The 115,343-nt window shown below is 40.8% G+C and carries 117 protein-coding genes, 1 pseudogene, 1 riboswitch and 1 other annotated feature (2 of these 120 running past the window's edge); of the genes and pseudogenes, 20 read left to right on the forward strand and 98 right to left on the reverse strand.

Annotated features, from left to right (window positions below; all coding sequences use genetic code 11):
- The 12 genes from MHI18_RS05960 to rpsU all read right to left on the reverse strand — a co-directional run.
- Window positions 1–132 carry the 5' portion of a cytidine deaminase gene (locus MHI18_RS05960; RefSeq protein WP_340846473.1) on the reverse strand. Its footprint begins 267 nt before the window's first position, so only the first 132 of its 399 coding nucleotides appear in the window; the start codon lies at window positions 130–132; its stop codon lies off the left edge, out of view.
- Window positions 133–172: 40 nt separating this feature from the next.
- Entirely contained in the window at window positions 173–571 is a 399-nt protein-coding gene (locus MHI18_RS05965; RefSeq protein WP_340846474.1) for a diacylglycerol kinase family protein, read from the reverse strand.
- Window positions 555–1,025, reverse strand: coding sequence for an rRNA maturation RNase YbeY (gene ybeY, locus MHI18_RS05970; protein WP_340846475.1), 471 nt, complete (start codon window positions 1,023–1,025; stop codon window positions 555–557). The genes MHI18_RS05965 and ybeY overlap by 17 nt, the downstream gene beginning before the upstream one ends.
- Window positions 1,022–3,166, reverse strand: a complete 2,145-nt coding sequence (locus tag MHI18_RS05975) for an HD family phosphohydrolase (protein WP_340846476.1) — start codon at window positions 3,164–3,166, stop codon at window positions 1,022–1,024. Before MHI18_RS05975 ends, ybeY begins: the two co-directional genes overlap by 4 nt.
- 138 nt (window positions 3,167–3,304) lie before the next feature.
- Window positions 3,305–4,267 (reverse strand): PhoH family protein, encoded by a 963-nt coding sequence (locus tag MHI18_RS05980; protein WP_340846477.1) that lies wholly within the window; start codon window positions 4,265–4,267, stop codon window positions 3,305–3,307.
- Window positions 4,268–4,270: 3 nt separating this feature from the next.
- A complete protein-coding gene (yqfD, locus tag MHI18_RS05985) occupies window positions 4,271–5,458 on the reverse strand; it encodes a sporulation protein YqfD (protein ID WP_340846478.1) in 1,188 nt (395 codons plus the stop codon).
- Between the two features lie 18 nt (window positions 5,459–5,476).
- Complete coding sequence (gene yqfC / locus MHI18_RS05990) at window positions 5,477–5,761, reverse strand: sporulation protein YqfC (protein ID WP_040376663.1); 285 nt, start codon at window positions 5,759–5,761, stop codon at window positions 5,477–5,479.
- A 68-nt stretch (window positions 5,762–5,829) separates the two neighbouring features.
- Window positions 5,830–6,315: a hypothetical protein gene (locus MHI18_RS05995; protein WP_340846479.1), complete on the reverse strand. Its 486-nt coding sequence runs from the start codon at window positions 6,313–6,315 to the stop codon at window positions 5,830–5,832.
- Window positions 6,316–6,342: 27 nt separating this feature from the next.
- The gene (floA, locus tag MHI18_RS06000) at window positions 6,343–7,308 is read right to left on the reverse strand and encodes a flotillin-like protein FloA (protein ID WP_445669984.1); all 966 of its coding nucleotides are present in this window, start codon (window positions 7,306–7,308) and stop codon (window positions 6,343–6,345) included.
- 41 nt (window positions 7,309–7,349) lie between these two features.
- A complete protein-coding gene (locus MHI18_RS06005; RefSeq protein WP_340846481.1) occupies window positions 7,350–8,669 on the reverse strand; it encodes an NfeD family protein in 1,320 nt (439 codons plus the stop codon).
- A 481-nt stretch (window positions 8,670–9,150) separates the two neighbouring features.
- Complete coding sequence (locus MHI18_RS06010; protein WP_340846482.1) at window positions 9,151–9,597, reverse strand: GatB/YqeY domain-containing protein; 447 nt, start codon at window positions 9,595–9,597, stop codon at window positions 9,151–9,153.
- Window positions 9,598–9,611: 14 nt separating this feature from the next.
- Window positions 9,612–9,785, reverse strand: coding sequence for a 30S ribosomal protein S21 (gene rpsU / locus MHI18_RS06015; protein WP_340846483.1), 174 nt, complete (start codon window positions 9,783–9,785; stop codon window positions 9,612–9,614).
- A 237-nt stretch (window positions 9,786–10,022) separates the two neighbouring features.
- Here rpsU and MHI18_RS06020 point away from each other — a divergent pair, with 237 nt between their 5' ends.
- Window positions 10,023–10,955: a Na/Pi symporter gene (locus MHI18_RS06020; RefSeq protein WP_340846484.1), complete on the forward strand. Its 933-nt coding sequence runs from the start codon at window positions 10,023–10,025 to the stop codon at window positions 10,953–10,955.
- Window positions 10,956–11,079: 124 nt separating this feature from the next.
- Here MHI18_RS06020 and deoC read toward each other — a convergent pair whose 3' ends face one another.
- From deoC to gpr, 15 genes are all read right to left on the reverse strand, one after another.
- Complete coding sequence (gene deoC, locus MHI18_RS06025; RefSeq protein ID WP_340846485.1) at window positions 11,080–11,751, reverse strand: deoxyribose-phosphate aldolase; 672 nt, start codon at window positions 11,749–11,751, stop codon at window positions 11,080–11,082.
- Window positions 11,752–12,129: 378 nt separating this feature from the next.
- Window positions 12,130–12,834, reverse strand: a complete 705-nt coding sequence (locus tag MHI18_RS06030) for a DUF4386 domain-containing protein (RefSeq protein ID WP_340846486.1) — start codon at window positions 12,832–12,834, stop codon at window positions 12,130–12,132.
- A gap of 259 nt (window positions 12,835–13,093) precedes the next feature.
- Window positions 13,094–13,303, reverse strand: coding sequence for a hypothetical protein (locus MHI18_RS06035; protein ID WP_340846487.1), 210 nt, complete (start codon window positions 13,301–13,303; stop codon window positions 13,094–13,096).
- Window positions 13,296–14,645 carry a tRNA (N(6)-L-threonylcarbamoyladenosine(37)-C(2))-methylthiotransferase MtaB gene (gene mtaB / locus MHI18_RS06040; RefSeq protein ID WP_340846488.1) on the reverse strand — a complete coding sequence of 450 codons (1,350 nt, stop codon included), beginning with the start codon at window positions 14,643–14,645 and terminating at the stop codon, window positions 13,296–13,298. Before mtaB ends, MHI18_RS06035 begins: the two co-directional genes overlap by 8 nt.
- Before the next feature lie 4 nt (window positions 14,646–14,649).
- Window positions 14,650–15,402: a 16S rRNA (uracil(1498)-N(3))-methyltransferase gene (locus MHI18_RS06045; RefSeq protein WP_340846489.1), complete on the reverse strand. Its 753-nt coding sequence runs from the start codon at window positions 15,400–15,402 to the stop codon at window positions 14,650–14,652.
- A 97-nt stretch (window positions 15,403–15,499) separates the two neighbouring features.
- On the reverse strand, window positions 15,500–16,441 hold the full coding sequence (prmA, locus tag MHI18_RS06050; protein ID WP_340846490.1) for a 50S ribosomal protein L11 methyltransferase: 942 nt from the start codon (window positions 16,439–16,441) through the stop codon (window positions 15,500–15,502).
- Between the two features lie 22 nt (window positions 16,442–16,463).
- On the reverse strand, window positions 16,464–17,591 hold the full coding sequence (gene dnaJ / locus MHI18_RS06055) for a molecular chaperone DnaJ (RefSeq protein WP_340846491.1): 1,128 nt from the start codon (window positions 17,589–17,591) through the stop codon (window positions 16,464–16,466).
- Window positions 17,592–17,801: 210 nt separating this feature from the next.
- Window positions 17,802–19,634: a molecular chaperone DnaK gene (gene dnaK, locus MHI18_RS06060; protein ID WP_340846492.1), complete on the reverse strand. Its 1,833-nt coding sequence runs from the start codon at window positions 19,632–19,634 to the stop codon at window positions 17,802–17,804.
- 37 nt (window positions 19,635–19,671) lie between these two features.
- Entirely contained in the window at window positions 19,672–20,262 is a 591-nt protein-coding gene (gene grpE, locus MHI18_RS06065) for a nucleotide exchange factor GrpE (protein WP_340846493.1), read from the reverse strand.
- An 85-nt stretch (window positions 20,263–20,347) separates the two neighbouring features.
- Window positions 20,348–21,376, reverse strand: coding sequence for a heat-inducible transcriptional repressor HrcA (hrcA, locus tag MHI18_RS06070; RefSeq protein ID WP_340846494.1), 1,029 nt, complete (start codon window positions 21,374–21,376; stop codon window positions 20,348–20,350).
- A 114-nt stretch (window positions 21,377–21,490) separates the two neighbouring features.
- A complete protein-coding gene (hemW, locus tag MHI18_RS06075) occupies window positions 21,491–22,630 on the reverse strand; it encodes a radical SAM family heme chaperone HemW (RefSeq protein WP_445669953.1) in 1,140 nt (379 codons plus the stop codon).
- A 73-nt stretch (window positions 22,631–22,703) separates the two neighbouring features.
- Complete coding sequence (gene lepA, locus MHI18_RS06080) at window positions 22,704–24,539, reverse strand: translation elongation factor 4 (protein ID WP_340846495.1); 1,836 nt, start codon at window positions 24,537–24,539, stop codon at window positions 22,704–22,706.
- Window positions 24,540–25,166: 627 nt separating this feature from the next.
- Window positions 25,167–25,487, reverse strand: a complete 321-nt coding sequence (locus MHI18_RS06085; protein ID WP_340846496.1) for a DUF3679 domain-containing protein — start codon at window positions 25,485–25,487, stop codon at window positions 25,167–25,169.
- Between the two features lie 17 nt (window positions 25,488–25,504).
- A complete protein-coding gene (gene spoIIP / locus MHI18_RS06090) occupies window positions 25,505–26,701 on the reverse strand; it encodes a stage II sporulation protein P (protein WP_340846497.1) in 1,197 nt (398 codons plus the stop codon).
- A 76-nt stretch (window positions 26,702–26,777) separates the two neighbouring features.
- A complete protein-coding gene (gpr, locus tag MHI18_RS06095) occupies window positions 26,778–27,896 on the reverse strand; it encodes a GPR endopeptidase (RefSeq protein WP_340846498.1) in 1,119 nt (372 codons plus the stop codon).
- A gap of 255 nt (window positions 27,897–28,151) precedes the next feature.
- Here gpr and rpsT point away from each other — a divergent pair, with 255 nt between their 5' ends.
- On the forward strand, window positions 28,152–28,418 hold the full coding sequence (rpsT, locus tag MHI18_RS06100; RefSeq protein WP_040373863.1) for a 30S ribosomal protein S20: 267 nt from the start codon (window positions 28,152–28,154) through the stop codon (window positions 28,416–28,418).
- A 93-nt stretch (window positions 28,419–28,511) separates the two neighbouring features.
- Here the strand turns inward: rpsT and holA are convergent, their stop codons facing one another.
- Window positions 28,512–29,525, reverse strand: a complete 1,014-nt coding sequence (gene holA / locus MHI18_RS06105; RefSeq protein WP_340846499.1) for a DNA polymerase III subunit delta — start codon at window positions 29,523–29,525, stop codon at window positions 28,512–28,514.
- A 424-nt stretch (window positions 29,526–29,949) separates the two neighbouring features.
- On the opposite strand from holA, the gene MHI18_RS06110 reads away from it, so the two are divergent.
- Complete coding sequence (locus MHI18_RS06110; protein WP_040373865.1) at window positions 29,950–30,084, forward strand: YqzM family protein; 135 nt, start codon at window positions 29,950–29,952, stop codon at window positions 30,082–30,084.
- Between the two features lie 120 nt (window positions 30,085–30,204).
- Here the strand turns inward: MHI18_RS06110 and MHI18_RS06115 are convergent, their stop codons facing one another.
- The 3 genes from MHI18_RS06115 to MHI18_RS06125 form a co-directional block, all read right to left on the reverse strand.
- Entirely contained in the window at window positions 30,205–32,505 is a 2,301-nt protein-coding gene (locus tag MHI18_RS06115) for a DNA internalization-related competence protein ComEC/Rec2 (RefSeq protein WP_340846500.1), read from the reverse strand.
- Between the two features lie 14 nt (window positions 32,506–32,519).
- A complete protein-coding gene (locus MHI18_RS06120) occupies window positions 32,520–33,080 on the reverse strand; it encodes a ComE operon protein 2 (RefSeq protein ID WP_340846501.1) in 561 nt (186 codons plus the stop codon).
- Window positions 33,081–33,153: 73 nt separating this feature from the next.
- Window positions 33,154–33,774, reverse strand: a complete 621-nt coding sequence (locus MHI18_RS06125) for a helix-hairpin-helix domain-containing protein (RefSeq protein WP_340846503.1) — start codon at window positions 33,772–33,774, stop codon at window positions 33,154–33,156.
- An 87-nt stretch (window positions 33,775–33,861) separates the two neighbouring features.
- Between MHI18_RS06125 and comER the strand changes: the two genes are divergently transcribed.
- A complete protein-coding gene (gene comER, locus MHI18_RS06130; protein WP_340846504.1) occupies window positions 33,862–34,689 on the forward strand; it encodes a late competence protein ComER in 828 nt (275 codons plus the stop codon).
- A gap of 824 nt (window positions 34,690–35,513) precedes the next feature.
- Here the strand turns inward: comER and MHI18_RS06135 are convergent.
- From MHI18_RS06135 to MHI18_RS06170, 8 genes are read right to left on the reverse strand one after another with little or no spacing between them, the layout of a single operon-like run.
- Complete coding sequence (locus MHI18_RS06135) at window positions 35,514–36,260, reverse strand: class I SAM-dependent DNA methyltransferase (protein ID WP_340846505.1); 747 nt, start codon at window positions 36,258–36,260, stop codon at window positions 35,514–35,516.
- Window positions 36,257–36,610 (reverse strand): ribosome silencing factor, encoded by a 354-nt coding sequence (rsfS, locus tag MHI18_RS06140; protein WP_040373871.1) that lies wholly within the window; start codon window positions 36,608–36,610, stop codon window positions 36,257–36,259. The genes MHI18_RS06135 and rsfS overlap by 4 nt, the downstream gene beginning before the upstream one ends.
- Entirely contained in the window at window positions 36,607–37,182 is a 576-nt protein-coding gene (yqeK, locus tag MHI18_RS06145; protein WP_340846506.1) for a bis(5'-nucleosyl)-tetraphosphatase (symmetrical) YqeK, read from the reverse strand. The genes rsfS and yqeK overlap by 4 nt, the downstream gene beginning before the upstream one ends.
- A complete protein-coding gene (locus MHI18_RS06150) occupies window positions 37,172–37,741 on the reverse strand; it encodes a nicotinate-nucleotide adenylyltransferase (RefSeq protein ID WP_340846507.1) in 570 nt (189 codons plus the stop codon). The genes yqeK and MHI18_RS06150 overlap by 11 nt, the downstream gene beginning before the upstream one ends.
- Before the next feature lie 10 nt (window positions 37,742–37,751).
- The gene (gene yhbY / locus MHI18_RS06155) at window positions 37,752–38,042 is read right to left on the reverse strand and encodes a ribosome assembly RNA-binding protein YhbY (RefSeq protein WP_340846508.1); all 291 of its coding nucleotides are present in this window, start codon (window positions 38,040–38,042) and stop codon (window positions 37,752–37,754) included.
- Entirely contained in the window at window positions 38,036–38,878 is an 843-nt protein-coding gene (gene aroE / locus MHI18_RS06160; protein WP_340846509.1) for a shikimate dehydrogenase, read from the reverse strand. Before aroE ends, yhbY begins: the two co-directional genes overlap by 7 nt.
- Window positions 38,879–38,894: 16 nt before the next feature.
- On the reverse strand, window positions 38,895–40,004 hold the full coding sequence (yqeH, locus tag MHI18_RS06165) for a ribosome biogenesis GTPase YqeH (RefSeq protein ID WP_445669954.1): 1,110 nt from the start codon (window positions 40,002–40,004) through the stop codon (window positions 38,895–38,897).
- Entirely contained in the window at window positions 40,001–40,522 is a 522-nt protein-coding gene (locus MHI18_RS06170; RefSeq protein WP_340847594.1) for a YqeG family HAD IIIA-type phosphatase, read from the reverse strand. The genes yqeH and MHI18_RS06170 overlap by 4 nt, the downstream gene beginning before the upstream one ends.
- Before the next feature lie 456 nt (window positions 40,523–40,978).
- Between MHI18_RS06170 and MHI18_RS06175 the strand changes: the two genes are divergently transcribed.
- Window positions 40,979–41,119, forward strand: a complete 141-nt coding sequence (locus tag MHI18_RS06175; protein ID WP_340846511.1) for a sporulation histidine kinase inhibitor Sda — start codon at window positions 40,979–40,981, stop codon at window positions 41,117–41,119.
- A 44-nt stretch (window positions 41,120–41,163) separates the two neighbouring features.
- Here the strand turns inward: MHI18_RS06175 and MHI18_RS06180 are convergent, their stop codons facing one another.
- A complete protein-coding gene (locus MHI18_RS06180) occupies window positions 41,164–41,943 on the reverse strand; it encodes a phosphatidylserine decarboxylase (protein WP_340846512.1) in 780 nt (259 codons plus the stop codon).
- Window positions 41,944–42,065: 122 nt separating this feature from the next.
- On the opposite strand from MHI18_RS06180, the gene pssA reads away from it, so the two are divergent.
- Window positions 42,066–42,602, forward strand: coding sequence for a CDP-diacylglycerol--serine O-phosphatidyltransferase (pssA, locus tag MHI18_RS06185; RefSeq protein ID WP_340846513.1), 537 nt, complete (start codon window positions 42,066–42,068; stop codon window positions 42,600–42,602).
- A gap of 49 nt (window positions 42,603–42,651) precedes the next feature.
- Here pssA and MHI18_RS06190 read toward each other — a convergent pair whose 3' ends face one another.
- The gene (locus MHI18_RS06190; RefSeq protein ID WP_340846514.1) at window positions 42,652–44,448 is read right to left on the reverse strand and encodes a M3 family oligoendopeptidase; all 1,797 of its coding nucleotides are present in this window, start codon (window positions 44,446–44,448) and stop codon (window positions 42,652–42,654) included.
- A gap of 465 nt (window positions 44,449–44,913) precedes the next feature.
- Between MHI18_RS06190 and MHI18_RS06195 the strand changes: the two genes are divergently transcribed.
- Together MHI18_RS06195 and MHI18_RS06200 are read left to right on the forward strand one after the other, a co-directional pair.
- Complete coding sequence (locus MHI18_RS06195; RefSeq protein WP_340847661.1) at window positions 44,914–45,297, forward strand: hypothetical protein; 384 nt, start codon at window positions 44,914–44,916, stop codon at window positions 45,295–45,297.
- 131 nt (window positions 45,298–45,428) lie between these two features.
- Window positions 45,429–45,719, forward strand: coding sequence for a TIGR04104 family putative zinc finger protein (locus MHI18_RS06200; protein WP_340846515.1), 291 nt, complete (start codon window positions 45,429–45,431; stop codon window positions 45,717–45,719).
- 70 nt (window positions 45,720–45,789) lie between these two features.
- Here MHI18_RS06200 and sigK read toward each other — a convergent pair whose 3' ends face one another.
- The 8 genes from sigK to MHI18_RS06240 all read right to left on the reverse strand — a co-directional run bounded on the left by sigK (window position 45,790) and on the right by MHI18_RS06240 (window position 52,567).
- Window positions 45,790–46,506, reverse strand: coding sequence for an RNA polymerase sporulation sigma factor SigK (gene sigK, locus MHI18_RS06205; RefSeq protein ID WP_340846516.1), 717 nt, complete (start codon window positions 46,504–46,506; stop codon window positions 45,790–45,792).
- A 478-nt stretch (window positions 46,507–46,984) separates the two neighbouring features.
- Window positions 46,985–47,122 (reverse strand): YrzI family small protein, encoded by a 138-nt coding sequence (locus MHI18_RS06210; protein ID WP_340846517.1) that lies wholly within the window; start codon window positions 47,120–47,122, stop codon window positions 46,985–46,987.
- A gap of 125 nt (window positions 47,123–47,247) precedes the next feature.
- Window positions 47,248–47,385: a YrzI family small protein gene (locus MHI18_RS06215; RefSeq protein WP_340846518.1), complete on the reverse strand. Its 138-nt coding sequence runs from the start codon at window positions 47,383–47,385 to the stop codon at window positions 47,248–47,250.
- Window positions 47,386–48,717: 1,332 nt separating this feature from the next.
- A complete protein-coding gene (locus MHI18_RS06220) occupies window positions 48,718–48,978 on the reverse strand; it encodes a YrhC family protein (RefSeq protein ID WP_340846519.1) in 261 nt (86 codons plus the stop codon).
- A 103-nt stretch (window positions 48,979–49,081) separates the two neighbouring features.
- The gene (locus MHI18_RS06225; RefSeq protein WP_340846520.1) at window positions 49,082–50,215 is read right to left on the reverse strand and encodes a bifunctional cystathionine gamma-lyase/homocysteine desulfhydrase; all 1,134 of its coding nucleotides are present in this window, start codon (window positions 50,213–50,215) and stop codon (window positions 49,082–49,084) included.
- A 1-nt stretch (window position 50,216) separates the two neighbouring features.
- Window positions 50,217–51,140 (reverse strand): PLP-dependent cysteine synthase family protein, encoded by a 924-nt coding sequence (locus MHI18_RS06230; RefSeq protein WP_340846521.1) that lies wholly within the window; start codon window positions 51,138–51,140, stop codon window positions 50,217–50,219.
- A 78-nt stretch (window positions 51,141–51,218) separates the two neighbouring features.
- Window positions 51,219–51,914 (reverse strand): 5'-methylthioadenosine/S-adenosylhomocysteine nucleosidase, encoded by a 696-nt coding sequence (mtnN, locus tag MHI18_RS06235; RefSeq protein ID WP_340846522.1) that lies wholly within the window; start codon window positions 51,912–51,914, stop codon window positions 51,219–51,221.
- Window positions 51,915–51,928: 14 nt separating this feature from the next.
- Window positions 51,929–52,567 (reverse strand): class I SAM-dependent methyltransferase, encoded by a 639-nt coding sequence (locus tag MHI18_RS06240; protein WP_340846523.1) that lies wholly within the window; start codon window positions 52,565–52,567, stop codon window positions 51,929–51,931.
- Between the two features lie 186 nt (window positions 52,568–52,753).
- Here MHI18_RS06240 and MHI18_RS06245 point away from each other — a divergent pair, with 186 nt between their 5' ends.
- Window positions 52,754–52,957, forward strand: a complete 204-nt coding sequence (locus MHI18_RS06245) for a DUF2536 family protein (protein WP_340846524.1) — start codon at window positions 52,754–52,756, stop codon at window positions 52,955–52,957.
- A 120-nt stretch (window positions 52,958–53,077) separates the two neighbouring features.
- Window positions 53,078–54,408 (forward strand): IS3 family transposase gene (locus tag MHI18_RS06250; protein WP_340846525.1). Its coding sequence is split into 2 segments (ribosomal slippage): window positions 53,078–53,462 and window positions 53,462–54,408, totalling 1,332 coding nucleotides; the frame shifts between segments, so codons are not numbered across the junction.
- Between the two features lie 61 nt (window positions 54,409–54,469).
- On the opposite strand, the gene MHI18_RS06255 is transcribed toward MHI18_RS06250, so the two are convergent.
- The 7 genes from MHI18_RS06255 to MHI18_RS06285 all read right to left on the reverse strand — a co-directional run bounded on the left by MHI18_RS06255 (window position 54,470) and on the right by MHI18_RS06285 (window position 62,621).
- On the reverse strand, window positions 54,470–55,156 hold the full coding sequence (locus MHI18_RS06255) for a YrrS family protein (RefSeq protein ID WP_340846526.1): 687 nt from the start codon (window positions 55,154–55,156) through the stop codon (window positions 54,470–54,472).
- Window positions 55,157–55,229: 73 nt separating this feature from the next.
- Window positions 55,230–57,002, reverse strand: a complete 1,773-nt coding sequence (locus MHI18_RS06260) for a peptidoglycan D,D-transpeptidase FtsI family protein (protein ID WP_340846527.1) — start codon at window positions 57,000–57,002, stop codon at window positions 55,230–55,232.
- 445 nt (window positions 57,003–57,447) lie between these two features.
- Window positions 57,448–57,921 carry a transcription elongation factor GreA gene (gene greA / locus MHI18_RS06265; protein ID WP_340846528.1) on the reverse strand — a complete coding sequence of 158 codons (474 nt, stop codon included), beginning with the start codon at window positions 57,919–57,921 and terminating at the stop codon, window positions 57,448–57,450.
- A gap of 256 nt (window positions 57,922–58,177) precedes the next feature.
- Entirely contained in the window at window positions 58,178–58,813 is a 636-nt protein-coding gene (udk, locus tag MHI18_RS06270) for a uridine kinase (protein WP_340846529.1), read from the reverse strand.
- Window positions 58,814–58,985: 172 nt separating this feature from the next.
- Window positions 58,986–59,696 carry an O-methyltransferase gene (locus tag MHI18_RS06275; RefSeq protein WP_340846530.1) on the reverse strand — a complete coding sequence of 237 codons (711 nt, stop codon included), beginning with the start codon at window positions 59,694–59,696 and terminating at the stop codon, window positions 58,986–58,988.
- Between the two features lie 120 nt (window positions 59,697–59,816).
- A complete protein-coding gene (gene mltG / locus MHI18_RS06280) occupies window positions 59,817–60,959 on the reverse strand; it encodes an endolytic transglycosylase MltG (protein ID WP_340846531.1) in 1,143 nt (380 codons plus the stop codon).
- 168 nt (window positions 60,960–61,127) lie between these two features.
- On the reverse strand, window positions 61,128–62,621 hold the full coding sequence (locus tag MHI18_RS06285) for a DHA2 family efflux MFS transporter permease subunit (protein ID WP_340846532.1): 1,494 nt from the start codon (window positions 62,619–62,621) through the stop codon (window positions 61,128–61,130).
- 179 nt (window positions 62,622–62,800) lie between these two features.
- Here MHI18_RS06285 and MHI18_RS06290 point away from each other — a divergent pair, with 179 nt between their 5' ends.
- Complete coding sequence (locus MHI18_RS06290; RefSeq protein WP_340846533.1) at window positions 62,801–63,712, forward strand: TetR/AcrR family transcriptional regulator; 912 nt, start codon at window positions 62,801–62,803, stop codon at window positions 63,710–63,712.
- An 84-nt stretch (window positions 63,713–63,796) separates the two neighbouring features.
- On the forward strand, window positions 63,797–63,991 hold the full coding sequence (locus MHI18_RS06295) for a hypothetical protein (protein WP_340846534.1): 195 nt from the start codon (window positions 63,797–63,799) through the stop codon (window positions 63,989–63,991).
- A gap of 39 nt (window positions 63,992–64,030) precedes the next feature.
- Here MHI18_RS06295 and MHI18_RS06300 read toward each other — a convergent pair whose 3' ends face one another.
- The 14 genes from MHI18_RS06300 to MHI18_RS06365 all read right to left on the reverse strand — a co-directional run bounded on the left by MHI18_RS06300 (window position 64,031) and on the right by MHI18_RS06365 (window position 79,172).
- Entirely contained in the window at window positions 64,031–64,327 is a 297-nt protein-coding gene (locus MHI18_RS06300) for a DUF1292 domain-containing protein (protein WP_340846535.1), read from the reverse strand.
- A 12-nt stretch (window positions 64,328–64,339) separates the two neighbouring features.
- Window positions 64,340–64,762 (reverse strand): Holliday junction resolvase RuvX, encoded by a 423-nt coding sequence (gene ruvX, locus MHI18_RS06305; protein WP_340846536.1) that lies wholly within the window; start codon window positions 64,760–64,762, stop codon window positions 64,340–64,342.
- On the reverse strand, window positions 64,762–65,031 hold the full coding sequence (locus tag MHI18_RS06310; protein ID WP_340846538.1) for an IreB family regulatory phosphoprotein: 270 nt from the start codon (window positions 65,029–65,031) through the stop codon (window positions 64,762–64,764). The genes ruvX and MHI18_RS06310 overlap by 1 nt, the downstream gene beginning before the upstream one ends.
- 70 nt (window positions 65,032–65,101) lie before the next feature.
- Window positions 65,102–67,738 (reverse strand): alanine--tRNA ligase, encoded by a 2,637-nt coding sequence (alaS, locus tag MHI18_RS06315; protein WP_340846539.1) that lies wholly within the window; start codon window positions 67,736–67,738, stop codon window positions 65,102–65,104.
- A gap of 47 nt (window positions 67,739–67,785) precedes the next feature.
- Window positions 67,786–67,999 (reverse strand) — a binding site (T-box leader).
- 51 nt (window positions 68,000–68,050) lie between these two features.
- Window positions 68,051–69,130 (reverse strand): AI-2E family transporter, encoded by a 1,080-nt coding sequence (locus MHI18_RS06320; protein WP_340846540.1) that lies wholly within the window; start codon window positions 69,128–69,130, stop codon window positions 68,051–68,053.
- A gap of 634 nt (window positions 69,131–69,764) precedes the next feature.
- A complete protein-coding gene (locus MHI18_RS06325) occupies window positions 69,765–69,953 on the reverse strand; it encodes a hypothetical protein (protein ID WP_040376073.1) in 189 nt (62 codons plus the stop codon).
- 21 nt (window positions 69,954–69,974) lie between these two features.
- Entirely contained in the window at window positions 69,975–70,439 is a 465-nt protein-coding gene (locus tag MHI18_RS06330; protein WP_340846541.1) for a PRC-barrel domain-containing protein, read from the reverse strand.
- A 50-nt stretch (window positions 70,440–70,489) separates the two neighbouring features.
- Window positions 70,490–71,494 (reverse strand): nuclease-related domain-containing protein, encoded by a 1,005-nt coding sequence (locus MHI18_RS06335; protein ID WP_340847596.1) that lies wholly within the window; start codon window positions 71,492–71,494, stop codon window positions 70,490–70,492.
- A 167-nt stretch (window positions 71,495–71,661) separates the two neighbouring features.
- Window positions 71,662–74,091, reverse strand: a complete 2,430-nt coding sequence (recD2, locus tag MHI18_RS06340; RefSeq protein WP_340846542.1) for an SF1B family DNA helicase RecD2 — start codon at window positions 74,089–74,091, stop codon at window positions 71,662–71,664.
- Window positions 74,092–74,123: 32 nt separating this feature from the next.
- A complete protein-coding gene (locus MHI18_RS06345) occupies window positions 74,124–74,789 on the reverse strand; it encodes a tetratricopeptide repeat protein (RefSeq protein ID WP_340846544.1) in 666 nt (221 codons plus the stop codon).
- Between the two features lie 603 nt (window positions 74,790–75,392).
- Window positions 75,393–76,508, reverse strand: a complete 1,116-nt coding sequence (gene mnmA, locus MHI18_RS06350; protein ID WP_340846545.1) for a tRNA 2-thiouridine(34) synthase MnmA — start codon at window positions 76,506–76,508, stop codon at window positions 75,393–75,395.
- Window positions 76,509–76,530: 22 nt separating this feature from the next.
- Window positions 76,531–77,673, reverse strand: coding sequence for a cysteine desulfurase family protein (locus MHI18_RS06355; protein ID WP_340846546.1), 1,143 nt, complete (start codon window positions 77,671–77,673; stop codon window positions 76,531–76,533).
- Window positions 77,674–77,690: 17 nt separating this feature from the next.
- A complete protein-coding gene (gene cymR / locus MHI18_RS06360; RefSeq protein ID WP_340846547.1) occupies window positions 77,691–78,116 on the reverse strand; it encodes a cysteine metabolism transcriptional regulator CymR in 426 nt (141 codons plus the stop codon).
- A 246-nt stretch (window positions 78,117–78,362) separates the two neighbouring features.
- Window positions 78,363–79,172 (reverse strand): hypothetical protein, encoded by an 810-nt coding sequence (locus tag MHI18_RS06365; RefSeq protein WP_340846548.1) that lies wholly within the window; start codon window positions 79,170–79,172, stop codon window positions 78,363–78,365.
- Window positions 79,173–79,357: 185 nt separating this feature from the next.
- On the opposite strand from MHI18_RS06365, the gene MHI18_RS06370 reads away from it, so the two are divergent.
- The gene (locus MHI18_RS06370; RefSeq protein ID WP_340846549.1) at window positions 79,358–80,629 is read left to right on the forward strand and encodes a replication-associated recombination protein A; all 1,272 of its coding nucleotides are present in this window, start codon (window positions 79,358–79,360) and stop codon (window positions 80,627–80,629) included.
- A gap of 3 nt (window positions 80,630–80,632) precedes the next feature.
- Here MHI18_RS06370 and MHI18_RS06375 read toward each other — a convergent pair whose 3' ends face one another.
- The 5 genes from MHI18_RS06375 to MHI18_RS06395 all read right to left on the reverse strand — a co-directional run bounded on the left by MHI18_RS06375 (window position 80,633) and on the right by MHI18_RS06395 (window position 84,292).
- Window positions 80,633–81,259 carry a DUF2642 domain-containing protein gene (locus MHI18_RS06375; protein WP_340846550.1) on the reverse strand — a complete coding sequence of 209 codons (627 nt, stop codon included), beginning with the start codon at window positions 81,257–81,259 and terminating at the stop codon, window positions 80,633–80,635.
- Window positions 81,260–81,340: 81 nt separating this feature from the next.
- Window positions 81,341–82,195 (reverse strand): hypothetical protein, encoded by an 855-nt coding sequence (locus MHI18_RS06380; RefSeq protein WP_340846551.1) that lies wholly within the window; start codon window positions 82,193–82,195, stop codon window positions 81,341–81,343.
- 254 nt (window positions 82,196–82,449) lie between these two features.
- Window positions 82,450–83,151, reverse strand: a complete 702-nt coding sequence (locus MHI18_RS06385; RefSeq protein ID WP_340846552.1) for an ABC transporter ATP-binding protein — start codon at window positions 83,149–83,151, stop codon at window positions 82,450–82,452.
- Complete coding sequence (locus MHI18_RS06390; RefSeq protein WP_340846553.1) at window positions 83,151–83,528, reverse strand: GntR family transcriptional regulator; 378 nt, start codon at window positions 83,526–83,528, stop codon at window positions 83,151–83,153. Before MHI18_RS06390 ends, MHI18_RS06385 begins: the two co-directional genes overlap by 1 nt.
- A 2-nt stretch (window positions 83,529–83,530) precedes the next feature.
- Window positions 83,531–84,292 (reverse strand): hypothetical protein, encoded by a 762-nt coding sequence (locus MHI18_RS06395; protein ID WP_340846554.1) that lies wholly within the window; start codon window positions 84,290–84,292, stop codon window positions 83,531–83,533.
- A gap of 188 nt (window positions 84,293–84,480) precedes the next feature.
- Here MHI18_RS06395 and MHI18_RS06400 point away from each other — a divergent pair, with 188 nt between their 5' ends.
- The 4 genes and pseudogenes from MHI18_RS06400 (at window position 84,481) to MHI18_RS06415 (ending at window position 89,659) form a co-directional block, all read left to right on the forward strand.
- Window positions 84,481–85,404, forward strand: coding sequence for an LCP family glycopolymer transferase (locus MHI18_RS06400; RefSeq protein ID WP_340846555.1), 924 nt, complete (start codon window positions 84,481–84,483; stop codon window positions 85,402–85,404).
- Between the two features lie 582 nt (window positions 85,405–85,986).
- Window positions 85,987–87,180, forward strand: a complete 1,194-nt coding sequence (locus tag MHI18_RS06405; protein ID WP_340846556.1) for an MFS transporter — start codon at window positions 85,987–85,989, stop codon at window positions 87,178–87,180.
- Between the two features lie 628 nt (window positions 87,181–87,808).
- Window positions 87,809–88,644, forward strand: a pseudogene (locus tag MHI18_RS06410) (nuclease-related domain-containing protein).
- Window positions 88,645–88,756: 112 nt separating this feature from the next.
- The gene (locus MHI18_RS06415; protein ID WP_445669955.1) at window positions 88,757–89,659 is read left to right on the forward strand and encodes a cation diffusion facilitator family transporter; all 903 of its coding nucleotides are present in this window, start codon (window positions 88,757–88,759) and stop codon (window positions 89,657–89,659) included.
- A 40-nt stretch (window positions 89,660–89,699) separates the two neighbouring features.
- Here MHI18_RS06415 and MHI18_RS06420 read toward each other — a convergent pair whose 3' ends face one another.
- From MHI18_RS06420 to murB, 7 genes are all read right to left on the reverse strand, one after another.
- Complete coding sequence (locus MHI18_RS06420) at window positions 89,700–89,906, reverse strand: helix-turn-helix domain-containing protein (protein WP_340846559.1); 207 nt, start codon at window positions 89,904–89,906, stop codon at window positions 89,700–89,702.
- A 10-nt stretch (window positions 89,907–89,916) separates the two neighbouring features.
- Window positions 89,917–90,408, reverse strand: coding sequence for a DUF2975 domain-containing protein (locus MHI18_RS06425; protein WP_340846560.1), 492 nt, complete (start codon window positions 90,406–90,408; stop codon window positions 89,917–89,919).
- 112 nt (window positions 90,409–90,520) lie between these two features.
- Window positions 90,521–91,042, reverse strand: a complete 522-nt coding sequence (locus tag MHI18_RS06430; protein WP_340846561.1) for a helicase — start codon at window positions 91,040–91,042, stop codon at window positions 90,521–90,523.
- A 39-nt stretch (window positions 91,043–91,081) separates the two neighbouring features.
- The gene (locus tag MHI18_RS06435) at window positions 91,082–91,507 is read right to left on the reverse strand and encodes a GNAT family N-acetyltransferase (protein ID WP_340846562.1); all 426 of its coding nucleotides are present in this window, start codon (window positions 91,505–91,507) and stop codon (window positions 91,082–91,084) included.
- A 44-nt stretch (window positions 91,508–91,551) separates the two neighbouring features.
- A complete protein-coding gene (locus MHI18_RS06440) occupies window positions 91,552–92,166 on the reverse strand; it encodes an HAD-IA family hydrolase (RefSeq protein WP_340846563.1) in 615 nt (204 codons plus the stop codon).
- The gene (locus MHI18_RS06445) at window positions 92,159–92,326 is read right to left on the reverse strand and encodes a hypothetical protein (protein WP_340846564.1); all 168 of its coding nucleotides are present in this window, start codon (window positions 92,324–92,326) and stop codon (window positions 92,159–92,161) included. The genes MHI18_RS06440 and MHI18_RS06445 overlap by 8 nt, the downstream gene beginning before the upstream one ends.
- Before the next feature lie 107 nt (window positions 92,327–92,433).
- On the reverse strand, window positions 92,434–93,345 hold the full coding sequence (gene murB, locus MHI18_RS06450) for a UDP-N-acetylmuramate dehydrogenase (RefSeq protein ID WP_340846565.1): 912 nt from the start codon (window positions 93,343–93,345) through the stop codon (window positions 92,434–92,436).
- 413 nt (window positions 93,346–93,758) lie between these two features.
- Between murB and MHI18_RS06455 the strand changes: the two genes are divergently transcribed.
- Entirely contained in the window at window positions 93,759–96,116 is a 2,358-nt protein-coding gene (locus MHI18_RS06455) for an SH3 domain-containing protein (protein WP_340846566.1), read from the forward strand.
- A 335-nt stretch (window positions 96,117–96,451) separates the two neighbouring features.
- On the opposite strand, the gene MHI18_RS06460 is transcribed toward MHI18_RS06455, so the two are convergent.
- Genes MHI18_RS06460 through MHI18_RS06475 form a run of 4 tightly spaced genes read right to left on the reverse strand, consistent with a single transcriptional unit; the run spans window position 96,452 to window position 101,013 of the window.
- Window positions 96,452–97,576 (reverse strand): zinc-dependent alcohol dehydrogenase family protein, encoded by a 1,125-nt coding sequence (locus tag MHI18_RS06460; protein WP_340846567.1) that lies wholly within the window; start codon window positions 97,574–97,576, stop codon window positions 96,452–96,454.
- Entirely contained in the window at window positions 97,573–99,030 is a 1,458-nt protein-coding gene (locus MHI18_RS06465) for an aldehyde dehydrogenase family protein (RefSeq protein ID WP_340846568.1), read from the reverse strand. The genes MHI18_RS06460 and MHI18_RS06465 overlap by 4 nt, the downstream gene beginning before the upstream one ends.
- A gap of 15 nt (window positions 99,031–99,045) precedes the next feature.
- On the reverse strand, window positions 99,046–99,879 hold the full coding sequence (gene ahlS / locus MHI18_RS06470; protein WP_340846569.1) for an AhlS family quorum-quenching N-acyl homoserine lactonase: 834 nt from the start codon (window positions 99,877–99,879) through the stop codon (window positions 99,046–99,048).
- A 15-nt stretch (window positions 99,880–99,894) separates the two neighbouring features.
- Window positions 99,895–101,013, reverse strand: coding sequence for a zinc-binding dehydrogenase (locus tag MHI18_RS06475; RefSeq protein WP_340847597.1), 1,119 nt, complete (start codon window positions 101,011–101,013; stop codon window positions 99,895–99,897).
- Between the two features lie 487 nt (window positions 101,014–101,500).
- Between MHI18_RS06475 and MHI18_RS06480 the strand changes: the two genes are divergently transcribed.
- Window positions 101,501–101,998, forward strand: coding sequence for a VanZ family protein (locus tag MHI18_RS06480; protein WP_340846570.1), 498 nt, complete (start codon window positions 101,501–101,503; stop codon window positions 101,996–101,998).
- A 179-nt stretch (window positions 101,999–102,177) separates the two neighbouring features.
- On the opposite strand, the gene MHI18_RS06485 is transcribed toward MHI18_RS06480, so the two are convergent.
- On the reverse strand, window positions 102,178–103,128 hold the full coding sequence (locus MHI18_RS06485) for a DMT family transporter (RefSeq protein WP_340846571.1): 951 nt from the start codon (window positions 103,126–103,128) through the stop codon (window positions 102,178–102,180).
- Window positions 103,129–103,217: 89 nt separating this feature from the next.
- Window positions 103,218–103,553, reverse strand: a complete 336-nt coding sequence (locus MHI18_RS06490; RefSeq protein WP_340846572.1) for a MerR family transcriptional regulator — start codon at window positions 103,551–103,553, stop codon at window positions 103,218–103,220.
- Between the two features lie 74 nt (window positions 103,554–103,627).
- Here MHI18_RS06490 and MHI18_RS06495 point away from each other — a divergent pair, with 74 nt between their 5' ends.
- On the forward strand, window positions 103,628–104,317 hold the full coding sequence (locus tag MHI18_RS06495; protein WP_340846573.1) for a type 1 glutamine amidotransferase domain-containing protein: 690 nt from the start codon (window positions 103,628–103,630) through the stop codon (window positions 104,315–104,317).
- Between the two features lie 52 nt (window positions 104,318–104,369).
- On the opposite strand, the gene MHI18_RS06500 is transcribed toward MHI18_RS06495, so the two are convergent.
- The 10 genes from MHI18_RS06500 to MHI18_RS06545 all read right to left on the reverse strand — a co-directional run.
- Window positions 104,370–104,723, reverse strand: a complete 354-nt coding sequence (locus tag MHI18_RS06500; RefSeq protein WP_340846574.1) for a DUF3899 domain-containing protein — start codon at window positions 104,721–104,723, stop codon at window positions 104,370–104,372.
- 3 nt (window positions 104,724–104,726) lie between these two features.
- Window positions 104,727–106,349 (reverse strand): peptide ABC transporter substrate-binding protein, encoded by a 1,623-nt coding sequence (locus tag MHI18_RS06505; protein WP_340846575.1) that lies wholly within the window; start codon window positions 106,347–106,349, stop codon window positions 104,727–104,729.
- Window positions 106,350–106,398: 49 nt separating this feature from the next.
- Window positions 106,399–107,355: an ABC transporter ATP-binding protein gene (locus MHI18_RS06510; protein WP_340846576.1), complete on the reverse strand. Its 957-nt coding sequence runs from the start codon at window positions 107,353–107,355 to the stop codon at window positions 106,399–106,401.
- On the reverse strand, window positions 107,348–108,364 hold the full coding sequence (locus MHI18_RS06515) for an ABC transporter ATP-binding protein (RefSeq protein ID WP_340846577.1): 1,017 nt from the start codon (window positions 108,362–108,364) through the stop codon (window positions 107,348–107,350). The genes MHI18_RS06510 and MHI18_RS06515 overlap by 8 nt, the downstream gene beginning before the upstream one ends.
- Before the next feature lie 13 nt (window positions 108,365–108,377).
- The gene (locus MHI18_RS06520; protein ID WP_340847598.1) at window positions 108,378–109,295 is read right to left on the reverse strand and encodes an ABC transporter permease; all 918 of its coding nucleotides are present in this window, start codon (window positions 109,293–109,295) and stop codon (window positions 108,378–108,380) included.
- A 23-nt stretch (window positions 109,296–109,318) separates the two neighbouring features.
- Window positions 109,319–110,245, reverse strand: a complete 927-nt coding sequence (locus tag MHI18_RS06525; RefSeq protein ID WP_340846578.1) for an ABC transporter permease — start codon at window positions 110,243–110,245, stop codon at window positions 109,319–109,321.
- A 28-nt stretch (window positions 110,246–110,273) separates the two neighbouring features.
- Window positions 110,274–111,332 carry a M42 family metallopeptidase gene (locus MHI18_RS06530; protein WP_340846579.1) on the reverse strand — a complete coding sequence of 353 codons (1,059 nt, stop codon included), beginning with the start codon at window positions 111,330–111,332 and terminating at the stop codon, window positions 110,274–110,276.
- Window positions 111,333–111,424: 92 nt separating this feature from the next.
- Window positions 111,425–111,527: riboswitch (SAM riboswitch) on the reverse strand.
- Window positions 111,528–112,235: 708 nt separating this feature from the next.
- Window positions 112,236–113,402 (reverse strand): IS256 family transposase, encoded by a 1,167-nt coding sequence (locus MHI18_RS06535; protein ID WP_340845447.1) that lies wholly within the window; start codon window positions 113,400–113,402, stop codon window positions 112,236–112,238.
- A 344-nt stretch (window positions 113,403–113,746) separates the two neighbouring features.
- Window positions 113,747–115,240, reverse strand: coding sequence for a UxaA family hydrolase (locus MHI18_RS06540; protein WP_340846580.1), 1,494 nt, complete (start codon window positions 115,238–115,240; stop codon window positions 113,747–113,749).
- Window positions 115,237–115,343: the 3' end of a tagaturonate reductase gene (locus MHI18_RS06545; RefSeq protein ID WP_340846581.1), read on the reverse strand. It continues 1,330 nt past the right edge of the window; only the last 107 of its 1,437 coding nucleotides appear in the window; the start codon falls outside the window, past its right edge — the gene reads right to left on this strand; it ends in the stop codon at window positions 115,237–115,239. The genes MHI18_RS06540 and MHI18_RS06545 overlap by 4 nt, the downstream gene beginning before the upstream one ends.

Here is a 115,343-nt window from a genome sequence, read left to right on the forward strand (position 1 = left end):
TTCGATATTACAGCCATGGTACACCTTTCCATCAGTGGTCAACAAAGCCGCGCCAACCTTAAACTTAGAATAAGGTACGTACGCTCTTTCTCGTGCAATCTTTGCTTCTTCAATTAAACGGGATGTTTCCATTTCACATCTCCCTCTCATTGTACTCACAAACGTTTATTTTTTAAAGACTTATTGATTGATCCAAGTAATCAATAATTTTTGGTACAAAGATTAATAACCCTATAATGACAGAAAATATCGCATAAATCAAAACCGCACCTGCTGCGAAATCCTTCGCCTGCTTAGCCAGCGGATGAACTTGGTCTGTCGCCAAGTCCACGACTCGTTCTACTGCCGTGTTAAGTAATTCAAGCGTGAGAATTCCCGCAATGGCAAGCAATACAAACAACCACTCAACGGTCGAAAGCTTGAAGAAAAAACCAAAAAATACGACAATCACAGCGACGGTGAAATGAATCTGTAAATTTCTTTCCGTTTTCATGGACTCAAATATCCCTTGAAAGGCAAACACAAAACTTTTATAAAGCGGGTGTCGTCTATCTCTACCTGGATAGCCCATAAGCCGCTAAGATATCCTTTTGTTTAGTGAACATGACTGTTTCATCTTCTTTAGTCATATGGTCATATCCTAATAAATGCAAGAAACCATGCAGCGCGAGAAAGCCAAGTTCACGATCAAAGGAATGTCCATATTCAGCCGCTTGTTCCTTCGTTCGTTCGATTGAGATGATAATATCCCCTAAAACCCTTGGCATATCAGCACCAACAATCGCTAACTCGTCCTCTCCCATTTCTTCCATTGCAAAGGAAATAACATCTGTGGCTGCATCCTTTTCACGGAATTCCTTGTTGATTTCTTGAATACGAGCATTGTCAACAAAGGAAACAGACAGCTCGCTTCCTTCTTCGATTGACTCTGCTTCAGCTGCAAATTGAAGTATGTTGTCTACGAGCATGATTGCTGCTTCCGATACTTCGTTGGTTTCATCTAAAAAATCAATAACTACCTTCATGCTTTCACCTTCTGTTCTAATTTAGACAGTTCCGGGTACTCTATTCGTGAATGGAAGATCCCATGTAATGATTCACATAAAGAGTCCTGAACTATACTTAATTCCCTCATAGTTATATCACATTCTGCGAACTGTTTGTCATGTATTCGATCATTTATAATCTGTTTGACTAATTCTTCGATCTTTTCTTGTGTAGGATGATTCATGGAACGAACGGCCGCCTCAACACTGTCAGCAATGCCAATAACAGCTATTTCCTTTGTTTGGGCTTTCGGGCCTGGATAACGATATTCTGCTTCATTAATTTCTACTCCATCTTTACACACTTTATGATAAAAGTACTTTAGGAGGGTTGTTCCATGGTGCTGCTCAGCAATATCAACAATTTCAGTCGGGAATTTTGCCTTTCTAAGCATATTCGCACCATCAACAGCATGAGCAATAATAATATCTTTACTTGTTCCTGGCGGCAGTTTATCGTGTGGATTATCCTGATTCAGCTGATTTTCGATAAAAAACTGCGGCCGGCGTGTTTTGCCAATATCATGATAATAACAGCCAACTCGTGCAAGCAGCCCATTTGCCCCAATGGCTTCACAGGCACTTTCTGCCAAGTTAGCAACCATTACGCTATGATGATAGGTGCCAGGCGCATCGGTTAGTATTTTTCGCAGCAGCGGGTGATTTGGATTCGATAACTCAATCAGCTTTAAAGAGGACAAAATCCCAAAACCTGCTTCAAAAAACGGCAGCAAACCGATGGTCAAGATTGAAGACCCAATTCCGGAAATACCAGCTCCCAGCACATAGAAAAGATATTCAATCTCTGAATAATGACCATTTGTAATCAATAAAATCGCAAATAATATGACAATATTCATCCCCGAAAGCAAAAGACCTGCTTGTAGTAATTTAGCTTGAAAATTTCGCTTAGACAGAATGATGATCGCACTGATTCCACTGAGTAAAAAATAAAGACCTACAGAGAAGTTTAAATTCCCTGGTATATGGACATTAAAGAGGATTGTCCCAAAACCGGCCAGAATAACCGCCATCGCAATAGCGTACCGCTCATTTAGCAATATTCTTACCAACATAACCGCCATAGCGATTGGAAAGAAAAATGAGATTTCACCATATTTTAATTCCTCAACCATACTAATAATTTTCATTGTTCCAAGCGTTATCATAAAGGTAATGATAAAGATCAGCATCTGATTACTTTGACTGGTTTTCACAGCATCTGGACTGCGGAAATAGTAATAAAACCCACCCATCAGAACAAAGATAAATAATGCTAAACCAAGGAAAGGAAGCACACTGTCCTCCGCATTCAAGAAACCAGCTAATTCAAGCTGTCTATATATTTCACGATCAACTAATTGCCCTTCTTCAACAATAATCTGCCCTTGAAGAATCTTCACGGGTTCGACACTTTCAATGACCTTTCTCCGCTGCTCTTCTGTTTTTTCTTGATCAAAAAAGTAGTTTTGAATAATCGCATATCGTGCCAGCTCAATGGACGTTCGCTTCATTTCTTTCGTGAGGCTGGTTAGCTTCAGATCCTCTTCAGCCCTTCTCTTAGCATTTTCAACTTCATTAGATGGAATAGACGACGTCATGACCTTATTAATGACTGTGATGGTCAGGTCCTTCGAAATTCTTAATTCCTGCTCACTTGCCTTAACCAGCGAGGTGAAGACTGAGTCAGAAAGATCATTCGCTACCTCTTCCGTCAGTTTTTCCTTCAACGACTCTGCCTGTTCAGGAATACTTTCCTTAGCCTTTTCTACATCTTCATCTTCTATTTCTTTTTTGACCTCAAGGCCCGAATCAAATATCGAAGAAATCAAATCAACTTTATTCTGGGCATATTCTTTTTTCAAGGTATATGCATCTGGAACTTGCTTCGCTACCTCATCCTTTTCTAACTCGGTTTGATATGTATCTTCAACCGTTTTTGTAGCTCTAATGGTTTGTTCAGCAGGCTCCAGCAGTTTTACATTTATTTTCTCAGGAGTAACATTCGAGACCATCATTATGTAGCTGAATACGCCAACCAAAAGAAATAACAACAGTTTAAACAGCCTATTTCCTAACAGTTCCTTTACTTTCGCCAGATATCGCTGTACGTTTCCCAAAGCTTTCCCTCCTGTCAACCACAGACAAAGATGTAATTTAAAGTAATTATGTAAAATCATAACAGTTTTTTCATTAACTTTCATCTTTCCTAGTGAAGAGGTACAAAAAAACCGCCAAAAATGACGGTCAGAACATGCTTATTCATTCGCTTCTTCATACGCAGAAATAATTCTGGCAACTAGTGGATGACGTACAATGTCACTCTGCTCTAGATAAATAAACGAAATGCCTTTAACCCCTTTTAGGATTTCCTCTACTCGCAGCAGCCCGGATTTGGCACCCTTTGGTAAATCAATCTGCGAACGATCACCCGTGATGACCATTTTCGAATCAAACCCAAGTCTTGTTAAAAACATCTTCATTTGTGCCTGAGTCGTATTTTGCGCTTCATCTAGAATAACAAAAGCATCGTCTAGTGTTCGGCCCCTCATATAAGCAAGCGGAGCAATCTCAATCGTGCCTCGTTCGATCATTCGTTGTGTTTGCTCCAGCCCAAGGAGGTCATGAAGGGCATCGTACAGCGGTCTTAAATAAGGATCAACCTTTTCCTTCAAGTCACCTGGAAGAAAGCCTAGACTCTCTCCTGCTTCTACAGCCGGCCTTGTTAAGATAATTCGTTTAACCTCGCCGTTTTTCAAGGCGTTAATCGCCATCACAACCGCCAAATAGGTTTTTCCTGTACCTGCAGGACCGATCCCAAATACGAGATCATGTTTGCGGATTGAATGGATATAATGTCGTTGACCAAGTGTTTTAACCCGAATAATCTTTCCCTTAGCAGTCCGAGATATTTCTTCTTCATAAAGGTCGCTAAAATATTCAATTGTCCCTTTACCAAATAATTCTATGGCATAAACCACATCTCTTGAACTAATGTTAATTCCTCGGCGAATCACGGATAACAATGCTGTTAAAATACTTTGTGCAGCCTCTACTTGAGACAGCTCACCTGCGACTGCAATTGCTTCGCCTCTTGTAATGATGGATATGTTCAGCTCATTTTCAAGAACTTTTACATTCGCATCTCCATTGCCCAAAAGAGCTAATGCTTCATTGGGTGATTCAAGTTCTAAATTGATAACTTTCACATCTTCTGACATTCGTTAGTCTCCTTGAATGATTGGTAGCCCAGTCGCAATATTTTCTATAACCTGAAAGTGAATCGATAAGATAATTTTACCATTGTCGAATCGCTCATGCAAAATTTTCTCTCCAACGATATTCGCATCTTCGTCCAGTATTTTCTCCAAATCACTTTTAGCCATCATCTTTGCTTGAACAACCGCCTGTTCTTTTGTGTACTCACGAACGATGACTTCCTTACTTCTTTTTGTTTTTGTTTTGAAACCGATTGGCAGCTCCCATTGTAAAAAATGAAAAGGACGGCTGACTGTTTCTTCTTCAAATTGCTTATAAGTTGGATGACTAAATCCCCAAACCGGAAGGGAATAACCTCCCCCTGTTAGGTAATAGTTACTATATTCGTCCCCGTTATACACAGAAAATCGTGTTTTCAGCGGCATTTTAACCGTAGCCTTATACCATGTTTCGCCCATAATTTTCCCTGTAGCAGAAACCACTTCAGGCTTCTCTTCTCTACCAATAATGCCGGAGACGAGTAACTGGCCTTTCGTGACATAATCATGAACATTAACCTTAGCTTGTCCTTTCTCGACCAGCATATCGGTAATAATCGCTTTTTTCTTAGCCACCAAATGTTGAGGACCTGTCCGAATAACTTCCTCTGGTTGTTTTTTCTCAACAACTTTTAGGTGATAGATTGTCCCTTTTAAATCCACCCCTACATACGTCAGTCTTCCAATGGATTCAGTCAGTTTCCGCTGAATCGTCTCTGGACTGTCCAGAAAGAATTGAATCTTCCCGACTTTGACACCTATCGAATCCAATTCTTTTCGAATTTCATGTTCTGTAGCCGGATCCGCTTCATAAATTTTGATTCCCCACACCATATTGGACAAAATGAATATACACAATAAGAAAGCGAGTAACCCGACAATAAAGCCGCTGTTTTTCTGCACTCGTTTAAGGAAAAAAGGGCCGCCGCTTCCAGATATAAAAGATACCTTGCACTCGCTGTTACGAACCGCCTGCCTAAGCTTAAAAACCTCAGAATAGTCGATTGTAAAGATAATGGATTCCGCATCCTTACGCTTTACATCCCAAATGTGAACGTTAGCCTTGATCAATTTATTTAATAAACGTTCTGTTCCCTTACCATTTGCCTTGACCTTTACCACGCCTGTCAGTAAGTTTGTCCATGGATTCTTCAAGGGTATACCTCCCCAAGATTACTCGTTTATAAATAACACCTTATCGATCTTACCTTCAATTAAAATTTCCTCAGGTAAAATCGTCTTGATGACGAGAGCACTTCCACTGATTAAAAGCTGACCATGTTTAAGCATCAGTCTCACCTCAGTTTCCGAAAAAGCAAGCAGCCCTCGGTGATTTTCGATGTAAATATGTAACTGACCGATCATCGTAATTCGCGGCAGGTCCATTATGACATCTTGAGGAAGGTCCATTGTGCGTACGACTAGTTGCTTAAAGCGTTGCCTCCAAGTTCGCGTCATAAAAAAGAACCCCCTTTCATCTCAATGTATGAGATAAAAGAGGGTTCTAGCACAGTTATTTTTCAGATTTAACGCCTAACACCAGAACGGTTCATATTCTTTCTAGCACGCGGCGGCCCAAGTACTTCGGACATGATGATTCCATCAACTAATCGCTGCTGATCGAATTGTAAATTCGTGTTATAGATCGGACTGCTGTTATCTTCAATAGAAACCACAGGTTTAGCCGCTTTTATTCGTTCAAGCTGCTGCTTCTTCTGATACAGCTTCGCCCGCTCTAAGTCAGCTTTTTGCTCTTGGTTCCGAGAAAACTCTTCCTCCATCAGCGTCGAAGCTTCATCCACCTGAGGCTTAGAAGCTTCCGTTATTTCTTGCATCGCCTGACGATATACCTCTCGTACAGTTGGCCGCTGCTGTGGTCTAGCCGGCCGGTTGGGACCTTGTTCCTGTTCCTGTTCCGGTTTCTTTTTCTTCCCCGAAAGCGAGGAAATAATCCCAATCACAATAATAAGCAGCCAAGGGTTTCTGACGAAAAAGTCAATGAGGACCTCCATTCAAACACCTTCCTTCCTCATTACTGTTTACTTATCTTTGTCTTTTTTATTTCCTTTTCCAATGGAATCACGCATATCTGTGTCAGCAGAGATGTTTTGAATGTTCATATAATCCATGACACCCATGTTTCCAGATTTAAGCGCTTCAGCCATTGCAAGTGGTACTTCGGCTTCAGCTTCAACAACTTTTGCACGCATCTCTTGAACACGAGCAACCATTTCTTGTTCTTCGGCAACAGCCATTGCACGACGTTCTTCTGCTTTCGCCTGCGCAATTTTCTTATCTGCTTCAGCTTGGTCAGTTTGAAGCATCGCACCAATATTTTTACCAATATCAACATCCATAATATCAATCGAGAGGATTTCAAATGCAGTACCCGCATCAAGGCCTTTACCTAGTACAGTTTGAGAAATCATATCTGGATTTTCTAAAACGTCTGTATGTCGTTTAGCAGAACCAATTGTCGAAACAATCCCTTCACCAACACGAGCAATAATTGTATCTTCACCCGCACCACCGACAAGACGTTCGATATTTGCACGAACCGTAATTCTTGCCTTCGCCTTTACTTCAATCCCGTTAATCGCGACACCAGCGATATATGGCGTTTCAATTACTTTTGGATTAACGCTCATTTGTACAGCTTCCAGAACATCACGTCCAGCCAAGTCAATGGCAGCGCCTCGTTCAAACGGAAGATCAATATTTGCACGTTCAGCTGCAATCAACGCATTGACAACTCGGTCAACATTCCCGCCGGCTAAATAATGACTTTCAAGCTGGTTTGTTGATACGTTCAATCCCGCTTTATGTGATTTAATCAACGGATTGACAACTCGACTTGGTATGACTCGACGAAGCCTCATTCCGATTAATGTGAAAATAGATACTTTAACCCCCGCGGCTAATGCCGAAATCCAAAGTGCAACAGGAACAAAGGTAAATAATACCGCTAATACAATGACAATCGCAACGATTGCCAACAGTAACATAATTGTCGTAGAATCCAAATGTACTCATCCTTCCTAACTTGTTATATTGTTTTGGCTTCACGAACCACAATACGCGATCCCTCAACCTTAACTACTTCAATAAAGGTATCTCTTTTAATAAAACTTCCCTCAGAAACAACATCCAGACGTTCATTGCCGACAATCGCCGTTCCCGCAGGTCTCAAATCTGTCATCGTCTTGCCAGTTAAGCCAAGCAGATCAACTCTAGTTACATTTGATACATAACCTTGTTCTTTATTGGTTGAATCAGTTAGGACAATCTTCTTGAAAAAATTCATATTTTTCCCAAACACCTTTACCATTAGAATAGCTGCCAAAACCGCAATGGTTATCGCAATTAATAATGAAATCCCGATTAAAACAGGGTCATCCGAAGCCATAAATAGACTTCCAATAATCGCCCCAAACCCAAGTAAACCAACAATCCCACCCGGTACAAACAGCTCAAGAAGACATAAAATGACACCCAAGACAAACAACACAATGGTTTCATAACCAGCAGCGCCAGCAATTAAATGACCATAAAAATATAAAAGCAAAGCAGTAATCCCAACAAACCCCGGGATGCCAAATCCAGGTGAGAATAATTCAACAACAATCCCTATCGCGGCAATAGTTAACAAGATTGGGATAACCAGCGGATTAGTCAAAAATCTTGCTATTTTTTCAGCCATGCTCTCATCAATATAACGCACATCAGCGTCTTCGAGACCAAGCTTAGTTAACAGCTCCTCCTGATTTTTTACCGTCCCTTCACTATAGCCCGCCTTTAACGCTTGAGATGCCGTAAACGTCAACAGCTTCCCTTTTTCAGCACCATACTCCGGAAGATCAATATCTTCGTCAGCCATCGCCTGAGCGTAAAGTGGATTTCTGTTGTTTTGTTCTGCCGCCGTCCTCATTGCCGCAGTCCAATAAGATTGAGCCTTCTTACCAGCTGTATTCCCAGCTGTGTCAATCACAGCAGCAGCACCCATCGTCGAATTAGGAACCATATATATTTTGTCCGCATTCAGTGAAAGATAAGCACCTGCAGACAACGCCTCATTATTAACAAAGGCAATACTTTCGACTTTCGAACTGGTCATTCGCTTTGCAATCTTCGCAGCCGAATCGACCCGTCCCCCTGGTGTATTTATTTCGAAAATAACCAGTTTTGCCTGATCCTCTTCAGCTTTATCAAGAGCACGGTCAATAAATGAAGATAATCCATCCTCAACCGTTTCCTCAATCGGAACAACGTACACCAGCTCATTTTTCGCCGACACAAAATTCGGCAGCAAAAATATAACCAGCAGGGCCGAGAGCGTAGTCAAACCAACCCATAGGCGTGCACTCAAGGAGATTCCCCCCTTTCACTAAAATAAATTAAGCCCTACCTATTATTACGAACCAGTAACAAAAAAGTTTCATTTTTTAAAAATAAAATGAAGGCGCCATGTTCAGACTGCGAAGGAAATAGGGAGCGGACCAAAAGGGTCTCTTTCCCTTTTGAGGACGCTCATCTTTTCCACAGCGGGCTAGGCGGCGTAACTAGAAAATAAAGTGAAGTCGCCTTGTTCAGACTGCGAAGGAAATAGGGAGCGGACCAAAAGGGAGCTCTTCCCTTTTGAGGACGCTCATCTTTTCCACAGCGGGCTAGGCGACGGAACTAGACTAAAAAAGTGAAGCCTTTATCCTCCGCAAAGACTCAATTTGAGGCTTTATTATGTACTAGTATGCTTTAAAGTCTATACTTTGAATAATTTTTCTTTGCAAAAGTATACTAGTTCAGGGTAAAGCAAAAAACCACAGGCATATGCCTATGGTTTGGTTTTGAGATCAGGATAGATGTTGTTGTACTAATTTATTAATTAGAGAACCATCTGCTTTGCCTTTTAGCTTCGGCATTAAAGCTCCCATAACTCTCCCCATATCTGCTTTAGACGAAGCATTAATCTCTTCGATCGTTTCAGAAACGATGTTAGAAACTTCTTCCTCTGAGAGTTGCTTGGGCATATATGCCTCAACGTAACCTATTTCGATTCGGACTTTATCCACGAGATCTATACGACCGGCGTTTTCAAACTCTTGGAGGGAGTCTTTGCGTTGTTTTAATTCGCGAGAAAGTATTGTCAATTCTTCTTCTTCAGTTAGCTCACGGTCTGCTTTTTTAAGTGCTTCATTTTGAAGTGAAGACTTAAGCATCCGTATAACAGATAGTTGATCCTTGGCTTTATCTCTCATCGCTTGTTTCATATCATTATTTAAACGCTCGAGAAGACTCATATTTCCACCCTCTCTTAGAATTTACGTTTTCTAGCAGCTTCAGACTTCTTCTTACGTTTAACACTTGGTTTTTCATAGAACTCACGCTTCCTAGCTTCCTGAAGCGATCCTGCTTTAGATACAGTCTTTTTGAAACGACGAAGAGCATCTTCAAGTGATTCGTTTTTACGAACGACGGTTTTAGACATCTCTTTCCCTCCCTCCGAAAACAACACACTAACTCATAGTTGGCAACATGTTATAACATGTACTAAACCATTATAATATATGCATAACAACTGGTCAACTCAATAATAAGACAATTTTTTGAGATATAGTTGGATAATGCTATATATATACCCTTTTTCTATAAAAATAATCATTCCTCCGGCAAAAAAAAGCATTTTTACCATGCCCGTCCATAGAATATAGGAGGGGTGAAGGCCGTGCAGGTTTTATTATTATTTTTTTTATATATTATTATGTTTTTAACTGGGATGTTTGTCCTCCGCATTGGATTATTTAATGCTGCAGGTGAGCGGTTAAAATCTTTTCTTGCGCTCGTGACAAATAAACCTTGGAAAGGCTTCCTAGCAGGTATTTTTTTTACAGGAATTCTTCAGAGCAGTTCAGCCGTCATGGTGATGGCTGTCGGATTAGTTGCAGCAAGAGCACTGACTTTTCCGCAAACAATCGGCATTATACTCGGTACCAATATTGGTTCGACCTTTACCACTGAATTCATGGCTTTTCCAATGGATCGCTGGATTGTTCCCGGCATCATTATCGGAGCCGCGCTTTGGTTAATTCCCCATCACTTACCTAAAAGCATTGGAACGGCGTTCATTGGAATCAGCGCCATTTTCGCAGCAATGGGCGGCTTTAAAACCCTTGCCGGCCCCATTTCAGCCTTCCCCGCAGCTTCGGAAATAATTGCGCTCATTGAGAATCACTTGGGCTTTGCGCTGCTAATCGGGATAACGCTCACCGCGATTATTCATTCAAGTTCAGCCACCGTTGGCTTAGCCATGAGCTTTGTTGCCGCGGGAGACTTGAGCGTTGCCTCCGCTATTGTGATTATGCTCGGTTCTAATATCGGCACCTGCATTACTGGCTACATGGCGAGTATCGGTTCAGGAAGAGAAGCCACTCTAACTGCTTATTCACATATATGGCTGAACTTATTTGGCGTCCTGTCTTTTCTCCCGTTTATCGGTCTCCTTGAAAATACCACTGCCTACTTCACTTCGGAAAAAGCACTACAGCTTGCACACGCAAGCCTGCTCTTTAATCTCATAACATCACTTGCTGTCCTTCCGTTTGCAAAACAATATGCTCGTTTAATTTTGCGAATACATGGAGGCAGAAGTTCCCTCTAAAATAACAAACGATCCTAGTTAACACATACCCTTTACTGTATTCTGTTTAGTAATATTGGTGAATGTTTTCAATTAAAAAAAGCGCAGCTCTCTAAAATAGAGGGCTGCGCTTTTTACGGTATTCTTAGTAATCAGAATCAGCTGTAAGTCCTTTGATGATAGAAACACCAGCACTAGCGCCGATACGTGTTGCACCTGCTTCAATAACTTTGTTAGCATCTTCTGTATTACGGACACCACCTGAAGCTTTAACTCCAAGATCAGGTCCTACAGTTTTGCGCATTAACGCGATATCTTCAGGAGTTGCGCCGCCTGTAGAGAATCCAGTAGACGTTTTCACGAAGTCAGCTCCTGCTTTAACAGCAAGTTCACAAGCGCGAATTTTTTCTTCCTCAGTTAATAACGAAGTTTCAATGATAACTTTCGTTAAGGCTTTACCTGTAGCAGCAGCTACAACCGCACGAATATCACGTTCAACTAGCTCGTAATCCTTGTCCTTAAGCGCGCCGATATTAATAACCATATCAACTTCATGTGCACCATTTTCAATTGCATTTTTCACTTCAAATGCTTTTGTTTCTGGTGTGTTAGCTCCTAGAGGGAATCCGATAACTGTACAAACCTTTACATCAGACCCTTGAAGTTGTTCGCTTGAATATTTTACCCAAGTTGGATTTACACAAACCGATGCAAAATGATGTTCCTTTGCTTCGGTACAAATTACCGTAACTTGATCCTTAGTTGCATCTGCTTTTAATAAAGTATGGTCAATGAGACCGGCTACATTTTGTGCCATTTAAACATTCCTCCCAAAAATAAGTGGGTTGTACGTACCTCTTCATAATAGCATACTGTCTACTAAAAAACGAATTTCTAATTGGGTAATTTTTGTGAATCATGATTAAATTAACCTAAAATCCAACAAAACATGCTGAATAAGTGAAGTCTCAGCTTAGTAACCACCAAAAAATGGAGCTCCGGGCTTCCATTCTTCCGCAACTCCGATTTATTCTTCCCCAACTTGGGATAATTCTTCCCTCATATAGATTCTTCCCCAGCCGCTTTTGGGCTTTTTAAAATAAGGTATCTAGCTCTTTTGTTACACATTCTGAATAAAACATGATGAATGATAAAGTGGTTTGGTGTAGGTGATTTTTACTATTAACTCATTATCTTAGCGCTTGCTCTCTCTTAATTTTTCTAATTTCTCGGCATTAAAGCCTTTCACGATTAACCAGGTTGCCAAACTCAACTCATAGATTCCGAGTGGCAGAGCGATAAGTCCTTTTAGAGTAGAGAATGAGCCAATGATATCAAACATATTAAGTAAGCCTGCAAGGAATACCGTAACAGCCGTCAGCATTCCAAATATCGCTAGCCACTTGGGTACGATTTCCGTTTTATATAATAAATAACTGTAGAGGAGTGTATTCAAGCCGAGCATCAAATTCGGTCCCAACACAGAAGTCCAAGAATGAAAGGATTGAAGTACGCTTCCTATGTGGTGATATATTTCTTCAATAGCCATATTTCCAACTTCATGATTAGAACTAAGGCTCAGCAAACCTAATATACTCACTAAGCCAATCGCGATGAAAACAGCTTCCATAAACCGAAAACAAAGATAGGCTAATGCTGAATGTTCATTCCATAGTCGTACATATGGAAATAACATAACTGCTGTTCCAACCGCAGCCACAATGAGCAAGATGTCATTCATTACACCAACTAAAATGGCAGTTTCCGAACTCTTCACCGTTGCCATATACCAATCTTCTGATAGTAACGGCTGATATAATACCACAGCAATAACAGCACTGATGGCAGCAACTATATAAAATAGACCGATCAATATTCCATTCATCCTATCCTTTTTCATTCAATGCACCCCCTTGAACTAATTAATCTGGCAATTCGGTTTACCCCATTTCTTCCTTTATTGGTTTCAAATAAGCATATGATGAAACGAATTCCTTCATTCTGATATGTTTGTTCGTTTCAAACACGAGCTTTTTACGACGATGTGCTCCAACAGAGAGTGATATCTCGGCTCTGCAACTACCAAGCTAGAAGCTCTATTTCTTTCGAAACTTGGGTTTATTCTTCTGAACTTAAGATGATTCTGCTTTAACTCTGGATTATTCTTGAGCTTTTTGGCTTTTTAAAAAAGGGTATCTAGCTCTTTCGCTTTTCGATTTCAGTGCTTTTAGTGACTCATTCAAAACATGCTGAATGAGCGAAGTCTCGGCTCCACAACGCCCAACAAACCAGGCTACAAACGCCCATTCTTCTCCAACCACACAAAAAAAGCTATCGAGGGGTTCTCGATAGCTTTCCGCTTTATCCAATTGCAAGGTTGCCTTCTAGTTCGCGGACAATTGTGACAAATTGTCCTTCACTGAATGGGTAGCCTGATTTTGTGATTTTTACTTTGACGACTTCACCAATCATCTCTTCTGATCCTGGGAAGACAACTTTCAGATAGTTATCTGTGTATCCTTCGTATAGACCCTGTTCTTGGTTTTCGTTGAAACGATTTTCGGGAATCACTTCAACAATTTCACCTTCATAACGGGATGCATATTCTTTGGCCAGTTGATCAGATAACGTGATTAGCCGGTGGACGCGCTCATTTTTGATTTCTTCATCTACTTGATTCTCCATTCGAGCAGCCGGTGTTCCGGTCCGTTTTGAATAAGGAAATACATGTAGTTCAGAGAATTTATGATTTTTGATAAAATGATAGGTCTCCAGAAACTCTTCTTCCGTTTCACCAGGAAAACCAACGATAACATCAGAGGTAACCGCTAACCCTGGGAGTGCCTTATGTAATTTTACAAGACGATCTGCAAAATAGTCCATTGAATACTTCCGTCTCATCCGTTTCAACACTGTATCCGAACCAGACTGAATCGGAATATGGAGATGCGGCACTACTTTTTTTGAGTTAGCGAGGACTTCAATGACTTCGTCACTAATTTGACTTGCTTCAATCGAGGAAATCCGAATCCGTTTAAGACCGTGAACCTGTTCTTCTAAATCACGAAGCAGCATGGCAAGGTTATAATCCTTCATGTCTTCACCATATCCACCCGTATGGATTCCAGTTAAAACAATTTCCTTATATCCTGCATCAACCAATTGCTGTGCTTGTTTAAGAACTTCCTGCGGATCACGTGAACGCATTAACCCACGAGCCCATGGAATGATACAGAATGTACAGAAATTATTGCAGCCTTCTTGAATTTTTAAGGATGCACGAGTCCGATCAGTAAATGCCGGAACATCCAACTCTTCATAAACCCGCGTTTTCATGATATTGCGCACACCATTGATTGGCTGCCGTTCTACCTTAAATTGCTCGATCAGCCCCAATAGTTTTGTACGGTCTTGTGTACCAACAACAATATCAACGCCTGGAATGGCCATGATTTCTGCTGGAGACGTTTGAGCATAACATCCCGTTACCGCAATCACAGCATCTGGATTACTCCGGATGGCCCGGCGGATTACTTGCCGGCTTTTTTTATCTCCGGTATTCGTAACGGTACATGTGTTAATAACATAAACATCGGCAGTTGATTCATATTCCTTACGCTCATAGCCTTCTGCCTTGAATAATTGCCAAATAGCTTCGGTTTCATAATGATTTACTTTACAGCCTAACGTATGAAAAGCAACAGTCGACATATCATCACCCCAAAAGTTCTAAATGATAAGAAACAGCAGCAAGCGCATACAGCGGTGCTGTTTCTGTACGCAAAATTCTTGGACCCAGCCCGCAAGCAGTAAATCCTGCTCCCACCAGCTTGTCCAGCTCTTTCTCTGTTATTCCGCCTTCCGGTCCAAAGACAAACAAAATGGATTGTCCAGGTTTGATTACTTTCAAAGTAGATGCCAGTTTAGCAGTTTCACCCTGCTTGGCCGATTCTTCAAAGGCAATCAACTTATAATCATACTCTTGAGCGCGTTCAATCAACCCTGATAAAGTGACTGGTTCATTCACAACAGGCACTACTGTACGATGTGATTGCTCAGCCGCTTCCTTGGCGATTTTTTGGAGACGCTCGGTTTTCTTACCAGCTTTTTTTTCATCCCACTTGACTACCGAACGTGCTGCCTGGAAAGGGAAAAAGGAAAAAGCTCCGAGTTCGGTTCCTTTTTGGACAATATATTCTAGCTTATCGCCTTTTGGCAGTCCGCTGGCAATACTCAGTCTTACCGGAAGTTCTTTCTCTTCCTGAGTCCATTCAATAACATCCGCCAACACCGCATCATCAGTTATTGTTTTAATTTCAGCAATAGCAGCCTGTCCTCCCGGCTGTACGACAATCACCGTGTCTCCTGCTTCCATTCGCATCACACGGACAATATGATGAAAATCATCACCCGTTATCGTTACAGATGATTCAGTAAAACTTTCCATTGGTACAAAATATCGCTGCACAGTTACACCCACTTGTTGGTAAAATTAGCGAACATTTACTTTATCATAACAAAATGGCGCTATCATTATCAAATCGATAATGCGCGCCATTTGAAAATTAGTTATTTTTTTTAGCAATCAACGCAACCCAGTCTTCCATCAAGATGGTTTCTTCAATGGTAAAACCTGAAGCAATAATAGCGTCTTTTACGTCTTGTTTCTTTGGATTAATAATACCCGAGGCAATAAAATAACCGCCTGGTTTAACAACTGTTGCTACGTCATCAGTAAAGCGCATAATGACTTCAGCCAAAATGTTAGCCACTACGATATCCGCTTGTTCGTTAACGCCATCGAGTAAATTCCCCTGGGAAACATCCACACGATCCTGAACCTTATTGAGCTTAACATTGATTCTTGCTGAATTGACGGCTACTTCATCCAAATCTAGCGCTTGAATATGTTTCGCCTCTAACAGTGCTGCCGCAATACTTAAAACTCCAGATCCTGTACCGACATCCACCACTAAGTCACCCGGTTTGACGATCTGTTCTAATGCTTGGATACACATAACGGTTGTCGGGTGAGTTCCTGTTCCAAACGCCATCCCAGGATCGAGTTCGATAATTAATTCATCACTTGAAACCGGAGTATAATCCTCCCACGTTGGAACAATGGTAAACCGCTCAGAAATTTTAACTGGGTTATAATATTTCTTCCAAGCTGTAGCCCATTCTTCTTCATTAACCTCACTGATTGAAACCGAGTTTTTCCCGAGATCGATATCAAATAACAGCAAATTATTAATGGCTTCTTTAATTTCTTCCACGGTTTCACCAAGAAAACTATTTACAGGCAGATAGGCTTTAACAATAACGCCTTCTTCTGGATAATCGGCAGGGTCAAGCTGGTAGATTTCCCCAAAAACGTTTTCTCTTACTTTGTAAAGTTCCTGAGGGTCTTCAATAACGACTCCACTAGCACCCGCCTCATGTAAAATATTAGAAACCGGTTCTACCGCATCGTTTGTTGTATGGATTGTAAATTCAGACCATTTCATAATCTACCAACTCCCCTAGTACTTAATCGCCTTTAAAAGCACGTTTCACTTTTGCAAAAAAGCTTTGCTCTTGCTCATCAGGAGCGTTTTGCCCGCTGATTTCAGAGAATTCTCTAAGCAGCTGCTTTTGTTTTTCAGTTAGCTTACGCGGTGTAACCAACAAGATCACAACATGCTGATCTCCTTGACCATACCCTCTGACATTCGGTGCACCTTTTCCTTTTAAACGGAAGCGTGTTCCTGTTTGTGTACCAGCCGGAATTTTCAATTTAACCTTACCATGAACGGTAGGTACTTCAATTTCATCACCAAGTGCTGCTTGAGTTATGGTTATCGGCATTTCACAATAGATGTCATCGCCATCGCGTTCAAAGAACTCATGGCTGCGGATAGAAAATACAACGTATAAGTCGCCTGGAGGGCCGCCGTTAACACCTGGTTCACCCTGTCCAGTTACACGCAGCTGCTGGCCATCATCGATACCTGCTGGAACTTTAACTTCAATTTTCTTACGCGTTTTAACTTTTCCATCACCATGACAGGTTGAACATTTGTTTGGAATGATTTTTCCTGTTCCTTGGCAGTGATGACATGAACGTTTATTAACAATTCGGCCGAATGGCGTATTTTGTTCAACATTTAACTGACCCGTACCTTGACAATGTGAACATGTATTAACTTTTGTACCAGGCTTAGCGCCGGAGCCCTTACACGTTTTACACTCTTCTTCACGCGGGATTTCAATTGTTGTGTCTTTACCAAACACAGCTTCTTCAAATTTAAGTGACATTGTATATTGAAGATCCGCACCCTGACGCGGTGCATTTGGATCTCTGCGTCGACCGCCGCCGCCTCCGAAGAATGAGCTGAAAATATCTTCAAACCCACCGAAACCGCCGCCGCCTCCGAAATCTTGACCAAAGCCTTGATTCGGATCCGTATGACCAAATTGATCATAATGAGCTTTCTTTTGCTGATCACTTAAAACTTCATAAGCTTCGCTGATCTCTTTGAATTTCTCATCCGCATCCGCAGCCTTATTAATATCTGGATGATATTGTTTAGAGAGCTTACGGTAGGCTTTCTTAATTTCATCTTTTGTAGCACTTTTTGAAACTCCAAGCACTTCATAATAATCTCTTTTGTTCATTTATTATTCACTCCCGATCCGATTCACATAAAAATAATAATAGCACTCTATCTCTAATAAGCGCAAGCATCTGTTATAGGAAGACCGACAAATTTCGCCATTACTTGACAGCCTGTTTTAAGTATTTAAATACCCTTTTGCAATCAAAAAAGTCAAAGCCAAGAGAACCTGACTTTGACTTTTTTTATCGGTACATTTAATTAGACCGACTTATTTCTTTTCTTCGTCGTCGACTTCAGTGAAGTCAGCATCAACCACATTATCATCAGCAGGGCCTTGTTCAGCTCCGCCTTCTGCAGCTTGCTGTGCTTTAGCAGCTTCTTCATAAAGCTTAACTGTTAAGGTTTGAACGATTTCAGAAAGCGCGTCTTTTTTCACACGGATTTCTTCAATTTCATTCTTCTCGATAGCAGCTTTTAATTCTTCTTTTGCTTCGTTAGCTTTTGTTACTTCTTCTTCGTCTACTTTACCTTCAAGATCTTTAAGCGTCTTTTCAGTTTGGAAGACAAGCTGATCTGCTTCGTTGCGAAGTTCTACTTCTTCTTTACGTTGTTTATCAGCTTCAGCATTTTCTTCTGCTTCACGAACCATGCGGTCGATTTCTTCATCAGAAAGACCTGAAGATGATTTAATTGTAATGGTTTGTTCTTTGCTTGTGCCAAGATCCTTCGCACGTACATTAACAATACCGTTTTTATCAATATCAAATGTTACTTCAATTTGCGGTACACCGCGTGGAGCTGGCGGAATGTCGCTTAATTGGAAGCGTCCAAGTGTTTTATTATCTGATGCCATTGGGCGTTCACCTTGAAGAACGTGGATATCAACTGCTGATTGGTTATCAGCTGCAGTTGAGAACACTTGTGATTTGCTTGTTGGAATCGTTGTGTTACGGTCGATTAATTTAGTGAACACACTTCCCATTGTTTCAATTCCCAATGAAAGTGGAGTTACGTCAAGAAGAACAACGTCTTTAACATCACCAGTCAACACGCCGCCTTGAATTGCAGCACCCATTGCTACTACTTCATCAGGGTTAACGCCTTTGCTTGGCTCTTGACCAACTTCTTTACGGATTGCTTCAACTACAGCAGGAATACGAGTTGATCCACCAACTAGGATTACTTTATCAATTTCAGAAGCACTTAAACCTGCATCCTTCAATGCTTGACGAGTAGGTCCCATTGTACGCTCAACAAGTTCAGATGTGATTTCATCGAATTTGCTTCGTGTTAATGTAACATCAAGGTGAAGGGGTCCAGCTTCTCCAGCCGTGATGAACGGTAAAGATACTTGAGTTGAAGTGACACCAGAAAGATCTTTTTTCGCTTTTTCTGCTGCATCTTTCAAACGTTGTAATGCCATTTTATCTTTTGAAAGATCAACGCCGTTATCCTTTTTGAATTCAGCTACTAGATAATCAATAACTAATTGGTCAAAATCGTCTCCACCAAGTCTGTTATCACCAGCAGTTGATTTAACTTCGAATACACCATCGCCTAATTCCATAATAGAAACGTCGAATGTTCCGCCGCCAAGGTCAAATACAAGGATTGTTTGATCTTCTTCTGTTTTATCTAAACCGTAAGCTAGAGCTGCAGCAGTCGGTTCATTGATGATACGTTCTACTTCAAGACCGGCAATTTGACCAGCATCTTTAGTAGCTTGACGTTCAGCATCATTGAAGTAAGCAGGAACTGTAATAACAGCTTTCGTTACTTTTTCTCCAAGATATTCTTCAGCATATGATTTCAAGTACTGAAGGATGATTGCTGAAATTTCTTGAGCTGAATATTCTTTTCCTTCTGCTTCAACTTTATGGTTTGTACCCATATGACGTTTAACAGACATAATTGTGTTAGGGTTAGTGATTGCTTGACGCTTCGCTACTTCCCCAACTTGACGTTCGCCGTTTTTAAATGCTACGACTGATGGTGTTGTACGGTTGCCTTCTGGGTTTGGAATAACCTTTGGCTCTCCGCCTTCAAGTACGGATACACAAGAGTTTGTTGTACCTAAATCTATACCGATAATTTTGCTCATTAAAGTAACCTCCTATTTAATATGTAATTCGGACTGCTTATCCGTTCACTTTAACCATTGCTGGACGCAAGACGCGGTCCTTCAACATGTAACCTTTTTGGAATTCTTCAACTACTACATTCGCATCAAAACTGTCGTCTTCTACTTGCATGACAGCTTGGTGAAGGTGGGGATCAAATTCTTTTCCCACCGTTTCGATAGGCGTAATGCCTTCTTTCTTCAATGCTTCCAGCAGGCCTTTATAAACCATATCCATTCCAGATAGCAATGACTTTGTTTGCTCATTGTTTGCTTCTACCTTCGTTGCTCGTTCAAAATTATCAAGAGCAGTTAATAAATCAGAAGCAAGGCTCTGAGCTCTATATTTTTGGGCAGCCTCCGCATCTAAGCGGGCACGGCGCCTTGAATTATCGAAATCAGCTTGTAAACGCAAGTAACGATTTTCTAATTCATTATATTTTGCTTCTAAATCAGCTAGTTTGCTGTCTTCTTCAGAAGGTGTCTCAGCATTTTCTACTTCAACTTCTTCTTCCGCAAAAATCACTTCTGCCTCTGGCGTTTCTTCCAGAATTTTATCTTCAGTGTTTTCATTTTCCAGCGATGCGTCTTTTTTATTTGTTTCTGTCATAATCTCACCTCCCCAAAAGGGTGCTTTATATGGTGAAAGGTACAGTTTAGAAGGTGTAACCCTAGCCTCACTCTAACCTTTACAACTATTTTTGATACAACTTCGTTAATAGTGCAGTGAAATCATTGGAGAAGAACTGCAGCAGACTAATCACTCTTGAATATTCCATCCGGGTAGGTCCCAGAATCGCCAATGTGCCTACTTGTTCATTCCCTACAGAATAAGTTGCTGTAATTAAACTGCAATCTTTAAGGATAATGTTCTTATTTTCTCTTCCTATCGAAACATGTATACCGGAAGGGTTTTGTGTAATAATTTCATAAATACCTTTTTCCTGTTCAATCATCGATAGCAAAGACGTTATCTTATCGATATCATGGAATTCCGGCTGCTTAAGCATGTTCGTTTTTCCACCGAAAAACAATTTTTCAGATATAGTACCTGAAAAACTATCGGCAAGGGACGAAACCAGTTCGCCGTAGCTATGAATGTGCTGACGTAATAGCATAGCCACTTCTTTATATATTTTGTCCTTCAATTCAATCAGCGGAACACCTACAAGCCGTTCATTTAAAATATTCGCCACTTTCTCCAGCTCATTTATATCAAATGACGGCGGCAAGGAAAACATTTTGTTTTCAACATGACCAGTATCCGTTACGATAATCGCTATCGCTGCTTCTTGATTTATCGGGATTATCTGAATCTTACGCAGCTTATGCTCATGAACTTTCGGTCCAAGAACAATCGATGTGTAATTGGTTAATTCAGACAAAATATTAGCAGAATTCTTAATGATATTCTCCAGCTCATAAATCCGTTCTGCAAACACCGATTTAAGCATTAATCTGTCATCTTTGTTCAATGCTTGTGGTGAAAGCAAATGGTCTACATAATACCGATACCCTTTTTCCGAAGGTACCCTGCCTGAAGAAGTATGAGTTTTTTCTAAAAAGCCCAAGTCCTCTAAATCAGACATTTCATTACGGATCGTTGCCGAGCTAAAGGTAATTCCCTCTTTTTTCGACAAACTTCTAGAACCAACCGGCTGAGCATTACTGATAAAATCATCAATGATGATTTGTAATACTAATAATTGACGATCAGTTAGCATCTTTGATCACCTCTGTTAGCACTCTGTCTTAGCGAGTGCTAATATATTAATAAATTATCAAAAGCCGTCAATGATGTCAACGATTGTAGCTCTATTTCTAAGAAATTTTTACATTTAACTATTTAAAAACGCTTGGAAAACTTCATTTCCCAGCAGCTTTCCCTTTTCCGTTAAGCGGATAAAATCATTTTCCTGCACTAATAAGCCGTGTCGAGTCTGCTCTTCGATTGGTTTCGCGAAAACTTCAGTCATTTCTACAAAAAATTTATCTTTAAAGTGCTGCATAGAAACACCGGCAGTCTTTCGCAATCCGAGAAACATTTCTTCTTCCATCTTTTCGTTAAGAGGGACAACATGCGTTTCTAGAACAGGCAGTTCATTGGCTTGAAGCGGGGTCATATACTTTTTCACTGGTCCATGGTTCGCAATTCGGTTTCCGCCAGTATAGCCGTGGGCACCGGCTCCAATTCCGTAATACTCCTCATTGTTCCAATACGTTAAGTTATGCCGACTTTCAAAACCTGTCCGAGCAAAATTACTGATTTCATATTGATGCAAATTATGCTTTTCCATCGTTTCCATCAGTTTTTCATACATACTCGCTTCGAGATCTTGAGGCGGTAAATGTAGTTTCCCCTTTTGCATGAGATTATAAAAAACAGTTTTTGGCTCAACAATTAAGGAATAGCTCGAATAATGCGGAAGATCAAGCGCCAACGCCTTATCAAGTGTGTCAGTAAAATCTTCCATCGTTTGACCAGGCAGTCCGTATATTAAATCAATACTAATATTTGTAAAACCGACAGACTGAGCTTTTTCAATCGTTTCATAGACATCCGCTGCACGATGTGTCCGGCCAATTCTTTTTAATAAATCATCCGTGAAGCTTTGGACACCAAAACTTAACCGATTCACGCCCGATTGATAGAGAATTTCAAGCTTTTCCCGTGACAATTCTCCAGGATTGGCTTCAAACGTATATTCCCCGTCTTTTTTCAACGTGAAAGTTTCCGTAATAGAGTCACATAAATACTGAAGTTGAGTTTCATTTAACGAAGTAGGCGTGCCGCCGCCGACAAAAATCGTTTCCAATTCAGGTGCACTAGGATACGTTTTTACTTGAAGCTGCATTTCCTTTTTCATCATCTTCAAATACTCATCAACTGGCTGACCTTGCAAGAAAACTTTATTAAAATCACAATAGTGACAAATATGTTCACAGAATGGGATATGGATATATGCGCTTTGAATCAATTTGTTCACAACCTTTTAAGATGGAAAAAGAGGCTAGATGCACAAGCGCCTACCCCCTTTTTTCAACGTTCATTTATTTTTTCGGAGTCGTATCGTCCATTTTCAGTACGGCCATAAATGCTTCTTGCGGCACTTCAACTGAACCGACTTGCTTCATCCGTTTTTTACCTGCTTTTTGCTTTTCAAGCAATTTACGTTTACGCGAAATATCGCCGCCGTAACACTTTGCCAAAACGTTTTTACGCATTGCGCTAATGCTCGAACGTGCAACAATCTTTTGCCCAATCGCCGCTTGAATAGGTACTTCAAATTGCTGTCTTGGAATTAGTTTTTTCAATTTCTCAACAATCAGCTTACCGCGTTCATATGAAAAGTCAGTATGCACGATAAAGCTCAATGCATCAACCGTTTCCGAATTCAGAAGAATATCCATTTTGACTAGTTTCGACGGTCTGTAACCAATCAACTCATAGTCAAATGATGCGTACCCTCTTGTATTGGATTTCAATTGATCAAAGAAATCATAGACAATTTCTGAAAGTGGAATTTCATATACGATGCTGACCCGATTTTCATCCATGTACTCCATATTGACGAAGTTCCCACGTTTCTTTTGGCCCAGCTCCATAATCGTTCCAACGAACTCATTAGGCGCCATCATTGTTGCTTTTACATACGGTTCTTCAACCCGTTCAATCTTCTGAGCTTCAGGCATATTAGCCGGATTATCTACTTTTAATTCTGTACCATCTGTCAGAATAACATCATAGATAACACTTGGTGCAGTAGTAATCAAATCAATGTTAAATTCACGTTCAATTCGTTCTTGCACAATTTCCATATGAAGAAGGCCAAGGAATCCACAACGGAAACCAAAACCAAGTGCCTGTGATGATTCTGCTTCAAATTGAAGCGCAGCATCATTAAGCTCTAATTTTTCAAGAGCATCACGTAAATCATTGAATTTAGATGCATCGATTGGGTACAATCCGCAATAAACCATCGGATTCAATCTACGGTAACCCGGCAATGCTTCAGTAGCACTGTTTTTAGCACCAGTAATCGTATCCCCAACGCGAGTATCCCCAACGTTTTTAATTGCTCCGGTTAAAAAGCCAACGTCGCCCACAGTCAGTTCATCACGAAGCTCAACCTTCGGCGTCAATGCACCGATTTCGATAACTTCGAATTCCTTGCCTGTAGCCATCATTTTAATTTTATCACCCGGCTTAATCGTCCCATCGAATACACGGATATAGGCAACTACCCCGCGATAGGCATCATAAATAGAATCAAAAATCAAAGCTTTCAAAGGTGCATCAGGATCACCCAGAGGCGGTGGAACAAGTTCCACAACCTGTTCAAGAATTTCTTCAATTCCAATACCTGCTTTTGCAGAAGCAAGAACAGCATCTGATGCATCCAAACCGATAACGTCTTCAATCTCTTGACGAACTCGTTCAGGTTCTGCACTCGGAAGATCAATTTTATTGATAACTGGAATGATTTCAAGGTTATTATCAAGAGCTAAATAAACATTCGCTAATGTTTGAGCCTCAATACCCTGAGCCGCATCCACAACAAGAACAGCACCTTCACAAGCTGCAAGGCTCCGTGAAACTTCATACGTAAAATCGACATGTCCAGGTGTATCAATCAGATGGAAGGTATATTCCTCGCCATCCTTTGCGTTATATTTCAGTTGCACAGCATTCAATTTAATCGTAATTCCGCGTTCACGCTCAAGATCCATCGAATCCAACAGCTGGCTCTTCATTTCACGCTGAGCCAATGCGTTCGTCTTTTCCAAAATCCGATCCGCCAAGGTAGATTTACCATGGTCAATATGCGCAATAATGGAAAAGTTACGAATTCTCGATTGTCTCGCCAATTTCTCTTCTCTATTCATACAATCACTCCTACTTATCGACACAATACACTATTTTTCATTATATCAGTACAGTATATAAGATTCAATTAAAAACGGTGCATTTACTAGAATATACAACTTCCCCACAACCACTACCTCTCTCTAGTGATTCGAATGAACTTTGCTAGCAGGGGTGAAGTTTTCTCTATTAGGAGGCAGAGGGAGGGCCGAATCAGCTTCCCTTTCCAGCTTTTATAGCGACTACTCATCAAGGTATCAGGCCAAACTTGTGGGTTTTATTTATTTTCGTAATCTCTAGCGGCGGATCCTACTATTGATTTACGGTAGGGCCAAATCTTTCTTCATATGGGCTGAATCATCCCGAGAATGGGCCGAATGTTTTCTCGTTTGGGCCGAATGTTTTCTCGTTTGGGCCGAATCAGCTTCCCTTTCCAGCTTTCTTGGCATCTACTCATCAAGGTATCAGCCCAAACCAGGTTGGTTTTTATAAAAAGGGTAACTTTAAGCGGTTTTTTGCATAGACAGCGGCAATCGCTAGAACTGAACCAACCTTCCGTTCCATCTGTCTCTTTCTATCTCATCTTTTTTTAAACAAAAAAATTCCCGCCAACCTTATTTTAGGTTGTTGACGGGCTGTTTTCGTATTTATGTGCCGGAAATGAGACCGATGAGTTTCTCAAATCCGAGAGAAACTGTGGTTGATAGCTTTTTGCCTATTGAGGAGAAGAAGTTATAGGCACCTAGTTCTTCAATTTTTTGTTTCTTTTTTTCAATATCATGGCTGGTTACAGTTTGACCTAGGATTTCTCCTTCGCTTGTTGATTCGACTGAAAAGGCACTGGATAATGAGGGGTCGTCGTAGCCTTTCATGTTTTTCATGCCTTGATTAGCAAATTGCATACCGAGCAACACGCCAAAAAACAGGAGTAAAACAGCAAATGTACAGATTACGCTAAATCGGAACATGCCTACCCTTCTTTCCTTTATTCAGAAGACGTTTCAGCTGGTTTACTAACTTCTTGAGCATTCCAGTAGATTTCACTAAAGACATCGGCAAATGCATCGGTTGTTAGAAACATTTCCTCGAAAGTATTATCCACCCCGCCAATCTCAATCAACATAGCGTTTCCAGACAAATCTTGATTGTAGATTCCATTTTGCCCTGATTTCTTTTGTAGACTGATTCCCCACGAAAGACCAGGATATTTTTTTTCCATCGCTTTATGCATTTTCCCAGCTAATTCCGCATTCTTTTCGTAATTCGTATTCTTTCCTCCAATGACAAACGCTATACGTGCATACGTTTTTCCGTTAATCACACGCGTTGTGTCTTTTTTACGTTTTGAATCCCGGTGAATGTCGATCAAATATTGGATATCCTGGTTTGCTGCCATTGCCGTCTTTACAGCAGTTCGTGATTCCAAATAAGATTTTCCATAGGTTAGCCCTTTTTTATTCATTTGCCCCTGAATATCTGTTTTATTTAAGGATGCCCCAATCCCTTTTTCCTCAAGATCCTTTTGAAGCTGGGCGCCTAGCTTGGTCACATTGATTTTGGAATGGTAAGCTTGATTCGGATTCGTGACACCTTTTAAGTAAGGTAAATACGATTCTCGATTATGTGTGTGATAAATCTCAACCACTTTTCTGCCTTCGGTTGTCAGACTTGGCTGCTTGGAAGGTGTTTGATCCGGTTCTGCAATGGTGTCGACATTCTGTAGAGCAGCTTCCCTTTCTTCATTTAATACATCAAGAGGCGGTGCAGATTCATAAGGCATGTTCGTATAATTCGCATCTTTACCGGCGACAAGAATTTGATTATCAAAAATCGAAAAACCAGGCAGCTCCCTTCCCAGCAAGCTTCGTGGATCATCAAGTGAAATATTGGTTGAAGCTTTAAGGATTTGTTTACCGAGTCCCGTATCAGCTTGTCCACCTGGAAGTGCGTGATTAAAATAGTGATTTTCATTGGCGATTAACGAAAATAAAACCTTGCCGGAAAATTGGTTGGTTACAGTATTCACTGATTCTGATGAAAGACGATATTCTGGACGTAAGGACGTTAACAGACCACTGACTGCAAAAAACAGCAGAAGTGTAGCTAGAATGGCAAGAAGCCCTTTTATAATGGTTGATATATGGATGACGGCGACGAAATCTGCAGGCCGGTTTCTTTTCATTCCTTCCACCCTTTCAGTAACTTGTCTAGTAATTCATATGACTTTACTAGAAAGAGTAGAACCCAAAATCACAAACTCAACGTGTATAGTAACCGGTATTTTCCTGATTAACTGCATCGTGTAATGCCGCGTTTATCCCATTTGCCAATAGATTAGCCATATCTTCAACAAACACATCCACTTCCTTGGGCGTGACCATTAAATTATGACCGATTGGTGATAACACTTCATAGATCAGCTTCTTTTTTTCATCGTCTGCCAGCGTTCCAACAATGCCCATAAAGGTTTGTCGATGCTGCTCATCAGGCAAATCCTCTTCTGCTAATTTTTTTCGTTTACCGAGTGTAAATCCTGCAGGGGTCAAGGCTCTTGACGGACTTTGACTAGCTTTCATTTCACTGCCAAAATGTTTAAGAATATAATCAATGGTGTCACTTGTAATAGAGACGGCATCCACCACCGTTGGAACACCTATCGCAATAACTGGAACCCCTAGTGTTTCTTGACTTAATTCCTTCCGTTTATTACCCACACCTGAACCAGGATGAATTCCAGTATCAGTAATCTGAATGGTCGAGTTGACTCGATCGATAGATGCCGCTGCCAATGCATCAATGACTAAGACAAAATCCGGCTTACTCTTTTCAATCACTCCTTTAATAATATCGCTGGTCTCTATCCCCGTAATGCCCATTACACCAGGAGCAATGCCGCTAACAGGCCGATACCCTTCTTTCACCGATTCTGGCTGCAACTCAAACAAATGTCTGGTGATAACCAAGTTTTCAACCACAGCTGGACCTAAGGCATCAGGAGTGACATTCCAATTACCAAGCCCCACTACTAAACAACTACTCGCTTTTTCCACTTGCACCTCTTTTAAGAAATTGGCTAGTTCTTGGGCGAACACCTTTTCAACAACCATTTGAAGATCTGTATCCTGTTGACGAATTCCCTGAACTTCTAAAGTAAGATACCTTCCCGCTTTTTTCCCAACTACTTCTTCTCCGTCCTTATCTATTTCAACTAAACTAATTTTTAAGTCATCAACATTCCGTTCTTTGATTACGACACCGTTTAAATGCGAAATATTATCTTCCCCAGCTACCCCTTTTTCACCAAGTACTAACTCTCTTGCTTCAATGGCTAAGTCGGTCCGAACCCCGTAATTCCGTAAATCTAGTTTTTTTTCCACCGCTGCTCACACCTCACATAAAATAGTTGCAATTGTTTTTCTTTAACATTTTGCCGATATTTCTTTTTTATTATTCATAACTCTGGTACAATACCTTTAACGAGATATAGCTTAGATGAGACATAATTCTTTTCGATTCTGATTCAGATATTGCATTATATAACAGTGTCTGATAAAATATAATTTGTGCTATTTAGTATAGATTTGAAAAGTCGGGACCATTTAATCTCGATTTCTATGTAGGAGGTGAACGGAATGCCAAACATTAAATCTGCTATCAAACGCGTGAAAACTAACGATTCACGTCGTCTACGTAACGCAAATGTTAAATCTAATGTTCGTACATCTGTTAAAGTTGCTGAAACTGCATTGGCTGGCGACAACGCTGCTACTGCTAAAGAAGCTTTATTAACAGCTGCTAAGAAATTAGACAAAGCTGCATCTAAAGGACTTATCCATAAAAATGCGGCAGCCCGTAAAAAATCTCGTTTAACTAAGAGACTTAATTCATTAAACGCTTAATTTTTAATGAGTTCAAATTAACGATCCATTCGGGTCGTTTTTTTTGTATGCAAAAAGGCGTTGGAACACTTCCAACGCCTCTTTTTTATGTCTTTATCTCATTTTCATCAACAATAATTCAAGTGCAATTGCTTTTTCAATTTGACCCGTTTTCATCTTGTAATCCGCTTCCGCAAGATCATTAATAATCGCTAACAGTTCACGTTCATCGAATTTCCCATTTTTCTGAAAGGCCAGTTTCACTCGATAAGGATGTATTTTTAAGGCAGAGGCAATTTTTTGCTGACTATAGCCTTGCTTTGAAAGTCCCTTCACCTGGTACATTAAACGGACTTGACTAGCAATGACACCCAAAATCTTAATCGGTTCTTCATTCTGCCGCAACAATTCATGATAAATAGTCAAAGCAGGTTCGATGTTACGCTGTAAAAGATGATCAACCAGTGTAAAAACATTCTGCTCAAGCGATTTTGCCACAAGCTTTTCAACTGTTTCTACATCAATTGTTCGTTCTTCCTCCACATACAAAATCATCTTATCCATTTCATTTGCCAGCATCATTAAGTTAGTCCCTGCAAGCTCAAGTAACATTTCAATTGCAGAATCATCCATTTCAACTTGTGCTGCAGCGGCTCTTTCTCTAGTCCAGGTCTTCAAGTCGTGTTCCGAAAGCTTCTTTGCCTCAAAAAGAGCTGCATTCCGTTTTAATTCCTTCGTTATCTTTTTCCGTTCATCCAACTTTTCATACGGAGCGACTAAAACAATAATAGAAAAAGGAGCAGGATCAGCCAAATATTGTTCAAGTTTTTTTACGTTATGCTCTACTTTTGACTTATTTTTCTCCGCAGTTAAAAAAAATGGATTCATCAAGAATACCAAACGCCGCTCCCCAATAAACGGCATCGTTTCCGCATCTTCCAAAGCCGTTTCAATTGGGGTCTCTTCCAAATCAAATTGAGCAAAATTAAAATCCAACTCATCTTCGCTCAATGCATGCTCAATTAATAGCTGCTTCGTCTCATTGATTAAATAACTCTCATTGCCAAGCAACAAATAAACAGGGGCAAACTGTTTTCTCTTTATATCTTTCCAAACATCCAATACCAAAATAATTCCGCCTCTTTTTATGTATTCTTATCCCTTTATGGTATAGATGCAAAAGCGATTTGACAACCCTTTAAGTAAGAATAAAAAACGGCAGAATAAGGGAATCGGTCAGCATTGGCACCGATTCCCAATCTATATGAACGCTGTAAGCAAGTCCCTAGGTTTAACTTCCTAAACAGCGGTTATAGTACCGAACATGGACCGACAGTCGACTGACTGAAATAATGTTCTTTTTAGATTGGAACGGTGCGCCGTACAATTATTTTAGCCCCGTACGTCCAAAGTATTTGTGTTAACTCTTGGGAACAAAAAAAGCTGGTCGAATTGGTAAGTTTCAACATATTTTTACAGGCAGTGGTTTGGGAGCGGTAGATTTTTTTCTAGGTATCGCTTATACTATTAAGTGAAATAGGAGGGGTATATTATGAATGAATTTGAAAAAAATGTACAAACAAAGCGGAATGACGTTGGCGACTCAGCAGTAGGCTTTATTGCTTCTTTCGTATTTTTTGCACTCTTGTTCACGATTGCTGTTGCTGTACAAGTAATTGGCTCTTAATTAGTCGTATACATAGACTAAAAAATACGACCTGCTTGATAAGTTGACTGGGATAAACTTTCTAGCTTGGAGGCTGCAGATGCAGTCTCTTTTATTTTTCTCGTTTCTGATACTGACATCCTATGGCAGTTGTGTTGAAAAGGTTCCAGTACTTTTTTTAAAACGATACGTAATTGCCCCATGGCTGTCAGTGCGAAATATTTTCACACCGTTCTTATTAAAGACATCAATGACCTCCTGGTGGGGATGACCATAGCGATTATTCTTTCCAGCTGATATAACACCCACTTTAGGCAATATTGTTGCCACCAATTCTTCTGAAGATGCCGTCTTACTTCCATGATGACCCGCTTTCAGAACATCTGCCCGAAGCGTTGGATAGGTAGCAACAAGCTCCGGTTCTCCCTCCATGCCAAAATCTCCTGTAAACAACCATGTTAATCCACCCATTTTTGCATACAAGACAATCGAAGCATCATTGGTATTCTCTTCTTTCTTATACGGATGAAGCACATGAAAATTCACCCCGCCAGCTTCCCATTTATCTCCCCGCTGAAGCGTCTGAATGGGAATACCTTTTAATTTCGCTACTTCCACAAAGTCCTTATCCATATAATCACTTTCACTTTCTCTCCCGATTACAATACTTTTCACAGGTATATGTTGAAGAACCTCCTTCGCACTTCCAATATGATCCGCATCTGGATGGGTCAAAATTAACTTATCAAGATGATGAATGCCTTTACTTTTTAACAATGGAATAATTATATCTTCAGCTGTATTATACGTTTTACGCCGCTCCATCCACGCTTCCTGGTTAAATTCAATACTGCCTCCAGTATCAATTAAGTAATTACCACGGTTATAGGGAAGTTTAATAAAGATACAATCACCTTGACCAATATCCACAAACAGAATTTCACCAAATGGTGATAACTTTTGAATATTGTATTGGAAGACGAGGAGTGAAATAAGTAAGTACCGAGCTGTTTTACTGTACTTTGACTCTGTATCCCAACAGATGAACAACCCAAAAACCGCGACTACAAGAAGCAGTAAAACCCAAAAAGCTGGCTTTCCGAATGTCACGGAAGCAAGCGGAATATGGACAACCAGATCTGCTATTCGATTGCACAGCAAAAATGTACCGTTTAACATATACAAGAAAGGGTCAGCAAGCGCCGTCGACACTAAATGTAATAAGAGTACAACGATCGAAAATGGCAGCAAAATGCTTGAATAGATGGGGACAAATAAAACGTTCAGAAAGATCCCAAGCAGCGATACCTCATAAAAATAATAAAGGAGGATGGGTAATGCAGCCAACTGACAAATCACACTAATCACTAGCAGCTGCATAAGCTTATTCGAATAGCGTTGAATCACACCGCCTGACATGATAATAGAAAAAGCTACGGAAAAAGAAAGCTCAAAACCAATGTTATAAAGAAAGTTAGGGTTATATAAAAGGAGGAGTAAGTAGATCGACGCGATGATTTCACCTGCAGATAGACGTTTTTTACTAAGTGAAGCAGCAAAAAACAGCATGGCCATAAAACACGATCTAAGAACAGAGGGACTTGCACCCGAAAGAATGATATAAATAGGCAGAAGTAAGAGCATACTGAGCGTCATCCGCTCTCGAGTCACCCCTATACGGATACCCAGATAAAATATAAATCCAGCAAGGAAACTGACATGAAGCCCGGAAATAGCGAGCAGATGCACAAGGCCCAGTCGCTGATAGGTAACCAACTCATCTTCATCAATCCACCTCTGGTCACCAAATAACAAGGCGTTCACAAATCCACTTGATTCTTTTGGAAAATGATCATTCACATAAAAAACAGCCTCACTTCTAAAATCACGAATGCTCTGTACAAACGTTTGTTTTTCCACACTGCATGTAGGTAACGAAAGCGTGTCAGCTTTAAAAATCCAAAAAATCGAGTGTAATTCGAGGTATCGATTATAATTAAACCCATTTGGATTACGTCTTCCCTCCGGTTCAGCAAGACTTCCCGATATTGGACAGGAGACTCCGATTTTTAAACCAGTTTGCAGCTGAACTTTCTCTTGTTCCGACTTAATTTTATATTGCAGCATCAGCTGTTCACCTGCTACGGTATCGACCTTTCCCCTTAAGATATTTCCATCAATATCAGGCAGTTCTGTAAAATAAATAATCTGCTGTGTCTCAGCTCCTGTGAATGTCGTAACATTTCGATGATTATTCCAAGAAGCAACTAGTACGAAAATGATAAAAATGAGGAAATAATAGAAGAGATGCTTCGTTCGTTGAGTAAAAAGGAGGAAAAGAAAATAGAGGACGATACATGTAATAGACTTCCAGCCTGGAAAAGAGATTACCGCCACGCCTAACGTGGCGGAAAATGCAGCTATAGTAAGCGATTTGGCCATTTAGACCTCCTATCTTATTCGTGAGAAAATAACTGTTCTGCTTGCTCTTTAAGGGCATTAATTTTCTCTTGATCCCCTTTTTCCGCGAGTTCTTCCAGCAATTGATGAATAAAATCCTGTTTTTCTTCACGTTGAAGATCAATAATATTTTTCGTATGCACTTGTTTGACTTTAACGCCTGCCTGAGCAAATAATTCCATTGCATAAGGATGATTTTTATAATCAACAGCGTAATAAACAGCCTTAACCCCTGCTTGAATTAACGACTTACAACACTGCAAACACGGGAAGTGAGTTACATAAATCGTTGAACCTTCCGTCGGGACACCAAACTTAGCACATTGGATAATCGCATTCATCTCGGCATGAATCGTCCGGACACAATGATTGTCGATTACATAGCAGCCATCATCGATACAATGTGTACCACCGGCAATAGACCCGTTATAGCCTCCAGCAATAATTCGGTTATCCCTTACAATCGTTGCCCCTACCGTCAAACGTGTACATGTGCTTCGTAATGCTAATAAATGGCTTTGCGCCATGAAATATTGGTCCCAGCTAATTCGGTTCATGTTGTTCTCCCCTTTACAAAGTAAACTGATTTTCCTCCATTTTACCTTGTCCCTTCTCTTTTGGGTAGAGCAGTTACTTAATCGTAATCGAATCCTGCAGCTTTTCAAAGGTCTTGTCCCCAATACCAGAAACCTTTTTTAAATCTTCTATTGATTGAAAAGGACTTTTTTCTCGGTATTCTATAATCGCAGCTGCCTTAGAAGGACCCACTCCTGTCAAGGTCATGAGCTCGGTTTCTGTTGCAGTGTTTAGATTGATCATACCACCATCCTTATCTCCCCCTGCCGGTCCGCTTACTGTAGCTGCAGCATCCTGTGGGAGAGTCTCTGTTTCCTCGCCAACTTTCGGTACATAAATCACCATCTGATCCTTGACCAACTGAGCAAGATTCACCTTATCTCGATCTGCATCAGGATGAAATCCCCCAGCATCATCAATTAAATCGATTACCCTATCTCCTTCATCAGCAATAAAGACACCTGGCAACTCTACGGCTCCTTTGACATCAATTTTAATAATTAATGGTTTAACTTCCTCAGCTGGACTTTCCACTTGCTCCACTACAGGACTTGCCGCAAAAAGCGGTTCCTCTGTAATAGAAGGATCTGATTGTTGGTAGAAGAAATAACCCGTAACAGCAGCCAAACCTGCTACAATGCCAGCAATGACTTTCTTATTTTGTAAAATATCCATCTCTTAACCTCCATAGATATAACATAATTACAGCATTTGTTTCATATTTTTAGGTGAAGTACCGCTGAACTGAAAGGGGTGGAAAGCTTGAAAATTGGAGTAATCGGAACAGGGAATATGGGGTCAATTTTACTCGAGGCTTTTCTTGAAGCTGATTTAGTGGAAGAAAAAGATATTTGGGTCACCAATCGAACACCTAAAAAGGCTCTAGCCTTACAGAATAAATATCCAGACATACATGTTACCTACACAGCAGAGGAACTCGCCCAAACCGCAGACTTACTTTTCATTTGTGTAAAACCATTAGATTCAAATAGCGTCCTCACAGGAATTAAGCCTTACTTAACACAGAAAAAATGCATCGTCAGCATTACCAGTCCAATATCTGTTAAACAGCTAGAATCACAAATATCCTGTTCCTGCGCTCGTTTTATACCCAGCATCACAAATCGTGCACTGTCCGGCGTATCATTACTAAGCTTCGGTGAATCGTGCAGTACAGAATGGGAGCAAACAATTACTGAATTAGCACAAGGAATCTCAACACCTGTACTCATCGAAAACGAGGTAACGCGCGCAGCATCTGATATTGTTAGCTGCGGACCAGCCTTTATCAGCTTCCTCGCCCAAGCATTCATAGACGGAGCCGTTCAAACAACACCGATCGATAAAAAAACAGCCACACTGCTTACAGAAAAAATGCTGATTGGAATGGGGGACTTACTGCAGAAAGGAATCTACACACTCCCTGCGCTGCAAGAAAAGGTCTGTGTCAAAGGCGGAATAACCGGTGAAGGAATAAAAGTACTCGAAGCACAAACAGGGGACATGTTCAATCAACTATTCGAAGCTACCCAGGAGAAGTTTGCAGAAGACCTTGAGGAAATTGAAAAACAATTCGACCTCAAGTACTAATAAAGATTCGCAAGTAAAGGCAGAAATTCCTGCCTCCACTTGCGAATTTTTTTAATAAATTTTTAGGTTACCTCAGCTGTCCTTAGATTTTCTTGGGGGGTATTTCTCTTGTTTTCGCCGTTAATCCCGTCTGGCAAGTTCATATTCCGTCTGAAAGACAGGTATTCCCGTCTAGGCACTATTTTCAGGCCAAAAATACCCAGCGGGGTATGGTAGTTTTGATCTTTTTGAAAATGTGTCGCCATTAGTTGTTGCCCTCCACTTTGAAAAGGTCTCTCTGATTAAAAGTCCACTTTAATTACATTTTTTTAAAAACCCAGCTGATCTTGAATTTTCTTGGGGGGTATTTCTCCTGTTTTCGCCGTTAATCCCGTTTGGCAAGCTCATATTCCCGTCTGAGGATTGCTTATTCCCGTCTAGACTTGAGCTATTCCCGTCTGAGAGATAGGTATTCCCGTCTAGGCACTATTTTCAGGCCAAAAATACCCAGCGGGGTATGCGAGTTTTGATCTTTTTGAAAATGTGTCGCCATTTGTTGATTTTTCTTCCGTGTCCCATCTAGGATATTTAATCCCAACCAAAAAAGGTTTTCTCATCTAGCAAAGCGAACTAGTTTAAAAGGATTAATTCGGGTATGGAGGAATGGTTATGTGGGTATTTTTAAGCGTGACCGGGGGCTGGGCTGCTTTTAGCTTTGCCTAGTCTTATTTATGGTTCAAGAAAGCCGTCTGATGATACCGAGATAGAGATGGATACGTTGAGCAATGAGAAAACTCCACAAAAAAAGGGCTGAATAGTTTCCTATTCGGCCCTTTTTGCTTAATTTATTTTTTTCTTGAGACAAATAGAATGCGCTCGGTTTCTGCATGAATCGGTTCATCCTCAAGATCAGATAGAAGTTCAAGCACCTCAAAACCGGCTGCTTCTAGTAAGGCGCGGTAATGTGAGTGTTGATAGGTCCGTTGATAATGGAATTCATCAAAACGGTCGTACATCCCGCTTTCCTCATCACGAATGAAAAAGCTGAGTTCATGTTCAACACTGTGTTCGGCTTCACCAGGGAAGCATTCCCAAATATACGATACGTCTTCATCTGATAAGGCAAAGGTTTGATTGGCAAAGACCTTTTCCATTTTGTAAACAGAGTGGACATCGAAGAGGAATAGTCCGTCTTCGCGGAGATGGGTATAAACTCCAGCAAACGTTTTGGAGATATCCTCTTCTTCGCGAAGGTAGTTAAGCGAATCACAAAATAATGTGACTGTGTCATAGGTGCCTAGGCCTTCAAGTTCAGCCATGTTCTGCTGAAAGAATGAGAGGGAAAGTCCCGCATTAGCAGCCTTGTCATTTGCCATTGAAAGCATTTCTTCAGACAAGTCTACCCCAGCAACGGTAAAGCCGTGCTTTGCAAGTTCAACAGTGAATTCTCCCGTCCCACAGGCCAAGTCGAGCACGTGTTTGCCATCGACGTTATATTGCTCCATTTTTGCAAGTAGCAATTCGAGCCACTTCTCATATGGAGCATCCTTCATCAAGTCATCGTAGACATAGGCAAACCGTTCATAACTCATAAATTCATGTCACTCAAATCTTCTATTGGTGCGTCGCCCCAAAGGCGTTCAAGCTTATAATAGCCTCTTTCATCACGGTGGAATACATGAGCAATAACATCGCCAAGGTCAACAAGGATCCATTTCGCTTCATCAAAGCCTTCCATCCGTTTAACTGTAACGCCGTTTTCTTCAGCCTTACTTTTCAGTTCGCGGGCAATTGCCTGCACTTGTTTATCGGAGTTACCGTGACAGATTAAGAAATAATCAGATATCAACGAAATCCCCTTCATATTTAGTACAACAATTTCCTCAGCACGTTTATCATCAGCAGCTTTTACTGCGGTTACAAGTAGTTCACGTTCAGTCATTCAATCTTCTCCTTAGTCTTCATGATTAAATCGTTATAAGAATGGAATGTATCAGGATAGACAGCCTGTTTCTTTTTCATTAGAAAAACGATCGTGTTACGCATGGCTTCAATAACTGCTTGGTTTAGGCTAATTTTAGCTGTTTCTCGTACTTCTTCAACCCCGGGAAACAATCGGCCAGGCTCAATATAGTCAGCCAAGTAAATAATCTTATCAAGCAGTGTCATACCGACTCTGCCTGAAGTATGGTAACGAATAGCATCTAGAATCTCCGTATTGGTTATTCCGGCTTCTTTTTCCACAAGGTAGGCTCCGACCGGCGCATGCCAAAGCTCGCTATGAAAATCGAGCAGTGTTGAAGCCATACCTTGTGAAACGATGATTTCGCGCATTTCCTCTTTAGGACGAAATTTAGCATAATCATGGAAAATGGCAGCAAGCTCTGCCTTTTTAACATCTGCGCCGTAACGATTTGCTAATTCAATCGCTGATTCAGTCACGCCAAGCGTATGCTGATAACGACGCTCAGTCAATTGTTTTTCCACCAATTCCAAAGCTACCTCACGATTCATACAAACCATTCTCCTTTATATACTCCCGCACATTGTCCGGAAGCAGATATTTGGTGGTCTGGCCCGCTTTGATCCGTTTCCTAATCATCGATGAAGATAAATGCAATTCAGGCATCTCTACCATCGTAATCGGATAGCGGGTCGATTCCTCATACCCTGGCCGTTTGACTCCCACAAAGGAAATCAATGTCATCAATTCATCGACGCCGTGCCAGTTAGGCAAATATGCAATCATATCTGCACCAATGATAAAATAAAATTCGACCTCAGGCTCGCGATGTTTTAATAGTTTTACCGTATCGAGGGTGAATGATGTCCCTTCACGCTCAATTTCTATATCTTCTACAAAAAAGCCCGGATGACCACTAATGGCATTTTCCAGCATTGACAGCCTGTCCAAATTGGAGACCTGCTGTGTCTTCTGTTTATGCGGAGGAACATGATTGGGCATGAACCTAATTTCATCGAGGTTTAATGCATCCAGGACTTCATTCGCAACGATTAGATGGCCGATATGGGGCGGATCAAACGTCCCCCCTAGGATACCTACCCTTTTCATAGGCAACTCCTTATGGTAATTTAATTTGTTTATTTTCTTTTGATTCTTTATATAAAACGACCGTTAGACCGATTAACTGAACCAATTCAGCCTTAGCTCCCTTAGCGAGTGCTATAGCAACCTCTTTTTTATCATCTTCGCAGTTGTTCAAAATGCTGACTTTCAATAATTCGCGAGCTTCCAGCGCTTCACGAATTTGTTTGATTAAGTTGTCATTAACGCCGCCTTTTCCTACTTGGAAAATTGCATTTAAATCATGAGCATTTGCTCGTAAAAACCGTTTTTGTTTACCAGTTAACATGTGGAGCCTCCTAATTTGTTCAAAACAATTTCTTTCATTCTTTGTGTATCCGGGAATATTCCCGTCCACAACTGAAAAGCAAGCGCAGCTTGATTAACTAACATATCAACGCCGTTCTGTATTTCAGCGCCATTCGCTTTCGCTTGTATCAATAATTGGGTTTCGAGCGGGTTGTAAATAACATCACTAACAAAGGCATCATGCCTCAAACGTTTGCTGTCCAGCGGCATCGCATTCGTATCAGGGCTCATTCCAGATGAAGTCGTCTGAATGATTAAATCATATTCACCCAGGGACTGCTCCGCTTCTGACATTGTTAGAGCAGATGATTGTTTGGGATAAGGACAGTCAGCAATCAGCAATTCAGCACGAGCAAGCGTCCGATTAGCGATATCCACATTCGATACCCCTTCTTTCACCAACGTAAAATAAATGGCTCTTGCCGCTCCCCCTGCACCAATAATCAAGGTTTTTTTCGACGTTAACTCGATCCCTATTCTCTCAACGAGCGAGCGATAAAAGCCTTCACCATCTGTATTATACCCTATATATCGCCCATTCTTATAAATAACCGTATTAACAGCCCCAATTGCTCTTGCAAGATCGTCCACTTCATCAAGAAGCGGAATGATGGCCGTTTTATGAGGAACCGTGACATTAAACCCGGAAACTCCAACCGCCTTCAATCCTTTAATAGCATCCGGCAAGTTTTCTGACAGTACATGAAAATGATGATATCGGGCAGCAATGTTCTCAACCTGAAAGGCATCATTATGGATTGCAGGGGACATGGAGTGCGCAATGGGATCACCAATAACACCGTAAATATGTTCCATTTCCCTTACCATCTCCTTAAATTAATGATTTACGAAGAATGACATTTACACCCTTCGGCACATAAGCAGCAACCTTAGCGCCTGGTTCATTAACAGTTACCCAGCCTAGGCCGGAGAACACGATATCCATCTTACCTTCTTTAATTGAAAATTCATGGCGAACCATCGTAGGAAACTCGTCCATTTGGTCACGGCGCGGCGGATATAACATCTCACCAGCATGATTTTTATAAAGCTCATCTGCTTTTTCAAGCTTTGTCCGGTGAATCCCTAATTCATTCGAGATATAACAAGTTAATGAGCGTCTTCCACCTGCTAGATAATCAAGACGAGCCAGTCCACCGAAGAAAAGGGTTTGTTCTTCATTTAGTTGATAAACTTTCGGTTTAATCTCTTTTTTCGGCGTAATCAGCTTTAGATCACGCTTATCAACAAAGTGAGCCATTTGGTGATGATTAATGATACCTGGTGTGTCGATCAGGGCAGTCCCATCATCAAGCGGAATCTCAATGATATCAAGTGTTGTTCCAGGGAAGTGAGAAGTAGTAATAATATCAGCTTCTCCACTCACTTCTTTTATTAAGCGGTTGATGAATGTTGACTTACCAACATTCGTACAGCCTACCACATATACATCTTTGTTTTTACGGTAGTTCTCAATTGCTTCAGCGGCCTCAGAAACGCCATTGCCTTTTTCAGCACTAACCAGCAGCACATCAATCGGGTTTAATCCCAATTCTCTCGCTGATTGCTTCATCCAATGAATTAATCGATTATGTTTAATTGATTTAGGCAGTAAATCGACTTTATTACCAATCAACAATACATCATTATTTCCTGCAAAACGGTTTAATCCAGGCAGCCAGCTGCCATTGAAATCAAAAATATCAACGATTTTAACAATCAATGAATCCGTTTCGCCCACTTTGTTAAGAATCTTTAAAAAGTCATCATCGGTTAACGATACGTCTTGGACTTCATTATAATGTTTCAGTCTAAAGCAACGCTGACAAATAATTGACTCTTTTTCTAATGCCGATGCCGGAGCATAACCTAAACCTTTCGGATCTTCGGTCTGCACATGTACACCACAGCCAATACATAAAATTTCTTCTTGGTTGCTCAATTGTTGTCCTCCCATTCTATCATTCCTTTACGCTTTAAATAACGTAAAATCCTTCGTTCAATTCTACGATTCATTTTCGTCCAAAATCCGTCCGTTTTAGCCACAGGGACTACCAAAATCGTATGATACCCCCCTCGATTTCCACCGAGTATATCTGTCAACAGCTGGTCACCAATAACCACTGTTTCCTCACGATTAATTCCCATTGCAGCTGCAGCACGGTGAAAAGCACGGCGAAAAGGTTTTCGAGCTTCGAAAATAAACGGGATCTGAAGAGGGTCAGCGAAGGACTTAACTCTTATTTCCTTATTATTAGAAACGATTGTCACTAAAATTCCCTGCGCACGCATTTCTTCGAACCAAATAATCAGTTCCGGAGTCGCTAACGGCCTGTCCCACTCAACAAGCGTATTATCAAGATCCGTTATAATCCCTTTAATCCCTTTAGCCTTTAATTCCTCAGGCTTTATATCAAAAATGCTCTTTGCATGTTCACTTGGCATAAATTGTTTAAACATGGACTCACCTCTCAATATTTCCGAGTATTTATCGTCTTCCATCATATCCAATTTTTCATCATTATTCAAAGAAAGTCCGGAAAATTGTCGTATTCTCATTATGTAGTTTCATACCTTGATACGGTAATTAGACCCACCAGAATATCATTTTCAGCAAAATTTAATGATACCATAAATAGTTCTTAATAGGGAAAAAGTTTCGACAAAAATCTGCATTTCTGTTGTTGTGGATAACTTTATACACATTATCCACCCTGATTGATATAGAAAATTACCATTTATAAACAACTTAACCACAAGTTATCCACGGGTGGATGTGGATAACCGGAACGATTGTTCTCCAGGATTAATTCTGATACAGTAAAGATACAACAAAGGGAACGTACCAATATATGCGACACATACAAGAATATTCCATAAATATATGGAGGTGAATCGCCGCTAGCGGCAGTCAAAATGAATAAACTATCTGACGATTTGTTGATTGAATCCTATGTCAAGGCCCAGAAACTAAAGCTAAGCATTGACTTTATCAGCTTAATTGAGATCGAAATTCGGAGAAGGTCTTTAACACATAAAATCAATGTGGGTTTTTAACCCTTAAACCTGGCCTGATATAATCAGGCCGATTTTTTTTGCCTTTACCTTATATGCCCCAGCGTTTGTCCAAGCCGTACTTCAGCAGGAAGTTGTAAGTCCTGAAGCGGTTCAAATGTTCCTTTTTCAAATAAAAGCACGACCGTTGAACCAAAGCTGAAATAGGCCATCTCCTGACCCTTTTCCAGTTCCTTCGCTTCCTCCGTAATAACGATCGAATTGATAAACATCGCACCGACTTTCACGACGGCAAGATGTCCATATTGATGCTGTATTTCCGTAATGTTTCGGTAATTTTTCGAAAGCGGCGCTTGTCCGTACTTCATGCCCAAACGATTAACGGGATAAGATTTTTGCCCAAGTACCCATCGATTATTAACCGTGCCAGTCACCGGGGAATGAATGCGGTGGTAGTGGCTCGGACTTAAATAAAGCACCATATATGTACCGCCAAGATACTTAGACAATGCCTTACTATTCCCTAGCATTTCCTCAATCGAATAAATTTTATCCTTCACAACAATTTGTTTATCAGCGTTAATCTCTCCCATGTCTTCGAATACACCGTCAACGGGGCTGACCACTGCAGAAGCATCCTCTGTGATTTGTCTCGCACCCTCTTTTAACGTACGAGTAAATAAATCATGCAGCGTATTAAAAGAAGCGATTTCTTCTTTGCTTTCCTCTTTATTTATCTTAAAAACTTTTACGAATGAAGGGATCAACGGTTTACTTAATTTAGAATCAGCAAACCTTTTTAATGCTCCTGAAGTCATTCGTCCATTCGTCAACTCAATAAAAAATCTATATAGAGATTGGTACAAACATCAACACCCCATCTGTAAAATTATTCAAATACCACTTGCATAATCTTTAATACGTAAAATATTATTATATAATATAGGTTTACTCAAAGTATAACTTGTTTCAAGAAAGGAGGGTACAATTGTTTAATCACGCACTTGATCAAACGGTTAAAAAACTGAAAGCCCAACTTGCAAATATACTTACCTTAGTCAATTTATCCCTTGGCGGATATGCAATTATAGCCATTATAAATAATCAATTAAACCTAGGTTTATTACTGATTTTTCTTGCAGCGCTTGCTGATCGTTTCGATGGAATAGCAGCCAGGAAATTTAACTGTGAATCAGAACTCGGAAAACAGCTCGATTCTATGAGTGATATCATATCCTTTGGTGTCGCTCCTGCCCTTCTATTATATCAAGGTCTCTTAGTACAATTTGGTGCTCCAGGTACCTTTTTTGCGGTGTTTTACATCAGCTGCGGTGCCTTCCGTTTAGCTAGATTTAATATCTCTGAGAACAATGGGTATTTCACCGGAATGCCCATTACAGTAGCAGGATGTTTAGCCACGTTCAGTTTTCTGTTTATCCCGCATGCCCACCCCATCTTCTTTCTTTGCCTGATCATTCTCTTGTCACTCTTAATGGTCAGTCCCTTTACCTTTAAAAAAGTATAAACAAGCAAAAGAGCCGCTGGTATCAAAACCAGCGGCCCTTTTCATGTTTTTATGCTTCCTTAACTAACGGATTCGTGATCTCTAAAAATTCCTCAATATCCTTCAGACACGTTGACACGGCATTCTCCCAGAACGTACGCCCTGTAAGATCCACGTCAAGGTGCTTAGCAGCAAGATCTTCGACATTCATCGAACCAGTATCCCGCAGCAGGGCCATATATTTTTCTTCAAAACCTTTCCCTTCTTGCAGAGCCTTTTCATATATGCCCAATGAGAATAAATAGCCAAATGTATATGGGAAGTTATAGAACGGCACATCAGAAATATAGAAATGAAGTTTCGATGACCAGAAGCCTGGATGATATTCACTAAGTGCTTCTCCATATGCCTCTTTTTGAGCATCCGTCATTATTTCATTTAGGCGGGCAACACTGACTACCCCTGTTTTTCTTTCTTCATAAAAACGGGTTTCGAATAAAAAGCGTGCATGAATATTCATTAGTAAAGCCACTGTCCGTTGAATTTTATCTTCAAGCAGTGCTAACTTCTCGCTTTCAGTTTCCGCTTCCTTTACCGATGCATCTGCAACAATCATTTCGGCAAATGTCGAAGCTGTTTCAGCAACATTCATTGCATAACCACTGTTTAATGGATGCGTTTCTTTCAGTGTATGAGAATGGAACGCGTGACCCAATTCATGTGCAAGTGTAGAAACATTTGATGGTGTTCCCGAATACGTCATGAAAATTCGTGACTGCCCGCTGATTGGGAAGCCCGTACAAAAACCGCCTGGTCTCTTATTCGGACGATCTTCTGCTTCAATCCAGCTGTCTTCAAAAGCCTTTTGCGTAAATGCAGCAAGCTCACTGCCGAATTTGCTAAATTGCTTAGTAATGAACTCAGCACCTTCTTGATAACTCATTGTGCTGGATTCCCCTGTTGTTGCAATTGGTGCATCCAAATCGGCCCAGCTTAAACGCTCTACTCCTAGTAATTCAGCTTTACGGTTTAGGAATTTAACCAGCGGCTCCTTATTATCTGCAATGACACCCCACATACTATCAAGCGTTTTTTTCTGCATACGATTGATTTCAAGCGGTTCAGCAAGTACATCTGTGCGGTCATGTTTTTCATAAACACTCAAGCGGAACCCTGCCAAGTGATTGAGAGCTTTGGCAAATAACTCACTCTTTTCACCCCATGCTTTTTCCCAAGCTGCGAAAATTTGTTTCCGAACTTTGGGATCAGCATCTGAGAATTTATTAGACGCCTGGCCCACTGAAAGCTCTTCCCCATTAAACGGAATTTTTATCGTTGCAACAATCGTATCGTACAACTGGCTCCAGCCATGATATCCATCTATTGCAAGTTGATTAATCAACGACTCTTCTTCCACAGACAACTTATTCTTCGCCTGATCACGGCGTTCAGTCAATATGTATGATAGCTCGTTCAACGGTTCAGTGTTTAAGAGATTTTGAAAAAACGACTCATCCAGCTGAACCAATTTTTCATCCATTTTTGTCAAGACATTCTCAAGTGCCGCATACCCAGTCGTTAGAGCAGCTTCCCACTCCCTAGCCTTTGTATCTGTCATATCCTGAGCACCTAAGCAACTCACAAACCCGCTTGCCTGTGAAAGAGCATTTCGAAGAGTAGAAAGAAGCTCCACAGCACTTATTAATAGCTGAGCATCTTTCTCCTCAGACTTCACCTGCCAGCTGTCAATCAGCCCATCAAACCCTGAGATGTCCTTTTCCACTTGATTCCAAAACTTTTCAAACTCCTGTGAGGAACTACCTCCCTCAAAAAAAACATCTAAATCCCACGTCAATGAATACGACATCTATGTACCCCCTTATTTCTACTTTCTTCTATTATATCTTTTTAGCGTGAATATTTCAAAAACTAATACTAATTCCCCATAATCATCAAATTTTTTGTCTATTTATTTATCTGTTGGTCACTTCTTTTTGATGCTATTCTATGAATACTCTTTACTGCCGGGAGGGATGGAATTGAATGCGTTGGCCAAAGTGATACTGGCTGTTTTTATTCTGTTTTCAGCGAGCCAATTATCCCTGCATGAAAAAAATTTCATGAAACCCATAGGGGTCGAAGATAACGAACCACTGACATCGGAATACATCATTCCTAGTATCCATACACCCACCGTACCGTCATGGAATATACACCCTCAGTTATTACCCGGACTTTTATTATTTTTCACCCTATCCTTGTCCAAGCAAACCAGACTCACGATAAACCGCTCCCCTGTCTTTCACCAGGCGAATTACGTTATCCACATCATTTGATTGGATTAAAAAATCTAACAATCAAAGGAGCAGATAACAATGTGGATGCGGTTTATAATGATTGGTACTTTCTCGCTCACGGCTGTCTATTTAATGACCTACCAAGTGATTTTTATCTATCACGCTGTAATCAATATGATGCGTGGACAATGAAAAAGGGAGGCCGAGATTTCTCGGTCTCCTTTTTAAAATGGTATAATTTTGATATAAGAAGAGATCAGATGGAAGAGCAAAATGAGAAACTAAAAAATCCCCTTACACAGTGGGGACCTTATGAGGCATTCTGTTATGACCTATATTTAAATCTGACCAGAAGGCAAAGACGCCCAAAGCAAACAACTAGTGATGAAAGTAAAAATACGCAGATAAAGACTTATTAACAATCCCGGAGATGGCCGAGTACCTAGGAATCTCGTCAGCTGAAAAATTCAAGGAAACCATTAGGTCATCTGAAGGTGATCCCCATGCCATGCCCCGCCAAGGGATTGATTTAAGTTAGGAGGTTCAATCTATGCAGAAATGTATACAATGTCAAACCCCATTTAAATGGAGTACAGTCTATAAATCACTTTGGTTCGCGTACAGTCCTATTCATTGTAATAATTGTGGGACCAAACATACAATTACATTTACATCTAGAATTATAGCAACGATTATGCTTGTAGTTCTTCCACTCTTGTGGATGAATTACTCATTCAATGAAATGGCATTTGATGCAACAATTAGTTTTTCAGTACTCGTTTTACTTATCCTAGTAAGTTTATTTTCTCCGTTCTTGGTGCATTACAATTCAAAAACGTAAGGCTTGAGTTTGTACATATAACTGTGCAAAAAGCATGAGGCTGCTGCTCCTCATGCTTTTTGCATGTCTCTCAAGACTCCCGTTTTTTCTCTTTTTCGGCCCGGTAAAACTCATGGAACATCTTCATCAGGGCCCTCTTCTCAATCCGTGATACGTAGCTCCGTGAAATCCCTAATTCCTTAGCAATTTCACGCTGCGTCTTTTCTTTTTTAAGATCAAGTCCGAACCTGCCGACAATAACCTCTTTTTCCCGTTCATCTAAAATACCGATGAACTTTTTAACCTTTTCAATCTCCATATTTAGTTGAATGGTATCGATTACATCCTCCGACTCCGATTTAAGCACATCAATCAGACTGATTTCATTCCCTTCCTTATCTTGACCGATTGGATCATGCAGGGAAACATCTTTTTTGGTCTTCTTAGTGGCTCTTAGATGCATCAGAATCTCATTTTCAATACATCGTGCTGCATAGGTAGCAAGCTTTGTACCCTTGCCGTCACTATAGCTTTCAATTGCCTTTATCAACCCTATGGTTCCGATAGATATAAGGTCCTCCGTATCCTCCCCGGTATTATCAAACTTCTTAACAATGTGCGCAACTAGACGCAAATTATGTTCGATCAGGAGATTTCGTGCATGCTCATCCCCTTCACTCATCAGCTTTAAGTATTTCTTTTCATCCTGTGCTGATAACGGCTGGGGAAAGGCATTATTCTTAACATAGGATACTAATAAGTAGAACTCCTTAATTAAGTAACCAGCGGCTGCAAGTATTCCAGACATAGCTTCTACCTCCCGCTTTTTTGGAGTGCCCTTACCTTACCCTCATACCTATGCTGACTTAGGCTGGTTCGTGTCTGTACGATGAAAAAATCATTATAGTACAGAACATTTGGGCAGCCTTTTAAACACAAAAAAGCTCATACCTTTTGGCATGAGCTTTTTCTTATTACTTACTCCGCGTCAACCGCCACTTCAGAAGAAATGACAATACCAATTACCGTTGCTATAACCAGACCCATTACGATTGAAAACATATCCGACACTCCCCTTATTAGTTTCTTACTATTAAGGTATCATGTAGGAACAGTTTTCAACTGCTGTAGATTTGAACAATTTGCATCCAAAAAACGGCATTTTTGTGAAGAAAGTAACTCGTCGTTAGCCGGTATCCTTCTTAACCCAGATACAACCTCTTGCTTCTATTAGAAAAATCCATCCTGCCATCCTCATTTTAACTCCACCTTTCTCATAACCCGAATTAGAATTTCCGATGCATATAAACCGCATCAATATGTTTCTCACGTAAGCGATTTACTCGTTCTTCGTTTACATACTCTGCAAGTGTTTTCTTTCTTTTCTTAAACGTAATTGTAAAAAATAACATGTTAAAAGTCATGGATATTCACCTCCCTCAGCGAGGAGCAGTCACCACATTCACCGCTCCCAATGTAAAGCGTTTTGTCTTTAATACCTTGATAAATCCCATAATTTTCTCCTCCTTTTTAAGATATAAATACTTAATTAATAATTACGCTGCATGATAAATCGATCATGATGTGCTTGATATAGCTCACGCACTCGTTCTTCATGTAAATAAGCTTCCTTTGTTTTTTTATTCTTTTTGACGGTAATCGTTAAAAATAATATATTCAGAGTCATGGTATCACCTCCCTTCACTGATGCCCTAAAAAAGGACACAAAAAGGCCGCAGAATTATTCAAGCTTCTGCGGCAGACATAGAAAGGCCGCAGGAACTTAATTCTTCCTGCGGCCGGATTAATTGCATCATGAATTAATAGACATTACGCCTCAAATAAATTCTGCACCGTACAGGTCGAAAAGATATAGAGTTGAGCTGGCAACTGGAATTAACATAGTAGACAAAATCATTTTCCTCGACCTCCTTAGCAGTAATTTTTCCTTACTTGGTAAGTATATCCATTAACAACACTTTTGTAAACCCCAAATCGCACCCATTTTTTATTTTTCGTTATTTTACTGGCAGTTGTCCAAATAGGGTATCTTTCTCTTTTTCTTTCTTTTTGATTAGCTTTTTTCCGTTTAGTGACGCATTCTGGGCAAGACCTGTTGTTTTCTGATGGTGTTGGCCTGGCTGGAACCAGGATGAGCCTTACTATTTCACACATATTCGGACAGATTCGGCCCTTCGTATATGGAGGTAATCGATCCCGACCAATTCGCTGCTTGCAAAGCTTCTTCGATCTCCGGGGCTTATGAAAATAGGGTATCTTTCTCTTTTTCTTCTCTTTTGATCAGCTTTTTTCCGTTTAGTGACGTATTCTGGGCAAAACCCGCTGTTTTTTTGATGGTGTTGCCCGGCTGGAACCAGTCTGATCCTTACTATTTCACACATATTCGGCCAGATTCGGCCCTTTCTTCGATGTATTCGGCCCTTCTTCACAATTATTCGGCCCATCCTAGTATTTATTCGGCCCTTTCTCTTCATCATTCGGCCCTTCGTATATGAAGTAATCCACTGCCCGAAGCTGCTTCTTCGATCTCCGGGGCTTATGAAAATAGGGTATCTTTCTCTTTTTCTTCTCTTTTGATTAGCTTTTTTCCGTTTAGTGACGCATTCTGGGCAAAACCTGCTGTTTTCTGATGGTGTTGGCCTGGCTGGAACCAGGCTGAGTTTTACTATTTCACACATATTCGGCCAGATTCGGCCCTTTCTTCGATGTATTCAGCCCTCATTCACAATTATTCGGCCCATCTTCGTATTTATTCGGCCCTTTCTCTTCATCATTCGGCCCTTCGTATATGGAGGTAATCAATCATGATCAGTCCACTGCCCGTACCAGCTTTTACGAATTCTGAGGCTTATGAAAATGTGTATCTTTCTCTTTTTCTTTCTTTTTGATTAGCTTTTTAGTGACGCACTTCGCTTTATTCTCCCGTAACTCACCATCTTTCTTCCCTTGCAGGGTATAACAAAAAAACCAGCACAGGCATTGGCCCATGCTGGTTTTTTTATTGCTGAATTGAGTCGTCTTCTTGTTCAGCTAATGTTTTTTTATATTTAATGGCGATGCCGAAGAATAGGCCCGATGTGCACAAAAAGGCGATCGTAGCGAATAGGTATCCGTAAGTGATAAAGTCGGTTTTGCCTTCAGTCGGCAAGACCATACCCAGATAGAAGAATACGCTGATGCAGATTGATGTAAACGCAAATCGTTTGTAATCGTTTATTTTGGCTTGCATCGGTGATACCTTTGTTTGACCTTTTCTCATGCTGCCAACACCTCTCTCATAAGCTAGTAATCTCATTCTAACATAGATCAAAGGACCTATCTTCTGTAAACGAATGGGAATTACCGTTATAAGAACCTGGCGCTTACTTTAAAGCGTTCTTCAGATCTTCAATTAAATCTTCACTATCTTCAATGCCAACTGAGATACGAATCAAGCCATCTGTGATTCCCAGTTCAGCGCGGCGTTCTGCTGGAATCGACGCATGTGTCATCAACGCTGGAATAGAGATTAAGCTTTCTACTGCTCCAAGACTTTCTGCAAGGGTGAAGTACTGTACTTTACTTAAGACGTCGGCTGCTTTTTCAGCACTTCCCACATCAAAGGAAACCATTCCTCCAAAACCGCGTGCTTGTTTTTTCGCAAGTTCATGATTGGCATGGCTCTCGATGCCTGGATAGAAGACATTTGTCACATTATCATTTTCCTGAAGGAAATGAACAATTGCATGTGTGTTTTTTTCTGTTTCTTCCATACGTAGCCCAAGTGTTTTAATACCGCGCATTAACAGCCATGAATCCTGAGGTCCAAGGACGCCCCCTGTTGAGTTTTGAACAAAGTGAAGATCTTCACCCAGTTTTTCGTCATTAACCACAACAAGACCTGCTACAACGTCACTGTGGCCCCCGATATACTTCGTAGCACTATGAACAACGATATCTGCACCAAGCGTGATTGGATTCTGCCAGTATGGTGTACTGAATGTATTATCGACCACTGTTAAAAGACCGTTTGCCTTCGCAATTTTCGCCGCACCTTCGATATCGGTAATTTTCAGCAGCGGATTCGTCGGTGTTTCGATGAATAACGCTTTTGTATTGTCTTTAATTTCTTTTTCAATATTCGCTAGATTACTTGTATCCACAAACGTTACTTGAATATCAAAACGATTCATCACTTTGGTAATCAAACGGAACGAACCACCGTATACGTCATCTGTCATTAAGACATGATCACCTGATTTGAAGAGCATCAATACTGCGGTCATTGCAGCCATCCCTGATGCGAAAGCAAAGCCTCTTTCACCAGATTCAAGCTCCTTAATCATTTCTTCTAAGGCATGACGTGTTGGGTTGCCTGTACGTGAGTATTCATACCCTGTGTGATTACCTGGACCATATTGTTTATACGTGCTTACTTGAAAAATCGGGACAGAAACCGCACCGGTTTTTTCATCACCAAAAATACCGCCATGAATCAGTTGTGTTTTCTTTTTCATTTTAAATTCCCCCTTGGTAAATCTTTTTACTCATATATCGTTCGCTCGAATCTGGAAAGATAACCACGATATTCGTTCCAGCTTTCGCTTTTTCAGCTTCTTGTAAAGCTGCAGAAAAAGCGGAACCCGATGAACTGCCGACAAGCAAACCTTCTTTCCTAGCAAGCTCTCCAACTAGATTGAATGCATCTTCATCAGAAACCGTGTATATTTCATTAAAATAACTTTCATCCATATACTCCGGTAAAAACTCCATCCCAATTCCTTCAGTCTTATGTGGACCCGATTCACCGCCATTTAAGATGGATCCAACTGGCTCTACAATCACGGTTTTAATTTGAGCGTTTCGTTCTTTCAGAAAGCGTGAGGTCCCCATGAATGTTCCGCCGGTTCCCGCTCCAGCAATAAATACATCCACTTCCCCATCGAGTTGTTCCCAGATTTCCGGGCCAAGCGTTTTGTAATAAGCGGCTGGATTAGCGGGATTAGCAAATTGCTGCGGACAATACGAACCGGGAATTTCCTGCAATAATTCTTGTGCCTTAGCAATGGCTCCCTTCATCCCCTCTTCTGTTGGGGTATGAATAACCTTTGCTCCCAGCGCTTTCATTAATTCTTGCTTTTCAGAAGAGAATTTCTCCGGCACACAAAACATAACGGTGATCCCAGAATTTATAGCAGCTAGCGCCAGCCCAATCCCTGTATTCCCAGCGGTTGGTTCAATAATCGTACCACCTTTTGCTATGTGTCCGTTTTCAATTGCGGCATGCAACAACTCTCTTCCAAGCCGATCCTTTACACTGCCGCCGGGATTGTAGTACTCAAGCTTAGCAAAAATCCGTACACCCTCAGGAAGTGAAAACTGAGTTATCTCTATGACTGGCGTTTCACCAATCATTTCATGGACATTACGATAAACTTTCATGCTTTTTCTTCCCTTCAATGAGCTATAAAACAAACGATGCAAGAGAATAGTCTCTTGCATGTTGTCATTTCCTTATCCTTAGTTAATGCGTTCGAGCATTTTTATGATCAGCTGTGCCGAATTACGACCAGCCGTTTCTAAAAATTCATCAAATGAAATATTTGATTCTTTACCAGCAATGTCTGACAAAGAACGAATAATCACACAAGGAATAGAAAATTGGTATGCGACCTGTGCAATGGCTGCTGCTTCCATCTCAACAGCATATAAATCAGTGAATTTCCCACGAACAAAGTCGACACGTACTGGGTCGTTCATAAATGAATCACCTGTTACAATCAGTCCTTTACCTACTTGGACGTCAGTAATTTCCTTTGCCGCTTCTTCAGCAATGCTGAACAATTTCGAATCAGAAACAAAAGCAGCCGGTAATTGCGGCACCTGCCCATATTCATAACCGAAAATAGTCACATCCACATCATGGTGACGGACTTCCGTAGAGATAACTACATCTCCTACATTTAGAGATGGGTTGTATCCGCCTGCTGAACCTGTGTTAATAATCGCATCCGGTTTGAATTTCTCAGCGAGAATAGCGGTTGACATGGCCGCGTTTACTTTGCCAATCCCTGATTTTAATAAAATCACGTCAACACCATTTAATTGTCCTGAATTAAATTCACATCCAGCGATTGTTACTTGCTGAAGATTCACCAATTTATCGCGTAAAATCACTACTTCTTCTTCCATTGCTCCGATGATTGCTACTTTCATTTGTATACCTCTTCCTAATTTTTTTCGGCCTCCATAATCCAGACAAACTGATTACAGCGATCAAAAGTAACAGTAAAGTTATTTTTTTCGAGAATAGCTTGGAAATACGGGATAGTTGTATAATACTCAGTCCGTAAATCATTCGCTAAATTATGAAAACCATGTTGTTCGGCGTCTTTCACGGCTTGCTCAAATGCATCTGTTGATTGATACATCGTATCTGCAAATACTATTTTACCACCAGATTTCAACAAAGCGCCATAACGAGCAAAAGCCAGTGCTTTTTCTTCGTCGGTTAGATGATGAAATGCCCACGTACTAACGATGGAATCTACTTGTTCAGGGACAGGAAAATCGAGAAAATCACCATCAACAAGATTCGTTCCCTCCGGTAATTTTTCCAGCGCCTTCGCTCGCATCGGCTCTGACGGTTCTACACCCGTTACCGATAGCCCTGCGTCAAGCAGCCGCTGAGTTAAATTCCCAGTACCCACACCAAACTCGAGAACATGGCCGTGTGCACGACTCGCTACACTTTCAAGTATCCGGTCATAATGTTTAAAGACTTCTTGATATTCTATATCGTTTCCTTCAACTGTGTCATCATACGATTTTGACCACTCTTTGAATAATTCGATAAATTCTCTTCCCATTTTACTCACCTTTTTAAGTATATTTTATACTAAACAAAACCTATGAACATACTATGAATTAATTTTTTAACTGTTCTAAATTTACCATACACCATTTATTCCTTCAAGTATTTCCTACACGGTTTTTCCGGTTTTTCTATCAATTGTCTGGTAAACTAAATGAGAAAAAAATATGGAGGTACCAACATGAACTTTCAATTAAATTTAATAAAAGACAAAGTCGAGTTTTTTGAAGCAGACTCATTAAAAAAACTTGAAAATCAAATCCAAATCCAAATTGAAGCAAACGAAGCCATTCTTCTTGGTGTACATGCTGTTTCTCATCAAATGCATGTAGATGAACATGGCCGAAGATTTTACAGTGCCGTTGTACACTTTAAAGCACGTTAACTAACAAAAAAACCCGACTTCATCCTAAAATGTACCCTATAAGATAGACACTTTGAAAAAAGTCTATCTTGTAGGGTATTTTTATTTATAATGAGAAAAAAGATACGGGAGCGGAACCGAATGACAAAAATCTACTTAACTGAAAAACAACAAGCGCAATTAAAATGTAATCCCTACGTACAGGCAGTTAGTGAAAAGGCCATTACCTATACAGATGAATTTAAGCGCCATTTTATTGCAGAAAATGAGAAAGGAAAGCTACCAAGAATCATTTTTGAAGAAGCGGGATTAGATGTCGAATTAATCGGTTTGGAGCGTGTGAGTTCTTCCGCAAAACGTTGGCGAGCAGCGTATCGAAAAGCTGGTATAGACGGTTTACAGGATACACGTAAAACGAATTCAGGACACCCACTTGAACGGGAACTAAGCCTGGAAGAAAAATACGCACGATTAGAAGCGAAAATGCGATTACTTGAGGCAGAGAACGAACTACTAAAAAAGCTGGATCTACTCGAAAGGCAGATGAGGAAGAAGAAATCACAATGGAAGCGAAAATAAAATTTGAACTGATTTATGGCGCCATCAATAAATACGGATTGAAGCGCATGGTGAGCTACTTCTGTGAACTGATGGGGGTTTCTCGCTCAGGTTATTACAATTATTTTGATGAACGCTCTGCACAAAACCGTGCAGATCAAGATGTGGCAGATGAAGTGGTGAAAGAAATCATTTTAAAGGCGTATTATTTCCGAGGACGCAAAAAGGGAGCACGCCAAATCAAAATGACGCTTCAAAATCAATATAGTGTCACATATAACTTAAAACGAATTCGCCGTATTATGAAGAAATTCGATATTATCTGTCCAATTCGTAAGGCCAATCCCTATCGACGCATGGCAAAAGCAACGAAAGAACATCGGACATGCCAAAATGAACTAAACCGTAACTTCAAGCAAGGTGTGGCAGGAAAAGTGTTATTAACAGATATCACGTATTTGACGTATAGAGGCGGAAAACGTGCTTATTTATCAACGATTAAAGACGCAGAAACGAACGAAATTTTAGCGTATGAGGTGTCCGATTCCTTATCGCTGGATATCGCCCTCCATACAGTAAAGAAATTGAAAAAGCATAAGCATTTAGCGAAAGATGCGTTTATCCATTCGGATCAGGGTTTCCATTATACGAGCCCTATTTATCAAACCTTAGTAAAGAAAATGGGCCTAGGCCAGTCGATGTCACGCCGTGGCAACTGTTGGGATAATGCGCCCCAAGAATCCTTCTTTGGGCATTTTAAAGATGAAGCCAATCTAAAGGAATGTGAGACATTAGAAGTAGTGAAACGAGAAATTAAAAGTTATATGACGTACTACAATCATTATCGAGGCCAGTGGAATTTAAAAAAGCTGCCGCCTGTAAAATACAGACAGCAGCTTCAACAAGTTGCCTAGGCTTTTTCAAAATGCCCTTTACAAAGGGTACACTTTATCCCTGAAGCCGGGTTTCTTTCTCTTATCTTTGATCGTTCTGTTTAAGTTCTTCAACTTTAGCTGCACGCCAACCTGAACCATCAACCCATTCAAGCTGTACACGATAGGTTTTATCATCATTTTTGGCTGAAACAGTACCGGTAGCCTTATTTGGAGCCCCGCCGTTTCCTAATCGCCAAATCGTCATATCGCCTTCAGCAATTCCTGTACTGCTCGAAAGTGCTGTCGTCATTTCCTTCCAATCAGCAGAACCCTTATCAAAGCTTGTCACGTGCTCACCAGATTGTTCAGTACCAACCGGCTCCCAATCATCACTCTTATAAGCCTTTTCAACATTTTCGTCGTCAGTTTCTTCAATTTCTGTTACTTTAGCTTCACTGTCGTCCTCAGTAGTGCTTTCATCTGCTTCTTCTTCAGTTGATTCTTCTTTCAAAGCTTCCTCTTCTGCTGCTTTTTCTTCTTCAGCAGCTTTTTCAGCTTTCTCTTTTTCTTTATTGTCGGTAGACGCTGTATTGGTTTCTTTCGTTGTCTTTTCTGTAGTAGCCGTATCACTATCGGAATTATTGCTTAAGAAAATTGACAAACCAACAACCACGATCAGGACAACGACAAGCGTAATCGCTATATTATAGAATTTATTAATCTTACGCTTTTTTTCTCGCGCATCCAGCCGGGAATCCGGCTGCATGCCGCTAAACTTCTTACTCATTAAATGAATCCCCCTGACATTGATTGGTTGAGTTCTCATTTTAACATGTTCAGGGGTTCGTTAGAAGTATTAGCTATTGTGTCATATTTCCATCTGGATGATTTTTGCTATAGATGGCTTGGACAAGATCAGCAAACAACGGCACCACATTCTCCGTATGTTCGTTTGTATCAAGACTAACTGTCACCAAAGCATAGCGAGGATTTTTATAGGGAAAATAACCCGCAAACCATTTATTTAATTTTTTGGTTGCTAAATTAGTCTGGGCTGTTCCGGTCTTCCCAGCCACTTCATAAGGCAAAGAAGCCAGACTATGTCCAGTACCCTGTTCACTGCTGACAACAGTCCGCAGTAATTCCTGCATTTTCATAGCTGTATAGGGCGCCAAGCTTTCTCCGCCGATTGTTTTATCCGGAAATTGAAATACGCTCGCACCATTACTAAATTCCACTTTGCTTACTGCTTTCACCATTCTCTTTTCCCCGCCGCGAGCAATTGTCGCCATCATATTAGCAATCGCCAAGGGACTTACCTGTACATCTTGTTGACCAATAGCCGATTTTGCCACCATTTTCATATCTTTTTTTTGCTGATCAGCATTCTTCTGATTCCATATTTGTCCCGCTTCTTCATTAAATAATTGTGTCACTGGTGAATGATAGACCTCTCCGTTCCAGCCTGACAGTCCAATTACTCCTAATTTTTCAGCATACTGTTCCAAATAATCTGGATGAGTCTTTGCCATTTCTTGTCCCACTTCAGCTATTGTCTTATTACAACTTTGTGCAAAACTATCTTTAAACGTTAGCTGACCGAGCTTACGCTGTGCCGGTCTATTATGATCTATCCCCTGATTACAATCAAAAGTCCGCTGTTTTGCTTCGAGACCATAATCAATAGCAGCTGCAGCCGTTACGGTTTTAAAAACAGATCCCGGCGTTTGCTGGCGGAGCATATAATTAATCGAGCCTTCCCCCGATGGTTCTAATTTTGAAAACGCTGGCCGGGAAACCATCGCTAAGACCTCACTCGTTTCGATATTGAGTAAAACAATCCCGCCTTTTTTTATACCATGAGCATCCACGATTCTTTCTGCTTCTTCTTGAATAGATTTATCGATGGTGGTCATTACCTTAACCGGATACAATGGATTGGCAGGTTCCACATATTTAACGTCAACACCAAAGAGAGGGCCGCTTTTAGCATCCACATGAAAGACAAGCTGTGATTCACCATCAGAAAGAAGAAATTCATCAAACGTATTTTGCAAGCCGTTATAGCCCACCCGGGTATCATTCGAGATTTCCCGGTCCGGATAACGCTTCTCCTTAAGCGAAGAATACTTAATCGTTGAACCAATCAACTGTGCCGCTGGAGTATCCTTTGTGTAAAATTTCTCTCGGACAGCAAATACACCAGGAATTTTCAACGCATTGACTGACTTTGTCTGCTCCGCTGTCAGCATGAGCGGAAATCCGTCAGTTCCCTTAAGCGGAAACGGCTCTTTAGCTGATTCAATCTCACTCAACAGCTTCTGTTCAGATACCCCAACAATCGAGGCTACTTTACCTGAAGGCCAGCTCATACTTTTTAAAAAAGGAAACAAAATCAGTGTCGGTACTTCCTCATGAGCCAGCGCCGCTCCATTTCGGTCATAAAATTTGCCCCGGCCATCATCTAGAGTCAACACTTGTGAGCGCTGCTTCACACTTGCCTCAATTAAATTAATCTCATGACTCGAAAATGATTCTGTATCAATCAGCTGAATCTGCACCAATCTAACCACAAGTACTCCTAGAATCACCATTATCCCTATACCAAGCCAAGAAATCCGCTTTTTTCTCATACCAACACCTCACTACCATTGTTGACGAGAGTCGAGAATTTATAACGATATAGAAAAATATAACCATCATTGGACAGACCATTTGAACAAAACAGCTTACACCTGAGATACATATAAGCAAATAAAAAAACGCCGTCGCAGGGACGGCATTTCAGACTGTAGACAGTGATATCTTTAAAATGGAGATGTTGATTTCCATTCCAGGCGCTTCGCTTTCCGCGGGGCGGGCGGTGAGCCGCCGCATCAATGCTTACGCTCCTGCGGGGTCTCACCTGTCCCGCTGTTCCCGCAGGAGTCTTCACGCCAACACTCCCATCAACTGTCTTTCAAAACTTTGAGGTAATAAGGAATGCTTACGAAAACAGTAGGACTATTTGGTCCATAAAATACAAAAAAGGTTCGGAATGAAATCATTCCGAACCTTTTGAAACACGATATTTTTTTATTACTTAATGGATACGATTTTTACGGTCATGTCGCCGCCTGGTGTGCTGACTGAAACAGTGTCGCCCACTTTTTTGCCGATTAGGCTTTTCGCAATTGGTGAATCATTGGAGATTTTACCTTCGAACGGATCTGCTTCGGCACTGCCGACAATGTTATACGTTTCTTCGTCGCCATCTGGCAGTTCAACAAATGTTACGGATTTCCCAAGTGTAACACTGTCTGTTGTTGTATCTTCTTCAATAATTTTCGCATTGCGAATCATATTTTCAAGAGTTGTTATGCGTCCTTCAACAAAGGCTTGTTCTTCTTTTGCTGAATCGTACTCAGAGTTCTCTGATAGATCCCCAAAACTACGAGCAATTTTAATACGTTCAACGACTTCTTTACGTTTAACCGTTTTTAATACTTCTAATTCTTTTTCTAATTTTTCTTTACCTTCTTTAGTCATTGGAAATACTTTTTCGATTGCCAAAACCCTTCACTCCTTCAAGTTCTTTATCATAACGAATATCATAAAGTTTTATGTAATGCAGCGTGTTAATTGCCCTGCCCCGTACAAACAGATGAATATACATAAGCGCGCGTTCTTTTGAAAAGAACGCGCTTATTACTTATTTGTACAAAAAGTATAAAAAATGACGTGTGTTGTATAAGGCATTTGTTTGTATTGTTAAACAAAAAACACAAGGCAAGGAAAATACTGCATATTCTTTATCTATGCCATGTTATTACAAAAATGACTTTTGTTCAAGGATTGTTTGTATTTTAGTTACCATTAAATCAACGGCTACATGATTTTGGCCGCCTTCAGGAATGATAATATTTGCATAACGTTTCGTTGGCTCTATAAATTGATTATGCATAGGGCGAACCACATTAATGTACTGTTCAATCACTGAGTCCATCGAACGTCCACGATCTTTGATATCGCGTGTCATTCTACGGATAATCCGCAAATCAGCATCGGTATCGACAAACAGCTTAATATCCATCAAGTCACGAAGACGTTCATCTTCAAGCACCAGAATTCCCTCAAGAATAATAACATCCTTCGGTTCCACTCTGACTATTTCACTTGAACGAGTATGCTCTGCATAATCATATACAGGCTTATTTATTGCCTCATAGTTTAACAACTTATTAAGGTGCTCAATCAACAAATCTGTATCAAACGCAAGCGGATGATCGTAATTCGTTTTCAGTCGTTCCTCAAAGGGTAATGTGCTCTGGTCTTTATAATAAAAGTCCTGCTCAATCATTAAAATCGAGTGACCTTTAAAGTGTTCATAAACTGCTCTAGATACACTGGTTTTCCCAGAACCAGAACCTCCAGCCACACCGATTACAACGGGTCTTTCAGCCATAGTAGTTCTCCTCTCAATCGTTGTTTTGATTCATACAGGACATTCGCCTGTCTTATTATCATAACGGAGAACCAGTCCCGAGAAATCGAAGTCTCATCGCTATGGTTCCCAAACATTTTACGCTTATACGCTGGCTCCTCGTTCGAGAAGGCGTAGTACCTTACCTTCTATATTAAAGGCTTTTATATTTGCTAATCGCTACACCGTCTCCAATAGGTAAAATGACAGTATCAAAATCTGGATGGCTGTGCAGCCAAACATTATAATTATGAATTTTTCTAACCAATGCACGTCTTCTCTTAGGCTCAATTTCTGCCAAAGGTTCAGCCACAAGGCCTTTATATAAAACATTATCGGTAATGATTATACCATCATGTCGTAAAAACGGTACAAATAGTTCAAAAAACCGTTTATATTGTCCTTTTGCGGCATCTACAAATAGGATGTCATATGGTCCATTTGCTCCAGCTGCTTCACCCGCTTCCAGTGCATCGCCTTCAATCAGCGTAATTTGCTCCTGTTTGCCGGACTTTTCAATATTTGCTTTTGCTTCAGCGATTCGTTTTACATGTCGTTCAATCGTGACAACTTTCACAGAGGGTACTGCATCGATCATCCTTAGTGCAGAGTAGCCTATTGCTGTACCAACTTCTAGAATACTTTGCGGTTGTTTCAGTCTAATAATTTGTAATAAGACTTCAATACTCTCAGGTTCCATAATTGGAATATGATTTTCTTCGGCATATTGCTCAATTTCTGCAAATAAACCGGTGCGTTCCGTCAGTAATGACCGGAGATAGCTATCTATCTTCTGATTCACGTTTGTATCCTCCCATGCTGGCTTCGATCCACTCGGCTCTTTATCATACAAAAAACCCGGCATCTGCCGAGTTAGTAAAAAAGTTCCTGCATGTCACGACAGCTTTCGCACTGAAATTTCACTTCGACTATTTTACCATAAAAAGAAGGAGAATGATATCTCTCATCCTCCACTAATTGTTTCCTATTTATCATTTGTAATGTATTGGGCCTTTTTCTTGTTATGTTCATCAAGCGATATGGAGAAAAGCACCTTACCTGATGACGTTGCAAGGAAGTAATAATATTTAGTCTTGTCCGGATGCAATGCGGCTTCAATTGACGTATCGCCAGCATTAGCAATCGGTCCAGGCGTTAAGCCTTTGTTCTTGTAAGTATTATAAGGGGATTCGACTTCTAGATCCTTATAATAAACCTTCTTCTGATGCTTGCCCTTCGCATAAAGGACCGTTGGATCAGTTTGCAGCGGCATATTTGCCTTTAATCGATTATGAAACACCGATGAGATTTTGTTTCGGTCAACATTGACTGTGGCTTCCTCTTCAATTAAGGAAGCAAACGTCAGCAGAATATGCGGCGAATATTTCTTTTCCTTCATCTCAGATTGATAACCAGCCAGTACTTTTTCCGTTTGTGAAAGCATATCACTCACGATTGTTTCCAGCGGTGTAGTCGTTTCATAAAAGGAATACGTCGCTGGGAAAAGATACCCCTCAAGCGGATGAATAATTTTTTCATTGAAAATATCATCTGTTAAAAGTTTAGGGTGTTTTTTTTGTAAACGTTTGACGAACTTTTCATCATCCAGCTTTTCTAGAACATCTTCTGACTTCTGATTCGTTTTATCAGCAATAATGGTCGCAATTTGACTCAGCTGCTTCCCTTCAGGAATCGTGATCTTCAGGGCCGCCTCTTTCATTACTTTCCCAGATTTAATCGAACTCAGTACTTCATCGAGCTCCATCGAAGGGGAAAGTTTATATGTACCTGCTTGGAATCCTGCCTCATTTTTTAATTTAATATAATATTTAAATATCCTGCCATTCTTAATAATGCCTTCTTCTTCTAAGATCGTACTGATACTGCTCACACCAGAACCAATTGGGATCTCAACTTCCTTGGTTTTTTTGTTATCTGGATCCAATGGCTCTAGGGCACTTTTTACATATAAATACCCGCCGATTCCAATAATGCCGGCTACTAGGATAAACGCCATCACTATAATTAAAATAATTTTACGGACAACCTTTGCTTCTCCTTGACGTTCGATCATACTTTTTCGTATCAAGGCCTTCTTTGACATAGTATCTTGATCTCTATCTTTCATTCTCATACCCCCTGTAAAAAAAACACGTTCCTACGTTTATCATGCGCATTTTTTGTCATGCACTCTCTATTAATGACAAATGTACACAGGTTTTGTCAATAGAAGCTATTCAAACGCAGAAAAAAACCTCTACACTGGATTCAGCATAGAGGCTTTCTTCACTATAATTTATGCAGATTGATTATCTTTTTTCTCATAATTATCTTCAGCAGGTCGTGCACGCTTCATAAAGAATGAAAGAATCAACGCTAACGCAGCAATAAAGGTCGCAACAAGGAACGCATCATTAATTCCCTCGAGCATTGCCATGCTCTGCAATTGCGCAATTGCTTCCGCACTCGGTTGACCAGTTGCTTTACTCATAGCAGCTTTCGCAAGCTCTTCGCCATGTGTAGCAGCACGGTTAGACATAACCGTCACGAGCAATGCTGTACCAATCGCACCTGAAATCTGGTTAAGCGTATTGTTCATCGCTGTTCCGTGAGGATTCATTCGTGCTGGCAGTGAGTTCAATCCATTTGTCATAACAGGCATCATTGCCATTGCCAATCCAAAAGAACGGATCGTAAACATGGTAACTAACGTGCCGTATGACAATTCCATTGTTAACTGACTAAAGAAGTAAGTCGATGCAACTGTGATAGATAACCCAGTTACCACAAGCACACGTCCGCCAAATTTATCAAACAATTTACCGGTCACCGGGGACATGATCGCCATTAGAATGGCACCAGGAAGCATAAGCAGTCCTGAATCGAATGGAGAAATCCCACGAATTGTTTGAATATACATCGGCAATAAAATCATTCCTGAGAATAATGCCATATTTAAGACAATCGAGATACTTGCTGATAAAGCAAACATTGGATGACGGAAAATACGGAATTCAAGCATCGGTGAATCCATTCTCAACTGACGAGTAATGAACAGCACTAATGAAATGAGACCGACGATTAATGTTCCGTAAACCAAAGGACTATCCCAACCTTTTGAACCGGCTGAGCTAAATCCATACAACAAGCCGCCAAATCCAAGACTTGATAAAATAACAGAAAGAACATCAATTTTAATATTTACTTTTTCTTTTTTGTCCTTCAGCTTAACGAAACCGAAAGCAAGAATAATAATGGCAAGTGGAGTAATGAAGTGGAACAGCATTCTCCAATCATAATGTTCAACAATCCAGCCTGAAAGCGTTGGTCCGATCGCTGGAGCAAACATCATAACTAAACCAAACAGTCCCATTGCCGATCCACGTTTTTCAACTGGGAAAGAAGTTAACAGCACGTTCATTAATAACGGCATCATGATAGCAGAACCAGCTGCCTGAATCATTCGACCTCCTAGTAACACTGGGAAAGCAGTTGCTGCACCGGCAGTAAGCGTACCGATTGTAAACAATAGCATAGCTGTTAAGAACAAGTTCCGAACAGAATACTTACGAATTAAAAAAGCAGTCGTCGGAATCATAATACCGTTGACAAGCATATAACCCGTAGCCAGCCACTGTACAGTCGATGTTTCAACACCTAGATCTTTTTGTATCGATGGCAAAGCAATATTCAACAACGTTGAATTTAGAATTGAAATAAAAGCACCGACCATAAGAATGGCAAGAATACCATAAGGAGCCTTTTTTTCATTTAGTTGAGCAGTACTCATATTTTTTATTCCTCCATTTGAACTTGTGGTTCATTTTATTGTACAATGGGTATATCCCGATATCATAAAATATATATTATACCTCTCGTTCAATTATTGCAATAAAAAATATGCATTTATTGATAGGGTTTGTATATAACAATTACACCAGCAGTCTAATGAAAGCCTAGGTGATATTCATGAATAATCGAAAGCAAAAGGTCATTGAAACCGCCCATCAGCTATTTATCGAAAAAGGATACAATGCGACCTCCGTTCAAGATATTTTAGATGGCAGCGGTATTTCTAAAGGAACATTTTATAATTATTTCCCTTCCAAGAGTGAATTATTTATTGCGATTTTTCGTTCCTTATATAAAAAGATAAATGATGAACGAGAAGCCGTACTCATTGGGAAAGAATTAACTGATATAGAAGGTTTCATCGAACAGCTGGAAATACAGATGATATTCAACAAACAAAGTAATATGTTGATATTAATTGAAGAAGTCTTAGTATCTAATGATGAAGAGTTAAAGAAATTTATTAAACGGATTCAGTTACTAAGTCTTCGCTGGACATATGGTCGCTTTATCGATATTTTCGGTGAAAGTAAAAAGCCCTATCTACTCGATTTAGCTGCCATTTTTCTCGGAATGATGATACAGATGAATCATTATAATCAACTTGCACAATCAGTTGGATCAGCAGAAAAAAATATAATACGATATTGTATCGACCGGATTATTCAGATATTAAATGAAATTTCAACAAACGGCGTCCAAATTCTAGATCCCGAGCTAATTGATACTTGGCTCCCTAATTTCAGAAACCATCATCACCAATGTCATAACGACTTGCTTCAATCGATTTTAGCCCTAAAAAAAGCCACCAATAAAACATTTTGCGGGAGTAATCAACGAGAACAAGCACTTGAACTCATCGACTTCATTCAAGATGAATTACTACAATCAACTAAACCACGTCGGTTTTTATTAGACAGTACAATCCAAACCTTAACGTCCCTATATCCAGCACAGGCTAAGGAAACAATTGACCACTTTAGAGCAAATATTAACGCCTGCCTTGGACAATTAGATAATGACATCTAAAACAAACTCCACTGGGCAGTTTGTTTTTTTTGCTCTTGAACAACTTTTTAGATAAAATAAAGGAATAATTTAGGGGGTTTTAACGTGAAAGGAAATAAAGTAAAGGTATGGGTCTTATCGCTATCATTGATCGTTATTCTTTTCACTGCTTCTTATGCCTTCTTGCAAATCAAGCAGAATCACCAGGCGAATATGCTCTTAATTAATGATTGTGAAGGAACGGTACGTGTCGAAACAAATTTATTCAAACTAAGCACAGCAGTATGTGAGAAAAAGTAAAACCCCCTATCCAATTTGGATAGGGGGTTTAGACTTATCTTAGTTTTCTTCTTCTTCGTCGCCTTCAGCGTCAAGGAACGTGTTAAGCATTTCTTCAATCATGTCCCACTCTTCTTCAGTTTCGATTGGAGAAAGCTCGCCGTCTTTGTTATCTTCGCTTGGCACGAAAGATGATGCGTGGATTTCCATTTCTTCTTCTTCGTCTTCTACTGACATTGGGTAGTAAAGGACGTAAGATTTGTTAAATTTATCTGAATCAAACGTGAACAAAACCTCACAAAGTTGTTCGTTCCCATTCTCGTCTACTATTGTAATATTGTTATCATTATGTTCCATTAATCATTCACCTCATAGTTTTGATTGTCTATCTAAAAAGCCTTGCAGGATTAAGGTTGCTGCCAATTTATCAATGACACCTTTCCGTTTTTCCCTGCGGACATCCGCATCAATTAACACGCGTTCGGCAGCCATTGTCGTAAGCCGTTCATCCCAAAGGAAGACGGGTATCTTGAATTTATTTTCAAGATGCTCTTTAAACGACTCGCTTGCTTCGGCCCGGGGACCGATTGTTCCATTCATGTTTTTCGGATAACCTAGGACAATTTTAGTGACCTCATGTTCGTCGATAATTTGACGAAGCCGTTTCATGCCAAAATTCTTTTGCGCTTCGTCGATCTTGATTGTTTCAAGACCTTGTGCTGTCCAACCCATCGCGTCGCTGATCGCAACGCCGATGGTTTTAGTTCCTAAATCTAAACCCATTGTCCGCATTAGTTTTCCTCACGATGGCTCTTTAAATACGATTTAACCAATTCTTCGATAATTTCATCCCGCTCAAGCTTGCGAATAAGATTCCGAGCATCCATATGACGTGGTATATACGCCGGGTCTCCGGAAAGCAAGTATCCGACAATTTGATTAATCGGATTATAGCCTTTTTCTTGAAGAGCAGCATACACTTGAAACAAAACTTCTTTTACGTCTTGTTCAAACGGTTCTTCCGGGAAATTAAATTTCATCGTTTTATCAAAGGAACTCATGTAATGCACCCTCTCTTCAGTTATAAACGTGTTCCGACTGCTATAACCATTGTACAATACTTTTTGTCCATTATGAAATGGATTTTACCCATTCTTCAACAAAATTAAGCGCAGCATCCAATTTTTCTGGATCTTTTCCGCCAGCTTGCGCCATATCAGGACGTCCGCCGCCACCGCCGCCGCAGCGTGTAGCCACTTCTTTGATGACTTTCCCAGCATGGAAACCTTGTGCAATATAATCTTTTGTAACGGCTGCAATTAAGTTTACTTTATCGCCTTGTGCAGAACCGAGAACAATAATGGCTGATCCAAGTTTTTCTTTTAAATCATCCGCCATTGCACGAAGATTGTTCATATCTACTCCTTGTACCTTCGCAGAAAGAACAGTTACCCCGTTAATTTGCGTAGCTTTAGAAACAAGACTAGATGCTTCAATATTTCCTAGCTTAGCAGACAGGCTCGTATTTTCACGGTGAAGCTCTTTCACTTCTGCAAGAACAGCATCGATTCGTGAAGGAAGATCCTTCGGATTAGCTTTCAGTTTATTTGCTGCTTCTTTTAAGGTTGATATTTGATCAGCCATTAATTTGTATGCAGCAGCACCTGTTACAGCTTCAATTCTACGTGTACCAGCACCAATTCCGCTTTCAGAAACAATTTTAAACAGCCCAATGACTGCGGTATTTGGAACGTGACAACCGCCGCAAAGCTCTAGACTATAATCGCCGATTTGAACAACACGAACTACCTTGCCGTATTTTTCACCAAATAGCGCCATAGCTCCCATTGCTTTTGCTTCTTCAATATCTTTTGTATCAATATTTACATTTAGACTCTGCCAAATTTTTTCATTAACAATGTTTTCAATTTGCTCAATCTCTTCTGGCTGAATTTGTCCAAAATGAGAAAAGTCAAAACGCAGACGCTCTGCTTGAACAAGTGAACCCGCTTGGTTAACATGCGTTCCAAGGACATCCTTTAAAGCTTGATGCATTAAATGCGTCGCTGTATGGTTTTTAATGATAGGAAGACGGTTAGCTTGATCGACAACCGAAACCACTTTCGCTCCCTGAACCAATGTACCAGCAGTCACCGTTACACGATGAAGATTTTGTCCATTAGGTGCCTTTTGAACGTCTAATACGGACAATTTAACATCTTCACTGACAATAACGCCTTTATCCGCCGTTTGTCCGCCGCTTTCTGCATAAAACGGTGTTTCACTTAAGATGACATGTACTTCTTCACCTTCATTAGCTTCCATCATTAATTCACCGTTTTGAACGATTGCCGCAATAACAGCTTCTGCTTCAAGCTGATCGTAGCCGACAAATTTACTTTCGACTTTGATATCGCCTAGCACGCCGCCTTGAATTTGCATAGAATCCACATCTTGACGAGCCGAACGAGCACGTGCACGCTGTGCTTCCATTTCTGATTCAAATCCAGCATGATCGACAGCCATATTTTCTTCTTCAGCATATTCTTCTGTCAACTCGATTGGGAAACCGTACGTATCATAAAGACGGAACACGTCTGAACCTTGAATCGTTGTAGAACCTTTTGCTTTTTCCTTTTTAATCACATCGGATAAAATGCCAAGGCCGTCATGCAAGGTTTCATGGAAACGTTCTTCTTCGTTTTTAATAACCTTAGCAATGAAAGCAGCTTTGTCTTTTACTTCTGGATAGAAGGCATGCATAACTTCACCGACAACCGGCACTAATTCAAACATGAACGGACGGTTAATATTGATTTGCTTAGCATAACGAACAGCACGACGCAGTAAACGACGTAACACATAGCCGCGGCCTTCATTTGATGGAAGCGCTCCGTCACCGACAGCAAATGCAACAGTCCGGATATGGTCAGCGATGACTTTAAATGCAACATCTGATGGAGTCCCTGTGCCATATTTCACACCAGAAATTTCTTCTGTTGCAGCAATAATCGGCATAAATAGATCCGTATCATAATTGGTTGCAACATCTTGAACAACTGAAGCCATCCGTTCAAGTCCCATTCCTGTATCAATGTTTTTCTTAGGAAGCGGTGTATATGAACCATCTGGATTATGATTAAATTGTGAGAACACCAAGTTCCAAACTTCTAAATGGCGCTCGTTTTCGCCGCCAGGATAAAGTTCTGGATCATTTGGATCGTCTCCATATGCCGGTCCGCGGTCATAGAAAATTTCTGTGTTCGGACCACTTGGACCTTCACCAATATCCCAGAAGTTTTCTTCTAAACGGATAATCCGCTCAGCAGGCAAGCCGATTTTTTTATTCCACAGTTCAAAAGCTTCTTCATCTTCAGGATGAATGGTTACAGCCAGTTTCTCTTTATCGAAACCAATCCATTTTTCGTCAGTTAAGAATTCCCATGCCCATGTAATCGCTTCTTCTTTAAAGTATTCACCAATAGAGAAGTTACCGAGCATTTCAAAAAATGTATGGTGTCGAGCTGTTTTACCCACATTTTCAATATCATTTGTACGGATTGCTTTTTGTGCATTCGTAATCCGTGGATTTTCTGGAATCACTCGACCATCAAAATACTTCTTCAATGTGGCAACACCTGAATTGATCCATAATAATGATGGATCTTCATGCGGAACTAGTGGAGCACTCGGCTCAATTGCATGTCCCTTTTCCTTAAAAAAGTCTAGATACATCTGGCGGATTTGCGCGCCTGTTAAATATTTCATCATTATTTCCTCCTTAAATTTGGGCACAAAAAAAACTCCCATCCCCTGACAGGGACGAGAGTTAGCTCGCGGTACCACCCTGATTATGGGCCAAATTCACGCACCCATCACCTTCATCAATGCCTTAACGCGGCGAAACGGCAGGAATTAGCTGCACTCCGGACTAGCTTTCTGTCGACTACATCGAAATTTCCTTTCAGCCAAGGGAAATCTTCTCTAAACATATGCACATCAACATACTTTTTCCATCATTGTGTTTACGAATTATAAAAGTTCTTATGTATTGGATTATATTCATCCAAAATTTATTTGTCAATCATCGAACTGACTAGATTGCGTTTTTCCGAAATGAATCTTCGCATGCAGCACAAAAGCCTTAAGAATGGCCAGCACAGGAACAGCAATAATTAGACCTGCCACGCCTGCAACTTCACCGCCAACCAAAAGTCCAAACATAATTAAAACCGGATGCATATGCAAACTTTTCCCCACAATCAGCGGCGATAGAATATTTCCCTCAAGAAACTGTAAAACAAGGACGATTACACCCACTATTATAACCATTTTCACAGAAATAGAAGCAGCAAGAATAACGGCTGGAACGGCACCAATAATGGGACCGAAATACGGAATCACATTCGTAATGCCAATAATCGTACCCAACAGCAACGGATACTCCATCCCAACCACCCAAAAAAGGAAAGCTGAAACCAACCCAATCGCTGCACAAACAAGAATCTGTCCACGGATATACCCGCCCAGTGACGTATCGACATCACGAAGAAAAGACATCCCTTGCTTTCTAAATTTTTTTGGAGTGATGTACCAGGTCATTTTTTTAATAGCTTGAAAATCTTTAATAAAGTAGAAAGCAAGAAATGGGATAAGAGCAATAAGCAGGAAAAAATCAAAGGCCCGGAGAAAATAGCTCATAATTGTACCAGCCAATGCCTCAAGTTTACTTTCGACTAAAGCAATCATTTCGTCGATCCGCTCATGAACGCCAAACGGCCAATGTGTGGTCTTGGCTTCAATCATCTTCATCCAGCCGCGATATTGTTCCGCCACAACCGGCGCACTTTCCGCCAGCTCCCCCACCTGCTTAATAATAACAGGAATCCCGCGGTACACCGCAAATCCAATCCCCCCAAAAAACAAAACATAAATCACCACAATCGACAGACCACGGCTCATCCCCTTCACATGAAGAAACTCAACAACCGGATGCAGCAAATAACTAATAAACGCTGCAGCAGCAAACGGAATCAGCACCTTCACCCCCACACCCAGCACAGGACTCCAAAACGGCTTAAGCTTCATAAACACATAAAGAACAATAAATAATAACAACAAAAACCCCAACCGATAAAACCACTTAAGCCGAATACTCAACCCGCATCCCTCCCAAACCTAGTTTCCGTGAAAAGTGGAGAAATTATGCAGGAAGGCGGGGTATATTTGGAGCGGACTGGATGTTGTTCCTCCCGCTTCCACATAGACAGCTGGGAATTCTTTGATTTGACCCTTTTTTGGAAACTAGACACCTTCCTCTCCCAATTTTCTATTCTTAGTTACTATTTTTTAAGCAAACCACTCTTCATTTTGGTTCTAACTACCTTTTATTGTTCTACGAACTGGTTTTTGATCCTCAAGCTTCATTTTGGTTCTAACTACCTTTTATTTCTTCTGCGGACTGATTTTTGTTCCTCCAGCTCCCACCTCGACAGCTGGAAACTCTTTGATTCGGCCCATTCTTTAAAACATTCGGCCCTTCCCACGAATGATTCGGCCGTTTTCCCACTTTATTCGGCCCTTTTTGATAAACATTCGGCCCTTGTGAAATTCTGGTAACAGACCATAATAAAAAGACCCGCCAACTGGCGAGTCTTTATAGCAGAGATTTTATTTTTTTGCGTAGTTTTTTTATTTGACGCTGCCGTTTTTTTGGATCTGTTATCATATCTAGACCTATACCTATGAAATTACTTCGTGATCGTCTTCGCATAATAAATACCTCTTTCAAGTTTTACATGGTAAAGCGGCGATCTTGTTCATCAAACAAGTCGTCCAACGAACTTAAGCTCCCGTCTTCTTCGACTTGATGAGTATTAATCATTCCTTCTGAAACCGTCATTTCGATATAGCATCCCCAGCAATAATATTGATTCACACCAATTTTACCAATATCTTTGCTGCTGCAATTTGGGCATTTCATTTCCATTTTCCGGACACCTCACTATTCATAGACCGAAACAATGATGGCATCCTCCCCGAGAGACGGCGGCTGTTCAGACCGCACTAATCTTTTACCCTCTGTAAGCTCAGAGAAAAATCCATCCGTCGTTTCATACGCTATGATTGTGCCCATTTTTTCCAAAAAATATACATCATGCAGAAGCCCAAGCGCATCCCCGGTATCAGAAAGGACCATCTTTCCAAACACACTATCATGGACAAACCTTACTGAATTCTTTGGTGGTTTCTGCTCGCAATTTCCATCGCTAACGATAATACCCTCTGATCCAAAGGCCATGACTTTTTGAAGACTTATAAAGAAACTCTTTTTTAAAAAAGCTCGCTGGTGTACGATCATCCCACTAATGTGTCCATCGTCCGCGAAACAAAAATCACTAATAATACCAATATTTTTGCCTGGATGACAATATACCGGCATACCAATCAGTTGTGAAAATGTCCGCAAAGTCATCCCGCCCTTCCGAACACGTATAGTATTTGTCTTTGTAAAACTATTCATGACCTGTAAGGTTTTCCAGACGTAAATGAATGACCTGTAAGGTTTTCCAGACGTAAATGATAGAGCTTATCTTTAGTTTGTCCAGTTTTATCTAAGGAGAGATTAGCCAGAATCCGGACTGAAGCTTTCCTTGATGACAGCTGAAGAAATTCAGAGCATTCTCGGCTATTTATCGATGTTTTTATAAGAAGAAAATAATCTTGAATTGAGTTAATATGAGAATTTTTATCAGTATGAAAACACTTTGGGCATTGCCACTTCGACTTTTTTCGTTCCATTGGCAGAAAAGAGCATTGAGGACAATAGACACCTTTTAATAGGTTTACTGGTGAAATCGCGTAGGTTTCAAGAAGATTAGGTTGATGAGGAATATGCTGTTTTAGCATATATTTAGACAGTTTTTTCAATTCTTTTCGTTGTAGTTGGGGTTGAGAAAACTTACTTTCTAGTTGTTCGATCTTTAAGAGAAGAGAATTTCGATGGATTACTTTGTGAGGAACTTCCGCATTTCCAGGGTTACATTTTATAATAGTATAGGGGTTTGTAATAACTACAATTGATTCAACCGGAAGATTCAGGGTTTTCTGAGATGTGAGCCACTTTTCAAAAAGCACACGCTGTTTTTGCACCTGACGAATTGGGTCAGGGAATCCTTTTTCAATACCATTCTTTGTTTGAATTAATTGTTTAAATGTTCGATCAAAAAAAATAGTACCTGCATAATTTTTCACTTCAATAATTAAGGCAAAAGAAGCAGATAGAAGCAAAATATCAATTTGAAAATAGTGATTTTCATGCTGTAAACGAAGATCATGGAATATATAATAATCTTGTTCATGGAGAAAACTTAAATCGTAGGTTAAGGACAACTCACCTTGGTAACCTGCCCAATACCGTCCATACTCTTCCTCAATCGCATCCCGATTAGGATACGTGAGTGGCAGTCTACGTAATAAAGCCTCCAAAGCTAGTACTCTTACTGATACCTCACATCGTTTCACAATCAACTAATTACCCCCTTTTCAACACAAATTCGTCACTTTTCATCAAAATCCTGCTCAACAAAAAACTCTTTTCAGCACCCCGTCCTGCCAAATGGGGCCTAGAACTTGCGGCATTCTTCCCCTTCCCAAAATCACATCAAAAAAGCCGGAGAATATTCTCCGACTTAGATGAAGTCATCTGGGGTTACGTAGTCCATGCCGATCATGGGGTCGACTTTCATGAGTGCTTCGATATAGTCTTCTGTTGTGGCGGCGGCTGTAGTTTGGGCTGTTTCGTCTTCATCTGCAACTTGTGATTCGTCGTTCATGCTATTACCCGCAATAAGACTGCTTAGTTTTTGCTGCAGTGTAGTTTTGCGGTTTGTTTCGCTATTTCGTTCAATGCCTTGACGGAAGGCATCTTCCTCGCCGCACAAAATTAAGAAGTTTTTACTTCTTGTAATGGCAGTGTAGAGCAGATTCCGCCGCAGCATGCGGTAATAGCTTTTTACAACTGGTAAAATGACAATTGGAAATTCACTGCCCTGTGATTTATGAATAGAGCAGCAATAAGCATGTGTGATCTGTCCAAGCTCTTGCTTGGCATAGACCACTTCAATGCCATCAAATGAAAGCACCAGCTTATCAACATTATCCGTATTCTCTTTGGCATACAAGACTGACACAATATCTCCCATGTCACCATTGTACACACCGCTTTCCGGCTGATTGACGAGTTGCAGTACTTTGTCGCCTGTCCGATACACCACATCGCCAAACTTTAACTCACGCTTTTTCTTATCCGTATTGGCATTGAATACTTCTTGCAAAATTTTATTCAGATTATCAATTCCTGCTGGTCCACGGTACATCGGTGCCAAAACCTGAACATCACGGGCGGTGAATCCCTTCGACTTCGCATTCGCGACAACCTTTTCAACAACCTGAGCAATTTGCCCCGATCCGCAGCGAATAAACGAACGATCTGGCTGTTGCTTTGAAAAATCACCCGGCAGCTGGCCGCGTTTAATTTCATGGGCAAGCTCAATAATGGATGAGCCGTCAGCTTGACGATAAATTTGCTCGAGACCTACCATTGGAACACTGCCTGATGCCAATAAATCTTTTAATACTTGACCTGGCCCAACAGATGGGAGCTGATCTTCATCGCCTACCAAAATCAACTGAACATGCTCAGGCATTGCCTTCAACAGCTGATGCGCAAGCCACGTATCCACCATCGACATCTCATCAATAATAACGATTCGACCTGAAAGCGGATTGTCTTCATCATGGGCAAAACCATCCGCACCATTCCATCCAAGCAGACGATGGATCGTCACAGCTGGTAATCCAGTTGATTCGGCCATCCGTTTCGCTGCACGGCCCGTCGGAGCTGCAAGCACAAAGGGAAATGGCTCGTCCGCTTTGTATGTACCAATGTCCATTGACACACCATGAAGTTCACTGTACAGCTCAACAATTCCTTTAATAACCGTCGTTTTTCCTGTACCAGGTCCACCAGTGAGAATCATCATTGGCGACTGCAGGGCTGTTTGAATAGCTTCTTGCTGCGCCGGTGCATACTCAACACCAAGACGTTCCTCAAGCTCACCAAGTGCAAGCAAAAATTCCGATTCAGGAAATTGATCATCATATTCATCCTGGGCCAGCAATTTCTTAATACTCTTTACAATGCCTCGCTCAGAATAATACAGCGATGGGGTATAGACACGACGCTCTTCAACGATAATTTTCTTTTCTTCTTCAAGCTTAATTACTTCGGCAGATATATCCGCAAACGCAATTTCGGCTCCCTGATTATCTTCAAGCAGCACTTTTACACTTTCCAACAGCTGCTCTGCCTCCAGATAGACATTTCCCTCTTGAGCACATTGCGACTCGAGCGTATATAAACATGCTGCCTTAATTCGATCTGGGTGACTGCCGTTCAAGCCAAGTTGAGAACCGAGTTCATCCGCTCGTCCAAAACCAATCCCTTCAATATCTTCAACGAGCTGATAGGGATTTTTTTGTAACAAACTAATCGTTTCTTGCTTGTATGTTTGATAGATTTTCATCGACAACTGGGGCCCAAACCCATATTGATTCAGGGCAATCATCACTTGCTCTAACCCTTGGTGCTCAACGAGTGTATCGTAAAACGTCTTTGCTTTCTCACCAGCAAGTTTTGGAATGCTGTCAAGCAACGATGGTTGAGCAAGAATCCGTGAAATGGCATTTTCACCAAGCGTATCAACAATGCTTTCAGCCGTTTTTTTACCGATTCCTTTAAATAAATCGCTCGACAAATAACTAACAATTCCGTCCTTCGTCTGCGGCATTTCTTTTCGAAAATGCTCTACATGAAACTGAAGACCGAATCGCGCATGCTCTTTCATATTCCCGTAAAACGTATACGATTCATCCTCATGGATACGTGGAAAGTAGCCGGTGACGACTGCTTCTTTTTCCTCGTAGCTCAAATTCGTCTCATCGACTCGAATTCTAACAACGGAATACATATTTTGTTCATTATGAAAAATCGTCACCAAATGGCGCCCCTTCATAAACGGCTTCTCTTCACTAAAGAGATCCATCGAATCCTGCACCATCTTACTCCCCTCCTTTTTGCATCCTCTCGAAATTAATTTTCAGCTTTGAAATTTTCCATCAGTTTCTTTCCATTTGCCGCTAGCATATGGTCCGGCTGCGCCTCAAGTGCCTTCTCAAAATACGTAATGGCTAAGTCAGCATCTTCTTTAAACCCAGCATAAGCAACTCCGAGGTTGTAATATGCATCGGCATGCCCAGGATCCTGTTCCACTATGATTGTTAACTGCTTAATCAATTCTTCATACAATTCCGCATTTGCTAAACAAAGGGCAAACTGGAAGCGAGCATCCACATCATCGGGATTCAACTCAACTGCCCGTTGCAAATATGGCATTGCAAGCTTCGCCTGATCTAACTGCTGAAGCGTCATACCTAGCATAAAGAACGTATCTGATGTTTCAAGGCCTGTACGGATCGCCTTCTCAAACATATCCTTGGCTTCGATAAATTTATCACCATCGAAATATAAATTCCCCAGTGAATAATAGGCAGCACCAGCTTTTTCATCTAATTCAAGAGCTTTATGATAAAAAGACACCGCGCGATCTGTTTCCCCCACGGCAGTCAAGACATTCCCAAAATTTATGTAAGCTACCGGCTCATTCGGATTTTCCTCAATTGCCTCCGAAAAAACGCGGACTGCATCTTCATACTTACCTTCTTGCATAAACTGAATTCCTTGTTGATTTTTGTCCATTTTTTTCACACTCCATATAATTGCTAAGACTTGATGTATCTACGAAAAGTATACCATTTAACAGGCAAAAGACACAAAACGTCTTCATTTAGATTTTTTTTATAAAACACAACAAGCTATTATAGTAAACTTTTTGAAGGGAGGTGTCGTTTTGAGAAGATTTCTCTTAACTGTATTGCTCTTAGGTAATCTGTTCTACATAATTAATTTTCTTAGCACTTATGATACGTTTAAACTAAACAATCTATGGATTCTCTTTTTTAGCATCAGTTTATATCTTTCTATACTTTTTTTGATTCGTTCGAGAAAGAAATCTGGTTATAGCCCTTATCTATCCATTTCAGTACTCGTGACTAGCATAAGCTGCCTAGGCTCCTTCGCTTTTCTATATTTGGTCTCTAACCTGTTGGGATAAAAAAATTAAGCAACCCTCAAGAGCTAGTCTTGAGGGTTTTTGTTTGTTAATACATTCGCTCAAGCAGCAATATCTGCTTTCTCCACTGGTTGATTCTGCTCAAACTCGGGTTCATTCTTTCTTGCGACCTAGCTATCCGCTGAAAATCAAAAAAATCCCCAGCGATCTTCAGCTGGGGATTTCATCAATTAACCTACGTAGGTTAGTTTTTGGTCATTTTTGAAGACTTCATCGATGGTTCCGCCGCCGAGGCAGATTTCGCCGTCGTAGAACACGACTGCTTGGCCTGGGGTGATGGCACGGATTGGTTCGTCAAAGATGACTTTTGCGTCTCCGTTTTCAAGTACTTTTACGGTTACGCCGCTGTCCGGTTGACGGTAGCGGAATTTCGCTGTGCATTTGAATTCTGTCGCTGGTGCGTGATTTGCGACCCAGCTGACGTTCACGGCTGTAAGGGAGTCTGAGTATAATTTTTCGTGGTGGAAGCCTTGGCCTACATACAAAATATTGTCCTTCAGGTTCTTACCAATTGCAAACCAAGGTTCACCGCTGCCGCCGATTCCAAGACCGTGGCGCTGGCCGATTGTATGGTTCATCAAGCCGTAATGTTTTCCCATTACTTTGCCATCGAAAGTTTCCATATTACCAGGCTGTGCCGGCAGATATTGTCCAAGGAACTCTTTGAAATTACGTTCGCCGATAAAACAGATTCCTGTTGAATCCTTTTTAGCAGCCGTTGCAAGTCCAGCTTCTTGGGCAATTTTCCGAACCTCAGGCTTTGCAATGCCGCCAAGCGGGAACATTACTTTTGACAGCTGTTCTTGCGTAAGTTGGTTAAGGAAATAGGTTTGATCCTTATTCTCATCAATTCCGCGAAGCATTTTGTAATCACCATCACGGAATTCAACTTGCGCATAATGACCGGTTGCCAGGTAATCGGCTCCTAGGCTCACTGCATGCTCAAGAAACGCTTTAAATTTTATTTCTTTGTTGCACATAACATCCGGATTAGGCGTCCGGCCCGCTTTATATTCATCTAAGAAGTACGTAAACACCTTGTCCCAATATTGCTTTTCAAAGTTTACAGCATAATAAGGGATTCCAATTTGGTTACATACAGCAATAACATCATTGTAATCTTCTGTCGCGGTACAGACACCATTTTCATCAGTATCATCCCAGTTCTTCATGAAGATCCCGACTACATCGTAGCCTTGTTCCTTCAAAAGCAAGGCTGCAACTGACGAATCAACGCCTCCTGACATCCCAACAACGACACGAGTGTCCTTTGGTGCTTTATTCATAATGAAACTCCTTTTTAACTCTTTATTTGACCAATCTGTTGATGATTGTAACTGTTTCTTCCGCTGCTTGGCGAATTTCCTGCTCAGTTGTATTAAAACCAAAACTAAATCGAATCGAATTTTTTGTTCGTTCATCATTCTTGCCAAACATCGCAACAAGGACATGCGATGGCTCAATTGAACCGGCCGTACAAGCAGATCCACTAGAAACAGCAATTCCAGCAAGGTCCAAATTAACTAACATCGACTCCACATTCGTTCCTGGAAAACTTACATTAATTACATGCGGCAGCGCATGCTCAGGTGAACCGTTAATTGAATAAGCAATCCCTGCTCGATCAAACACATCAATCATCATGTGTTTAAATGACTGATACCGAGCACTTTTTTCCAATAGGCTCTGCTGTGCAATCTTCACTGCCTCAGCAAAACCAACGATTGCCGGCACACTTTCTGTTCCTGCACGGCGTTTTCGTTCTTGATCACCGCCAAGCTGATGAGGCTCGTGCTTAATACCCTCGCGGATATATAAAAAGCCGATTCCCTTTGGCCCATTGATTTTATGGGCAGAAACCGACAGTAAATCAATTCCCAACTCATTGACATCAATTTTGACCACACCGTAAGCCTGTACGGCATCAGTATGGAAAAAAGCAGGATGATTTCGCATGATGCTGCCAATCTCAGCAATTGGCTGAATCGTTCCTACTTCATTGTTCCCAAACATGATTGAAACAAGTATCGTATCCTCACGCAACGCCTGTTTAAGGTCATCCAAGGAAATCAATCCTTGTTTATCGACCGGTAAATACGTCACCTCAAAGCCTTCTTTTTCAAGAAATTGGGCCGGGTGAAGAATCGCATGATGCTCGATTTCTGTCGTAATAATATGCTTACCGCGTTGCTGATACGAATGAGCAACACCAATCATAGCTGTATTATCAGCTTCCGTCCCGCCGCTCGTAAATACAATCTCTTGACGGTTTGCACCAATACTAGCCGCAATCTCCACTCTAGCTTCATCCAAACTATGACGCGCCTCTCGGCCAAATGAATGGATGCTTGACGGATTACCGAAATTCGCCGCCATCACACTCATCATCCTGTCAATGACGGACGGATGCATGGGCGATGTTGCGGCATGGTCTAAATAAAATCGTTCCACTTCCACGTCGCCTCCATTTAAATATAAAACATATAGGAATCTTGTTCGCCTTCATCTTTATAATTAGCCAGGTCCTCAATGGTTGTATTATCAAGCACATCTTTGACCGCGTCACGAATACGGATCCAAAGCTGACGCTTAACCGGCTCTTCGTCCTCAATTCCCTCAACAGGCGAAATTGGCCCTTCAAGCACACGAATTACATCACCTGAGGTAATTTGTCCCGGCTCTTTCGCCAGAATATATCCTCCATACGCACCACGAATACTCCGGACTAAACCAGCATTTCGAAGCGGAGCAATTAGCTGTTCTAAGTAGTGTTCAGATAAATCATTATTCTTCGCAATTGATTTTAAGGATGTTGGACTTTGTCCGTCACCATAATTTTTCGCTAAGTCGATCATAATCGTTAAGCCGTAACGGCCTTTAGTTGATATTCTCATTCTTAACACCTCTATCTTTTCACAGTTTCACCTGACAATACGGTGTCTTTATCTATCTGTTTTCTCTCATCTTATCTATTAATAGGCTCTAAAAATTATAGCATATTCCCAGTACAATTGCATTTACCCATCCTTACTATATCGATAGGGATTTAAAACTAAAAAAATCACCTTATCACTGAGGATAAGGTGATTTTTACTTTAATATCTCAACTTGAAAGTCTTTTTCATAAAAAAATCTTCCTTTTACAATTCCATTCTGTTCACTTCGTCGATCAAACCCATTTTCTGCATCTCAAGCTTCACCAATTCCTTTAATTCATCATCTTCCTGTATAAGATAAAAAAATTGCAAATTTCGTATAGTCGCTAATTTGGTTTCATCGTCATTCCGCTTAAAAAAATCCTCCAGTTCTTTTAAATTGATGATTGAATCACTATTCATAGGAAATGTTTCTTGATTGAATCCTGCATGATTGCTTACAATGCCTAAGGTATCAAAAGTTTGAATGGGGGCCACTTTTTTTCTGTGCTCAGGTACAATTACTTCTACGTATTCATATAAATCATCAATCGATTTTCGGTTTAGTTTCTGTTGAATCCTGTCGCAGATATAGGTGCTTTGTTCAGTGGATTCTTCTTTAGCTACCCAATCTAAAAACTCATGATATTCCTCTTTTGTTGAATAATCGAGTAGGTTCTCAATAGTCGAGGCATCTTTCAGAGTAAGGACTACATCTATAAATTCTGCAATGTTTCTAGCTATGATTTTCACATGATTCCCGAAGTTCATGGGGCTAATACAAACGATGAAAGCTTCTTCTAAATTCTTCACCCTGCCAAAATCAGTGAGGAATCCATAGTGGATCCCATCAGCTCCTATTCTTGCAAAGGGAATTACATCATAGGGAGTGACGTCATAAGCATAACTTTCATCTAGTAAGAAAAGAGATAACTGATCGAATAAACTAACTCCCTCCTTCTGCAAGTCCAGATCTATGTTAGTCAACATCTGAAGAGCTTGAGGGAATTCTTTGTATTTTCCTAGAAAATCCATAATCTAACGCCTCCTATAAAAGAAATATTGGTTAGTACTATATTCAGTAACTTTCATTCAAAAGCCTGCTTATTTTCTTATCTCCATCTATTAAATAGAAATCATCTTCTACCCTATCTTTAGCCTTTTTTTCGACTTAGCGGTATAATTCCGATACATGAAATAGTAAGGTGGGGGTGAGGACGATGAGTATTAAGCCGCTTGCTTTTCGGATGCGGCCTCGGTCAATTGAGGAAGTGATTGGCCAGCAGCATCTGGTAGGCGAAGGAAAAATTATTGAACGGATGGTGAAAGCTAAGCAGCTTTCATCGATGATTTTATATGGACCGCCTGGTGTAGGGAAGACGTCGATTGCCAGTGCGATTGCTGGGAGCACCCAGTTTGCTTTTCGGACGTTAAATGCCGTTACTAATAATAAGAAGGATATGGAAGTCGTTGCAGCTGAAGCGAAGATGTCTGGTAAAGTCATTCTGCTATTGGATGAAGTCCATCGTCTTGATAAAGCGAAACAAGACTTTCTGCTGCCTTATCTCGAGAACGGGATGATTACCTTAATCGGAGCCACAACGAGTAATCCCTTTCATGCGATTAATCCTGCCATTCGCAGCCGATGCCAAATTTTTGAGCTGAAGTCGCTTGAAATAGAAGACATAATTACTGCACTTGATCGAGCGCTCATCGATGACAATCGCGGTCTTGGCAGTTACCAAACTGACGTGAGCAGCGAAGCACTCAAGCACTTAGCGACCGCCTCGAACGGTGACGTCCGCAGTGCACTTAATGCCCTTGAACTCGCCGTGATATCGACTACGCCTGACCAGAACGGAACCATTCACATTGATGTTGATATTGCGGAGGAATGCATTCAGAAAAAGAGCTTTTCGCATGATAAAGATGGCGATGCCCATTATGATGTTCTTTCAGCATTGCAAAAATCAATTCGCGGCAGTGATGTGAACGCAGCCCTTCATTATTTAGGCAGACTGATTGAAGCGGGTGATCTCGTCAGTATTGCCCGACGGCTTGTTGTAATTGCCTACGAAGATATAGGTCTTGCCAGTCCGCAAGCTGGTCCTCGGACACTCGCTGCTGTTGAAGCAGCAGAAAGACTCGGTTTTCCAGAAGCACGGATTCCACTCGCTAATTCAGTGGTTGAGCTCTGTCTCTCCCCAAAATCAAATACCGCGTACTTAGCAATTGATGCCGCACTTGCCGATATACGTGCAGGTCACAGCGGTGATGTACCCGATCATTTGAAAGATGGTCATTACCAAGGAGCAAAGGAACTGGGTCGAAGCATCGGTTACCTGTATCCTCACGATTTTGATAACGGCTGGGTCGAACAACAATATCTTCCGAACAAACTGCTTGGAAAGCAATACTATAAACCCAAAAAAAGCGGGAAGTTTGAACAAGCTCTAGCCGCCGTTTATGAAAAATTAACGCGTAAAAAATAGGGATTATGGAATATAAAAACTGCGTATATGCCTAATAGACAAATAAGTTTCATTACCATGAGCAGTAATAAGACCGACTAGACCGTCTTCCACACCTAATAATGTGCCAGATTTCTGCGGAATGTCACCTAAATTAAAGACGACCAATTGCCCATTTAATTTTTGTATCTGCTCCTCAAACGTTCTTGACAGGGCAAGTTTAGAAGGCTGGAAAGCCCTTTTAACTTGTCCATACGGCGCGTCCATATCATTGAAAGTCATACTTTTCACGTGATCCATTGAGATGAATATGGTTTTATAAATTGGAGAATAAAAGACAAAATAATTGTTCATGATACTCATAATATAGCCATACAACACTGTGTTTCCCCCAAGAATCACGTGAACATTGCGTCCTTTTGCACTCATTAATGATTTGCGAAAGGACGTTTTTCCGTTGCATTCAAGTCTTGGATCTTCATCCTGCCCATCCAACAAAATCTCTTGAATGTGTCGAACGGGAATGTAGTGAATGTGACCCTTTTCAGAAAGAATTATACAATCTGATCCAGCATCTAGTAAGAACCCTTGTCGTTCAATCATTTCAGAAAGATGCACCAAAATGTAGTGTCCTAAGTATGTGGTTAACATAGATAACGCTCCTTTTGAATAGCCTGTACATATTTCAAGAATAAGGAAGGCACAGCAGCAGCTGTACCTGTGGTAGATCGTTTAGCGATTAGTGTCAGCTTGTGCTGCCTGTGCCCGCGCAAGACTTTCCCGTAAGATATTTCTATACACATTACTTCTTGAACTGTTTCTAGTAGAGACAGTTGAGGAAGATCTAGCGTTGTTGTTTTGAGAGTTAGAATTTGAGTTGTCATCAGAATTCTCATCCTCTGAATCATCGTCTCCTCTTCCTTGGATTGGAACAGCGATTGATTGCAGGTGGAATGTAGACACATAAAATACTTCCTTATCATGAACAATGACAAGTGTTTCTGCATCAAACTCCGTCAACACACCCTCGATCTTATCTGGTCCGTTATTAACGGTCACCCATTGGCGTCTAAGTTCTTCAAGAAGCAGCGGAAACGTGACAGCAGCAACATACTCAGGATCAAGCTCAAAGAATGGCGCACACTCTCTTTCTTCTTGCTTCACTGCATTCACACTTTTAACATGTTCAAGCGAATACATCACAAGGCCATCCTTTTTCGTTTCCAAGGTCAAGAATTCAGTATTTACAGCTAACAGCTTGCCTACACGTGATGCAGGACCGCCGCCATTAATTTGTACATTTCCTTGTAAAAGCTCAGTAAACACTTCTGCAAATGTTCCAGAAGCTACATCAAAATTCAATTCAGGGTAATCTTCAGGTTTTATGTTGGCTTTTGTATCTTCAACCACAGCCTTCACATGTCTTAATTGATAGTAGACCACCTGCTGATCCTTTGTTTGCAGCGTAAGAAAATTTTCATTAGCTGCAAGCAGCCTTCCAACTCTTGAATCGGGACCTGCCTTATTAACTTTTATAACTCTCCCGACTAATTCAGTTAAATATGTCAAAGTAATTGTATCTGCCATATTCCATATGCCTCCCATAGTTGTTTGTACTTTAGTGATAGTCATACAGCATGTATATGCGCCTTGTTCCTTTATGGCATATGCACTTACCCACTATTTCAGTAAATCGTTATATGCCTATGGAGAAACATTTGAATATCTGTTGTTTTTTCGTTGTAAATACGCTATCTAATAAAAACCAAACTACTATTATACTTATTCGCCCCTAGCTCCCAATGACAATAAAAAAAACACCGCATGCGGTGTAATCGAGTTTAGGCTCCTGCGCGCAGGATGCTTTTCATCCATTCTATGATGGATTTACCTTGGGTCGAATGGATGACTTCGACGGGTTCCTTTGCGATGATTGATCCATTCTTAATGATGGCGACTTCATCGAGGAGTGTTTCTACTTCATCAATTTCGTGTGTGGTCAGAATGACGATTTGGTGTTCGTAGTCAATAAATGAAAGTAAACTTTTCACAACGGCTTCACGGACCAGTTGATCGAGTCCGGAAAACGGCTCATCAAGCAGTACCACCGGAGTATCGCGAGCCAGCGCAAGTACTAGTCGTAAGCGGCCGCGGTATCCCTTTGATAATGCCTGTATCCGTTTCGTACGATCAAGCTTCATCATCTCGAGCATTTTAGCAGCTTTTTCAACGTTAAAGTCGTCAAACTGTGATTCATAATAATGAAGCATTTCGTCAACAGTATACATGGGATAAAAGAAATCAAGCTCCGTCATATACGAAACACTTTTCGCAATTCTTCGTGTCACGCTTTCATTCATGACCGTCACTTCCCCAGAATCAGGTTTAACAAGTCCAGCAATCAACTTCAAGGTTGTCGACTTACCACTGCCATTCTCACCAATTAAGCCATAAATTTTCCCTGGTTCAAACGTAATCGAAACGTCTGTTAACGCCGCAAGATTTCCATATTTTTTACTAACATTCCTTAACTCTACTGTCATTACGCTTCACCCTCCCGTTTTGAAAAAAACTGCTGCAGCCCTTCAAGCATCTCGTCCTTAGTCAAACCAATTTCATTCATACTTTCCACAAACTCTTCCACAATGCCTGTCTTGATTCGATTTCGTAATTCAACAACCACTACTGGATCATTCTTTACATATGTTCCTTGACCCCTTTTCGTTTCAACCATTCCATCCCTCTCCATCTCTGTATAAGTTCGTTGAATAGTATTCGGATTAACCCCCATTTGAACGGCCATATCCCGAACCGACGGTAATTTTTCACCATGTTTAATTTCACCGCGGACGATGGAAAAGTAAATACGATCCACTACTTGTAGATAAATCGGCTTTGATGCATGAAATTCATCTGACATTTTTATACCTCAAGCTTTCTATCAAATACCCAGCAAGCAAGATAAAACAAGCCTACAAAAATTATGGTATCGATGGAGAATGTCAAAAGGGAAAAATCAATAACCTCACCAGCTAACGTGAATTCTGTCATATCTACACTAAACGAATTAAACTGAAAAATAGTGACCCTGGCAATTTTATCTAAGGCTTGATATAGACTTGTATTTTGAATAAATTCTAAAAGATAATTTATCCCGAAAAATAGAATGATAACAATCAGCCATCGGATATTTTTTATCTGAGGAAATTTCGCTAATGCATGATACACCACCCACAGCAGCAAGCATTGTACGGCAATAACTAGACTTATAACGGTAATGACGCCCAATACGATTCCTATCTCATATAGTCCATATCCTTGCATCTTTTCATTGGATAACACCATAACAACCAGTACAACAGCTGAGAATAATAAAGAAATCAAATGAAGTCCGAGTCCAGTAAGCATCTTTGATCCGAGCAATAGGATAGACGATTGTGGATTATGCAGCCAAAGCTGTGATTTTCCTTCGACATTAAGAAGTGTTAACAACATAGCAGGAACCATTAAAATATGAATCAGCAGTAAAGGAATAATCCCAACAAACATGATTCCAGGCAAATGGTAGTGGTTGCCCAGCAGGTACGTAATCAATACTAAAACCATTTGCAGCAACAACAGCCAAACCAGCGATTTCCTCCCTAGTTTCCACTCCTTCTTCATCAATCCCATAAATGGCTTCATACAGCCAACTCCTTCCAAATATTAGTGTTCTAGTGATATAGTACACTAAAACGTTAAAAATGTGCAATACTTTTTTAATAAATACTCTAAAAAGAACAAATTCGTATTTTACTCAATAAAACCTCATATCTTTTTCTGGATTTGTTCTTTATAATGAAGATATTATAATTAGAGAAAGTGGGATCGTAATGACTAAACGAAAAAAGAAACATCCTTGGCTCAAATTTTTTGGATTTGTTGTCTTATTTTTCATTCTTGTCGGAGGCGGCTTAGCTTATTATGTCTATCATTCTCTTACAAATACGGTAGCCACTATGCATACTCCTATTAATCGCGAAATCTCAGAAAAACGTGTAGAGCCAGTTTCCTTACAAAAGCAGCAGCCATTTTCAGTTCTATTGCTGGGTGTGGATGAACGAGAAGGAGACCGCGGCCGCTCAGATACCATGATCGTTATGGCCGTTAATCCGACTCTGAATACAACCAAACTACTCAGTATCCCACGTGATACTCGGACCGATATTATTGGCAAAGGCACAGTGGATAAAATTAATCATGCTTGGGCGTTCGGTGGTCCAGAGATGTCAATGGATACGGTTGAACATTTCCTTGATATCCCGATTGATTATTATGTAAAGGTAAATATGAAAAGCTTTAAAGATATTGTCGATGCAGTTGGCGGTGTCACGGTTGAGAATTCATCTGCTTTCACCACCGGTGATCAAAAATTCCCGGCTGGAACACTTACGTTAAACGGAAAAGAAGCCCTTAGCTATTCACGTGAACGGTATTCTGATCCAAACGGTGATTTTGGCAGACAGGAACGTCAGCGTCAGATTATTCAAGCCGTTCTCCAGAAAGGCGCTAGTATTTCATCGGTCGCTAATTTCAGCGATATTCTTTCTGCACTCAGTAAAAATATCCAAACCAATCTGGAGTTTGACCAAATGGTAGATATCCAAGCCAATTACCGTTCTGCTACCGAATCGATCGTACAAAACACGATTAAAGAAACAGGGCAAAAAATTAACGGTGTCTACTATGGAATTGTTGATAATACTGAACTGCAAAAAGTTCAAAACGAATTAAAAACCCAGCTAGAAATTGAATAAATTTATTTTCTAGGAAATATTACGCTATATTTCGTCTTTTTCTTCTATATAAATCTTTCATTTACTTAGGGGATATACTATTTGAACCTTGCTTTGACAAATTCCTCATTTCTCTACGAATTTTGTAGTTAATTGATTAGTTTAATATAGAAGAAAAGGCGGTATTATAGAGTTACATAATTAAATTACCATTTATGACAGATTTTGTTGATAGAATCATCATTTTTTAAGAAGGGGTGGGTATATTGAAAATTAAAGCCGGTAATTGGATCATGCTTACACCACAAGAAAAAATGTTTATCTTACAAGCAATAAGCAAAACGAGATTGGAACAACTTGCATAACTTCTTACTTTTTGATTATTGAGAGGAAAGGTGAGAAGTCCATGCAGAGTATACATGTCAATGAAGACAGCCCTCTAAATGGGGCCTAAAAAGGAACAGCACCCAATAAATTTGGAGCTGTTCCTTTTTGCTGTGGCAAAAATATTTAGGAATACGAAATATATATTCTCAATCCATAGCATATTCAACTTTTTTCTTGTAAAATAGGCTTTGAATAAATACAAGGAGGATTTTACACTTGAGTACACTAACTAAACCAAGTCCTCTCAGCACGGATAAAATATGGACACGGGATTTTGTTTTAATTTGTGTGGCCAACTTTTTCATTTTTTTAGGCTTTCAAATGACCCTGCCAACCATCCCGCTTTTTGTCACTCATTTAGGTGGAAGCGAACGTCTTATCGGCGTTGTTGTTGGGATTTTCACCTTTTCTGCCTTACTGCTTCGACCATTAGCCGGCAAACTTCTTGAAAGCAAGGGACGCCGTTTCGTCTTTCTAGTCGGACTTATTATTTATGTCATCTCAGTCGGCTCGTTCGGTTTTATGGGAAGCATGGTATTTCTCTTTGCGATGCGGATTGTTCAAGGAGCAGGCTGGGGTTTCTCATCCACTGCCTCTGGGACCATCGCTACTGACCTGATTCCAGCAAAAAGGCGCGGCGAAGGAATGGGCTATTACTCCCTTTCCGGAAACCTTGCACTTGCCATGGGGCCATCACTTGGACTATTGCTTGTGGGCGCCGTATCATTTAAAGTTCTCTTTCTCATTTCTGCTGGGTTAGGTCTAGCTGCCTTCCTCATTGCAACAACGCTTCGGTATACAGAAGTGGAAAAGGGCGCGGTAAAAACAACGACCATCAAATTTGATTTCTATGAAAAAACAGCATTACCGCCATCGATTTTATTATTATTTATCACGGTCACCTTTGGCGGAATCGCAACCTTTTTACCGCTGTACGCAGCACAAAAAGGCGTATCCGGAATTCAGTGGTACTTCTTGATTTATGCACTATCACTAATGTCCACTCGCCTTTTCGCTGGAAAGCTCTACGACAAACATGGACATAAATTTGTCTTTATTCCATCCGTCTTTTTAATGATTATCGCCATGTTGCTGCTCGCCTGGCTGCCAAGCAACACCGTTCTATATATCGCGGCAATCTGTTACGGATTTGGATTTGGATCCGTCAGCCCAGCACTACAAGCTTGGTCGATGGAAAAAGCGGCTCGCAACCGTAAAGGAATGGCCAACGCTACCTTCTTCTCCTTCTTCGACCTAGGAGTTGGAATTGGAGCCATCGTATTCGGCCAAATCGCCTACATGTACGGCTATGCCAGCATCTACTGGACCGCCGCAGGCTCCGTCTTCCTATCCCTACTATTTTACCTATACATCCTAACGAAAGAACACAAACAAGGAAGCGCACATTGAGGCGCTTCCTTTTGTTTTTATTTATTGAAAATGGCGTACAACTTGATGTTGTTTTGCACAGATCTCCTCTTACTGGTCTATGAAAATAGGGTATCTTTCTCTTGATGACTCCTTTTTCATAACCCCGAACACCCAAAACGCCCTTTGCACACTTTTTGGCTAGTTTTGCACAGAAAAGTCACTGATTTGCACACTTTTTACTGGTTTTTGCACAGAAATCAGCTCCAAATGCACAGAAAATCCTTTGTTTTGCACAGACCTCCTCTTACAGGTCTATGAAAATAGGGTATCTTTCTCTTGGTGACTCCTTTTTCATAACCCCGAACACCCAAAGAGACGTCTGGGGGTGGTTTGCCTATTGAAAATGACTAACATTCGATTAAATGACGCATGTTCACAACCCCGTTATTTTTACCTTGTGTGCAGGAGTTTTCTATGACGGCGGAGAATTTTTAACAGAACTATAATAACAGGGGGGATATTTTTGTTTATAAAGCCGATCAAGCCGCCGCTTTCCATTCAAGTTTTAGAAGCCCTTGTACGACGTCTACCACCAAAACACCCAAGGATAGAGGAGATTAAGGTAGAACTTCGAATAACCAAGGCAGGTTATCGAGGTGAACAATCGTTGGATTACTTTTTAGGTGCACTTTCTTCAAAAAAGTACTCAATTTTTCATGATCTCCGCTTACCATATACCCCCAATGCTGAACCCTATTACTATCAAATAGATGTCCTGCTCGTTTGTTCAACCCATCTTCTCATTTTAGAAGTAAAAATTATGCCGGTACACTTTTCTTCGATCGTGAATTTTCGCAACTTATCCAAACAAAAGATAATCTGGAGAAATCATTCACTGACCCCATCTCCCAAGCGAAACGACAACAATCCCTGTTAATAGCTTGGTTAAAAGATCACAATTTTCCTCAGATTCCTGTTGAATGTCTTGTGGTCATTTGCGGTACCAATACCATTATAAAAAGCTCACCCGGTTACGCTGATACTAAACAAATCGTATTACATAAAGAAAATCTTTTTTCAAAAATTCAAGCCCTTGAAACAAAATATAAAGTAGAACAACTCCTACCGAAAGACCTTCGAAAACTTTCCAAAGTGCTGCTCGCTCAGCACACTCCATCTTACCCAAATCTCCGTGAAAAATATTCGATAACGGAACTCGATTTTTTAAAGGGTGTCACTTGCCCTGCTTGCTTTGCTCTCCCCATGGTCCGTAAACGTTCTCACTGGACATGCCCTCAATGTAATCACTTTTCTACAAATGCCTATCATTTCTCCTTACAGGATTTTGCTATTCTAATAAAATACAACCCCACACTCTCTGAAATTCAGGACTTTTTACAATTACCATCTCGTCATATTACCTACAGACTTATAGCAAAATCTCCTTATCCACGAATTGATTCGAAAAGGTATCAAATTGTTTCCCAAGAGAAACTTTATTAGTTCCACATTACTTTTATAGGATAACGTAAAAAGATTGCTATAGACTTATACGATTGATTATTGATAAGATGTTCAAGCGATATTATGATAGAACTTTTTTGGAGTGATGAAGTTGGTTGCAAGAGATTCAGTTGTTCATAAGGTAGCCGTCATAAGTGTTGCCTTTAACGTACTATTAATGTTAGGCAAACTATTCGTCGGTTATTTTAGCGATAGTGATGCCGTTTTTGCTGATGGTATTCACTCCGCAGCAGATGTTTTTGCATCAGTTATTGTTTTATTAGTATTAAAAATAGCCAGTAAACCTGCTGATGACGAACATCCATATGGACATGGAAAAGCGGAGATTCTTGTTTCTGCATCTATTGGAATAATATTATTTTTAGTTGCCATCTACTTAGTTTATGAAGCCATAGCGGGCTTTTTCCATCCAGTCAAAGTGCCCGGTCTAATCGCATTATGGACAGCCTTGCTTTCATATGCCATTAAGCATTGGCTATACCGTTATTCATTAGCTGTAGCAAAAGAACACCGGAGTAACGCTATCAAAGCGATTGCCCTCGATCATAAGGCAGATATTCTTGCATCAGTTGCCGCAGCATTAGGTGTTGTTTTGTCTATTATCGGAGACAAACTAGACATGTATTTTCTCCTCTATTCGGACAAAGTAGCCACCATCATTGTCGGCTATCTCATTTTTAAAATAGCAAAAGAAATGCTGATGGAGTCGGTTGATATCCTACTAGAACGAAATGTGAATATCGATACCCTTCAGGAATTCGAGAAAGTCGTCCTCAGTTTTGAAGAAGTACGAAGGATAGACAGTATCCGAGCCCGAGAATTGGGTGCCTATGTGTTAGTCGACATTAGGATCAGTATTGACTATTTCAAAAATATTAAAGAAGGACATGACCTCACACGAGATATCCGTAATCAATTAAAATCAAAGCACGATAATATATCAGAAGTATTAATTCATCTAAACCCCTATTACGTTAATGATCAAGAGGAATAAAAAAACCGGCGCAGATTAAGCGCCGGTTTTTTTGAAGTCATTATTCACTTTTATATTCTAGAAGGTCACCGGGCTGACAATCCAAGGCCTTACAAATGGCTTCTAACGTGGTTAGTCGTACCGCTTTTGCCTTTCCATTTTTCAAGATAGAAAGGTTAGCCATTGTTATCCCTACCCGCTCCGATAGTTCTGTTACGCTCATTTTTCTTTTAGCCAACATTACATCAATATTGATTATTATTGCCATGTTAGTCACCTCAGACTATTAAGTCGTTCTCTGATTTTATATCGATGGCTTCTTTTAAAAGTCTTTGTAAAACAGCTGCAAAGACGGCAATCACCAAGGGAGCAAAGACCATGACCATTCCGAGTAGGATGAGCCCTGGCGCGTCATCTATCTCAGCAAGAATATATACGAAAGGAAGAACAATCACATAGAATCCACTGATTGTGAGGGCACAGTTTTTAATTTTCTTTAGAGCTAGTACAGATAAATCCGAGAAAGCTTGGTTTCTGTCAATATAACTTAAAAGGGTAAAAGATTGATACAAAGCGAAGTAAAATGGGATCGCCGTAATATACATAATCGTTACTATTCCATATACCACATAAGCTAAGTCCGAACCTTTATCGGCTGCCTCATTTGCTTCATTCACTATCTGAGGCAACAAAAAGATACACAATGCAAGAACTGGAATCCCCATAAAAATTACTGCTGCCTTCAAAAAGAGTGTTGAACTTCGTTTCATAAAAATCACCTCATTTTATTGTTTCAAAATAAATGATTATTGATTCTAATTATATCTTTATTGTTAATAGAATTGTCCATTTATTTTTAGACAAAAAAAGGCATTCCTCCATTCAGGGAAATGCTCTAAATATAAAATGATCAGCAGGATTCCAAACATGCAGGTGATCAGCCGTGTATCCACGCAGCCACAACTTCCCATGAATGTTTCTAAGGTAAAATCCTTTTGGAAAATTATCGTCTTCACTTATTATCGGCGAGGCTATGGTAATGGAGCCAGAGGGAGCTTCATGTTGCTGTGAAAGATGATTACCTTCCGGCTGATCTAAATACTGTAGTCTTAGATGAGGTCCCAGCTCTAGTGGGCAAAGTTCCATCCCAAGTTCACTGGCTCGCTCAAAAATCTGCGGTAAAGTAGCTCCATCAGGAAACGAAAGATCTCTAACGGTTAGTTCAACGGTGTTTACGCTGTACGTTGTTTTAGAAGTAAGAAATCTATCATCAGATAAAAGTCTCTCTCCCAGCTCATTCATTAATACTGAATGTTGTTTTAATTTATGTATAAGCTGCAAGTTCGATAGCCCGCCAACCTCTATTGGTCTATTAATAACTGGGCAATCAGGGTATATTCCCATTTGAGGTCACTCCTTACTATAGAATCAGAGTTTCGGTTGTTAATAACTCAATTTCTTTTTCAGGTAAAACTGCTGACTTTCTTTAATTGGATGTTCATTTACCACACCAACTACTTCGTAACCATACTTTTGATAAAAAGCAGGTGCTTGGAAGCTAAATGTATCCAGTTGAATCAGGTTGCATTTATTTTCTTTTGCAAAATCTTCTATCTTTAGTAATAACTCTTTCCCATATCCTTTACCCCTCAGTGACTTATCGACCCATAAGAAATCAATATGTAAGTGGCACCAAAAAACGGTTCCTGTTATTCCACCTAAAATTCCTCCTTCTGCATCCCTTAGAATGAAGCTAATATCCTTAACTGGATGTTTCACATCATCAGGCAGGTTAGAAAGATTATGTTCAATGACTTTTTTTCGAATGTATTCACTATCTTTTTGATTCCATTGTTGAGTAATTTTCATCATTTTTCCATCCTTAACATGGTGAATAACTTACCTCCAAAATCTTAAATAATTGAGTATAGTTGCTGAAAATCATTTATCGTGTAATCAGCATAGGGACAATCATCGTTTCCTTCTTTAAAATAGCAGGCACTTATCTTTGCGTTCTTTCCTGATAATAGATCTAGCTCTCTATCACCAATCATTATAGATTCTGAGTGAATCATATTATGTTTGTTAATTAGGTAGTCAATCGCATCAGGACTTGGTTTTCTTTCAAATCCATGTTTAGATGTAATGAAATCAGCAAAGTAATCTACTAAACCATGCTTTTTCAACAATATCATTGAGGATTCTCCTCGATGCGTAAATAAATAATTTTTTCTATTTGTTGAGTGGATATATTTACAAATCTCTTGAATCCCGTCATATGGTCTGGATAATTCTACTTCCGCCTCTATTCTTCGTTCTTGATAGTTCGATATAAATTCGCTGGAGATCTGATATTTTTCCTCATAGTATCTGAGTGCAGAAGAAATAGATACCCTCAGCTGTTTGTTGATTTCCTCTACTGGCTCTTCGATTTTTTGTTCTTTGAGCGCTTCCCTCAATACATTTGCCGTTACTGGGTAGGTATCAAAAAGCGTTCCATCAAAATCCCAAATTATGTGCTTATACATATTTCTTATCCGCCTTTTCAGCTATGGTATAGGCAGCTGCTTGAAGAATAGCTAGAACAATTACGATCCAAAATCCATGTTTGAGTCCGACAGCAAGATGGATAATAAGCAACATTAAAAACAATAAAAGAAAACCATATTTAACGATTCTCGTATACATTAATAATTCCCTCCCTATGCTTCTACCGTACCATAAAATGGGTAATAAATCCTTTTTCTACAAAACCATAAAAAAAAGACCTTCTCAATGAGAAAGTCTTCTTAAAATCATTTATCTTCGCCGATAATTTTTACTTCTGTTTCTAAGTCTACACCGAAGTTCGCTTTGACCGTTTTTTGTACGTGTTCAATTAGTTCAACATAATCGGTGGCAGTTGCATCATCGACGTTTACGATAAAGCCTGCATGCTTCATCGAAACCTGTGCTCCTCCAATTTGCTTTCCTTGTAATCCGCTGTCTTGAATTAATTTACCTGCAAAATAGCCTGGCGGGCGTTTAAACACGCTCCCGCATGAAGGAAATTCGAGCGGTTGTTTGGATTCCCTTTGGAAAGTAAGATCGTCCATCTTCGCTTTTATTTCAGCTACATTCCCTGGCTTTAATTCGAAGGTTGCCTCTAGGACTAATAAATGTTCTTTTGAAAAGCGGCTAGTACGATAGCTCAATTCTAAATCCTCTGCTGCGAAGGTTTTTAACTCTCCTTCAGCAGTGAGAACAAGTGCCTCTTTCAACACATCAGAAATTTCTCCGCCATATGCACCGGCATTCATATAAAGTGCTCCACCGACCGTACCTGGAATTCCACAAGCGAATTCAAGTCCTGATAAACATTTTTCCAGTGCAAAACGTGATGTTTCAATAATTGTAGCACCACTTTGAGCAATGATTTGATTTCCCTTACATTCAACTTCTTTCATTTGAACCAGGACCATAACAATCCCACGAATCCCGCCATCTCGTATAATCAAGTTCGATCCATTTCCGAGCACTGTAATTGGAATCTGATGCTCCAACGCATAGTTATACGTATCGCGAACTTCAAGATAACTGGTCGGAAGAACCAAGATATCAGCTTTTCCACCTGTTTTGGTAAAAGTATAGTTACTTAATGGTTCGTTCATTTTCACATGATTTGATTTTAAAATTGCTATTAAGTCGTTATAAATTAATTCATTCATTTTTTGTAAGCTCCCAGTTGAGGATTTGTTTTTAAAAGTGACTGTTAAATAAGTCCTTCCTCATAATAAATGCATAGATAGTTCATTTTAAGCTTCATAAATGAAAAAGACAATCATTTATACGTCTTTTTCAATGCCATCTCTTCCAACATACACAATTTTCTTTTAAACGGCTACTCTAAACTTACTTTTTAAAAATTATTACCCCTACTTAGTTATATTAATATACATAAAATGGGTTTTATATTTAATTAAGATTACATTTACATTAATTATTTTACTATTAGATTAAGAACAAGGGGTAATTCTCTAAAAATATTAATATATCTTATTTTATTCCGAACTAGTAGTTATAAACACCTATACCAATATAGTTCTATACATAAAAATATAAGTTTACTAGGGAGAATGAGATGAGAAAATTAGTTATTCCAGCTTTTTGTTTTGCAGTCTTGAGTACTGTAGCTTTAGAAGATCAACTATCTATTACACCTGTTTCTGCCGCACAAGTTACTATTGAGAAAACACAGTATGTTACTGTCAGTTCGGGCACACTTAATATGCGGAAATCTGGTTCCACTACAGCTGCTGTTGTGGCTAAGCTTGCCAAAGGCACGAAGGTTACTGTTTCGTCTGAATCTAAAGGCTGGACAAAAATCACCGCCAACGGCAAAATCGGCTATGTCAGTTCACAATATCTTTCGTCCAAGAATCCGGTAAAAGCCACTGCTGCATCTATAACTACCAAATATGTCAATACAAGTTCTGGTACGCTTAACATGCGGAAGAGCGGTTCCAATACTGCCGCCGTTGTTACTAAGCTTGCCAAAGGTACAAAGGTTAGCGTTTCTTCCGAATCTAAAGGCTGGGCAAAAATCACCGCTAACGGCAAAACCGGCTATGTCAGTTCGCAATATCTCTCGACAAAGAATCCGGTGAAAGCAGCCGCTGCAGCCAAAACGACCATTAAATATGTCAATACGAGCTCAGGCAAACTCAACATGCGAAAAAATAAATCTAATACTGCCGCCGTTGTGGTTAAGCTTGCTAAAGGTACAAAGGTTACTGTTTCGTCTGAATCTAAAGGCTGGGCAAAAATCATCGCTAATGGCAAAACTGGCTATGTTAGTTCACAATATCTCTCGACAAAGAATCCAATAACAGCCGTTAAACCAACAACCAAATATGTTAATCTCAGCTCTGGTACGCTAACGATGCGAAAATCAGCTTCCACAAGTGCAGCTGCTGTAGCTAAGCTTGCGAAAGGAACCAAAGTTTCCGTTTCGTCCGAATCCAAAGGCTGGGCAAAAATCACTGCTAACGGCAAAACCGGCTATGTCAGTTCTAACTATCTCTCAACGACTAAGCCTGTAGCTGCAGCACCTTCAGTAGTTAAACCAGTGATCAAGTATGTCAATGTCAGCATAGATAGCTCCCTTAATCTTCGAAAACAACCATTAGATAGTGCGGCAGTTATTTTAAAATTGGCAAGAGGCATTGAGGCGACTGTTATTTCAGAGTCTGGGGGGTGGACGAAAATTAAAGTATATGGCGGAGAAGGATATGTTCATTCTTCCTTTTTATCTTCGGAGAAACCAAAAACACCTATTTCTGAACCTGAAGAAACGACCATCATAAAATTTGTAAAAGTAAGCGGCGGGTCTAGTTTAAATATGCGTTCGGAAGCTTCAACAACTGCTTCTGTTGTAACACAGCTTGTCAATAACACGGCAGTGACCGTTTACTCAGAAGAAAATGGCTGGGCACGAGTGACTGCGAATGGGAAAACCGGCTATGTCAGCTCGGCATTTTTAGCAGATATGGCGGCTGAAACGCCAAGCAGCCCAAATAAAACGATTGATAAGATTGTTACACCATATAATCTGTCCCTTAATAAGATGGTTGATTTCCAAATGGCTGTGGATGCGCAAACGGATAAAAACTATAAAACCTACATACGGGAGGATGCTTTAACCGTCACCAGTTCTACGAAGGGGACAGTTGACGGAACCGGCTGGCGGGTAAGAGGCGGAGCTGGCCCAGAAAACTGGGTAATCGCCACAGTCAAAGATCACCAGGAGTTAACGATTCTATCAAAAATATTGGGTTCTGACGGGTACAATTGGTACGAAGTAAATATTAATAAATCCTGGGTCAATGCAAGCCCCGACGATGTTAAATACAATCTGAACCCGGACAATTTTGCAAATGATTCCGTTAATATGTTTCAATTTGTAAAACTTTCGCAAACGACAAACCTGAATGCTTCCGAAGTGAATGAACGAATTCTTGCAGGAAAAGGCATTCTTACTAACCAAGCTGCGACTTTCATTACAGCTGGAGAAACGTATGGCGTAAATGAGATATATCTTATTTCACATGCACTCCTGGAAACAGGGAAAGGTACCTCCCCACTCGCAACAGGCGTCGAAGTGAATGGAAAAACAGTCTATAATATGTACGGAATCGGTGCGTATGACGGTACCGCGCTAAGCAGCGGCGCCCAATATGCATATAATGCCGGCTGGTTTACTCCCGAAGCGGCCATCATCGGCGGTGCCAAATTTATTGCCAATGGCTATATTTCAGCTGGACAAGACACGCTCTATAAAATGAGATGGAATCCAGCAGGCGCAGCAAATTACGGATACGCCACTCACCAATACGCAACCGATATCGGCTGGGCAGCAAAACAAGTCAAACAGATTTATAATTTATATAGCTTGCTAGAATCCTATCATTTAACGGTAGAAATTCCTGCATACAAATAGAATGCGAGGCAGATCCCAAGGTTGGGGTCTGCTTTTTTATTTGATTCTTGAATGGCCTTCCGCACAGAAACTCCTCCATATCGCACAGCAGCGCAAGTTTGTCTTTTGAAAAAGAGTATCTTTCTCTACTTACGTTTGGCAATCCGACTTAGATTCTAGTAAATGACGCATTTTCTGAATCGACAAAATAGCCTTCTGCACAGTTTTTAGCTTGTTTTGCATAGAAAGTGTCTCAACTGCACACAAATTCCTCAGTTCTGCACACATACCGTTCTGAACAGGTTCAAATTTCCACACAAAAGAACCCGTACAATTTTTCTTGTACGGGTTCTTGATTAGAACGTTAGTATGATTCGGGTGGCTTCTCCATTTGCTAGTCGATCGAAGCCTTCGTTGATTTCTTCTAGTGTGATGGATCCTGTTAGGAGTTCGTGGACAGGGAGTTTGTTTTGTTTGTATAGCTGGATAAATCTTGGGATGTCTCGGTTAGGTACGCAGCTGCCGACATAGGAGCCTTTAATGGTTCGTTCTTCAGCTGTCAGTGTTACCTGTGGGAAGGAGAATTTATGCTCTGGATGCGGCAATCCGGTTGTGACCGTGGTTCCGCCTCGTTTAGTAATCTTATAGGCGATTTCCATGGCTGCAACGGCTCCCGCTGTTTCAAAGGCATAATCAACTCCGCCTCCCGTCGCTTTTCGAATATCCTCAATAAAATCAGGCTGCTTCGAATCAAAGATATCCGTTGCACCCAGTTCCTTCGCTTTGGCTAGTTTGCTTTCATTCAAATCGACTGCAATAATCCGTCCCGCTCCAGCCGTAACTGCGCCTAATAACGCACTTAACCCAACTCCGCCAAGACCAATAATCGCCACCGTGCTGCCCATCTCAATTTTAGCCGTATTCACCACCGCGCCGACGCCTGTAATTACGGCACAGCCAAATAGTGCCAGCTCATCAAACGGAATATCTTTTACTACCTTAATCAGCGACGTTCTTGAGACCACCGCATGATCGGCAAATGCTGATACACCAACGTGATGGTACACTTCTTCCCCATTTAAATGAAGCCTGCGTCCATCATTCAGCAGTGTTCCCACACCATTAGCAGCCGCTCCCGGTTCACAAAGTGCCGGTCGCCCTTCCTGACAGGGTAAACAATGACCGCAGCTCGGGACAAATGCACACACCACATGGTCACCTGGTTCAAGATCCGTTACTCCTTCGCCAACTTCGACGACTATCCCCGCCGCTTCATGCCCCAAAGCCATCGGAAGCGGACGCGGCCGGCTGCCATTTATCACCGACAAATCTGAATGACAAAGACCCGCCGCCTTCACTTGAATTAATACCTCACCCATTTGCGGGGAATCCAATTCCAACGTTTCAATTTTTAACGGCTTACTTTCTGCATATGGTTGAGATAATCCTAACTCATGAAGCACTGCTGCTCGTATTTTCATAGAGTCCCCCCTCTCACATTAATCCCGATAAACTTAATATCTGTCATATCCTCAATCGCATATTGAATGCCTTCCTTACCAATTCCGCTCATCTTGACCCCGCCATACGGCATATGATCATACCGCAAAACAGAAACCTCGTTTATCCAGACTCCGCCTGTTTCTAAACGATCAGCCATTCGGAAGCCTCGGTTAATATCATTGGTAAAGACACCGGCCTGTAATCCATATTCAGAATCATTGGCAGCACGGATCACTTCTTCCTCACTATCAAACGGAATCAAACTAACGATTGGCGCAAAAACTTCGGCACAGACAACCTTCATCGATGGCTGAACATTTGCTAGAATAGTAGGTTCAACCATCGCACCTTCTCTTGTCCCGCCGCATAAAATGTCTGCTCCCTGATCAACCGCTTCTTGAACCCAAGCTTCAGCCCGAATCGCCGCCTCTTCAGTAATCATTGGGCCTATCATTGTGGCTTCATCTAAAGGATCACCCGGCGTCAATGTTTTCACGGCAGCCACCAGCTGTTCTGCCAATGAATCATAGATTCCCCGCTGCACATATAGTCTTTGCACCGACACACAGGCTTGGCCGGCAAACGTATAGCCGCCTCTGACAATGGATGATACCGCCGACTCCAAATCTGCATCATCGAAAATTATATTCGGTGCGTTTGACCCTAATTCTAAGGTCACTTTTTTCCTGTATGCTAAGTTCTTAATCTGCCAGCCTACCGGACCGCTTCCTGTAAACGTCACTTTTTTGACCAGCTTGTGCGTCACAAGTGCCTCACCGAACTCACTTCCCGGACCCATAATAATATTAAATGCCCCTTCTGGCAGCCCCGCTTCTTGAAAAATTTTATATACTAATCCTGCTGTTAAGGGGGTTTTCTCAGCCGGCTTTAACACAACCGTGTTCCCAGCGGCAATCGCAGGTGCAATCTTATGCAGCGCTAGATTAAGCGGAAAATTAAATGGAGTAATCGCCGCTACTACACCTAACGGAACGCGCTTTGAAAAGCCGATTTGGTGCTCGCCGCCAATCGCATTGTCCATCGGGATTTGTTCACCTTTAATCTGTTTGGCTCCCTCAGAAGCAAATCGGAGCACTTGAATCGCTCTTTTGACTTCCACACGGCCTTCGCGAACTGGTTTTCCTGCTTCCATTGCAAGCAGCGTAACAAATTCTTCACCGCGGCTTTCCAACAAATCCGCTGCAACCCGCAGAATCCGCGAGCGCTCATACGCCGGCATCTGCTTCATCGTCGAGTGAAAAACCTGATCTGCAATCTCAACGGCTTCGTGAACATCTTCTTCTGTCGCACAAAAAATCTGTCCAATGATTTCATTGGTAAATGGGTTGGTCACGCTTAATTCTTTCCGATCCGAAATGATTTCTTTCCCAGCAATAATCGAGCCGCACACTATGACTTCAACGGTTTTCATCTAGTCTCCCCCTACTTACTCATAGAATCCTTCGGTTGACTTAATAAATTCTCTGAATTGCTTGGAATCATGGCCAAACCATACCTGTGAATTGGTGCGCTCTGCATATTTTTTAATCCGTTCCACGGCGCTTAAAAATCCGACTGAATCGTAGATAATCCCAGGAATCTTAACAGGCGGACCATAGTTTTCAGCAGAATAAACAGCATCCGATGCTAAAATAATTCCCCCTTCACCCGGCAGCTCGATATGAAGACCAAGCATTCCCCAGGCATGTCCCGGTCCAAAGTTCAGAATTTTAATTCCTTCCGCAAGCTCCAGTTCATCTTCATGGGGCATAATCGTTTTCCAATTCACGCCTGTTTTGATCCATTGATCAATATCCGCCCACACATAGGCCCCCATATCTTTATTGATCGCATACGTTTTCATCGTATTTGACAGCTCCGTATCATGTACAATTACCGTTGCGTTTTTGAACAATTCCAAACAGCCGGCATGATCGAGATGTAAATGCGAAGCCACCACATACTTAATATCCTCTGGACGGACGTTTAATTGAGCTAGGCGGTTAATCAGGTAGCACTCTTCGGATGCCTGATAAGGAAATAATTCTTGAACCCCTTCTGGCCATCTGCCTTCATCGCCCATCCCCTCAGGGTTACAACCTGTATCAAAGAGAATTTTGCCTTCAGGATGATCAATCAAAACTGCATAAACTGGAAATTCAACGAATTCAGCCGGTGGATTTTGATTGTTTATCGATGCCGGATTATGCATCGCCACCATAAAGCCTTTATCCATTTGCATCGTCCCTGTATCAAGCACATACATTTTTGGTTTAATCATAATCATAGCCTCCTTTTAATTGGTAACGCTTTCATTTAGTAGAGCGGATTTCCCTGCAATCACAATTGATCCTCTGACTACGTTTCTAGCTGCCGACTCATCTAATGCCGTTTTAATTTCTGCTAGTGAAAATTCCCGATCAAGCATCTCATTAAAAGGATATTTCTCCGATGTAGACTTCAGAAAATCCAACGCCTTCTTTAAATACCATGGATCATACCGAACAACTGGAAGCACCTGAATGGACTTTCTTGTTAACAATCCTGGGTCAAACGGTGTTAGTTTACCAGGTGAGATATTGCCGATACTCACATATTTTCCACCTTGCCGAATCAAATGAATTCCCTCTGCGAATGCCGCCGGAACACCACTTACTTCAATCCCAGCATGTGCGCCCTTTCCATCTGTTAAACGCAGTACTTCTTCTGTCCGTGCTTCAAGTGTCGAGAATTCATTTAGATTAATCACATGGTCTGCACCAAATTTCTTTGCCAGCTCTAGGCGGCTTTCTACTCCATCAATGATAATCACCCTTGCCCCTTTTTCCTTTGCTACCGCGGCAGCATTCAACCCTAATCCTCCAGCCCCTTGGATGACAACACGTTGACCATAGGTAATCTGTGCCTTATCAATCCCAAAATAAACTTGTGACAGCGCACAATTCGCACTGGCAGCGGCAACATCTGACACAGAATCCGGCACCTTATAAAAATATTGATCAGGGTGGATATAATAATGAGTCGCAAACGTCCCGTGAAAGTGAGGGGCAACATTTGGGTCCAAATTCCAGAAATCATAGGCATGTTCACAAAGATGAAAGTTACCTTCCTGACAAGGGGTACACTTTCTGCACGTAATATAATAGGCAGCAACGACACGATCACCAATCTTAATACTCTCTCCTGCATAATCCCGGTCCACACCTTCACCAAGCGAATACACTTCCCCGACCATCTCATGACCAAGGACACCGCTCTTTTTTGTCGGATGCATCCCTTTCCAAATATGCAGCTCAGACCCGCAGATATTCGTCCGCAAAACCTTCACCACAACGCCGCCTGTATCGGCATTAGGCACTTCATATTCCCGATACTCCATCATCTCGGCTTCAGTCATTACAGCAACCTTCCCCATCTCTTTCAACTATTTTCCCCCCTCCTTTTTAAACGATTAGAACCTTGTTATTTTTATACTAAATCAATAAAAATTCACCGTCAAATATTTGTTCTGAAAATTCAATTAATTTTATTTAACTTTCCAATCCGATTATATAGTCAGAATATTTACTGGTTATTTTAACCATAATTACATATAATTATATTAAGGGGATGTTCGTAGTGATTGACTTGTACCGAATACTTAAAACTCTTTTCTATACTGGTCCTGTTAAAGAAATTCCTAAAGGGTCCCGACATTGTCCTGACTGTGATGGGACAGGGAATTACGATTCATTTATGGACTGTCTAGCATGTGATGGTAAAGGTTATATCAACTATGAAGTATACATAAAGGCAATACAAAAAATTGACTCTCTAAGAGAATAAAAAACCTCCCAATGGAGGTTTTTTATCTATACTGCTTTGCTAATCTTAAAGGTACTCCTACCTCGAAAGGTCCGTTCATGACAAAAAAAACAATTTTCTTCATTGTATTCGTATGCTGGATGCTAGTTATCTTTAATTTTTCTGCGCAATCCTATCAAGAACAGGATCTTACACCCGTTTTAAAAACTTATCTGGAACCCTTACATTTAGAAGAAAAATTGGATGGTATCTCTTTCAATTATGCAGGAAGTGAAGTCAGCGTTCAGAGCGTAGGCGTTGTCTCATTTGTTCAATTCTTTATTCGCAAGGCAGCCCATTTATCGATTTTCTTCGTCCTCGGCTTTTTAACCTATCGAGTACTAAGTTACTTCCTTAAGAAAAAACAGCTCTGGTTTCCTGGAGCTTTGATGTTTGTCATTCTTTATGCTTCTTTAGATGAACTTCACCAAAAAATCACCGGTGACCGCACGCCTCTGATCCAGGATGTAGTGCTGGACACTGTTGGGGGCACCCTTGGCATTATCGTTTGTTGGTTATGGGTAAAAAAAAGAAACCAAACTAAGCAGAGCGCCTGAATACATCAGGCGCTCTGCTTAAAATTGGAGGGTCTTACGGCTTATTAAATTACTTTTTTATCAAAAAAAAAACGTGCGCAAAGAATTACATTTATCCATATCAGGTATGATCATGTTGCTACTCGCTTTTATTGTAATCAGTATACTTATTACCTAGACTGAATAAGAAAGTAAAAAAGCTATAGTTGTACCCCTAACTTCCTATTCATTCGTTGTGAGAAGTAACTGTGCAGCACCATACCAACCATAATAATTATCATCCCTATCCAAGACAACAGTGACGGGAAAAGAGTGGAGACAATCAGTAATTCACCAAAGACGGTAAAAAGAACTTCCATTGACTGAGTAGCTTCGACCGCAGCTAGTTTTGTCATGTTCCCACGAACGAGATCAGTTGCTTTGAAAAAAAGGACGGTTGCAATGACGCCGGAACTGATCGCAACGAGCAGTGATTGAAACGTTTGACCAGCACTAGGAAGCCCCGCTTTCAGTATGCCGAATACCGATAGTACCAGCCAAAATGGCAAACTGGCAATCGTCATTCCAAGCACCCGTTGGAATACATCCAGCTTCCCTCCGCATAGCTCCATCATTTTCCGATTGCCTAGTGGATATGCAAAGGACGCAATCAGAACAGGAATAAATCCGAGTGCTGCTTCTATTCTAGAGATATGGCCAGCATGTTCGATCTGCATCAGGACAATTCCTGCTAAGATTAGGACGGAAAAAGTAAGGCCTCGGAACGGAATTTTCCCCCGTACCGTTTTCCCACCTGCTGTCACAAAAAATAAGGGCGCTAAAAGCGAGCCTGAAATGATGGAAATCAGCCAAGTACTAGCCGTCAGCCAGCCGGGTGCATAAGCGGCAGCAAAACAAAGGGGAGCGTAAAATAGGCCAAAACCCACGGTAGACCAAAGAATCCAGCTGCCCCACCGTTCCCTCATCATGCCAAAAAGCGGCCTCAGGTTTTTTCGCGCCAGAACGATACACAATAAAAAAGGCACCATAAAAAAATAACGCAGCGACGAACTCCAAAGCCAGCTTCCGCCAGACAACTCCATCGAGCGATTTAAAATAAACGTAATCGAAAAAAAGAAGGCGGAACAGATGCCTAAAATAATGGGTTTCACAACAACGCCCCCCTACTCTATAAGTATCTAAACTATATCCAATAGCCAGTGGTTTGACAATAACTTATTAGAATTTTCAAACTCATTCATCATCTACCTATTTTCCCCTCAATCTCATGAATGTAAGCATTTAAAATACCAATTTGCTCCTCTAATTTTTTCTTGTGCTGAAATAAAATGGCTTTGGTGTTCATCTCTTCATGTTCTAAATTTATGGTTGAAATGCTCGCTCTTATATCTTCAATCGACATACCTAAAGTTCGGAAACATCTGATTAAATTAAGAATTTCAATGTCTTTATCATCAAATGTACGATGTTCTTGTTTGTTTCTTTTTATAGGAGGAATTAAGGTTATTTTTTCATAATAACGAATCGTACTTGATGGAATTTGAGCGAGTTGGCTGGCTTGTTGTATAGAATACATAATGCATCCTCCTTGACTTAAAGTATGGTTTAACCTTTAAGGTTGATACTATCAAACAAAAAGGAGAATGCATAATGAAAAACATTTTAGTAGTAGTCACTAATGTTTCTAAATATCCAAATCAAGAACGTGCAACAGGATTATGGTTAGGAGAAGCTGTTCACTTTGTAGACGAAGTGGAAAAGGAAGGATATCACGTTGATTATGTAAGCCCAAATGGCGGATTTACACCGATCGATCCACACAGCTTGGAAGCAGATCAAATGACTGAATTAGATTGGCAATATTATACCAACCCTGACTTTTTAAATAAGCTAAGTGCTACTTTATCAGCAGATGAAGTGAATCCTAAAGATTATGATGCCATTTATTACACAGGCGGGCACGGTGTCATGTGGGATTTCCCTGATGATGAAAAGTTACAAAGCATCGCTAGTAACATACATGCAAATGGCGGAATTGTCTCAGCTGTTTGTCATGGTTCTGTTGGCTTATTAAATATTAAAAATGCGGCAGGTAATTATCTAATTGCGAACAAAAAGGTGGCAGGCTTTGCAAATACTGAAGAAATCGCCCTTGGATTAGATAAAGCCGTTCCATTTTTAACTGAAGATGAACTTGTCAATAGAGGAGCCAATTATGTAAAAGGCGAAGACTGGGCAGCATTCGCTGTAGCTGATAATCGCGTGGTCAGCGGACAAAATCCAGCATCAGGTGGATCAGTTGCAAAAAAAGTCATCCAACTATTAAAATCAGCAAAATAAAAAGAAAGAAGAAGCAACCAATTTTACAACTGGTTGCTTCTTTTTTTTATTCTTAAAATGACCAATAAGTGGATAGCACTACTAGCCCTGTTCCAATTCCACCAGCATAACTCACGGTTCCTTTATAAAGCCTTTGTTTCCACTCGGTAAGTCCTATATTGATTTCCTTCATATATTCCGGCTCTCTAAACAATCCCTTTTTAAGCTGTTGAAAGCCTATTAAGAATAGGTAAAAAAAGCCACTGTTCACTACATAGATTACCGCCGAAGCCATTAAGAGGAATAAACCAGCAATAAAGAGATGGTTTACATCTTTGACTCTATCTTGTGATAGTAGTGATGTGAAGGTTAGTAATTGGCAGAGTAGCATCGATGCCGCACATGAAAGGAAATAATTCTTGTACATCCGTTATTCTGTAACCTTGGAAAAACGCAGGTCAGGGCTTGTTAACGCGTCAAATCGAATTCCCTCTACCTTTTTGCTGACTAGTGAATTTTGTGATGAGAAATAAATAGGTATGATAGGCATTTCGGTCATTAATAGTTCTTCAGCTTGATGGAGCAATTCATATCTTTTGGTTTCATCCTGCTCTACTAAGGAATCAGACAGTAGTTTATCATATTCCGTATTGCTCCAATTTGTAAAGTTGCTGGAGCTTTTCGTACTATATAAATTCAATACTGGATACGGATCAAGGAAATCTCCGACCCAGCCCATACGAGCGATTTGGAAGTTCTTTTGTTTAAATGAATCAATGTATGTTTTCCATTCTTGATTTTCAAGCGCTGTCTCTACTCCAAGATTTTGTTTGAACATTTCCTGAAGTGCTTCCGCTATCTTCTTATGATTAGCTTCAGAATTGTATTTTAACGTTACTTCAGGAAGAGTACTCCAACCTTCTTCTTTAAGTCCCTCTTTCAGCAGTTTTTTCGCTTTATCTGCATCAAAAGAATAATAGTCGGAAACCTCATCACGGAAGTCCTTTCCTGAAGGGGCTTCTGCTCCGTATGCTACATATCCGTATGCGGCTTTCTCTCCGCCTTTGGAAACATTTTTTGTAATCGCATCTCGATCAATTGCATAGGCAAATGCTTGTCTGATTTTTTTGTTCGTAAATGGTTTCTCGTTGACATTAAATGAATAGGTATAGACACTAAAAGAAGGGGAGCTGATATATTCATCACTACTCTTCTCTTGATCAATCGCTTCAGAGGGAATTGATTTTACTAAATCCAATTCCTTGGATTTGAACATTTGATATTCAGTCGTGGCGTCGGCAATCATTTTAAACTTGATTGAATCCAGACCGATATTCTTTGAATTCCAGTGTTCTTTGTTCTTATCAAGCGTTATTCCGTCATTGTGCTTCCAAGCAGACACATGATAAGCCCCATTTGAGACAATGCCTTCTGCCTCTGCTGCCCACTTTTCATCTGCTTCGACTACTTGTTGGTTGACTGGCAGGAATCCGTGTCCTTGCAGAACAGTTGGGAAAAACTTAATGGGTGTATCCAATTGTACGACGAGGGTTTTCTCGTCTTCCGCTTTAATAGCGACATCATCTACCGAACCTTTGCCTGTATTGTACTCTTCGGCTCCTTTGATATAATAGAAGCTCGAAGGATCATAGGCTGCTGTCTTTGGATTTAACACCCTTTTCCACGAATATTCAAAGTCATTCGCCGTTACGGCAGCTCCATTTGACCATTTAGCATCATCACGAATCGTAAAGGTATACGTTTTACCATCCTCTGATACCTCAACCTTGCTTGCTGTTCCCTTTACAACCTTGCCATTCTTATCATATGAATACAATCCCTCATATAAGTGGTCAATTACCCAATAGGAAGTCGTATCAGATGCAAAGGCCGGGTCCAATGTATACGGTTCACCGCCTAGATTGGCTGTAATGGTTTGATCAACCTCTTTGGCTGACCCTCCCTGAGCTGTCTTTTCATTCTTGCCGCATCCACTTAATGCAGTAAGAACGACCAGGATGACTGTTAGTATGTATAATGATAATTTCTTCATAATTTCCTCCCGTTATCTAACGTTGATTTATGTACATGCTCTTCTCACCTTATCCATATAAATGGCATGCGGTGTAATGCTCATTTTTTATTTCCTTCCACTGTGGTTTTTGCTTAGCGCAAACCTCCATCGCTGCAGGACAGCGGGTACGGAATGGGCAGCCTGAAGGGGGCTCGATAGGACTTGGCGGATCACCTCCCAAAAGGATTCTTTCTTTGGCTCCTCTTAAACTTGGCTCACTTGCAGGAATGGCGGATAATAACGCCTTCGTATAGGGATGCAGCGGTTCAGCGAATAACTCATCGCTTGCAGCAAGTTCCATCATTTGTCCCAAATACATCACACCGATTCGATCACTGATATGATTAACCATGGCCAAATCATGAGCAATGAACAAGTAGGTCAACCCAAACTCTTCCTGTAAATCAGTTAATAGATTAACAACCTGTGCTTGAATGGAGACATCCAGAGCAGATATCGGCTCATCGGCTACAATGAAAGAAGGTTCCACAGCAAGTGCACGCGCTATCCCAATACGCTGTCTTTGCCCGCCGCTGAATTCATGTGGAAAACGATCGGCATGCTCGGGACTTAGTCCAACCTTCTCCAATAACTCAATAATCCGCTGTTTTCTTGCACTGCCTTTTTTCAATCGATGGGCGTCCAGTCCTTCAGCAATAATGTCTCCTACCTTCATTCTAGGATTTAAGGAGGCTTGCGGATCCTGGAAGATCATTTGAATTTCTCGATTGACCATTTTCTTGCTTTTTCGATCCAGTTTGGATAGATCCCTTCCATCGAAAATCACTTTTCCTTCAGTAGCTTCATAGATTCCCACAAGGGTTCTTCCCAAGGTCGTTTTCCCGCTGCCGCTTTCTCCGACAAGTCCAAATGTTTCTCCCTTTCGAATGTCAAAGGAGATTCCATCGACAGATTTTATGGTTTGATGCTTGCCCGCCTTAAAGTGCTTCTTAACATTCTGTACGTCGAGAATGATCTCACCCATGACGTTCACCTCCGGCCGCAATTTCACTGTACCCTTTTGCCCGCTTATCTTGAAGCCAGCAGCGTGCGCTATGACTTTCAGAAAAGAACTCTTTCTCGGGCAGATACTCTATGCACACTTCCATCGCATACGGACATCTCTCTGCAAACGGACATCCCATAGGTGGATCGAACAAGTCTGGAGGTGTTCCTTCAATAGCCATAAGCCGTTCTTTCTCCTGAGAATGAATAGTGGGAACGGAATTCAGCAGTCCCCATGTATAGGGATGCTTAGGAGACTCAAATAGTTCATGGACTGTGCCCGATTCTACGACAATTCCTGCATACATCACGGATACTCTATCAGCCAGTTCAGCTACGACACCAAGGTCATGCGTTATTAACACAATCGATGTCTGCCTTTCTAACTGAATACGTTTTAATAATTCGAGTATTTGAGCCTGGATGGTTACATCAAGTGCTGTCGTCGGTTCATCCGCTATGAGTAAACTTGGGTTAGCTGCTAGGGCGATTGCAATGACAACGCGCTGCCTCATCCCACCGCTAAATTGATGTGAATAATCGGAATAACGTGTAGTGGGATCCGCGATTCCAACTTCCTGAAGCAGTTGGATCGTTTTTTTCTTTGCCTCGTCCCTTGAAAGTTTCAATTTCTTTATAAAGATTTCATCAATTTGATGTCCTATTTTCATCGTAGGATTAAGCGATGTCATGGGATCTTGAAAAATCATGCCAATTTCTGTTCCTCTTATTTCTCTAAGTTTTTTAGACGATAGAGACGTGATTTCCTGATCTCGAAATTTGATGCTGCCGACTTTTACTCGTCCGTGGGGTTTTGGAATCATCCCCATGATCGATTGGGCGGTCACACTTTTTCCACAGCCGCTTTCTCCAACAATCGCTAGCGTCTCACCATCTTCTACATGAAGATCTACACCTCTCACCGCATGGATTTCTCCTCCACGTGTTTTGAATGACACATGTAGATTATCAATTTCTAATACTCTCATACATCATCTCTCCTTACTTCTCAGAGCGCGGATCAAGCGCATCCTGTAACCCATCTCCAAACGCATTAAAGGCAAACATCGTTAACGAAATCATCAATGCCGGAAAAAACAATCTCCACCACTGACCGCTTAAAACTACACCTAGAGAGTCGTTAGCCATCGTTCCCCAGCTTGCTGTAGGCGCTTGAACACCCAATCCTAAAAAACTCAAAAATGATTCTGAAAAAATAGCTTGTGGAATGGTAAAAGTTAGATTGACAATAATAATGCCCATCATATTTGGCAGCAAATGCTTTGAAATAATCTTGAAATGGGAGGTCCCCAGCTTTTCAGCGGCCATCACGTATTCCTGCTGCTTTAACTGCAAAATTTGCCCCCTCACAATTCTCGCCATGCCTACCCATCCTGTTATCGAGAGTGCCAGAATCATCGTAGTCAATCCCGGTTTCATAACAACCATCAGTAGTATCACGACAAGAAGGTAAGGGATTCCATACAAAATCTCGACAATTCTCATTAAAAAACCGTCTATTCTATCTCCTGCTCGGCTTCTTCCAGCCATATAGCCTGATATTCCTCCTACCAAAACCCCCATAATTAAATCGATTATGGCTGCGATAATCCCAATCAATAGCGAAATTCTAGCCCCTGTCCAGACCCGTACCCAAACATCTCTCCCTAAGTCATCCGTACCAAACCAATGCTTGGCAGAAGGTTTTAAGTTGCCTTCCGTCAAGGATTGATGGCTTGGAGTGAAGGGCAGGAGGTGAGGTCCAATGATCGACAGCGTTAGAATGATCAGTAATAAAAAGAAACCCGTTAACGCCAACTTGTTCTTCGCAAGCTTTAGTGCCACTTCATGCCAATACCCCATAACAGGACGGCTTTTCGTTCTATATCGTAACCTGCTGCGATCGACAGGCTTAAACATACTGTCATTTACTTCTGGCACGCCTATTCACCTCCGCTCGTCATTTTTATTCTCGGATCGACAAATCTATAGCACAAATCGATTAGAAATAGCGTTAAGACTAAAATCGTGCTGTAAAAAATGGTTGTACCCAGAATGACTGGATAATCTCGATTAAAAATACTGTCTACAAAATATTTTCCAATACCGGGTATCGCAAATATTTTCTCTATTACGAATGTTCCGGTAATTATTGATGCAAACAGCGGCCCAATAAAGGAAATGACAGGGATGATTGCATTCCGAATTCCATGCTTACAGACAATATATACCGTGGAAAGTCCCTTCGCCTCAGCCGTTTTCATATAGTTTTGGCTTAAGACCTCCAGCATGCTTGTTCTGACAAATCGGGCGATAATCGCAAGCGGACCGACTGCCAAGGCAATGGTCGGAAGAATTGTATGCGCCCATGTTCCCCACGAGGCAACTGGAAGGATTCCTGCCTCGACAGCACCGTATTTAATCAGCAAAGGTGCCAATATAAAGCTCGGTACAGAAATCCCCACTATTGCCACAATCATCGAAAGGTAATCTAGCCCTCGATTATGGTTGAGGGCAGCGATAATGCCTAAAGCCAAACCTAGTATAATGGCAACAACCATTGCTTGCAGCCCCAATATAGCTGATGGCAGGAACCCTTCTGCTATCAATGTATTCACATCTCTTGTCTTAGACTGAATCGAAGGACCAAAGTCAAAATGAAGCAAATCCTTCATATAGAGAACGTATTGAACAGGCAACGGTTCGTCCAAATTATATTTTGCCCTCATATTTTTAACAATTTCCTCCGGTAATGATTTTGCATCTGACGCAAATGGATCGCCTGGTATACTGTTCATAATGACAAAGGTCAGCGTCATAATAATCCAGAGAGTCACAACCATCGTTAGTAAGCGTTTTATTACATACATAGGATTCACCTGTCTTATTTACATATTTTTAAAAGGAAGTGAAGCTTAGCAACTCATCTTCATTAGTAATAAACAAAGTAAGCAAGTCTTTAGCAGCTTCTAAGTCTGTGATATCAATAATTTCAATTGGAGAGTGTGCGTTACGGGATGGAATAGAAAGCACGCCTGTCGGTATCCCTTTGTTGGAGAGGTGAACGGCTCCACCATCTGTCCCTATTCCAGGAAATACTTCCAGCTGATACGGAATTCCTCCCTCTTCTGCCAGTGTCTTTAGCTTCTCTCTAATGGCTGGATGGGCGATTAAGCTTGCATCCATGACCTTAATGCCAACTCCTCCACCAATCTGAAGCTCATCATCCAGGACAGTTTCTGGAGTATCACTGGCTGCTGTCGTATCAATGGCAATCGCTGCATCAGCAGCAATCCCCTCTGTTGCTACTTTCGCCCCTCTTAGGCCTATCTCTTCCTGAACCGTAAAGATAATGACAAGCTCTCCAGAGAAATCTGGAAGATCCTTCAGCACCTGTAACAACACCGCACAGCCTGCCCTGTCATCAAAGCCCTTGCCAACTATCCTCCCTGTATCACTGTTGCCCAAAACGGTAACGTCCGAAAGCCAGGTAACGGAATCCCCAATAGCAGCACCCATATTGATTGCTTGTTTCTTGGAACGGGCTCCAATATCGATATAGGATTCTCTGACAGACTTAAGCTTTCTTTCACTTTCAAACTTCCGATAATGGGCAGAAATCCCGCCAAACACACCAATTAAATACCCAGTACCAGTTCGAACCCGTACCTTTTGACCGGCCAATATACGAATATCATGACCTCCTAAAGACTCGACCTTAAGCAAGCCATCAGGTGTAATGCTTCGAATAATAAAGCCAACCTCATCCATATGCGCTGTAAGAATCAGCCTTGGCCCCGGTCTACTTCCTTTTTTTATCGCAGTAATATTACCAAGATGATCCACAGACCACTCGTCTGCTAAAGATTCAAGTTCTGACGTTATGTAACGGATAACTGGCTGTTCAAAGCCTGAAGGTCCGTGCAGCACAGAAAGCTCTCTAACGATTTTCTCCATTTCTTACTCCCCCTTTTTTCATCCCCAAACAACAAAAAGTCCCCTTCTTTTTTAAGAAGAGGACAGAATAAATAATAACTAGTTTTCTGTTCTTCTTATCTATCAGGCGAACCTGATGGAATTGGCACAGTATTCACAAGGAACCTGTTGCCGAGGTTTCAAAGGGCCATATCCCTCCACCTCTCTGGATAAGAAATCAATTATGTATTTTTATAATGAAATTAGCATAAGCCAGAATTCGAAGCACGTCAATCTATTTTTTCATTTTTATCATTTTTCTGATATATTAAATTACTATCTGAATGTTTAAATCTACAAGCCTGTTCGATAGTCACAAGACAAACCATCCTTAATCCTTCTTTGCCGCTTCCCAGCAACAACCTCGTGCTAAATCACGGTGTTTATGTGCGCCTGGCGCTTATTTTTGTGCGAAAACATCTCACCAGAAAACGTTTCAAGATCCCAAGGGTTGTTGAAAATATGTCATTTACTAGAATCTAAGTTGGATCTCTAAAGTAGAGTAAAGATAGATACTCATTTTCAAAAGACAGCCCCCCCAGACCTTTCACTTCTGACCTGATTAACGCCGGAGAGCGTTTTTGGGCATTCGGGGTTATGAAAATAGAGTCATCAAGACTGGTTAGATGCCAAATATGAGAAAAGTAGAGTCAAGTCCTTATTATTGTGTAAATTCGTTAACAATGTTTTCACTCTGATTAATTGGACGCTTTCAAACGGATAAAAAACTGTTTTTAGAGTTGCACAAAACCCTAACCTTACACTTTTTTTTGGAAACTTCCATGGCCATTTTCTCTCGCATTCGGGCAGAGCTGTCAAAGGCTTTTCACTTTGACAGCCCTGTTTGAATGTGAAATGATTCATGATGGAAGTTTTGAAAAATAACTACTTCGACAATGCTTTTTTCTTGTCGTAAACTGTGTCTTGATATTGCATTAAGAGAGCACCTACTAATCGGAAAGCAGATTGGGTATTAGGAAAGATCCGGATTACTCTTTCTCTTCTGCGTACTTCTTGATTTAAACGCTCCAGCGAATTTGTACTACGAATGTGCTGCCTGATTTTTTCAGGGTGATTCATGTATTGAATGGTGTCTTCGAACCCTTCATCCAAAATTTGAAGGGCTTTTTCATATTTTGATTCCTCACCAAATTTATTTATTAACTCCGTTTTAAATAGACGAATATCATCTATCGTGACTGCTTCAAATACCCGTTTAATCATCAAGCGAATATCAGATGATCCCTTTTTAGGCAGTTTTTCGATAATGTTCCGTTTAAAATGGACATTGCACCGTTGCCAGCTGGTCCCAATGAATTCCCGTTGGACTGCTTTGACTAACCCTTGATGGGCATCAGAAATCACCAGTTTCGGGGATTGAAGACCGCGGGATTTTAGTTGCTTAAAGAACTGTGACCAAGATTCAAAGCTTTCTACATGATCTACATGGAGCCCTAGAATCTCTCGCTTATTCTGTTCCGTAAGGGCAGTCGCAATATATACGGCTTTTGAGACAACTTGATGGTGCTCACGCACCTTGATATACATGGCATCTACGAAAACAAAGGGGTAGTACGTGGTATTGAGGGGCCTCCCTGCCCAGCCATTAACAATGGGATCAAGCTTTTCAGTCAGCGATGAAACGAAGGATTTTGAGACATTTTCACCGCATAGCTGTTCGACAATATGAGTAACCTTTCGTGTAGAAACTCCATTGATTACCATCTCTAACATGGAAAGGACGAGCGCTTGATCGACCCGAGCATATTTTTCAAATACAGAAGGGGAAAAGTCGCCATTACGTGTTCTAGGGACCTTCAATTTAATCTTGCCAATACTCATCGTAAAATCACGTTCATAATAGCCATTTCGATAATCCTGACGCTCGGTAGAGCGCTCATAAGATGAAACTTGTAGATGGTTGTCTCTCTCTTTCTCCATAAACTCATTTAAGATCAACACAACCGCTGATTTAATCACGGCATCAAGATTAGAATTCATAATGGAAAGTTTTAAAAGATCGATATCAAGGTTAAACTGTAACTGAGTCATTATATTCCCTCTTTTCAATGTGTTTTCATGGTGAAAACATTGTTTCCAAGAGCGAATAAAATGACTCTCTTTTTTTACACAATTATATGGACTTAATCAAAAGTAGAGAAAGATACCCTATTTTCAACAACCCTAAAGCCTTGAATGTCTTCGATGTGTGCAAAACTAACGATTTTCTGTGCACTTGGGGTTCATTTCTGTGCAAAACCCAGCAAAAAGTGTGCAGTTCAGCGACTTTTCTGTGCAAAACAAGCCAAAAAGTGTGCAAAGGGGTTTTTAGGGGATCGGGGTATGAAAATAGTATCTCCACCAACAAAAAAAGAAGAAGCAATCGCTTCTTCCCCTTACAGTGTTACCCCTGTTTTAAAGATTGCCAGTTCTCTAAAGTCGTTCTTTTCATTGTTGACGAATTCTCCGTTGGTGACTTGGATGATGTAGTCGATGAAGTCGCGTAAGACAAGCTCTGGTGATACGTCATCTTCGAGCAAAGTGCCTGCATTGAAGTCGATCCAGTGCGGCTTTGCTTCATAGATGGGTGTATTCGTCGATACTTTCATTGTCGGCACGAAGGTCCCAAATGGTGTTCCTCTTCCTGTTGTGAATAAGACGATATGGCAGCCTGCCGCTGCTAGTGCGGAGGATGCAATCAAATCATTTCCTGGAGCACTCAAGAGATTCAAGCCTTTTCTTTGTAACACTTCTCCGTATTTTAAAACATCGACCACGGGTGCTGAACCGGCTTTTTGGGTACAGCCCAATGATTTGTCCTCTAAGGTGGTAATTCCGCCTGCTTTGTTACCAGGCGAAGGATTTTCATAGATTGGCTGATTAAAGGTTAGAAAATAATCTTTAAAATCATTAATTAACGATACCGTTTTATGAAAGACTTCCTCCGTTTCTGCTCGTTCCATCAAGATTGTTTCTGCCCCAAACATTTCTGGAACCTCTGTCAAAACGGTCGTTCCCCCCTGTGCAATCAGAAAATCAGAAAACCTTCCTAAAAGAGGATTGGCCGTAATCCCTGAAAAGCCATCGGACCCGCCGCACTTCAGACCAATTTTCAATTCGGCTAACGGAACATCTTCCCTTTTGTCGTTTTGGGCATGAGCATGAATTTCTTTGACCATCTCTACTCCCGCTTCGATTTCGTCAGTGACATCTTGTGACACAAGGAATTTAATCCGATCATCATCGACATTCCCAAGTGACTCTTTAAAGGTGACCATCTCATTGTTTTCACAGCCAAGTCCGAGCACCAATACCCCGGCAGCATTCGGATGGTTCACGGCATTCAATAAAATTTGCTTCGTATTTTCATGGTCATCACCTAATTGCGAGCAGCCAAAACTATGCTTGAACACTAGCATATTATCAAATGGTGCAATATCCTTCACTTCTTTTTCAAATCGTTTAATAATTTTCTCGGCAATCCCATTCACGCAGCCGACCGTTGGAACAATCCAAAGCTCATTTCTGATTCCGACTAATCCATTCCTTCGTCTATAGCCTTTAAATGTTAGCTGTTCATTTTCAAAAGGATTTTCGGTTAACTTTTGCTTGTAGCTGTATTCCTGTGTCCCAGACAAATTCGTTTTCGTATTATGCGTGTGAACCCACTCACCAACTCCAATATCTTCTAGGGCGTGACCGATTGGAAAGCCGTATTTCATCACATGGTCACCTTTTTTTAAATCCTTCAAAGCTACTTTATGCCCTCGATCAACCTCTTGTTTGATGACTATTTCGCTACCATTGACAACGATTTTCTCTTCTTTAGCCAGCTTTCGTAAAGCCAAGACAATATTGTCCTGTTCCGTAATCTGCATAATATCCTTCATGAAATCCACTCCTTTTTGACACTCATCATTGCCTCTCTTATTCCAGCTTGTTCAATCTGCTTCAGGTTGTCTGTCACCAATTCCGTTAGACCGGCTACGCTGG

The organism is Peribacillus sp. FSL H8-0477 (genome assembly GCF_038002765.1).
Classification (GTDB): Bacteria; Bacillota; Bacilli; order Bacillales; family DSM-1321; genus Peribacillus.

Bases quoted from the DNA above. Each gene is read 5' to 3' on its own strand.
- MHI18_RS05965 (WP_340846474.1), bottom strand. From the start codon at position 571: ATGGGCTATCCAGGTAGAGATAGACGACACCCGCTTTATAAAAGTTTT.
- ybeY (WP_340846475.1), bottom strand. From the start codon at position 1,025: ATGAAGGTAGTTATTGATTTTTTAGATGAAACCAACGAAGTATCGGAA.
- MHI18_RS05980 (WP_340846477.1), bottom strand. From the start codon at position 4,267: ATGTCAGAAGATGTGAAAGTTATCAATTTAGAACTTGAATCACCCAAT.
- yqfC (WP_040376663.1), bottom strand. From the start codon at position 5,761: ATGACGCGAACTTGGAGGCAACGCTTTAAGCAACTAGTCGTACGCACA.
- MHI18_RS05995 (WP_340846479.1), bottom strand. From the start codon at position 6,315: ATGGAGGTCCTCATTGACTTTTTCGTCAGAAACCCTTGGCTGCTTATT.
- floA (WP_445669984.1), bottom strand. From the start codon at position 7,308: ATGTTACTGTTGGCAATCGTTGCGATTGTCATTGTATTAGCGGTATTA.
- MHI18_RS06010 (WP_340846482.1), bottom strand. From the start codon at position 9,597: ATGAGTCTTCTCGAGCGTTTAAATAATGATATGAAACAAGCGATGAGA.
- rpsU (WP_340846483.1), bottom strand. From the start codon at position 9,785: ATGTCTAAAACCGTCGTTCGTAAAAACGAATCACTTGAAGATGCTCTT.
- deoC (WP_340846485.1), bottom strand. From the start codon at position 11,751: ATGGCACAAAATGTAGCCGGTCTCATTGACCATACTTTATTAAAAGCA.
- MHI18_RS06030 (WP_340846486.1), bottom strand. From the start codon at position 12,834: ATGAAAAAGGATAGGATGAATGGAATATTGATCGGTCTATTTTATATA.
- mtaB (WP_340846488.1), bottom strand. From the start codon at position 14,645: ATGTCGACTGTTGCTTTTCATACGTTAGGCTGTAAAGTAAATCATTAT.
- prmA (WP_340846490.1), bottom strand. From the start codon at position 16,441: ATGAAATGGTCTGAATTTACAATCCATACAACAAACGATGCGGTAGAA.
- dnaJ (WP_340846491.1), bottom strand. From the start codon at position 17,591: ATGAACAAAAGAGATTATTATGAAGTGCTTGGAGTTTCAAAAAGTGCT.
- dnaK (WP_340846492.1), bottom strand. From the start codon at position 19,634: ATGAGCAAAATTATCGGTATAGATTTAGGTACAACAAACTCTTGTGTA.
- grpE (WP_340846493.1), bottom strand. From the start codon at position 20,262: ATGACAGAAACAAATAAAAAAGACGCATCGCTGGAAAATGAAAACACT.
- hrcA (WP_340846494.1), bottom strand. From the start codon at position 21,376: ATGCTAACTGATCGTCAATTATTAGTATTACAAATCATCATTGATGAT.
- lepA (WP_340846495.1), bottom strand. From the start codon at position 24,539: ATGAATAGAGAAGAGAAATTGGCGAGACAATCGAGAATTCGTAACTTT.
- MHI18_RS06085 (WP_340846496.1), bottom strand. From the start codon at position 25,487: ATGTTCCGATTTAGCGTAATCTGTACATTTGCTGTTTTACTCCTGTTT.
- spoIIP (WP_340846497.1), bottom strand. From the start codon at position 26,701: ATGAAAAGAAACCGGCCTGCAGATTTCGTCGCCGTCATCCATATATCA.
- rpsT (WP_040373863.1), top strand. From the start codon at position 28,152: ATGCCAAACATTAAATCTGCTATCAAACGCGTGAAAACTAACGATTCA.
- MHI18_RS06110 (WP_040373865.1), top strand. From the start codon at position 29,950: ATGAATGAATTTGAAAAAAATGTACAAACAAAGCGGAATGACGTTGGC.
- MHI18_RS06115 (WP_340846500.1), bottom strand. From the start codon at position 32,505: ATGGCCAAATCGCTTACTATAGCTGCATTTTCCGCCACGTTAGGCGTG.
- MHI18_RS06120 (WP_340846501.1), bottom strand. From the start codon at position 33,080: ATGAACCGAATTAGCTGGGACCAATATTTCATGGCGCAAAGCCATTTA.
- MHI18_RS06125 (WP_340846503.1), bottom strand. From the start codon at position 33,774: ATGGATATTTTACAAAATAAGAAAGTCATTGCTGGCATTGTAGCAGGT.
- MHI18_RS06135 (WP_340846505.1), bottom strand. From the start codon at position 36,260: ATGAGTTATGAACGGTTTGCCTATGTCTACGATGACTTGATGAAGGAT.
- rsfS (WP_040373871.1), bottom strand. From the start codon at position 36,610: ATGACTGAACGTGAACTACTTGTAACCGCAGTAAAAGCTGCTGATGAT.
- yqeK (WP_340846506.1), bottom strand. From the start codon at position 37,182: ATGAATCGTGAGGTAGCTTTGGAATTGGTGGAAAAACAATTGACTGAG.
- MHI18_RS06150 (WP_340846507.1), bottom strand. From the start codon at position 37,741: ATGAAAAGGGTAGGTATCCTAGGGGGGACGTTTGATCCGCCCCATATC.
- yhbY (WP_340846508.1), bottom strand. From the start codon at position 38,042: ATGTTAACTGGTAAACAAAAACGGTTTTTACGAGCAAATGCTCATGAT.
- aroE (WP_340846509.1), bottom strand. From the start codon at position 38,878: ATGGAACATATTTACGGTGTTATTGGTGATCCCATTGCGCACTCCATG.
- MHI18_RS06170 (WP_340847594.1), bottom strand. From the start codon at position 40,522: ATGTTTAAACAATTTATGCCAAGTGAACATGCAAAGAGCATTTTTGAT.
- MHI18_RS06175 (WP_340846511.1), top strand. From the start codon at position 40,979: ATGAATAAACTATCTGACGATTTGTTGATTGAATCCTATGTCAAGGCC.
- MHI18_RS06190 (WP_340846514.1), bottom strand. From the start codon at position 44,448: ATGTCGTATTCATTGACGTGGGATTTAGATGTTTTTTTTGAGGGAGGT.
- MHI18_RS06200 (WP_340846515.1), top strand. From the start codon at position 45,429: ATGCAGAAATGTATACAATGTCAAACCCCATTTAAATGGAGTACAGTC.
- sigK (WP_340846516.1), bottom strand. From the start codon at position 46,506: ATGTCTGGAATACTTGCAGCCGCTGGTTACTTAATTAAGGAGTTCTAC.
- MHI18_RS06210 (WP_340846517.1), bottom strand. From the start codon at position 47,122: ATGACTTTTAACATGTTATTTTTTACAATTACGTTTAAGAAAAGAAAG.
- MHI18_RS06215 (WP_340846518.1), bottom strand. From the start codon at position 47,385: ATGACTCTGAATATATTATTTTTAACGATTACCGTCAAAAAGAATAAA.
- MHI18_RS06220 (WP_340846519.1), bottom strand. From the start codon at position 48,978: ATGAGAAAAGGTCAAACAAAGGTATCACCGATGCAAGCCAAAATAAAC.
- MHI18_RS06225 (WP_340846520.1), bottom strand. From the start codon at position 50,215: ATGAAAAAGAAAACACAACTGATTCATGGCGGTATTTTTGGTGATGAA.
- MHI18_RS06230 (WP_340846521.1), bottom strand. From the start codon at position 51,140: ATGAAAGTTTATCGTAATGTCCATGAAATGATTGGTGAAACGCCAGTC.
- mtnN (WP_340846522.1), bottom strand. From the start codon at position 51,914: ATGAAAGTAGCAATCATCGGAGCAATGGAAGAAGAAGTAGTGATTTTA.
- MHI18_RS06240 (WP_340846523.1), bottom strand. From the start codon at position 52,567: ATGGGAAGAGAATTTATCGAATTATTCAAAGAGTGGTCAAAATCGTAT.
- MHI18_RS06245 (WP_340846524.1), top strand. From the start codon at position 52,754: ATGAACTTTCAATTAAATTTAATAAAAGACAAAGTCGAGTTTTTTGAA.
- MHI18_RS06255 (WP_340846526.1), bottom strand. From the start codon at position 55,156: ATGAGTAAGAAGTTTAGCGGCATGCAGCCGGATTCCCGGCTGGATGCG.
- MHI18_RS06260 (WP_340846527.1), bottom strand. From the start codon at position 57,002: ATGAGAAAAAAGCGGATTTCTTGGCTTGGTATAGGGATAATGGTGATT.
- udk (WP_340846529.1), bottom strand. From the start codon at position 58,813: ATGGCTGAAAGACCCGTTGTAATCGGTGTGGCTGGAGGTTCTGGTTCT.
- MHI18_RS06275 (WP_340846530.1), bottom strand. From the start codon at position 59,696: ATGCCGGGTTTTTTGTATGATAAAGAGCCGAGTGGATCGAAGCCAGCA.
- mltG (WP_340846531.1), bottom strand. From the start codon at position 60,959: ATGAAAGATAGAGATCAAGATACTATGTCAAAGAAGGCCTTGATACGA.
- MHI18_RS06285 (WP_340846532.1), bottom strand. From the start codon at position 62,621: ATGAGTACTGCTCAACTAAATGAAAAAAAGGCTCCTTATGGTATTCTT.
- MHI18_RS06290 (WP_340846533.1), top strand. From the start codon at position 62,801: ATGAATAATCGAAAGCAAAAGGTCATTGAAACCGCCCATCAGCTATTT.
- MHI18_RS06300 (WP_340846535.1), bottom strand. From the start codon at position 64,327: ATGGAACATAATGATAACAATATTACAATAGTAGACGAGAATGGGAAC.
- ruvX (WP_340846536.1), bottom strand. From the start codon at position 64,762: ATGCGGACAATGGGTTTAGATTTAGGAACTAAAACCATCGGCGTTGCG.
- MHI18_RS06310 (WP_340846538.1), bottom strand. From the start codon at position 65,031: ATGAGTTCCTTTGATAAAACGATGAAATTTAATTTCCCGGAAGAACCG.
- alaS (WP_340846539.1), bottom strand. From the start codon at position 67,738: ATGAAATATTTAACAGGCGCGCAAATCCGCCAGATGTATCTAGACTTT.
- MHI18_RS06325 (WP_040376073.1), bottom strand. From the start codon at position 69,953: ATGAAATGCCCAAATTGCAGCAGCAAAGATATTGGTAAAATTGGTGTG.
- recD2 (WP_340846542.1), bottom strand. From the start codon at position 74,091: ATGGTGCAGGATTCGATGGATCTCTTTAGTGAAGAGAAGCCGTTTATG.
- MHI18_RS06345 (WP_340846544.1), bottom strand. From the start codon at position 74,789: ATGGACAAAAATCAACAAGGAATTCAGTTTATGCAAGAAGGTAAGTAT.
- mnmA (WP_340846545.1), bottom strand. From the start codon at position 76,508: ATGAATAAAGCACCAAAGGACACTCGTGTCGTTGTTGGGATGTCAGGA.
- cymR (WP_340846547.1), bottom strand. From the start codon at position 78,116: ATGAGAATATCAACTAAAGGCCGTTACGGCTTAACGATTATGATCGAC.
- MHI18_RS06365 (WP_340846548.1), bottom strand. From the start codon at position 79,172: ATGGATTTTCTAGGAAAATACAAAGAATTCCCTCAAGCTCTTCAGATG.
- MHI18_RS06370 (WP_340846549.1), top strand. From the start codon at position 79,358: ATGAGTATTAAGCCGCTTGCTTTTCGGATGCGGCCTCGGTCAATTGAG.
- MHI18_RS06375 (WP_340846550.1), bottom strand. From the start codon at position 81,259: ATGTTAACCACATACTTAGGACACTACATTTTGGTGCATCTTTCTGAA.
- MHI18_RS06380 (WP_340846551.1), bottom strand. From the start codon at position 82,195: ATGGCAGATACAATTACTTTGACATATTTAACTGAATTAGTCGGGAGA.
- MHI18_RS06385 (WP_340846552.1), bottom strand. From the start codon at position 83,151: ATGACAGTAGAGTTAAGGAATGTTAGTAAAAAATATGGAAATCTTGCG.
- MHI18_RS06390 (WP_340846553.1), bottom strand. From the start codon at position 83,528: ATGTCAGATGAATTTCATGCATCAAAGCCGATTTATCTACAAGTAGTG.
- MHI18_RS06395 (WP_340846554.1), bottom strand. From the start codon at position 84,292: ATGAAGCCATTTATGGGATTGATGAAGAAGGAGTGGAAACTAGGGAGG.
- MHI18_RS06400 (WP_340846555.1), top strand. From the start codon at position 84,481: ATGACTAAACGAAAAAAGAAACATCCTTGGCTCAAATTTTTTGGATTT.
- MHI18_RS06420 (WP_340846559.1), bottom strand. From the start codon at position 89,906: ATGGCAATAATAATCAATATTGATGTAATGTTGGCTAAAAGAAAAATG.
- MHI18_RS06425 (WP_340846560.1), bottom strand. From the start codon at position 90,408: ATGAAACGAAGTTCAACACTCTTTTTGAAGGCAGCAGTAATTTTTATG.
- MHI18_RS06430 (WP_340846561.1), bottom strand. From the start codon at position 91,042: ATGGGAATATACCCTGATTGCCCAGTTATTAATAGACCAATAGAGGTT.
- MHI18_RS06435 (WP_340846562.1), bottom strand. From the start codon at position 91,507: ATGAAAATTACTCAACAATGGAATCAAAAAGATAGTGAATACATTCGA.
- MHI18_RS06440 (WP_340846563.1), bottom strand. From the start codon at position 92,166: ATGTATAAGCACATAATTTGGGATTTTGATGGAACGCTTTTTGATACC.
- MHI18_RS06445 (WP_340846564.1), bottom strand. From the start codon at position 92,326: ATGTATACGAGAATCGTTAAATATGGTTTTCTTTTATTGTTTTTAATG.
- murB (WP_340846565.1), bottom strand. From the start codon at position 93,345: ATGAATGAATTAATTTATAACGACTTAATAGCAATTTTAAAATCAAAT.
- MHI18_RS06455 (WP_340846566.1), top strand. From the start codon at position 93,759: ATGAGAAAATTAGTTATTCCAGCTTTTTGTTTTGCAGTCTTGAGTACT.
- MHI18_RS06460 (WP_340846567.1), bottom strand. From the start codon at position 97,576: ATGAAAATACGAGCAGCAGTGCTTCATGAGTTAGGATTATCTCAACCA.
- MHI18_RS06465 (WP_340846568.1), bottom strand. From the start codon at position 99,030: ATGAAAACCGTTGAAGTCATAGTGTGCGGCTCGATTATTGCTGGGAAA.
- ahlS (WP_340846569.1), bottom strand. From the start codon at position 99,879: ATGATTAAACCAAAAATGTATGTGCTTGATACAGGGACGATGCAAATG.
- MHI18_RS06475 (WP_340847597.1), bottom strand. From the start codon at position 101,013: ATGGGGAAGGTTGCTGTAATGACTGAAGCCGAGATGATGGAGTATCGG.
- MHI18_RS06480 (WP_340846570.1), top strand. From the start codon at position 101,501: ATGACAAAAAAAACAATTTTCTTCATTGTATTCGTATGCTGGATGCTA.
- MHI18_RS06490 (WP_340846572.1), bottom strand. From the start codon at position 103,553: ATGTATTCTATACAACAAGCCAGCCAACTCGCTCAAATTCCATCAAGT.
- MHI18_RS06495 (WP_340846573.1), top strand. From the start codon at position 103,628: ATGAAAAACATTTTAGTAGTAGTCACTAATGTTTCTAAATATCCAAAT.
- MHI18_RS06500 (WP_340846574.1), bottom strand. From the start codon at position 104,723: ATGTACAAGAATTATTTCCTTTCATGTGCGGCATCGATGCTACTCTGC.
- MHI18_RS06505 (WP_340846575.1), bottom strand. From the start codon at position 106,349: ATGAAGAAATTATCATTATACATACTAACAGTCATCCTGGTCGTTCTT.
- MHI18_RS06510 (WP_340846576.1), bottom strand. From the start codon at position 107,355: ATGGGTGAGATCATTCTCGACGTACAGAATGTTAAGAAGCACTTTAAG.
- MHI18_RS06515 (WP_340846577.1), bottom strand. From the start codon at position 108,364: ATGAGAGTATTAGAAATTGATAATCTACATGTGTCATTCAAAACACGT.
- MHI18_RS06520 (WP_340847598.1), bottom strand. From the start codon at position 109,295: ATGTTTAAGCCTGTCGATCGCAGCAGGTTACGATATAGAACGAAAAGC.
- MHI18_RS06525 (WP_340846578.1), bottom strand. From the start codon at position 110,245: ATGTATGTAATAAAACGCTTACTAACGATGGTTGTGACTCTCTGGATT.
- MHI18_RS06530 (WP_340846579.1), bottom strand. From the start codon at position 111,332: ATGGAGAAAATCGTTAGAGAGCTTTCTGTGCTGCACGGACCTTCAGGC.
- MHI18_RS06535 (WP_340845447.1), bottom strand. From the start codon at position 113,402: ATGACTCAGTTACAGTTTAACCTTGATATCGATCTTTTAAAACTTTCC.
- MHI18_RS06540 (WP_340846580.1), bottom strand. From the start codon at position 115,240: ATGAAGGATATTATGCAGATTACGGAACAGGACAATATTGTCTTGGCT.